The 115,343-nt window shown below is 59.9% G+C and carries 89 protein-coding genes (2 of these 89 cut by a window edge); 52 read left to right on the top strand and 37 right to left on the bottom strand.

Features of this window, described 5'->3' with window-relative positions; genetic code table 11:
* The 6 genes from E1573_RS10405 to E1573_RS10380 all read right to left on the bottom strand — a co-directional run.
* Positions 1-27, bottom strand: the beginning of a protein-coding gene (locus E1573_RS10405; protein WP_133213260.1) for a response regulator. The gene continues 585 nt to the left of window position 1, outside the view; only the first 27 of its 612 coding nucleotides appear in the window; it begins with the start codon at positions 25-27; the stop codon falls past the left edge of the window.
* A 294-nt stretch (positions 28-321) separates the two neighbouring features.
* Positions 322-2,568, bottom strand: coding sequence for a FepA family TonB-dependent siderophore receptor (locus tag E1573_RS10400; protein WP_133213258.1), 2,247 nt, complete (start codon positions 2,566-2,568; stop codon positions 322-324).
* Positions 2,569-2,924: 356 nt separating this feature from the next.
* Positions 2,925-4,370, bottom strand: a complete 1,446-nt coding sequence (locus tag E1573_RS10395) for a curlin (protein WP_133213256.1) — start codon at positions 4,368-4,370, stop codon at positions 2,925-2,927.
* A gap of 16 nt (positions 4,371-4,386) precedes the next feature.
* Entirely contained in the window at positions 4,387-4,860 is a 474-nt protein-coding gene (locus E1573_RS10390) for a curlin (RefSeq protein WP_133213254.1), read from the bottom strand.
* Between the two features lie 17 nt (positions 4,861-4,877).
* A complete protein-coding gene (locus E1573_RS10385) occupies positions 4,878-7,112 on the bottom strand; it encodes an Ig-like domain-containing protein (RefSeq protein ID WP_133213252.1) in 2,235 nt (744 codons plus the stop codon).
* A 35-nt stretch (positions 7,113-7,147) separates the two neighbouring features.
* Positions 7,148-8,494, bottom strand: a complete 1,347-nt coding sequence (locus E1573_RS10380) for a hypothetical protein (RefSeq protein ID WP_133213250.1) — start codon at positions 8,492-8,494, stop codon at positions 7,148-7,150.
* Positions 8,495-8,706: 212 nt separating this feature from the next.
* Between E1573_RS10380 and E1573_RS10375 the strand changes: the two genes are divergently transcribed.
* From E1573_RS10375 to E1573_RS10355, 5 genes are all read left to right on the top strand, one after another.
* On the top strand, positions 8,707-10,176 hold the full coding sequence (locus E1573_RS10375; RefSeq protein WP_133213248.1) for a sensor histidine kinase: 1,470 nt from the start codon (positions 8,707-8,709) through the stop codon (positions 10,174-10,176).
* Between the two features lie 161 nt (positions 10,177-10,337).
* Positions 10,338-13,121, top strand: coding sequence for a multicopper oxidase domain-containing protein (locus E1573_RS10370; protein ID WP_133213246.1), 2,784 nt, complete (start codon positions 10,338-10,340; stop codon positions 13,119-13,121).
* A gap of 18 nt (positions 13,122-13,139) precedes the next feature.
* Entirely contained in the window at positions 13,140-14,120 is a 981-nt protein-coding gene (locus E1573_RS10365; protein ID WP_133213244.1) for an SCO family protein, read from the top strand.
* Between the two features lie 108 nt (positions 14,121-14,228).
* Entirely contained in the window at positions 14,229-15,725 is a 1,497-nt protein-coding gene (locus E1573_RS10360; protein ID WP_133213242.1) for an ATP-binding protein, read from the top strand.
* The gene (locus E1573_RS10355; protein WP_133213240.1) at positions 15,694-17,124 is read left to right on the top strand and encodes a sigma-54 dependent transcriptional regulator; all 1,431 of its coding nucleotides are present in this window, start codon (positions 15,694-15,696) and stop codon (positions 17,122-17,124) included. The genes E1573_RS10360 and E1573_RS10355 overlap by 32 nt, the downstream gene beginning before the upstream one ends.
* Positions 17,125-17,161: 37 nt before the next feature.
* Here E1573_RS10355 and E1573_RS10350 read toward each other — a convergent pair whose 3' ends face one another.
* The 3 genes from E1573_RS10350 to E1573_RS10340 all read right to left on the bottom strand — a co-directional run bounded on the left by E1573_RS10350 (position 17,162) and on the right by E1573_RS10340 (position 20,638).
* Entirely contained in the window at positions 17,162-18,355 is a 1,194-nt protein-coding gene (locus E1573_RS10350; RefSeq protein WP_133213238.1) for a hypothetical protein, read from the bottom strand.
* A gap of 87 nt (positions 18,356-18,442) precedes the next feature.
* Positions 18,443-18,910 (bottom strand): VOC family protein, encoded by a 468-nt coding sequence (locus E1573_RS10345; RefSeq protein ID WP_133213236.1) that lies wholly within the window; start codon positions 18,908-18,910, stop codon positions 18,443-18,445.
* Between the two features lie 108 nt (positions 18,911-19,018).
* On the bottom strand, positions 19,019-20,638 hold the full coding sequence (locus tag E1573_RS10340) for an NADP-dependent glyceraldehyde-3-phosphate dehydrogenase (protein ID WP_133213234.1): 1,620 nt from the start codon (positions 20,636-20,638) through the stop codon (positions 19,019-19,021).
* A gap of 628 nt (positions 20,639-21,266) precedes the next feature.
* Between E1573_RS10340 and E1573_RS10335 the strand changes: the two genes are divergently transcribed.
* The gene (locus tag E1573_RS10335; protein WP_133213232.1) at positions 21,267-23,507 is read left to right on the top strand and encodes a bifunctional diguanylate cyclase/phosphodiesterase; all 2,241 of its coding nucleotides are present in this window, start codon (positions 21,267-21,269) and stop codon (positions 23,505-23,507) included.
* Positions 23,508-23,509: 2 nt separating this feature from the next.
* Here the strand turns inward: E1573_RS10335 and E1573_RS10330 are convergent, their stop codons facing one another.
* The gene (locus tag E1573_RS10330) at positions 23,510-27,355 is read right to left on the bottom strand and encodes a dermonecrotic toxin domain-containing protein (RefSeq protein WP_133213230.1); all 3,846 of its coding nucleotides are present in this window, start codon (positions 27,353-27,355) and stop codon (positions 23,510-23,512) included.
* 412 nt (positions 27,356-27,767) lie between these two features.
* On the opposite strand from E1573_RS10330, the gene E1573_RS10325 reads away from it, so the two are divergent.
* The 7 genes from E1573_RS10325 (at position 27,768) to E1573_RS10300 (ending at position 35,188) form a co-directional block, all read left to right on the top strand.
* Complete coding sequence (locus tag E1573_RS10325; protein ID WP_133213227.1) at positions 27,768-28,916, top strand: hypothetical protein; 1,149 nt, start codon at positions 27,768-27,770, stop codon at positions 28,914-28,916.
* A gap of 72 nt (positions 28,917-28,988) precedes the next feature.
* Positions 28,989-30,107 carry a glycosyltransferase 61 family protein gene (locus tag E1573_RS10320; protein WP_133213225.1) on the top strand — a complete coding sequence of 373 codons (1,119 nt, stop codon included), beginning with the start codon at positions 28,989-28,991 and terminating at the stop codon, positions 30,105-30,107.
* A 509-nt stretch (positions 30,108-30,616) separates the two neighbouring features.
* Positions 30,617-30,793 carry an EPS-associated small membrane protein EppA gene (gene eppA, locus E1573_RS26705; protein ID WP_165957318.1) on the top strand — a complete coding sequence of 59 codons (177 nt, stop codon included), beginning with the start codon at positions 30,617-30,619 and terminating at the stop codon, positions 30,791-30,793.
* A 288-nt stretch (positions 30,794-31,081) separates the two neighbouring features.
* On the top strand, positions 31,082-31,642 hold the full coding sequence (locus E1573_RS10315) for a polysaccharide biosynthesis/export family protein (protein WP_133213223.1): 561 nt from the start codon (positions 31,082-31,084) through the stop codon (positions 31,640-31,642).
* Positions 31,643-31,668: 26 nt separating this feature from the next.
* Positions 31,669-32,784, top strand: coding sequence for a surface lipoprotein assembly modifier (locus tag E1573_RS10310; RefSeq protein ID WP_133213221.1), 1,116 nt, complete (start codon positions 31,669-31,671; stop codon positions 32,782-32,784).
* Between the two features lie 20 nt (positions 32,785-32,804).
* Entirely contained in the window at positions 32,805-34,370 is a 1,566-nt protein-coding gene (locus E1573_RS10305) for a Wzz/FepE/Etk N-terminal domain-containing protein (protein WP_133213219.1), read from the top strand.
* Positions 34,371-34,381: 11 nt separating this feature from the next.
* The gene (locus E1573_RS10300; RefSeq protein ID WP_133213217.1) at positions 34,382-35,188 is read left to right on the top strand and encodes a CpsD/CapB family tyrosine-protein kinase; all 807 of its coding nucleotides are present in this window, start codon (positions 34,382-34,384) and stop codon (positions 35,186-35,188) included.
* 93 nt (positions 35,189-35,281) lie between these two features.
* Here E1573_RS10300 and galE read toward each other — a convergent pair whose 3' ends face one another.
* From galE to E1573_RS10285, 3 genes are all read right to left on the bottom strand, one after another.
* Complete coding sequence (gene galE, locus E1573_RS10295; RefSeq protein WP_133213215.1) at positions 35,282-36,244, bottom strand: UDP-glucose 4-epimerase GalE; 963 nt, start codon at positions 36,242-36,244, stop codon at positions 35,282-35,284.
* 149 nt (positions 36,245-36,393) lie between these two features.
* A complete protein-coding gene (locus tag E1573_RS10290) occupies positions 36,394-39,021 on the bottom strand; it encodes a cellulase family glycosylhydrolase (protein ID WP_133213213.1) in 2,628 nt (875 codons plus the stop codon).
* Between the two features lie 5 nt (positions 39,022-39,026).
* Positions 39,027-40,553 (bottom strand): O-antigen ligase, encoded by a 1,527-nt coding sequence (locus E1573_RS10285; protein ID WP_133213211.1) that lies wholly within the window; start codon positions 40,551-40,553, stop codon positions 39,027-39,029.
* Positions 40,554-40,648: 95 nt separating this feature from the next.
* Here E1573_RS10285 and E1573_RS10280 point away from each other — a divergent pair, with 95 nt between their 5' ends.
* The 11 genes from E1573_RS10280 (at position 40,649) to E1573_RS10225 (ending at position 53,046) form a co-directional block, all read left to right on the top strand.
* Positions 40,649-42,025 (top strand): oligosaccharide flippase family protein, encoded by a 1,377-nt coding sequence (locus tag E1573_RS10280; protein WP_133213209.1) that lies wholly within the window; start codon positions 40,649-40,651, stop codon positions 42,023-42,025.
* Between the two features lie 243 nt (positions 42,026-42,268).
* Positions 42,269-43,735, top strand: a complete 1,467-nt coding sequence (locus E1573_RS10270) for an FAD-dependent oxidoreductase (RefSeq protein ID WP_133213205.1) — start codon at positions 42,269-42,271, stop codon at positions 43,733-43,735.
* Positions 43,736-43,882: 147 nt separating this feature from the next.
* Positions 43,883-44,488 (top strand): acyltransferase, encoded by a 606-nt coding sequence (locus E1573_RS10265; RefSeq protein ID WP_133213203.1) that lies wholly within the window; start codon positions 43,883-43,885, stop codon positions 44,486-44,488.
* A 4-nt stretch (positions 44,489-44,492) separates the two neighbouring features.
* A complete protein-coding gene (locus E1573_RS10260) occupies positions 44,493-45,449 on the top strand; it encodes a glycosyltransferase family 2 protein (RefSeq protein ID WP_133213201.1) in 957 nt (318 codons plus the stop codon).
* A gap of 8 nt (positions 45,450-45,457) precedes the next feature.
* Positions 45,458-45,982 (top strand): serine O-acetyltransferase, encoded by a 525-nt coding sequence (locus tag E1573_RS10255; RefSeq protein ID WP_133213199.1) that lies wholly within the window; start codon positions 45,458-45,460, stop codon positions 45,980-45,982.
* Between the two features lie 207 nt (positions 45,983-46,189).
* Entirely contained in the window at positions 46,190-47,164 is a 975-nt protein-coding gene (locus tag E1573_RS10250) for a glycosyltransferase family 2 protein (protein WP_256659509.1), read from the top strand.
* Between the two features lie 7 nt (positions 47,165-47,171).
* A complete protein-coding gene (locus E1573_RS10245; RefSeq protein ID WP_133213195.1) occupies positions 47,172-48,104 on the top strand; it encodes a DUF535 family protein in 933 nt (310 codons plus the stop codon).
* A gap of 40 nt (positions 48,105-48,144) precedes the next feature.
* Positions 48,145-49,350: a glycosyltransferase gene (locus tag E1573_RS10240; protein WP_133213193.1), complete on the top strand. Its 1,206-nt coding sequence runs from the start codon at positions 48,145-48,147 to the stop codon at positions 49,348-49,350.
* The gene (locus E1573_RS10235; protein WP_133213191.1) at positions 49,344-50,531 is read left to right on the top strand and encodes a glycosyltransferase family 2 protein; all 1,188 of its coding nucleotides are present in this window, start codon (positions 49,344-49,346) and stop codon (positions 50,529-50,531) included. Before E1573_RS10240 ends, E1573_RS10235 begins: the two co-directional genes overlap by 7 nt.
* Positions 50,531-51,301: a WecB/TagA/CpsF family glycosyltransferase gene (locus E1573_RS10230; protein WP_133213189.1), complete on the top strand. Its 771-nt coding sequence runs from the start codon at positions 50,531-50,533 to the stop codon at positions 51,299-51,301. The genes E1573_RS10235 and E1573_RS10230 overlap by 1 nt, the downstream gene beginning before the upstream one ends.
* Positions 51,302-51,621: 320 nt before the next feature.
* Positions 51,622-53,046, top strand: a complete 1,425-nt coding sequence (locus E1573_RS10225) for an undecaprenyl-phosphate glucose phosphotransferase (RefSeq protein ID WP_133213187.1) — start codon at positions 51,622-51,624, stop codon at positions 53,044-53,046.
* Between the two features lie 18 nt (positions 53,047-53,064).
* Here E1573_RS10225 and E1573_RS10220 read toward each other — a convergent pair whose 3' ends face one another.
* Entirely contained in the window at positions 53,065-54,003 is a 939-nt protein-coding gene (locus tag E1573_RS10220; protein ID WP_133213185.1) for a LysR substrate-binding domain-containing protein, read from the bottom strand.
* A 146-nt stretch (positions 54,004-54,149) separates the two neighbouring features.
* On the opposite strand from E1573_RS10220, the gene E1573_RS10215 reads away from it, so the two are divergent.
* The 3 genes from E1573_RS10215 to E1573_RS10205 all read left to right on the top strand — a co-directional run bounded on the left by E1573_RS10215 (position 54,150) and on the right by E1573_RS10205 (position 57,485).
* The gene (locus E1573_RS10215; RefSeq protein ID WP_133213183.1) at positions 54,150-55,526 is read left to right on the top strand and encodes an L-serine ammonia-lyase; all 1,377 of its coding nucleotides are present in this window, start codon (positions 54,150-54,152) and stop codon (positions 55,524-55,526) included.
* Positions 55,527-55,639: 113 nt separating this feature from the next.
* Positions 55,640-56,938: a serine/threonine transporter gene (locus E1573_RS10210; RefSeq protein WP_133213181.1), complete on the top strand. Its 1,299-nt coding sequence runs from the start codon at positions 55,640-55,642 to the stop codon at positions 56,936-56,938.
* Positions 56,939-57,077: 139 nt separating this feature from the next.
* Entirely contained in the window at positions 57,078-57,485 is a 408-nt protein-coding gene (locus E1573_RS10205; RefSeq protein ID WP_133213179.1) for an OsmC family protein, read from the top strand.
* On the opposite strand, the gene E1573_RS10200 is transcribed toward E1573_RS10205, so the two are convergent.
* A complete protein-coding gene (locus tag E1573_RS10200; RefSeq protein WP_133213176.1) occupies positions 57,482-58,159 on the bottom strand; it encodes a DUF3313 domain-containing protein in 678 nt (225 codons plus the stop codon). The genes E1573_RS10205 and E1573_RS10200 overlap by 4 nt on opposite strands.
* A 277-nt stretch (positions 58,160-58,436) precedes the next feature.
* Between E1573_RS10200 and E1573_RS10195 the strand changes: the two genes are divergently transcribed.
* On the top strand, positions 58,437-59,831 hold the full coding sequence (locus E1573_RS10195; RefSeq protein WP_133213174.1) for a PLP-dependent aminotransferase family protein: 1,395 nt from the start codon (positions 58,437-58,439) through the stop codon (positions 59,829-59,831).
* Here the strand turns inward: E1573_RS10195 and panB are convergent.
* The 9 genes from panB to E1573_RS10150 form a co-directional block, all read right to left on the bottom strand.
* Complete coding sequence (panB, locus tag E1573_RS10190) at positions 59,828-60,643, bottom strand: 3-methyl-2-oxobutanoate hydroxymethyltransferase (protein ID WP_133213172.1); 816 nt, start codon at positions 60,641-60,643, stop codon at positions 59,828-59,830. The genes E1573_RS10195 and panB overlap by 4 nt on opposite strands.
* Positions 60,644-60,691: 48 nt before the next feature.
* A complete protein-coding gene (locus tag E1573_RS10185; protein WP_133213170.1) occupies positions 60,692-61,945 on the bottom strand; it encodes an ATP-grasp domain-containing protein in 1,254 nt (417 codons plus the stop codon).
* The gene (locus tag E1573_RS10180) at positions 61,926-63,185 is read right to left on the bottom strand and encodes a methylaspartate mutase (RefSeq protein ID WP_133213168.1); all 1,260 of its coding nucleotides are present in this window, start codon (positions 63,183-63,185) and stop codon (positions 61,926-61,928) included. Before E1573_RS10180 ends, E1573_RS10185 begins: the two co-directional genes overlap by 20 nt.
* A gap of 3 nt (positions 63,186-63,188) precedes the next feature.
* Positions 63,189-64,685: a hypothetical protein gene (locus E1573_RS10175; RefSeq protein WP_133213166.1), complete on the bottom strand. Its 1,497-nt coding sequence runs from the start codon at positions 64,683-64,685 to the stop codon at positions 63,189-63,191.
* Complete coding sequence (locus E1573_RS10170) at positions 64,682-65,920, bottom strand: acetyl-CoA carboxylase biotin carboxylase subunit family protein (protein WP_133213164.1); 1,239 nt, start codon at positions 65,918-65,920, stop codon at positions 64,682-64,684. The genes E1573_RS10175 and E1573_RS10170 overlap by 4 nt, the downstream gene beginning before the upstream one ends.
* A 34-nt stretch (positions 65,921-65,954) precedes the next feature.
* Positions 65,955-66,410, bottom strand: coding sequence for a cobalamin B12-binding domain-containing protein (locus tag E1573_RS10165; protein ID WP_133213162.1), 456 nt, complete (start codon positions 66,408-66,410; stop codon positions 65,955-65,957).
* Complete coding sequence (locus tag E1573_RS10160; RefSeq protein ID WP_133213160.1) at positions 66,407-67,630, bottom strand: MFS transporter; 1,224 nt, start codon at positions 67,628-67,630, stop codon at positions 66,407-66,409. The genes E1573_RS10165 and E1573_RS10160 overlap by 4 nt, the downstream gene beginning before the upstream one ends.
* Entirely contained in the window at positions 67,623-68,693 is a 1,071-nt protein-coding gene (locus E1573_RS10155) for an LLM class flavin-dependent oxidoreductase (protein ID WP_133213158.1), read from the bottom strand. Before E1573_RS10155 ends, E1573_RS10160 begins: the two co-directional genes overlap by 8 nt.
* A gap of 72 nt (positions 68,694-68,765) precedes the next feature.
* A complete protein-coding gene (locus E1573_RS10150; RefSeq protein ID WP_133213156.1) occupies positions 68,766-69,695 on the bottom strand; it encodes an asparagine synthetase A in 930 nt (309 codons plus the stop codon).
* 233 nt (positions 69,696-69,928) lie between these two features.
* Between E1573_RS10150 and E1573_RS10145 the strand changes: the two genes are divergently transcribed.
* Together E1573_RS10145 and E1573_RS10140 are read left to right on the top strand one after the other, a co-directional pair.
* Entirely contained in the window at positions 69,929-71,236 is a 1,308-nt protein-coding gene (locus tag E1573_RS10145; RefSeq protein WP_133213154.1) for an MFS transporter, read from the top strand.
* 32 nt (positions 71,237-71,268) lie between these two features.
* Positions 71,269-72,687, top strand: a complete 1,419-nt coding sequence (locus E1573_RS10140; protein ID WP_133213152.1) for an amidase — start codon at positions 71,269-71,271, stop codon at positions 72,685-72,687.
* Between the two features lie 17 nt (positions 72,688-72,704).
* Here the strand turns inward: E1573_RS10140 and E1573_RS10135 are convergent, their stop codons facing one another.
* The 3 genes from E1573_RS10135 to E1573_RS10125 form a co-directional block, all read right to left on the bottom strand.
* Positions 72,705-73,451: an enoyl-CoA hydratase gene (locus E1573_RS10135; protein ID WP_133213150.1), complete on the bottom strand. Its 747-nt coding sequence runs from the start codon at positions 73,449-73,451 to the stop codon at positions 72,705-72,707.
* Between the two features lie 45 nt (positions 73,452-73,496).
* On the bottom strand, positions 73,497-74,093 hold the full coding sequence (locus E1573_RS10130; RefSeq protein ID WP_165957319.1) for a cupin domain-containing protein: 597 nt from the start codon (positions 74,091-74,093) through the stop codon (positions 73,497-73,499).
* A 64-nt stretch (positions 74,094-74,157) separates the two neighbouring features.
* The gene (locus E1573_RS10125) at positions 74,158-76,107 is read right to left on the bottom strand and encodes an FAD-dependent oxidoreductase (protein ID WP_133213146.1); all 1,950 of its coding nucleotides are present in this window, start codon (positions 76,105-76,107) and stop codon (positions 74,158-74,160) included.
* Between the two features lie 184 nt (positions 76,108-76,291).
* Here E1573_RS10125 and E1573_RS10120 point away from each other — a divergent pair, with 184 nt between their 5' ends.
* The 13 genes from E1573_RS10120 to E1573_RS10060 all read left to right on the top strand — a co-directional run bounded on the left by E1573_RS10120 (position 76,292) and on the right by E1573_RS10060 (position 93,000).
* The gene (locus tag E1573_RS10120; RefSeq protein ID WP_133213144.1) at positions 76,292-77,329 is read left to right on the top strand and encodes an ABC transporter substrate-binding protein; all 1,038 of its coding nucleotides are present in this window, start codon (positions 76,292-76,294) and stop codon (positions 77,327-77,329) included.
* A gap of 72 nt (positions 77,330-77,401) precedes the next feature.
* Positions 77,402-78,163 carry a class II aldolase/adducin family protein gene (locus E1573_RS10115; protein ID WP_133213142.1) on the top strand — a complete coding sequence of 254 codons (762 nt, stop codon included), beginning with the start codon at positions 77,402-77,404 and terminating at the stop codon, positions 78,161-78,163.
* Positions 78,164-78,267: 104 nt separating this feature from the next.
* Positions 78,268-78,912, top strand: a complete 645-nt coding sequence (locus E1573_RS10110) for a TetR family transcriptional regulator C-terminal domain-containing protein (protein ID WP_133213140.1) — start codon at positions 78,268-78,270, stop codon at positions 78,910-78,912.
* 69 nt (positions 78,913-78,981) lie between these two features.
* Positions 78,982-79,698 carry a response regulator gene (locus E1573_RS10105; protein ID WP_133213138.1) on the top strand — a complete coding sequence of 239 codons (717 nt, stop codon included), beginning with the start codon at positions 78,982-78,984 and terminating at the stop codon, positions 79,696-79,698.
* 5 nt (positions 79,699-79,703) lie between these two features.
* Complete coding sequence (locus E1573_RS10100; protein ID WP_133213136.1) at positions 79,704-80,477, top strand: ABC transporter substrate-binding protein; 774 nt, start codon at positions 79,704-79,706, stop codon at positions 80,475-80,477.
* Entirely contained in the window at positions 80,474-82,729 is a 2,256-nt protein-coding gene (locus E1573_RS10095; RefSeq protein ID WP_133213134.1) for an ATP-binding protein, read from the top strand. The genes E1573_RS10100 and E1573_RS10095 overlap by 4 nt, the downstream gene beginning before the upstream one ends.
* Positions 82,730-82,933: 204 nt before the next feature.
* A complete protein-coding gene (locus E1573_RS10090) occupies positions 82,934-84,337 on the top strand; it encodes an amino acid permease (RefSeq protein WP_133213132.1) in 1,404 nt (467 codons plus the stop codon).
* A 317-nt stretch (positions 84,338-84,654) separates the two neighbouring features.
* Entirely contained in the window at positions 84,655-85,446 is a 792-nt protein-coding gene (locus E1573_RS10085) for an enoyl-CoA hydratase/isomerase family protein (protein WP_133213130.1), read from the top strand.
* Positions 85,447-85,477: 31 nt separating this feature from the next.
* Positions 85,478-86,638, top strand: a complete 1,161-nt coding sequence (locus E1573_RS10080) for an acyl-CoA dehydrogenase family protein (RefSeq protein ID WP_133213128.1) — start codon at positions 85,478-85,480, stop codon at positions 86,636-86,638.
* Between the two features lie 18 nt (positions 86,639-86,656).
* Positions 86,657-88,774 carry an acetate--CoA ligase family protein gene (locus tag E1573_RS10075; RefSeq protein WP_133213126.1) on the top strand — a complete coding sequence of 706 codons (2,118 nt, stop codon included), beginning with the start codon at positions 86,657-86,659 and terminating at the stop codon, positions 88,772-88,774.
* The gene (locus tag E1573_RS10070; RefSeq protein ID WP_133213124.1) at positions 88,767-90,374 is read left to right on the top strand and encodes a 5-guanidino-2-oxopentanoate decarboxylase; all 1,608 of its coding nucleotides are present in this window, start codon (positions 88,767-88,769) and stop codon (positions 90,372-90,374) included. Before E1573_RS10075 ends, E1573_RS10070 begins: the two co-directional genes overlap by 8 nt.
* A 27-nt stretch (positions 90,375-90,401) precedes the next feature.
* Positions 90,402-91,592, top strand: coding sequence for a pyridoxal phosphate-dependent aminotransferase (locus E1573_RS10065; RefSeq protein WP_133213122.1), 1,191 nt, complete (start codon positions 90,402-90,404; stop codon positions 91,590-91,592).
* A complete protein-coding gene (locus tag E1573_RS10060) occupies positions 91,585-93,000 on the top strand; it encodes an aldehyde dehydrogenase family protein (protein WP_133213120.1) in 1,416 nt (471 codons plus the stop codon). The genes E1573_RS10065 and E1573_RS10060 overlap by 8 nt, the downstream gene beginning before the upstream one ends.
* 153 nt (positions 93,001-93,153) lie before the next feature.
* Here E1573_RS10060 and E1573_RS10055 read toward each other — a convergent pair whose 3' ends face one another.
* The 9 genes from E1573_RS10055 to E1573_RS10015 all read right to left on the bottom strand — a co-directional run bounded on the left by E1573_RS10055 (position 93,154) and on the right by E1573_RS10015 (position 104,472).
* Complete coding sequence (locus E1573_RS10055; protein ID WP_133213118.1) at positions 93,154-94,284, bottom strand: M48 family metalloprotease; 1,131 nt, start codon at positions 94,282-94,284, stop codon at positions 93,154-93,156.
* A 21-nt stretch (positions 94,285-94,305) separates the two neighbouring features.
* Positions 94,306-94,905: a LemA family protein gene (locus tag E1573_RS10050; protein ID WP_133213116.1), complete on the bottom strand. Its 600-nt coding sequence runs from the start codon at positions 94,903-94,905 to the stop codon at positions 94,306-94,308.
* Between the two features lie 19 nt (positions 94,906-94,924).
* Positions 94,925-95,944, bottom strand: coding sequence for a tetratricopeptide repeat protein (locus tag E1573_RS10045; protein WP_133213114.1), 1,020 nt, complete (start codon positions 95,942-95,944; stop codon positions 94,925-94,927).
* On the bottom strand, positions 95,941-96,669 hold the full coding sequence (locus tag E1573_RS10040) for a hypothetical protein (protein ID WP_133213112.1): 729 nt from the start codon (positions 96,667-96,669) through the stop codon (positions 95,941-95,943). The genes E1573_RS10045 and E1573_RS10040 overlap by 4 nt, the downstream gene beginning before the upstream one ends.
* 72 nt (positions 96,670-96,741) lie before the next feature.
* Positions 96,742-97,764, bottom strand: a complete 1,023-nt coding sequence (locus E1573_RS10035) for a tetratricopeptide repeat protein (protein ID WP_133213110.1) — start codon at positions 97,762-97,764, stop codon at positions 96,742-96,744.
* Positions 97,761-100,589, bottom strand: coding sequence for a hypothetical protein (locus tag E1573_RS10030; RefSeq protein ID WP_133213108.1), 2,829 nt, complete (start codon positions 100,587-100,589; stop codon positions 97,761-97,763). Before E1573_RS10030 ends, E1573_RS10035 begins: the two co-directional genes overlap by 4 nt.
* A 338-nt stretch (positions 100,590-100,927) precedes the next feature.
* The gene (locus tag E1573_RS10025; protein ID WP_133213106.1) at positions 100,928-101,776 is read right to left on the bottom strand and encodes a DUF4123 domain-containing protein; all 849 of its coding nucleotides are present in this window, start codon (positions 101,774-101,776) and stop codon (positions 100,928-100,930) included.
* A complete protein-coding gene (locus E1573_RS10020; RefSeq protein WP_133213104.1) occupies positions 101,761-103,803 on the bottom strand; it encodes a type VI secretion system tip protein VgrG in 2,043 nt (680 codons plus the stop codon). Before E1573_RS10020 ends, E1573_RS10025 begins: the two co-directional genes overlap by 16 nt.
* Positions 103,804-104,031: 228 nt before the next feature.
* Entirely contained in the window at positions 104,032-104,472 is a 441-nt protein-coding gene (locus E1573_RS10015) for an Rrf2 family transcriptional regulator (protein ID WP_133213102.1), read from the bottom strand.
* A 245-nt stretch (positions 104,473-104,717) separates the two neighbouring features.
* Here E1573_RS10015 and E1573_RS10010 point away from each other — a divergent pair, with 245 nt between their 5' ends.
* From E1573_RS10010 to E1573_RS09970, 9 genes are all read left to right on the top strand, one after another.
* On the top strand, positions 104,718-106,319 hold the full coding sequence (locus E1573_RS10010) for an ABC transporter substrate-binding protein (protein ID WP_133213100.1): 1,602 nt from the start codon (positions 104,718-104,720) through the stop codon (positions 106,317-106,319).
* A gap of 51 nt (positions 106,320-106,370) precedes the next feature.
* Positions 106,371-107,330 carry an ABC transporter permease gene (locus E1573_RS10005; protein ID WP_133213098.1) on the top strand — a complete coding sequence of 320 codons (960 nt, stop codon included), beginning with the start codon at positions 106,371-106,373 and terminating at the stop codon, positions 107,328-107,330.
* A gap of 3 nt (positions 107,331-107,333) precedes the next feature.
* Positions 107,334-108,161: an ABC transporter permease gene (locus tag E1573_RS10000; protein WP_133213096.1), complete on the top strand. Its 828-nt coding sequence runs from the start codon at positions 107,334-107,336 to the stop codon at positions 108,159-108,161.
* A 2-nt stretch (positions 108,162-108,163) separates the two neighbouring features.
* Positions 108,164-109,810 (top strand): ABC transporter ATP-binding protein, encoded by a 1,647-nt coding sequence (locus E1573_RS09995; protein ID WP_133213094.1) that lies wholly within the window; start codon positions 108,164-108,166, stop codon positions 109,808-109,810.
* Between the two features lie 11 nt (positions 109,811-109,821).
* A complete protein-coding gene (locus E1573_RS09990) occupies positions 109,822-110,523 on the top strand; it encodes an NAD(P)H-dependent oxidoreductase (protein WP_133213092.1) in 702 nt (233 codons plus the stop codon).
* A 181-nt stretch (positions 110,524-110,704) separates the two neighbouring features.
* Complete coding sequence (locus tag E1573_RS09985; RefSeq protein ID WP_133213090.1) at positions 110,705-111,808, top strand: polyamine ABC transporter substrate-binding protein; 1,104 nt, start codon at positions 110,705-110,707, stop codon at positions 111,806-111,808.
* A gap of 33 nt (positions 111,809-111,841) precedes the next feature.
* Positions 111,842-113,260 carry an aminotransferase gene (locus E1573_RS09980; protein WP_133213088.1) on the top strand — a complete coding sequence of 473 codons (1,419 nt, stop codon included), beginning with the start codon at positions 111,842-111,844 and terminating at the stop codon, positions 113,258-113,260.
* A gap of 124 nt (positions 113,261-113,384) precedes the next feature.
* The gene (locus E1573_RS09975) at positions 113,385-114,212 is read left to right on the top strand and encodes a helix-turn-helix transcriptional regulator (RefSeq protein ID WP_133213086.1); all 828 of its coding nucleotides are present in this window, start codon (positions 113,385-113,387) and stop codon (positions 114,210-114,212) included.
* 72 nt (positions 114,213-114,284) lie between these two features.
* Positions 114,285-115,043 carry a phytanoyl-CoA dioxygenase family protein gene (locus E1573_RS09970; RefSeq protein ID WP_133213084.1) on the top strand — a complete coding sequence of 253 codons (759 nt, stop codon included), beginning with the start codon at positions 114,285-114,287 and terminating at the stop codon, positions 115,041-115,043.
* A gap of 3 nt (positions 115,044-115,046) precedes the next feature.
* Here E1573_RS09970 and E1573_RS09965 read toward each other — a convergent pair whose 3' ends face one another.
* Positions 115,047-115,343 carry the final stretch of a universal stress protein gene (locus E1573_RS09965; RefSeq protein ID WP_133213082.1) on the bottom strand. Its footprint extends 600 nt past the window's final position, so only the last 297 of its 897 coding nucleotides appear in the window; its start codon lies off the right edge, out of view; its stop codon occupies positions 115,047-115,049.

The following is a 115,343-nucleotide window of genomic DNA, read 5'->3' as shown; positions in this document are numbered from 1 at the left end:
GTCATCAACTATCAAGACAGAGATCAACGTTCAGCTCCTTGTCGAGTATGTAAGCAAATTCCTGAATCATTCAGGAGTACGCCATTACCGGGACGGGAAGGGCGCCAACAATACGTCGATTCAAAGAACGATAGTACGGGAGGCCTGTATGTGTTGAATTATTTGCCTATGTTTGACGTAAATTCCTACATTTATGGCGGATGCTATCCAGTGTTTCTGGTGCCAATACACAGTGGGAGCGGGCTTGCCCCGCGATGCGATTCAGCTGACACACCGCCAATCGCGGGGCAAGCCCGCTCCCACCGGGGTTTAGTGAAGGGCTTAGAATGATGTGGTGAAGGAGGCGTAGTAGGCCCGGCCCGGTTCGTTATAGGTCAACGCACCGGCTTCATCCGAGTTGCCCTCGCGGTACAGGCGTTTGTCGAACAGGTTGTTGACGCCGACACGCACGCTCAGGTGTTTGTTGAATTCATACCCGCTGCTGATGCCCATCAATCCGTAAGGGTCAACATTTTTACGCACCTTCGGATCCAGTGCTTCGTTAGCCCGGGCGTTGTAGCTCGGCGCCTCCTGCTTGCCATAGTAGGTACCGTTGAGCTGGAAGGAGAGCTTGTCGGTGGCGTTCCAGTCCAGGGTGCTGTTGACCGTGTACTCGGGAATGATGCTCAGTGGTTCGCCGGTTTCCTTGTCTTCAGAGTCGATCATGTAGGTGAAGTTGGTGTTCCACTCAAGGCTGGGCGTGAGCGCGATGAACAGGTTGCCTTCCACGCCTTGCACCAGAGCTTTACCGGTATTTTCCCAGCGCAGAATACGGCGGCCATTGGGCAGCCGGAACAAGGCCTGATTACCCGCCTCGATCTTGTTCTTGTAGTCGTTACGGAAGTAGGTGGCGCTGGCGTGCCAGGTACCTTTGTCGTAGGCCACGCCCAGTTCTTTGTTGATGCTGGTTTCCGGATCGAGATTGGCGTTACCCAGCAAGTAGCAACCGCCTATGTTGGTCTCGCTGCTGTTGCAGCCACCGCCACGGCTGTACAGCAGGTAGTTGGGGTTGGCCTGGTACAGGTTCGGGGTTTTGTAGGCGCGGGCGATGCCACCCTTGATGCTCAGGGCTTCGGTGATCTGATGCGAGGCGTTCAGGCTCGGGCTCCAGTTGCTGCCGAAGTCTTCATGATGGTCGTAGCGCACACCCGGCGTGACGATGGTGTTCAGCCCGAGTTCAATATTGTCTTCGGCGTATAGCGCGAAACTGCGCGCCGTGGACTTGGTCTGGGTACGGTCGAAGCCTGGCAGTTCGGCACCTGGGTCATAGCTTTGCGGGCGCAGTGAACCAGGGTCGTTGAGCGATTCGTAAAGGTACTCAGCGCCCAGGGTCAACACCTGCTCGAACGCGCTGCTCAGCGGCAGGTTGATCTCGCCAGTGGCACGGGTGTTGCGCAGGCGCGACTCAAAGCGCCCGGCGCCACCGGACGGTGCGCCTTCGCCCCAACCGGCGAGGCCTTCATTGAGACGATCATTGCGCGTCAGGTCGTAGGAGAGCGATGCAGTCGAAGTGCCCCAGTCGTAGTCGCCACGATGGGTCGCGGCGAAGCTGGAGCGTTGCATGACGTTGGTTTCCTTGCCAACCTGGCTTTCAACGAACTCGCCGCCGGCGTTGAGCATGGTGTCACCGGCGAAAATGTTGCCCTGGCGACTGTAGCTTGATTCCAGGTCGAGGGTGTTGGCCGGGTCGATCTTCCAGCTCAGCAAACCATTGATGTCTTTGTTGCGTACGCCTTCACGGCCGGCCATCAGCGACTCTTGGTAAGCCTGGTGGGCCGAGTTGATGGTCATGTCATCGGCGTCGGTTTTGTTCAGGTTGGCGTAAACGCGAAACACCAGGCTGTCGGTCAGTGGCCCGCTGAGGCTGAAGTTGACGCGCTTGCCCGTGCCTTCGGCATCGTCCTCGGGGAACAGGGTGTACAGGGTCATGGCACCGCGCAATTGTTCGGTTGGGCGTTTGGTGATGATGTTCACCACACCGCCCATGGCCCCTGAACCGTAGCGAGCGGCGGCCGGGCCGCGCAGGATCTCGATGCGCTCGACCTCTTCGGCGGGTACCCAGTTGGTTTCACCTCGGGTATCACGGTCGCCACTCCAGCCATAGCGCACGGCGTTGCGCGAAGTGGAGGGCTTGCCATCGATGAGAACCAAGGTGTTTTCCGGGCCCATGCCGCGCAGGTCGATCTGGCGGTTGTTACCCCGGGCACCGCTGCTGCTGTTGCCGGTGAGGTTGACCCCAGGTTCACGGCGGATGATGTCGGACAGGTCATTGACTGGCGGGCGCCGCTGAATGTCTTCTGCGGTGATGATCGACACCCCGGGGGCTTGTTTCAGTTCTTCTTCGGCGGTGCCCAGCACTCTGGTTTTTTCCAGCTCGATCGCTTGGCGGCTGCCTGCAACTGGAAGGTCGGTTGGCTGGATCTGAACCTCGTCTGGTGGGAGCTCAAGCGTGGTTGCAGCGAGATTCGAAGTGCCCAGTGTTGCCAGCAAGGCAATACTCAAGGGGCTGAAGGTGAAGCGCGACGCCATGTCAAATGTCTCCTTGAACAAAAGGTGAGCGGGGCGGACAGCAGGATGCCCGCGCTCAAGGCGTCGAGAATGATAAGGATTAGCATTTGCATGTAAAGACTTCGAGCTCAAAATAAAATATTAACGCGTCGAACCGGAAGGCTCTAAACCGATGGATTGAGCTCCCCATTTGATAGAAGCGAGCCTGTTGTAGGAGCGGGCTTGCCCCGCGATGCGATTCAACTGACACACCGCCAATCGCGGGGCAAGCCCGCTCCCACTGGAGGGTGATGGTTGAATAAAAAGGACCACAGCCACCCCCATCGGTGACTGTGGCCAAGCGGGAAAAAGCGCGGAGAACGCCGAGGGAACCCGTGTTATTGCTGCAATACAGTGGCTTGGTTACCGGTACCGTACTGGTTAACCGTCGCGGTCATGCTGGCACCGCTCTGGTCGACCGATGCCTGGTTACCTGAGCCACCCTGGGTCACGTAGGCCACGTTGACACCATCGGTCTGTTTGATAATGGCGCTGTTGTTGTCACCGTACAGTTGCCAGGTAGAGCTCTGGTTGCCAGTACCGCTCTGGTCCAGCTTGACGCTGTTTTCCATGCCGGCGCTGGAGCCGGTGGCGTAGTTGCTGATACCGCGCTGATCGGCAATCAGCAGGTTGTCGGAGCCGTTCTGATCGAAGTACAGCTCGTTGTTGTTGGTGGTTTGGGTCACCTCGACGGTGTTGCGTTCACCGGTCTGGTTCAGGTTGGTCAGTTGGTTCATGCCTTCCTGAGTCAGGTTGGCGCTGTTGTTTTTGCCGTCTTGGGTGATGACTGCGCCTTGGCTGCTACCGAACTGGCCGCCTTCCTTGTCACCTTTCCAGTTGCTGGCCAGCACTTTGTTGCCGATACCGGTGGAGCTGACCTCCAGTACGTGGTTGTCGCCGGTCTGGTAGGTAAAGCTGACGTTGCCGGAACCGGATTGGGTCAGGGTGGCCAGTGAACTGGTCGACTCGTACTGGTCGGCATAGATGGCGTTGACGTCGCCGGTCTGCAGGATGCTGGCGTTGTTGTTTTCACCAAAGCTTTGGTCGATCACGCTTTCGTTGGTCACGCCATTCTGGGTGACGGCGGCGTGGCTGTCGGTCTGGGTGTCTTGCCAGATTTCAACGGAGTTGGTCGCACCGGCCTGGTTGATGGAAATGGTGCCACCCTGGCCCTCGCGTTGATCGCCATAGGCCCAGTTGCCGTCACCTTCCTGATAGATGCCGATCTGACCGTCGTTGTGGTTGATGTGTTCGGCTGCGCTGTAGTTGTCGACACCGGTCTGCACGCTCAAGGCGTTGTTGGCGATCCCGCCGTTGAATTGCTCGACGAAGGCGCGGTTGCCGTCGCCGTATTGTTCGGTGGTGCCGCGGCTGCCGGTCTGGCTGTCTTGATAGACGAAGGTGAAGTTGCCGCTGCCTTCCTGGGATTGTTTGGCGGTGTTTTCCGTGCCCAGCGATTGGCTGGCATGGGTGTTGTTCAGCGATCCGGCCGATTGCTGATTGATCTCACTGCCGAACTCGAACAGTTGTTCGGCGTAGCCGGCGTTGTATTCGCCTTGGGTGCTTTGCTCGATTTTACTGTTGCCACCGTCTTGCTTGGCGGCGTGGTTGTTGCCGGTACCGACCTGGGTCTGCGTGGTGGTACTCAGGGGCGCAGCCGTCTGTTTGACCTCGGCGATGTTTTCAGTACCGGACTGGTTCTGGGTCGACAGGCTGCTGTCAGCCATGGCCTGGCCGGCGAGGCACAGAACAATGGCGGCGCTTAAGGGAGCGAGCTTGAACATGGTGGTGCCTCCAGGTTTAGCGATATTGGTTAACTTGCACATGCTGGCCATTGCCCGCCTGAACCACCGAGCTTTGTAGCCCGGAGCCGTTCTGGACGATGCTGGCGCTGTTGCTGTTGCCGTATTGCTCGATGTTTGCGCGGTTGTTGCTGCCGCTCTGAGCAATCGAGGCGCTGTTGTCATAGCCTTGCTGGTTGATCGTGGCCATCAGGTCGTTGCCTTGCTGCAGGATGTACGCCTCTTGTGCGCCACCGGACTGCACGATGCGACCGAGCAGGGTTTGCCCGTCCTGGCCGATGGCGGCGCGATTGGATTGCCCGTTCTGGTCGATCTGTGCCTGCTGCCCGGTGGTGCCGGGCAGTGGCTGCAAGTACACGGGTTCTCCCAGGTCGCCCCCAGGGCCGAGGTCGGCGTTGTCCATCAAGTCGTCGGCCAGGGCGGCCTGACCGATCAGGGTCAGGCACAACAGCAAGGTGGTCAGGCGCGCCATGGTCATGTCTCCTGCGATTACTGCACGGTTACCGGTACGGTGCGGACGGTGCCCTGGCTACTGCGGATGGTGGCCGTAGGCGCCGCGGTCGGGATCACCGTGGTGCTGTTGCTCACCGTCAGCCGCCAGCGGCCGGTCAGCGGTACTGCGGTACTGCCCAGGGTGACCAACCCGGTCGGGGTAGTGACTTGTACGGTGATGGTGTTGCCTGTGGTCACCGACGAGGTACCGGAGAGGTCCCAGTTGTAGCGGTTGTTGGAGCGCGCCGTGACGGAGGCAGCGGTGACGGTGAAGGTCTCTGCGCCGGCAGGCCGTGGCGAGACCTGTACGGTGACGGTTGCAGGGGCCGACAAGGCGCCGAGGCTGTCGCGGGCGATGTAGGTGAAGGTGGCTGCGAAGGCTGCCGTTACGGTGGCCGGTGGGGTGTAGGTGATCTGGGTGCCATCGGTGGTGACGGTGCCGCGTCCAGGTGCCGGCTGGTTGACGCTGTCCACAACCAACGGCGTGTTGCCTTCTGGGTCAGTGTCGTTGAGCAGGACGTTGATCGGCAGCGCGACGCCCAGGGTGGCGGCGGTGTCGGCGTTGGCGATCGGCGCCTGGTTCGGGGCGACGGTGACGGTCACGGTGGTTATTTCCGACTTCAGCCCTTTGTTGTCCTGGGCACGGTAGGTGAAGGTGGTGGTCAGGGGGGCGTTGACCACCGCAGGTGGGGTGTAGACCACTGCGGTGCTGCCGCTGAGGGCGACAGTGCCCTGGCCGGTGGCCGGTTGAGTGAGGTCGCTGATGGTCAGTGGGTTGTTGTTGTCCGGGTCGCTGTCGTTGCTCAGCAGGTTCAGGGTCAGCGGCACGCCGAAGCTGGTGCTGCCCTGGTCGGCTTGCGCCAGTGGTGCCTGGTTTTCCGCTTCGACCGGGGCGTTACCGACGATCACGACCGCTTCAGTGTCGCTGCCACCGGCAGCAGACTTGATCGTCACCGTGGCGGGCGGCTGGGTCAGGTCGTTGACCGTCAGGGTTTGCACGGTGCCGGACTTGGACAGGCGGCCATAGCCCTGGGCGACCAGGTCAGGAACCTGTACTTCGTCGCTGGAGCTGGCCTCGATACGCAGGCGTTTGTTGGCCCAGTCGTAGCGTGCGGTAGTGACTTTGACCACGTCGCTGAGCTTGCGCGACAGCGCGGTGGGGCGGTTGACCCCGGTCGGGTCGGTAGCGGTGACGACAATGACCGGAGGCGGGGCGGCGGTGCTCAAGTGGTTAGCGAAGAACAAGCCGTTGTTATCGGCCAGCAAGTTGAACTGGCAAGGTGAGGGTGGCGTGCCTGGCACCAACGCCAGGGTTTCACGGAAGCACAAGGTGGCAGTGTTCGGCGCCTTGGCAAACACCTCGACGCGGGTACCGGCAGAGGTACGCCGGTAACTGGCACGCTCCAGTTCTGCCGCGACCTGAGTACGCGCGTCGAGCACCTTGCCGGACACGGTGAACAGGTTGGTCTGGATGGTCCCGGCCGGGCCCTGGATACGCACGAAGTTGGTGTTGAACGGGCTGCCCACCACCGCCTCGGTCAGGTTCGGGTCGCCGATAAAGGTCTCGGTGGCTCCGGTGTCCGGGTTGATCTCGGTATAGGGGCCACCGACGCCGCGCAGGAACGGCCCGAGTGCGCCGTTGAGCACGCCGGTGAAAACCCCTGGTGCTCCGATGCCGACATCTCGAGTGATGTTGATGGCCCGACGTCCGGGGGTCGTGACGTCGACGGTTTCGACGCCGTAGGGGTGGGTGATCACGTACCTGCCGGCCTGGGGCACCGAGACCCGCAGACGGATACGGGCGAAGCTTTGCTGATCGCCATCGACCGGATTTTCGGAAGCGAACGCCGCTTCGATACCGGCGACGTACACGTCCAACTCATATCCACTGTTGCCAACTGCCGGGATCGAGGTCTCAGCCAGGTACCAGAACATCTCTGGTGGCCAGTTGTCCGGAAATACCAATGGCAGGGCATCATCGTAGATACCGGGCTCTGGCAGAAGGGTACACATGTAGGCCGGCGGTACCGACACCGGTACTCGCGAGCTTGCAGCCCTGGATTGGCACAGTTCCATCGACAGGTCATTGTGGTCCTGGTACCACATCGGGTAACGCCCGGTGGCCAGGGTGTAAGGGCCGGGATCGACCGCTTTGAGGCCGGCCCAGGCACTGCCGGCCAGCGAGAGGGAAAGCCCGGCTGCGCACAGCGCCAGGCGTGGCCAGTTATTCATGCTGCCTCCTGCTACGGGACGTGGCGTAATGATGTTCATGGCACGAGCACCACTTCTTCGCTGTCGCTACCACCATTGGCGCTGGTCACCGTGACCGTGGCCGGTGGAATCGGCGAAAGCCCGGTGGTGAGGGTCTTGACCGCGCCGTTGCCGCCCAGGGTGCCAATGGCAGCGCCGTTTCCGGTGCTGGCAACGAGTGTTGGAGGGCTGGTTTCGTCGCTGGTCGAGGCGACCAGGGTCAGTTGGCCGGACGCCAGGCTGTACTCGGCACGCTGAATCACTACCAGGTCGGTCAGCGGCAGGGTGAGGGTGGTCGGTGTGCTGGTGGAAATCGCCAGTTGGTTGTCGGCGGTCACCTGCAGGTTGAGTGGCAAGTTCGGGTTGAGCGTCGACTGGGCGTACCAGGCGCCGGTGGTGTTGGCTTCAGTAAGGCTCAGGGGCGGCGTCTGGCTGATCAGTGTTGCTGTACCGGGGGGAGGTGGCGCCTGGACGAAGACATCTTGCTGGGCGCGCAGGTCACCGTTTTCGCTGTGGCGCGAGTAAGTGCTACGCTGCCCGATCACCGGGGTTGGCCGGACCACGTTGGACAGCTTGCCGGACACCGCGAACAGCGTGGTGCGGATGTCCAGGCCGTTGGGCCCTTCGATGCGCACGTAGTTGGTGTTGAACGGGCTGCCGGTCACCGCCTCGTTGAGGTTAGGGTCGCCGATGAAACGCTCACTGGCGCCGGTTTCCGGGTTGGTTTCAGTGTAAGGTCCGCCCACACCGCGCAGGAACGGGCCAATATCGCCTTTGAGCGCACCGGTGTAGCTTTTCTGCCCGCCAATGCCGATGTCACGGGTCATGTTGATGGCGCGGCCTCCCGCCACTGGTACATCGAATACTTCGACACCGTAGGGGTGAGTGACGATGTAGGTGCCTGCGGTCGGCACGTCGACCCGGATGCGGATCCGGGCAAAGCTGACCTGGTCGCCATCGACTACCTCATCGGCAGCGAAGGCGGCTTCAACGGCAGACACGTAGGTCAAGTCGATGCCGCGGGCGGCATCGACAAGGGCAGCATCGGCGGTGAACCAGAACGTCTCGTCGGGGTAGTTGGTGGGGAAGCTGATCGGCTTGGTGTCATCGAACACCCCGGGTGCCGGGTTCAGTACGCACATGTACGACGGGGCACCGGGCGCACCGGCGACTCGCGAGCTGACGGCCTTGGTCAAGCACAGATCAAGCACCCGGCCGTGGGTGTCGTGATACCAGGCGGCAAAGCCACCGGTGGCGGGTAGGTAAGGGCCAGGATCGACTTCAAACAGCGCGGCCTGAGCCGGCGCCTGAATCAGGCCAGCCAACATCAGCAAAGCCAGTGGGTGGGGCGTTGGACGGTGCATGAGTGTTCCCTCTTGCAGTGGGGCCCAGGGGCTTGGGTCGTCTGCACAAGGCTCGGCAACTTCCATACCAACATGCGCAAAGCCTTGTGGGGCCTGGCTTGCAGAGAAATCGGGCGATATTGACCCAGGGTTGGGGGCGATTGGGGGGAGCGCGCGGGGCAATTGAAGGCATCTGGGCTATAACCTAAGAAGCCACTAGCCAGGAGTTCGCGATGGACCTGCAGTCACGCCTGGATACACCCGTCATGCAAGAACACGCTAATAGCGAAGCGCCCGTGAAACGACCGTTCAACTTGTTACGCTGGTATGCCTTTGTCAGCCTGGCGATCATTCTGTCGGTGGCTGTTGGCTTGGGTCTGATTTCCAGCCGCTTTGTGATTAATGAAAGTGTCGAGCGCGATGCACTGCTTACCGCGCAGTTCATCCAGTCAATTGCCTCGGCCGAAGTGCGCCATGTCTCCATCCCCAACGTGCGCACCATGGGCGAGTTGCTCGACCCACGGCTGGACCAGAGCTTCCCGGAAGTCACCCCGCAAGCGCGGCGTGATGCCCGCGGCGAATTCCTCGACCACATCGCGCATTTGCCGGACATGCTGCTGGCCAATATCTATGCCCCGGACCGCACGGTGATCTGGTCAAGCAATCCGGCCTTGGTCGGGCGCATGATCGAGTCAGATGAAGACCTTGATCACGCCTTTGAGAACAAGGTGCGGGTGTCGGCCAGCTACCACGATGTTGATCAGGCGCGTGCCGAACAGAAGTTCATCACCCCACCTGAGCATCTGTTCATCGAGAACTACATCCCGCTGTTCGATGCCGACGGTGAGAACGTCACGGCGATGGTCGAAATCTATAAAGAACCGCGTGATCTGATTTCACGTATCGAAAGCGGTTTGCTGATGATCTGGCTGGCTGTCGCCGTTGGTGCCGCGCTGGTGTACGGCGGCCTGTACTGGCTGATGTACCGCGCCAACCGCCATTTGCAACAGCAGCAGAAGCGCTTGATCAACAATGAAACCTTTGTGGCGCTGGGGGAGATGTCGTCGGCGGTGGCCCACAGTTTGCGCAACCCGCTGGCCAGTATTCGTTCCAGTGCCGAGCTGGCCCAGGAAATCGAGGAGGGCCCGGCGCAGAAGAACATCGGAGACATCATCAGCCAGGTCGATCGTATGTCGCACTGGGTGCGCCAATTGCTACAGTCGCTGCGACCACTCAACGACGAGGCACAAGCGGTGGAGCTTGAGCGTGTACTGCAAGACAGCGTGCAGGCCTTCGCGCTGCAGCTCAAGCGACACGGTGTAGAGGTACGGATCGATGCGCTGGGCAGCACACAGGTACTGAGCCAGCCAGTGCTGCTGGGGCAGATCCTCAACAGCCTGATCGCCAATGCCCTGGAGGCCATGAGCGAAGGGGGCGCATTGCGCATCGAGCTGATCCATCAGAACCGCAAAACCCTGACACTGCGCCTGTGCGACAGTGGCAAGGGGATGAGCGAAGAACAACAACGCATGGCGTTCAAGCCGTTCTACACCACCAAACAAGGTGGTCTGGGGGTAGGGCTGGTGCTGGTCAAACGGATCATGGAGCGTTTCGGTGGCAGCGTGCGGCTGAGTAGTCGTGAAGGCAAGGGCACCTGCGTGCAGTTGACCTTTCGTGTGGCCCGCGAGCCGCTGCAGGGTTGAAAACCCCAATGTGGGGGCAGCATTCCCCCGCTTTTTACGCCCACTTGTTCAACCAAATGCTCGCTAACGTATTGATAAATATAATGTACATATCTTGAAACAGTTTTGGCTGGGTAATTGCAAATCGACATTACCGGTCTGCCAATACTGGGTGAGAGATCATGAACAAGCGACTGCATTACCCCCTGTGCCTGAGCACTGCTCTGACAGTACTGCTTGCGGCACACGTACCAGCCAGCCCGATTGATGATGTCGAGCCGCCGGAGCCGAGTGATCCGTCGGCATACAGCGATGTACCTGCCGACCCGGCAGCGGCCTTGAACAATCTGTTGACCTTGCCAGAGGCCAATGTCGGGGCCTTCGACCTGCCCAATGAGGTCGAGGGTGACCGCAGTACGCCGCGCCAGGAAAACGTCCGGCCACCGGCATTGCAAACGTCCTTCAATTACCCCACCAACGGTGCTCCGAGCCCGATGTTCGGCGCTCAGCCGTTCAGCCAGCAACTGTTGCTGTTCGAAGAGTTCGGCCCGACCCGCCTGGACCCTACCAGCCCGGCCGGCCTGCAGGTATTTCCTGCCCCGAGCACCGGGCCTGCGCCCCAGCAAGACCCTGTCAGCGTGGCCCGTAGCGCACCCAGCGGCGCATTGCTGGATGCCTTCCTCAAAGAGCCGGGGCTGACACCATTCCCCAGCCAGTACGCCAATGTGGTTGACCGTAACCCCTGGCAAACGCAGATCGAGATGTTCCTCAACCGCCATATCGGTGCTTCGGCTGAAGGGCGGCCACCAGGAAAGGGCTGGTCACATCAGCGCTGGAACGAGTTTTACCCGCAAGCGGCGTACAAGACGGTGCAGGCCGGGGCACGGATCAACGGCGGGCTGCGTGATGCCATGCAGATGCACCACTACAACGTTGGTGAGTTCGGCCCTGGCGGGCTGTATTACAACACCGCCGGGCAGGCCAATACCTTGGGCACCACCAAGGGTATCGATACACGGTTTCATCCCAACATGCCCTTGCAGGATCACAAATCGCTGTGGACGTTCGACGGGACCTTGCCGGCCAAATTGCTGATGGTGCGCTACGGCCAGCCCTTGTTGATGCGCCACTACAACGCCTTGCCGATCGACCCCGCCGCCAACCACGGCTTTGGCCTGCACACCATCAGCACCCACGAACACAACGGCCATTCGCCGGCGGAAAGCGACGGCTATGCCAACGCTTTCTTCTTTCCCGGGCAGTACTACGACTATCGCTGGCCGCTGCAACTGGCCGGTTACGACAGCATCAACACCCGCGCCGAAGACCCGCGTGCGGCGTTCCCCTGCACACCGGGCGAAAAGCTCTGGGTCAACGACGCTCAACCGGGGCTGAAAACCTGTGACAACGGCAGCATCAAGATTCGCGGCGATTGGCGCGAAACCATGAGCACCCACTGGTTCCACGACCACATGCTCGATTTCACCGCGCAGAACGTCTACAAAGGCAACGCGGCGATGATGAACTACTACAGCGCCCTGGATCGCGGCAACGAAGCCTTTGTAGACGGCGTCAACCTGCGCCTTCCCAGCGGTTCGGCATTGTCCTGGGGTAACCGCGACTACGACGTCAACCTGCTGATCGCTGATAAAGCCTGGGGCCAGGATGGCCAGCTGTGGTTCAACCCGTTCAACACCGACGGCTTTCTCGGTGACCAGGTGCTGGTCAACTGGCAGTACAAACCTTTTCTAGATGTACGTGCGCGTAGCTACCGTTTGCGCATTCTCAATGGCTCGGTGTCGCGCTACTTCAAACTAGCGATGGTGCGTGAAATCAAAGGCAGCGGGGGCGAATTCCCCGGGCCGAAGGGCTCCGGTGTGTCCTATTCGCGGGTGCCGTTCCACATGATCGCCAACGACGGCAACATCATGGAGCACTCGGTGCCGTTCGACGGCAGCATGGACCTGGACGGCGACGGTGACCGGCAGAACCACAATGCGATTCTGCCGACCCAGGGGATTGCTGAGCGCTTCGACATCATCGTCAACTTCGCCAAGAACGGCATCAAGGCGGGTGACAAGCTGTTCCTGGTCAACCTCAAGGCGCACGACACCGGCAAAGGTCCGAAAGAAGACATTCCGCTGGCCGATGTTTTATCGGAAAAATACTTGGCGGTGATCAAGCAGACCAGCAAAGGCCCGCAGTGGGACAAGGGCGATCCTGCGGTGGGCAAGGTCTTGCAATTCAACGTCAAGGCTTACAGCGGCCAGGACCTGGCCATGGACCCGGCGGCCTACGAACCGGCGAAACCGGGCAAGGCCGAAGGCAAAATCATGATCCCGCTGAAGCTGCACCGTGACCTGCCGGCCGATCAGGCGCGCCTGGCCCAGGCCCGGCACCGGACCTTCATTTTCGGTCGCTCCGATGGTACGGATCAGGTGCCGTGGACGATCAAGTCCGATGGCGGTCTGGGTTACAACATGGACCCACGCCGGCTCAGCGCTTCGCCACAACTGGCCACCGGGCCAACTGATGCCGGCTACAGCGGTGTCGGTACCCTGGAAGTGTGGAAGATCCAGAACGGTGGCAACGGCTGGAGCCATCCGGTGCATGTGCACTTCGAGGAGGGCATCATTCTCAGCCGCGGCGGCAAGGCGCCACCTGAGTGGGAAAAATGGGCGCGCAAAGACGTCTACCGCATCGGCAACGAAAACGATGGCCTGGACAACGTCGAGGTCGCGATCAACTTCCGCGAATTTGCCGGTACCTACATGGAGCACTGTCACAACACCCAGCATGAGGACAATTCCATGTTGCTGCGTTGGGACATTGACCACCCCGGCCAACTGCAGTTGATGCCTACGCCCTTGCCCAGCTGGGACGGCGTCAAATACGTCAACTCTGCTGCGCTGCCAACCTGGCGTAGCGGCGATGGCAAGGGCCCGCAAGTCAAGCTGAGCAACTAGGCAAAAGGGGGAGGGATCATGGGGCGATTGACTGTCTGGCTCGGCGCAGCATGGCTGTGCTGGGCCCTCCAGGGCTTGGCAGAGGAGGCTACGCCGTGGGGGGCGGGGTATTTTCCCAACACACCGCTGATTGACCAGGACGGCCAGCAGGTGCACTTTTTCGATGACCTGATCAAGGGCAAGGTGGTGGTGGTCAATTTCATCTTCACCGGCTGTGGCGATTCCTGTCCGCTGGAGACTGCGCGTTTGCGCCAGGTTCAGCAGTTGCTGGGGGATCGGGTTGGGCGTGATGTGTTTTTCTATTCGATCAGCATCGACCCGCTCAGCGATACCCCACAGGTGCTCAAGGCTTACGCGGCGCGCTTCAAAGTCGGGCCGGGCTGGCGCTTTCTGACCGGCGACAAAGAGCAGATCGACGAACTGCGTCGGCGCCTGGGCCTGTTCATCGAAGGGATCGACAATGGCCGCAGCCGTGATCACAACCTCAGCCTGATAGTCGGTAATCAGGCCACCGGGCGCTGGATGAAGGCGTCACCGTTCGAAAACCCGTGGATCCTCGCCGATCAACTGGCCAACAGCCTGCAGAACTGGAAAACCCCTAGCACCGAGCAAAGCTACGCCCTGGCTCCGGAGATTCGCCCGCCCAGCACTGGAGAGGAGTTGTTCCGCACCCGCTGTGCGGCCTGTCACAGCCTTGGCCCCGAAGACGGCCAGGGCATTGGTATGCGCAACGTTGGCCCGGATCTTCTGGGTGTCACTCAGCGGCGTGAGCGCGCCTGGCTCAGCCGCTGGATTCGCGAGCCTGATCGCATGCTGGCCGAACGCGAAGCCCTGGCTGTGGCGCTTTTTGAGCAGTACAACCGTGTGGCCATGCCCAACCTACGCTTGAGTCATCAGGATGCCGACAATGTGCTTGAGTTCCTTGAGCAGGAAACCGTGCGCCAAGGGGCCGTGGAGCAAGCACGGGCGGCAGGCAGTGGGGGCGCTGCTGCGCAATAGAGGCAAAATACTATCAGTGGGCCAGTAGCTATTAGAATTGATTTGATCCACCTCTTCCTGGCTGGGCTATAAGTTGTAAGTAAAAAAACAGCCCGCCAGGAAGAACCGATGCAGGTGCTGAATAAGAAACAGGCCGATGAGGGCCGTGACTCGCAAACTGCAACTGATCGGACCCTGCGCGAATTCAACCTGTTGCGCTGGTTCTCCGTGGTCAGCCTGTTGATCATTGCCTCGGTAGCAGTGGGGCTGGGCTATGTCTCGACGCAGTTCGTGGTCAACGACAGCGTCGAGCGCGATGCCATGCTCACCGCGCAATTCATTCAGGCGATGGCCAAGGCCGAAGTGCGCCATTCGCAACTGCCTCCCGGCACCACCATGGCGCAACTGCTGGATCCGCGGATGGACAAGCAGCATTCGGGGGTCAGCGCTGACCTGGCAGCGTCTACCCGTATCGAGTTTCTCGACCATGTCGAGCACCTGCCGGACACCTTGCTGACCAACGTCTATGCCCTTGACCGGACTATCGTCTGGTCGACCAACCCTTTGCTTATCGGCCAGAAAATTGTCGGCGACGACGACCTCGATGAGTCGTTCAACTCGCAGGTGCCGGTATCGGCCAGCTACCACAAAGCCGATGAAGACCGTGAAGAGCAGAAGTTTCAGCGTGAGCCGGAGTACCTGTTCATCGAAAACTACATTCCCATGTTCGACGAGAGCGGCACGAAAGTGCTGTCGATGGTCGAGGTGTACAAAGAGCCCCAAGACTTGATACGGCGTATTCAGCGCGGCTATGTACTGATCTGGACGTCCACCTTGCTCGGCGGTGCGCTGATCTATTTCGGCCTGTTCTGGATTGTGCGCCGTGCGGCGAGCCTGTTGCAGGCCCAGCAAGCGAAGCTTGTGGCCAGCGAAACCTTCGTAGCATTGGGAGAGATGTCGTCGGCGGTGGCCCACAGTTTGCGCAATCCGTTGGCGACGATCCGCTCCAGTGCGGAGCTGGCGCAAGAGATTGCCAGTGAGCGCTCGCAGAAGAACATTGGCGACATTATCAGTCAGGTTGACCGTATGTCGCGTTGGGTACGTGAGCTACTGGTGTCCTTGCGGCCATTGAAGGACGATGCCGAAGCGGTTGATCTGAGTGCAGCGGTTGAGGATACCTGCAGTGCTTTTGCACATCAGATCGAGCGCAACCAGGTGCAGTTGCAGGTCAGTACGCCGCCCACGGTGTGGGTGGTCAGCCAGCCAGTGTTACTCACGCAGATCCTCAATAGCCTGTTTTCCAACGCGCTTGAGGCGATGCCGGGTGGCGGCCGATTGACCCTTGAGGTGCTTGAGGTGAAGGAGCAGAACGAAGTCCAGCTGAACTTGACGGACACCGGCAAGGGCATGAGCCAACAGCAGGAACGTATGGTCTTCAAACCGTTTTTCACCACCAAACAGGGTGGTCTGGGTGTTGGCTTGGTGTTGGTCAAACGAATAATGGAGCGTTTTGGCGGTGCGGTCAGCCTGACCAGCCGCGAAGAGGAAGGAACCCGCGTTAGCCTGACTTTCAATGTAGCAGCGGGAGGGGATCATGGAGCACAGCATCCTGGTGGTGGAGGATGATGAAATCCTGGCTGAAAACATTCAGACCTATTTGGAGCGCAAGGGCTTTGAGGTCACCGTCTGTCACAGTGCTGAGCAGGCGCTGGAACAACTGCCGCAGTGTCAACCCGATGCAGTGTTGACCGACAACTCGTTGCCCGGCATGAGTGGTCATGAGCTGATCAAGGCCCTGGCGGTGCGTGCGCCGGAGCTCAAGGTGATCATGATGACCGGCTACGGCAACGTCGAAGATGCCGTGTTGGCGATGAAGGAGGGGGCGTTTCACTACCTGACCAAACCGGTGGTACTGGCCGAGCTTAAACTCATGCTCGATAAGGCCCTTGCCACCGAGCGCATGGAGCGCACGCTGACGTTCTATCAGGAACGCGAAGCGCAGAAGTTCGGCGGTCAGTCGCTGATTGGCGAGTCGCCGGCCATGATCGGCCTCAAACACACGCTGACGCAATTGCTCGACGCCGAGCGGCGTATGTCCAGCGGTGACCTGCCGCCGGTGCTGGTTGAAGGCGAGACGGGGACCGGCAAGGAATTGGTAGCACGTGCACTGCATTACGACGGTGCTCGCAGCAAGGGGCCGTTTATTGAGTTCAACTGTGCTTCAATTCCGGCCAACTTGCTTGAAGCCGAACTGTTCGGTCATGAGAAAGGCGCGTTTACCGATGCCAAAGACCGCCGGGTTGGCTTGGTAGAAGCGGCGGATGGCGGCACCCTGTTTCTCGACGAAATCGGTGAAATGGACCTGCTGCTGCAAGCCAAGCTGCTGAAGCTGCTGGAAGACCGGACGATTCGCCGCATTGGTGCAGTCAAGGAACGCAAGGTCGATTTGCGCATCATCAGTGCCACCAACTGCAACCTGGAGCACATGGTGCAGCAGGGAAAGTTCCGCCGCGACTTGTTCTTCCGTCTGCGCATCATTTCGATCAAGGTGCCCAGGCTGTACGCCCGTGGCGAAGACATCCTGCTGCTGGCCCGGCATTTTCTTGCCCTGCACGGCAAGCGTTATGGCAAATCGCACCTGTACTTCAGCCCCGAGGCCGAAGAGCTGCTGCTCAATTACAGTTGGCCGGGCAACGTTCGTGAGCTGCGCAACATGCTGGAGCAAACCGTGTTGTTGGCACCGAGCGAGGAAATTGCGCCGCACCAGCTCAACGTCTGCATGAGCCTGGTCGATGAACCGTTTGAGTTGCCGACAGCAGCGGTGCCGCACGAAATCCAGGGCATCGGAGAGGTCCCGACCTCGACCAGCCTGCCTGAGGTGGAGCGGGAAATGGTGCGCAAGATGCTCGACCGCACCGACTGGAACGTCACCAAGTCGGCGCGGCTGTTGGGGCTGAGTCGGGACATGTTGCGCTACCGCATCGAGAAGCTTGGGCTGACCCGACCAGACAAGCGTCAGTGGTAAACATCGCGGGGCTTACCTTGGGTTGGTTGCCCCGCGATTATTCACGCCCGCGCATGAAGAAACCCGCCACGTACTTGCGGAAGGTATCCAGGCTCTTGAAATCGGCGTAGCGCTTGAAGGTTTCGCCCTCAGGCTCCGGCCCCTGCGGCTGTGCGCTGAGCGATACCGACAAGACACGGTCCTGGTCGGAACTGAGCACCAACGCATCCGTGCCCTGGCCACCTATCACTGGGCGGCGCAGGATCACCCGCACACCTTTGCTGGCCATCCAGTCAATCAGCGAAATGAGCATCTTCAACGGCTCACGTTCTTCATCGCGGTAGACCGGGAAGAAAAGCCCGCGTGACAGCACTGGGACACTGGCTACATGAATCAGCTCATAGAAATGGCTACCGGCACTGGCCGGTGAATAGATAGCCAGGGCCAGTAGTGGCCCTGAGGTCTTGCTGCCACCCCACAACAAGTGATGCCCCTGGAAATCGAAGCCGTCTTCGCTGCGTTCGTTGTAGACCTTGCGCGTTTTGATCTGGCTGACGCAGTCGAGCATCAGGCCGTAGCGGCGGTGATTGCCGAAGGCGCTGGAGTCACGCAAGCGTGTCTTGAGCATCATCATGTGCTTCATGTCCAGGCGCGTTTCCAGGTAGTTGCTGGCCGGCACCCGCTCAATCAACGGATAACGACTAGCGACACTGCGCAGCTCGGCAAACTGCCCGGAGAGGTCTTTTTTCAGGTGTGTGGCATAAACGTTCAGGCCACCGGCTTCGATCAAGGTCAGCAGCAATGACAGCAAACGGTGTTGTTCGCGTTTGTCACCGCCATCACCTGGTTCTCCGGTGGTGCCGGGGGCGGCACGGCGAAAGTCGCTGATCAGGCGCAAGGGCGTATCGGGCGGCAACCAGGCGGCGGGTTGCGGGTCGGCATCTTGCCCACGAGCAGGCTCACGCTCGTCCTTGGTAAAGGCGCAGCCAGGCGCGTGCTCGACGGTGCCGGGGTTGTTTTTCAGAAACAGCGTGCCGGTGTTGCCATTGAGATTGACGTTGAGCACCAGTAGCGCGCGCGGTCGGCAATCGCATGCCAGCCAGTGCCCGGCAGCGCGGATCTTGAGCAATAGCTGGTTGGCCTGCAGCAGGCGCGGGCCGCTCAACTGACCCTGAGCAAAATTGGCTAGCAACTCATCCTCAGCAGGGGTGAGCGTACGCACCAACGCGGCATTCTTTTCAATGATTCGCATGAAAGTCCTTTAGTCGCAGCCGCAAGCTGCAAGCGAAAAGCTGCAAGTAGAGGCGTGCGCGTACTTGCAGCTTGAAGCTTATCGCTTTCAACTCCCAGCAAACAACTTGGCGGCGCGTGCGCGAATTTCTTCCACCGACACATCCTCAACGTGCGAGGAGATAAACCAGAGATTGCCGAACGGGTCTTTCAAGGTACCGCTACGATCACCGTAGAACTGGTTTTCCACGGCCCGCAGTTGGGTGGCGCCGGCCTTGATGGCTTGGGCAAAGCGTGCATCGACATCCTCGACATACAGGTGCAAGCCAATGGCCGCACCGCCGAGTGACTGGCTGCTGACCAGGCCACCTTCCATGTCGCAAGGGTCGGCCAGCATCAGTGACGAGTCGCCGATTTTCAGCTCGGCATGGCCGATACGGCCATCCGGGCTTTCCAGACGGAACATCTCGACCGCGCCAAACGCGGCTTTATAGAACTCGATGGCTTTACCGGCATCCTTGATGCCCAGGTAAGGGGTGATGCTGTGTTGTCCTTCGGGGATTGGTTTGACGGCCATTTTGTAGATCCTCCTTAGCGCGCCGCGAAGTGGAGGGCGCGAAACTGTATGTTTGTACAGTTTCGCGGGTTCGGCAAATCAAAATCCGCAGCGCAGGACGGACGGCAGTCAGAAAATGTAATCGGTGGTCAGGAAACTCGAGTCACGGTTGCGGATGATGTCGCTGATCAACTGCTTGTTGCTCTCCTGAAACTTGGTCGCCACCAGGGTACGGATCGAGAACACGCGCAGGGCGTCGTGGACAGACAAGGTGCCCTCGGCGGAGTTCTTCCGGCCGTTGAACGGGTAGGTGTCGGGGCCACGCTGGCATTGAGCGTTGAGGTTGATACGCCCGACCTGGTTGGCGAAGGTATCGACCAGGCGCCCGACTTCTGCCGGGTTGGTGCCGAATATGCTCAACTGCTGGCCGAAGTCGGAGTCGAGGACATAATCGATGACAGTGTTCAGGTCACGGTAGGGCACCACAGGTACTACCGGGCCGAACTGTTCTTCCTGGTACACACGCATCTGCGCGCTAACCGGGTAGAGCAAGGCAGGATAGAAGAACGAGCCACGGCTGCTGCCACCGCCTTCGTTGAGCACCCGAGCGCCTTTGTCGACAGCGTCGGCGACCAGGCCGTTGAGGTAGTCGATTTTACCGGCCTCAGGCAGTGGCGTCAGGCTCACACCGGGTTCCCAGGGCATGCCTGGTTTGAGGGCGGCCAGTTTGCGCTGGAACTTGTCGAGAAAGCTGTCGACCACGGCTTCGTGGACAAACAGAATCTTCAGCGCTGTGCACCGCTGACCGTTGAACGACAGGGCGCCGGTAACCGCTTCGTTGACGGCATTATCCAGGTCGACTTCAGGCAGCACGATACCTGGGTTCTTGGCATCCAGGCCGAGGGCGGCACGCAGGCGGTGAGGGCGTGGGTGCAGCTTTTTCAGGTCGCTGGCGGCCTTGTTGGTGCCGATAAAGGCGAACACATCAATTTTGCCGCTGGCCATCAAGGCGCTGACAGTCTCGCGGCCGCGACCATAGATAACGTTGATCACGCCCGCCGGGAAACTGTCGCGGAACGCTTCCAGCAGTGGGCGAATCAGCAGTACGCCGAACTTGGCCGGTTTGAACACCACGGTGTTGCCCATGATCAGCGCCGGGATCAAGGTGGTGAAGGTTTCGTTCAACGGGTAGTTATACGGGCCCATGCACAGCGCCACACCCAGCGGCGCGCGGCGGATTTGACCGAGGGTGTCTTGTTCGAGTTCGAAGCGGCTGGAGCGGCGGTCCAGTTCCTTGAGGGCATTGATGGTGTCGACGATGTAGTCGCAGGTGCGGTCGAACTCTTTTTCCGAGTCTTTCAGGTTCTTGCCGATCTCCCACATCAGCAGCTTGACCACCGCCTCACGCTGTTCACGCATTTTGCCCAGGAAGGTTTCGACATGCTGGATACGCTCGGCCACCCGCAGGGTTGGCCACAGGCCGCGGCCTTTGTCATAAGCGTGAACGGCGGCATCCAGAGCGGTGAGGGCGGTGTCGGCATCCAGCAGCGGGGCACTGCCGAGGATAACCTGGCATTCCTCGTCGCCCTCCTTGAGCCACACTGGGCTGCGCACCGTGGCCAGTGGCCCGTCCCAGCGTTGCAACTGGCCGTTGACCAGGTACTCGCGTTGCTCCAGCGGTTCGCCCAGGCGGTAGGCCTCGGGGATCTGGTTGGCGGTGGGAAACAGCGAATCGAGCAGACGGTCCATGGGCGCAGCACCTCTTTTTCTGTGATGGGTGAAACGTTTCAGTTCGAGCATAACACCGGTGTGCTCAGAGAGGGTACTGCTCGGATTGTAGGGGGGACGGTTGGCTTTGGCTCAGAGAGCTTATCCATTTGGTGTGGTGGTACCACTGGTCCCTGCATCCGACCCTACCACTGGTAGCAACTGTCTTGCAGGGCTCCCGGTGGAAGCTGGCTTGCTGTGGGAGCGGGCTTGCCCCGCGATTGCGGCCTGTCAGACACATCGCTTCGCGGGGCAAGCCCGCTCCCACCGGGTCTACCCTGCTGCTATCGAAGCACATTCAAGCCAGATGGCCACCTTGGCGCATTTTCCTTGCGCTCGCAGCGCACTGAAATCCTGGTTGTGTCGGATTACCACCCAGCAGGCCATGTGCAGCGTTCAAGACACAAGCGGGCTTGCCCCGCGATTGCGGTGTATCAGACACATCACATCGCGGGGCAAGCCCGCTCCTACCGAGGTGTTGTCCGATGCTTTCAGCTTTCGCGAGCGCGTTAGTTCAGACTCTGCGGTCTGCGACCAAAAAAATTCAGCCTCACTCAATATTGCGATCAAGGTGCCGATAAAACAGCAATCCGCCGCGAATAATGGACCTATGAGCTCGAGAATTCTCGCCCTTGGTAATAAGTGGGTCCCGTCTGTAACGCTGGGCACCACCCTCAATCGCTTGCTGCCCATTGGCTTTGCGCTGATCGGCATCGGCTTTTCGGTGGCGCTCGGGCGCCTGGATGTCCAGCGCCAGGAAAGCGAACTGGTCGCCAATGCGGCGGCGCGGTTGTCCGGGGTACGCGCTGCGTTGGAAGCGCAATTGCGCTCGGCATTTGCCGAGACCGAAGGCATTGCGCAATTGCTCAGTGCCGATGGGCAGATCAGCCCCGGACACTTTCACGATATGGCACGCCAGGCGATGGCGTCGGTACCCCATATCCTCCATATCTCTCTGGCACCAGGCGATGTGATTGCCGATGTGTACCCATTGTTCGGCAACCGTAGCATCATCGGCCTCGACTACCGTCATCTGCCCGATCAGTACCCCATGCTGCAACGTGCGCGCGATCACTACAGCCCCGTGTTGGCTGGCCCTGTGCAGTTGTACCAGGGCGGCCGCGGGCTGATCTATCGGCGACCGGTGTTCCTCAAGGGGCACAAGGGCGTGAAGATGTACTGGGGCAATGTCTCGATTGTCGCCGACATCGACCGTTTGCTCAGTGCCGCTGGCCTGGACCTGGACCCAGGCTTCGAAATGGCCCTGCGTGGCACCGATGGCCAAGGCTCGGTGGGCGGGATGATTTGGGGCGATGCGAATCTGTTCGACGAGCATGCGGTGACGGTCAATGTCGATGTGCCCGGTGGGCTTTGGCAACTGGCCGCGAGCCCGCTGGGGGGATGGCCGTCCATGAGCCTGTTCGCCTCGCCGTTGTTTCTGTTTGCGCTGACTTGTACCGCCCTGTTCAGTGTGTTCGTCGCACAGCTCAACCGCAGTAACCACCTGATCAACCTGCGTAACCGTGAGCTCAAGCAGTCTCAGGCACAACTGGAGCGTTTGGCGCATTTTGACGTGATTACCGGCTTGCCCAATCGCGTTTTGTTCAATCAGCGTTTGCAACAGGCAATCAGCCGCGACCCGCGTCTGGCTGTGCTGGTGCTGGACATCGACGGCTTCAAGCAAGTCAATGACAGCCTCGGACATCCCATGGGCGATCTGCTCCTGCAGCAGGCCACCGCGCGTTTTGTGCAACTGATCGATGATCAGGACGGGCTGTGCCGTTTGGGCGGAGATGAGTTTGCGTTTTTTCTGACCGGTACCGAACAGGCGTGTATCGAGCAGGTACAAGGGTTGCTGCAAGCGCTACAACTGCCATTTGACCTCAATGGCAACGCCGCTCTGGTCACCGGCAGCATCGGCCTGGCCTGGTGCCCTGAACATGGCCAGGGCAGTGATCGTCTGGTGCGTCATGCCGACACCGCCATGTATGCCGCCAAAGAAAGCGGACGCAACGCCTGGCGTTTGTACCACCCCGACATGACCCTGCGCTTGCAGGCGCAACTGTCGCTGGAGCACAACCTGCGCCGGGCGTTGAAAAGCAATGAATTCGAACTCTGGTACCAGCCCAAGATCGACCTGTTCAGTGGCCGGGTCAAAGGCGCCGAGGCGCTGTTGCGGTGGCGCGATCCGGAGCATGGCTTGGTGTCACCTGCGCAGTTCATCCCTCTGGCCGAGCGCACCGGCCTGATCATTCCCTTGGGGGAAAAAGTCCTTGATCTGGCTTGCGCACAAATTGCCGCCTGGCGCGCTGCCGATTGTTTGCCGGGGCCGTTGGCAATCAACGTAGCAGCCTTGCAAATCGAGCGCAGCGACTATGTCGCAAGCCTGTCGCAGACCCTTAAACGTTACGACTTGCCCGCCACTTTGCTGGAGGTGGAGATCACCGAAAGCCTGCTGATGGAAAGCCAGCAACAAGCCTGCGCCGCCTTGGCCCAGCTTCAGGCCATGGGCGTGGCCACCGCCGTGGACGACTTTGGCACCGGCTATTCATCGCTGGCTTATTTGAAATCCTTGCCGATCGATCACCTGAAGATCGACCGTGCCTTTATCAAGGACTTGCCCGCCGATGACGACGCAGTGGCGATCACTCGGGCGATCATTGACCTGGGCCATGCCCTGGGTTTTCGCATCACCGCCGAAGGCATCGAAACCCAGGCCCAGTACCACTTCCTGCGAAACGCTGGATGTGATCAGGGCCAAGGCTTTTTGATGGGGCGGCCGATGCCCGCTGAGGCGATGCAGGCCTGGTTGCGCGATCACCAGGCCTGGCAACTTGAGCCCTCTGGGTGAAGTCAGTCCAGCGGTAGGCGCAGCAAGTGCTCAGCGCCCAGGTCGACTGCCCGGCTCAAATACTCCGGGTCGGTATCCATGCGCTCCAGACGGGCCCAGACTGCGGTCTGAGTGCCCTCTGGATCGGCAATGTAATCGTCCTCATCCAGCAACAGGCGCAGGTCGCGCCGAAAGTGCAGGGGCAAGCGCTGCCACAGTTGTTGCCGATCGACGCTAATGCCGTCCAGAAGCTCATCGAAATCGCTGTCGGCGAGCATCAGGTCCACGCCGTGTTCCTGGTAATAGGTTTCGATTTGACTGGTTATTTCGCGGCTCAGCGCCTCGCTTTGCAGGCGCAGCGCAGCACCGTGGATGTGAGGCAGTTCAAAGCCCTCCGGGAGTGACTGGAACTGGTTGTCCTCCAGGTTGATCAGCGACGGCGCTTCAATCCCCTGTATGCCTTCGGGCAACCGGGTGAGGCTGCAGTCCCTCAGGTGGACGGAACGCAAGCCACGCATCGCATAAAAGTCCGGCGACTCGATCAGGGGATTGTCCGACAGATCGAGCATGGTCAGGTTGGTCAGCCTGTTCAGGTTGACCTGGTTCCAGGCGTCCCAAGTGATGCGATTGCCCTCCATGTCCAGCCAGTTCAGGGTCTGTGGGGTGGCGAAGCGGGGAATGCGAGCGAAGCGGCAGCTGCGCAGGTATAGGCAGCGCAAGTTCGGGAAACGCTCAAGAAATTCGGCAGGCAATTGGCTAAGTGATCGGTTACCGCTCAGGTCAATGGTTTGTACATGTTGGAAGGTGTCGGGCAAGGCCAGCTCGACCATGTCCAGGTCTTCCAGCTCAAGATCGGAAAGCTCGAGCTGAAACAAAGGGTCGGCATTGATCATTGCCTGCGTCGAAATATGCCGCCAGGCATTGATGATCGGCCGGATTGCGCGTTGTCGGTGCGGTTGATTGCCCGCCCAGCGGAGTAAATCGTTATGCAATGCTTCCAGGCGGTCTTCCAGCCTTTGTAACTCGACTGAAACCACACGCATTTCACGTTGCCATTGTGTGAATGTCTGGTCGATTTCATGCAGGTTGGCATTGGGGAACAATCGCCGGTAGCGCGCCGTCAGCGTACTGCGCGGATGCGGCCTGGGCGTAAAGGGCAGGGTGGGGTCGAGCGGCGCACCGCCGCGCAGTTTTGCTTGTTTCGCCCAGCCGTCGGCTGGCTTGAACAGGCGGCGTGCCCAGAGCAGGCGGTCTTCACTTATCGTTTTGAGCAGGCGCATGCGCAGTGTGTCACCGGTCAATTGCTCAAGGCCCATGTCCTGGCGCAGCGAGTTCGGAAGTGCCCGGACGATTGCCAGGCACAGGTCGTCAGTGCTTTGCCCAGGGCGCGGGGTGTCTTCGGCGAAGGCTTCATAGCCTTGGGCGCTCTTGATCAGCACCCGGCGTGTCGCAGCATCTTCTTCTCCCACGCTGGCGAGCAACGCTCCGTCAGGGCTGCCTGCGCGTAGTTCCAGGCGTACGTTGGGCGACCAGCCGGGCAAGCGTTTTAGCGCGAGCAAGGCAAGGCGTTCAGTGTCATCACGGGTCAGGCGCGTCAGCACCAGGCCTTCAAGCGCACGGGCCATGGGCAGGTCGCTGGACAGCTGTTCGGCTGCACGCTCCAGCCAGCCCGGCAGTTGCGCGTGTTCGCTCAATGCCAGCAGTTCGTCTGGGTGCAGGCGGGCCAGCAAACGTCGGGTGAGCGGCAAGCTCAGGCGTGGGTAGCGCGTCATCAGCAGTGTCTGCGCCGGGCTGGCCGGTTGTGCACCGTTGTACAGTTGTTCAAACAGGGCATCGGCATCGAGTTCAGGCGTGGCAGTCAGGGCTTTGCCAACCTGGCGTTCCACCGCCATGCGCCGCAGCGTGTCAGTCAACACCAGCGGTGTGCGGGCGTTGGCCAGGTGCCGGTAACGCAGTTGATCAGCGCTGACGCCGCTGATGCGCAATGCCTGTTTCAATTGCTCGTCCTTGATGCCCTCCAAGCGGTGATCGAGGCGGCGTACCAGGGTCGCCGGCGACCAGTGCTGTGGCTGTTCATGTTCGGCTCGCCAACTGCCTTCCTCGTTGTGCTCAAGGCGTGGTTGATAGGCCTGGGCATCGGTTGGATGCACGATTCGCCAGCGTTGCTGGCCGACGTCGAAGCGTTGTTCGTACCACGCGCCCTCCATGCGGATGTAGTTGCGGCCCTGGTAGCGGTATTGGCCCTGGGCGTTGGCTTGCAGCGTTTCAGGCAGTTGCACCGGGCTTTGGTACGGCGCAAGGTCTGGCTGCCACAAGCGCTGACTGCCGTCGGGCAGGGTAACCTGATCAAGGCTTTCCATCAGCGTGCTGTTGAACAGCTTGGGCACTATCGTGCCCGCGGCATGCAAGCCACCGATCAATGCCAGATTCAAGCCCACCGTCTCAAGGTGCTGCAACGCCAGGTGGCGGTCGCCCACACTCCAGGCCTCATAACCCTCACACACTTCGTCCAGCAGTTGGTAGGCAATGACGGCCATCATCAAGGTGCCAACTCCCGGAATGAAAGCCCCGGCCAGCATCAGCGCATTCAGACCGTAACTTTCCCATTGCGCCAGGCGCCGTTGGCGTTGTTGTTCGTCGACCTCAGCGGTAGGTACCGCGAGTTGGAGCGCTTCGGTCTTGAGGCGAGCCACGGCGTCCACCTGTAGAAAACTGTACAGCTTGCCTTCGATGGCGATCTTGGCCAGGTGCAGGTCGGCGTCATCTCGCAACGGCCAGGGTTGATCGGTGGGTGTGGTGTCATTGGCGTCGAGATTCTGCCGCAAGCGGCTGAGGAAAGTCGGATGCTGATCGCGCGGGACATAGGCGAGGAAGCGTTGGCGAAAGCCTGCCAGCAGTAGGTTGTCGCGCAACTGGTCGTGCAGTGCGGACAGGCTGGTGAACAGCTGCAACTCGACATCCTGACCCGGCAAATAGAGGAGTAGGCCGGTTGCATCCAGATCGACAATCAGTGCCTCGTGCAAGATGATGCCGAACAGGCTCAACTGGCTGAAAGCCTGTGCCGGGGTGCTGTCGTCGAGCAGGTTCTGCACCTTGTCCAGTGCAGAACCGTTGATGTGCTGGCGCAGGTAGGCGAGGTCGGCGGCCAGGCGCAAACGGTCCTGGTGCACCCTGATAGCCAGTGCTGTGACCGGCGCAGGCATCAACTGCGTGATGAGGTGTTCCTGATAGCGCTGGCCCAGGTCCAGCTCGCGGCAAGTACGGGCGAAATCTTCCGGCGTCAGGGGCAAAGGTGTGAGGCTGTAGGTCTCGGAGTCGAGTTCGATGTCGACCCGTGTATCGTCATCGCCCAGCGGGGCTTTACCAATAACGATGGTTTTCTCTACCTGTGCATCGCCTGCCAACACCAGAGCACTTTCACGACTGAATTGCACATCCGCTTCGAAGTTGTGCAAAGCGGCTTCCAGCAGGCTACGGCGCTCGTGATGGCTGACGTAAGTTTCCCAGGTGAACAAGTGATGAATGTGGATCAGTTCAGTTGTGCGTAAAGGCGCAGAAAACTGATGTTGGGCCATGAGCGCTTGCGCCAGCAGTGGCTCGGCAAATTCGGCGATGTTCTTCAGCCCTTTCAAGGCTCGGGCCAGGGCTTGCTGTGAGCGCATTAAACGCGCCTGACTGGCGTGCACCGCCTCGCGCAGGTCGGGTGCGGCATTGGCAAACCAGGCAGCTTGGTTGTCAACCGGGCCCTGGGCAGGCAACAGCGATTCGAGCAAGCCATGCCACAGCGTAGGCACGGCGTGTTGAGCCCAGGCGGGAAGCTGGCGTTGCAGTAAGTGATGGTGTGGGTTGTCCACGTCGATTGAAGGCATTGTCGATGCTCCTGGTTCTAGGGCGCTCAGGAGGCAGGATGTGAGGCGGGTAGGGGTGGTACATAGTTGTTTGCGCGGTTTGGCAGTGCATCGGGTTATGCCTGTGTGAAGGCAGGTGCTCCCAAACCCTCTGGCGAAAAGTCGCCGCAAGCAGACAGGCCTCTTGCGTGATAGTAAGAAGTTACGCTGAACCCGCAGATCTGAAAGAAAATTGACGCCATAAAATCAATGGAAATGCCTGTAATCTGTGGCTTGCAAAGCGGCTTTCTTGGATCTTTAATTGTTACTGAATGTGATAAGGCTAGGTTGCCAATAAAGTCTTGCCTATCAAGCATTAAGCATAAAGTAGGCTTGCATTCTGATGTTTTTCTGAGCTGCCCACCAGACAACAGCAAAGGACGTCGAAGAAGAAATGAAAGAGCACTTGGCGGTAATTGCCCGGAAATACATTTCACCTTCCATGCGTTACGAGATCAGACGCGTTAAAGGCAAGTTACAAGAGGTCCTTGCCCGTTCATGCTTCTGGCATTGGGAGATTGCTCGGTTCAGGCTGCAGCAGGAAAGCCCATACGAATTTCTCTACATCGGTAGGAAGCAGCGGCGGGAGATGGCCAAGCTGCTGATTGGCGGTAAGCATCAGTCGCCCGTGGCCGATGACGGCACCTCACCTGCTACGTCGAATCATGTGGTGGTGGTCAGCGAAATGCCGTCTTCCGGCGCATTGAACGTACCGCATTACTTGAGTGCAGTGGTGCCGCTGGGACGCTCGCTGGAAGACATCACGTCGCGCTACGACAGTGAACTGCGCCGCAGTATTCGCAAGAATCGGCCGCTGTATCACATGCGCAAGACCGTGTCGGACGAAGAAATCGCGATGGCCGACCAGTTCATGCTCAGGCCCTATGCCAGCGCCCGGCAGGGTATTCACGCCGTGCAGTTTCCCACCGAGGAAGTGTTTCGGCTGGCCAAGACGGTCGGTCGGCTTGACCTGATCATGCAGGGCGATGAAATCGTCGCCTGTCATCTGGGATGTGAAATTACCCGCGACGGCAAGCGCTTCTGGAGCACGCTGCGTTTTGGTTATCGCGAAAGTATTTTTTCAGACGCCAAAAAACTGCGAGAAGTGAACTCCATTACCACTTTCATGGCACTGGAGTGGGCGCTGGAACATGGATACGACTATTACGACATCGGCCTGTGCCTGGCGCGGCCAGATGATGGGTTGTTGAAGTGGAAGCGTCGGCGCGGGGGCGATATCGATTCGTTGGGGAACAGCGCATTCATGTTCGTGCGCCTGCCCAAGGCAGGGACTGCAAAGTTTCTCTGGGAGACGCCGTTATTTGCTGTTGAAGGCGACAAGCTGACCCTTCATCTGGGTTTGCCAGAGGGGCCAAGTGATGAGGAGTTCGCCAGCCGTTACCACGAAATGGTATTTGGCGGTTTACACAAGATTTATATTTATGGTGCAAAAAGTTCAGGTGAATTGTTTCTGGAAACATTGCGAAGTCGTTATGCCAACTTACAGTCTCCGCCACTCATGGAAAGGGTACTGTCCAGCTAAGTAGTGTTTATGTTTTAGCGGGCTATTGCGCTGAGTCTATTTATTGATCTCGCTACAACGGGAGGACGCTTCATGGGAAGCGGTGTCTCAAAATTCAGCACTTCGCCCGCCGGTAATTCAAATAAGTGGACACTCGCCGCTTATAAATTCCTGGCAAGAAAACGCCTTTCTCGCAAAGTCGAAACTGACCTGAAGCACATCGCAGTGAAAAGCTGGGATATTGCCCCAGGCGAGACATCGATATCACCACCTGCCTTTTATTTGCCCAATCAGCTGGAGCGGGTGACGGGGTGGGAAGCGAAGCGTTTTTTTCCGTTCGTACACCCCGCACGTACGATGCAGGGTGGTCTCACCGTAGAGGAAGGCCCGACGCGCGGCTATTTGATCAAAAATGTATGGATGGTCGATGGCGCATTGTATAAGGGCAATGCCAGCCACTGGGTGTCGTTGAGGCCCAGTACATTTCCCCGAATCATGGTAGAGAGCGAGATAGAACGTGCGGCGGTGTATTGCACGAAAAATGGTAATACATGGTTTGGCACATGGTTAATGGAAGATTGTGTGACCTATGCACTGGCGTGCAATGAAGGTGTACCGGTCACCACGGCGCCATCGGCCAGGTACCCGCTGTTTACCCAGGCTCCTGCTTATGAAGATTTGTTGGACATGCGACCGTATCGCCTGCATAGCGCGTTTTTTCGGGAGGTGGTGCTGTTCGACGACATGAGCAACAACCGCAGCCGGCACCTGCGTTACCGTGCCATGGGCGACAAACTGCGCTCTCAGGTGAGCTATGACAGCCACCCTGGTGTGTTTCTTTTGCGCGGAGGGGATGGTGACTTGCGCTACCTGCGCAACGAACTGCAGATCGCTGAGCACCTGCGCAAAACCCGGGGGCTCCGCATTGTCGACCCCCTTCGAACCGAAGTGCCGGCTATTGTCGCGGCCTGTGCCGGGGCACGGATGGTGGTGGGGGTAGAGGGCAGTCAGTTGGTGCATGGTGTCAATGTTCTTGAGCCCGGTGGCGCCTTGCTGACGCTGCAACCGCCTGACCGATTCGTCAGTTACTACAAGTACCTGACTGACCGTGACCATCAACATTTCGGTTTTGTCGTAGGAACCCCGGAGGGTGACGGCTTCGCTATCGATATAGACGAAGTCGAGCGAACCCTGGATCTGTTCCCGGTCTGAAAGACACCCCAGCCAGTGTGAGCGGGCTTGCTGTAGGAGCGGGCTTGCCCCGCGATAGCGATCTGTCAGTCACACCGCAATCGCGGGGCAAGCCCGCTCCCACTGGCGAGCAGTTCAACCAGCACTCTTTCCCGGCCACCCGTAAGTTGGAAAGCAAAATCATTAGCATTCGTTCTCTCACCAATGAAACACTGCGCAACGTCGATTGTGACAATCGGATTAAACGCTCTGTGTATTGATCGCCTGATTTGGGTGATTTTTTTGCGCTTTCGCACGCCTGCTAAAACACGTTCTTTTCCTTAAGAACTGCGATCTAGAGCGGTTACTGTGGCGGCCTTAAACAGCGCAAAAGCTGTGTGACGACAATTTGACGAGGTGAGTGACCGTCCATTGAGATTTATTATGGTGTCGGATCATTGACGTAGTGTCATAGTGCCCATAAGCTCCAAGCATCACCACAGAATTTATCACCCGATCAATGATGTCTATCCTCTTTGCTGGAGGGGATTATGCGCTCGACACTGTTCATCAAGTCTATTTTTCTGTTTGTACTGTTGAGCGGTGCCGCCGGGGCTGCCGACTCGTTTGTCAATAAAACGAGTGTTGTGTCGAGTACCACGGCGGGGTGGTTGTTTGCTTTTGCAGTCATTGGTTTTATTGCTGTAGCCAATCGGCGAAAAGTGTAGGTGAGCAGTTCATTTGTACTTATATCCTTGCAACTAACACGAAAGGTGTAGGCGAACTTCCTGAATTTTACCGACGTCAGGATCGCCAGCACCTTGTTAAATCCCGAGCCATTGCTATATTCCAAGTGCCAGCAGCTACATAGCAGCGGTGCTACAAGCGTTACAGTGTCAGGCCTGCAGGACGGTCAAGGCCATTACAGTCGGTAGTGTTGGCTGTGAAGCGGAGCGAGAGGTTGTGCGTTGTTCTCATTCAGTGCTCTTTGTAGGCCTCGTGGCCGGAGGGATCCCATGGTGCGTTTGTTGTTTTCCGCGTTTTGCGTGCTGACGGTCTGGTCCGGCACAAGCAGTGCCGCTGAAAGTAACGCAGCTTACTTGCTAAGCCCTGGCGACAAGGTGATGGTTTCGGTCTGGGGCGAAGAAAATTTGCGCCAGGAAACCACCGTACTTCCCGATGGCAGCATTACCTTCCCACTGGCAGGCACTGTGGTTGGTGTTGCCGGGCTTGATGCCGCAGCAGCCGGCAAAAAAGTCGCCAGCCAACTTGAAAAATACCTCCCCGATCCGAACGTCAGCGTTGTTGTCACCAGCATCGCTGGCAACCTTGTTTATGTGCAGGGCAAGGTGATCAAACCCGGACCGGTACAAATGGCAGGCCCGACGGCCGTCCTTCAGGCCCTGAGTATGTCGGGCGGCCTGGACAAGTTCGCGGATGAAAGCGACATCAAGGTGATACGTGGTACGGGTAGCGCCCAAAAGGTATTGGCGGTGCGTTACAAGGATTTGGTCTCCGGGCGTGATATGTCCACCAATATCCAACTTCAGGCCGGCGATACGTTGGTCGTACCTTGACTGGGCCTGACGTTTCAAGACTGCGAGTGCCGCTTCTACGAATCACGGGTGTTGCAACGGCAATCATGATCTTGCCGTACCCGGGTGCGGCTCATGCTGCCATCTGGCAGTCCTCGGTAGCGGTGCCGACAACGGTGGAGTACGACAGCAACCCGCTGTTGCTGACGTCGGACGAGCAGGGTGTCACGCGTACGATCATCGCGCCTGACTACAGCCTTGTCGGGACTTACGACAGAGACGAGTTGCGCTTTGGCCTGGGCATGCACGTGCTGCGTTCCTCCGACACCGACATCGTCTCGGACCGTGAAGACCCCAACGTCAGCCTGGGCTGGCAGCGTAAAACCGAGCGAGGCGGTTACGGCCTGTTGGCGCAATACAACGAGAGCTCGACACTGTCGGGTGCCGTGCTGGACACCGGTGTGGTGACCACTGACGGCACGCAGAAACTGTATTCAGTGGCAGGCAACTGGAACACCGCGCTCACTGAACGGACCACGCTGGAGAATGAAACCCGTTACAGCCGCGCCCGTTATGACATCGATACGCTCACCGATTACACCGAGCTGTCGAGTGTGGTGACCTTGACCTACGCCTGGAGTGAACGCACCTCGTTCTTCACCGGCATTGGCGTCAGGCGCTATGAGCCAGACGATGACAGTACCTCGTCTGCGGTGAACAACTACACCCCAACGGTTGGGGTGAAGTACCAGTTTTCCGAGCGCCTGGAAGGGGTTGCGCATGTGGGCATGAACAAAGCTTCCGGTGATGACGGCGGTAGCCGGGGCGAAGGCGGGCTTTCATTGCGTTACCTCGGCGATCGCGCCGATGCCACGCTCAGTGCAGAACGCAGCACTGTTGCCAACGCCGAGGGCGGTTTCGCCGAAATCGATCAGGTGCGTGGTATCTGGAGTTATGCGGTAAACGAGACCAGTCGCGTGGGCCTCGAAGCTTCATGGCAAGACAGTAAAGGGCAAACGCCCAATACCTTGCAGACGTACAGCGTATGGGCCAGCCGCGAACTCTCGCCTTTTTGGGATGTGCGCCTATCGTTGATGTACAAGGAACGCCAGCAAGACGGCTTACCCGATGCTGTAGGTACCATCGTTGGATTAACGCTGACCTACAGACTTCCCGACCTCTGAATATCGGCAGTGTGGCCTCTATGAAATCTGAATACGAGATGTCCCTCAACGATTACATAGCCATTATCAAGGACCGAGCCCTGCTGTTGGGTTTGAGCATCGTGGTCATTCTCGCGGTGACCGTGGTCGTCGCGGTCACCGTCCCGCCCATCTACCAATCGACGGGCACCATTCTGGTGGAATCACAGCAGATTTCTCCGGAGCTGGTGTCGGCAGGCAACAACACCTTTGCTGACGAGCGCATCGAAGTCATTCGCCAGCGCGTCATGACCCGCGAAAACTTGCTGCGCATCATCGACAAATACGACCTGTTTGCGGACAAAGGCAGGCGCTTCAGCGAGTCGGACAAAATCGACCTGATGCGTAACTCGATTGTCGTCGCCACGCTGAGCACCTACGTGAAAGGGCGGGGGGAGGCGACGGTGGCGTTCAATGTGTCGTTCGAGCACAAGCGCCCGGAAGTGGCCAAGGAAGTGGCCAACGAACTGGTTACCCTGTTCCTCAATGAAAACCTCAAGCAACGCACTGAGCGGGCCAATGAAACCACGGTGTTCCTGACCCAGGAAGCCAACAAGCTCGGTGCCGAACTGGCCAGCCTGGAAAACCAGCTGGCCGACTTCAAACAGACCCATGCCAATGCCTTGCCCGAGCACCAGGCGTTGCGCATGAGCATGTTGTCGCGTTCAGAGCTGGAGTTCCGGGAAGTCGATCGTGACTACAAAACCGCGCAAGAGGAACTGCGCTATCTGGAGCTGGAGTTGTCGGCGGCCAATTCCGGGCTGACCACCAAGGCCGAGAGCGTCAGGGGCACGCCTGCCGACTTGCCGCAAGACCTGCCAAGCCTCAAGGCGGAGTACGCGCGCCTGCTGACCAAATACAAGGATGCGCACCCGGACGTAATTGCGGTCAAACGCAAGATCGAAGCGCTCGAAGCGACCGGTGGCCGTACGCTCGGCGCGTCAACGGTCAGCCTCGACGTTGCCCGGGTCAGAACCCGGATCGGAGCTGCGCAGGAACGCATCGCTTCGCTGGCTGAGCAAAAGCGCGAGCTGGTGAAGAAGATGGAAGGGTACGAGGCCGAAATCCTTCAGGCACCACAGGTCGAGCGCGGTCTGGTGACCTTGATGCGCGATCACGACAATGCGCGCAAAAAGTATGAAGAGATCCGCGCCAAGGAAATGGGCGCGAAAATTACCGAAAGCCTGGAGCAGGAGAACAAGGCCGAGCGCTTTGTGCTGCTGGAGCCACCGCTGATGCCTGAAAAACCAGTGAAGCCCAACCGCAAGAAAATTGTTGCCCTAGGCCTGGTGCTTGCACCCGCCGGTGCTGGCGCGCTGGTGATGTTGCTGGAAATGTTGAAGTCGCGCGTTCGCGGCGTGGGCGCCCTGGAGAGCGTGCTGGGTAAACGGGTGCTGGTTGCCATTCCGTATATTTCGACCCAGGCGGAACTGGCGCAGCGCAAGAAATGGCGCAAGCTGATGGTCGTCGCCGCGCTGGTGCTGGTTGCGATCATGTTGGTGATCCTGCACATGTTCTACATGCCGTTGGATCTTCTGCTATTTAAAGCATTGGCTCGGTTTCAATAGGGACAGTAGCGATGGACAGGATCACACCGGCGATTGGCAAGAACATTCATCAGGTTACCTCCGTTGCCGCGGAGGTGCCGCAGGCGGCGCCTGCGAGTGAGCAGCCTGAAGTATTGGGGCAGTTCGATTACGTGAAAACCCGGGTCGTGCCGTTGCGCGCCGAGCACCTGGAGCGCAATCGAATCGTCGCGTTCAACAAGAACTCGAACATGAGTTGGGCCTTTGACCTGTTACGCACGCAGGTGCTGCAGACCATGGAAGAGAACGGCTGGCGAACCCTGGCCATTACCTCGCCAACGCCTGAAGCAGGCAAGACGGTGCTGGCGATCAACCTGGCCATGAGCATTGCTCATCACACCACCAAGACCGCACTGCTGGTGGATTTCGACCTGCGCCGCCCTAGGGTGGGTGCAAGCCTGGGGTTGCCGATGGACAAGTCGCTCAATGAGCTACTGGCCAGCAAAGCCGGGCTGGAAGAGGTGCTGGTCAATCCAACGCTACCACGCTTTGTGGTGTTGCCGACGCGTGAGCCTGTGCCGTTGTCGACTGAGGTGTTGTCTTCGCCCAAGGTCAACAGCCTGATCAGCGATTTGCGTGAGCGCTACGACTCGCGGATCTGCATATTCGATCTGCCGCCTTTGTTGAGTTCCGACGATGCCATGACTGTGCTGCCCAAATTCGATTGTGTGCTGCTGGTGGTGGCGAACGGTGTGAACAATAAGAAAGAGATCGAAGATTGCTTGTATCACCTGGCAGGTTGCAATGTGATCGGCACGGTGTTGAACAAGGCTGAGGTGCAAGTGCGCTCCTACTACTGAGAGGCTGCACAAGTACCGGTGGGAGCGGGCTTGCCCCGCGATGCGATGTGCCTGACAGCCCGCAATCGCGGGGCAAGCCCGCCCCCACCGGTGTTAATGCCAGGGGTATTTCAGTTCCCAGCGCCAAGCGTGCGCAACGATCTGTTCAAGGGACGCAAATCGCGGTTGCCAGCCCAATATGGCCTTGGCTTTGCTGGCATCGGCCACCAACCTGGGCGGGTCGCCAGCACGGCGCGGAGCATCGCTGACAACGATCTGGCAGCCTGTCACACTGCACGCGGCATCGATCACTTGCTGCACCGAAAAGCCCTGGCCATTACCAAGGTTGAAGCAGGTACTTGCGCCACCCGCCAGTAAGTAATCCACGGCCAGCGAGTGCGCTGACACCAGGTCGGCGACGTGGATGTAGTCACGGATACAGGTACCGTCGGGCGTTGCGTAATCACGACCAAACACAGTGATCGACGCACGACGGCCAGACGCGGCTTGCAGAATCAGCGGCAACAGGTGTGTCTCTGGTTCGTGGCATTCGCCCAATTGCCCCTCAGGGTCTGCACCCGCGGCGTTGAAGTAGCGCAAACACACCGACTTCAGCCCGTGCGCATGGTCAAAATCCTCAAGCATCTGCTCCACCATCCATTTGCTGCGCCCGTAAGGGTTGATGGGGGCCTTGGGGTGCGCTTCGTCGATGGGGACATACTGCGGGTCGCCATAGACTGCTGCAGTGGAGGAGAAGATCAGTCGGCTGATCCCGGCACGCACCATGGCCTGCAGCAAGGTCAGCGTGGCCGCCACGTTATTCTGATAGTACTTGCCCGGGTCTGTGACCGACTCGCCGACTTGGATGAACGAGGCAAAATGAAAAACCGCATCGAACGGGTATTCGGCGAATAACGCATCGAGGGCGTGGGCGTCAGCGATGTTCAGCTCGACCCATTTGATGTGAGGGCCCGTGGGGCAGGTGTCGGCAACCACCACTTCGTGGCCGGTGTCCATGAGGTGCTTGACCATGTGCGAGCCGATATAGCCTGCACCGCCGATAACCAAAAACTTCATCCAACCCTCCTGGAATCTGTCGAGGTACAGGCGCCGTGTGGCGTCTGTGGGCAATCGTCCCTATAAATCGGGTGGTATATCTGTGTGCTGCCGAGCGTGATGAAGCGGTAACGGTACAGGCTTATCCAGAGGGTAGAAGGCGAAATGCCCTATTTCAAGAACAGCCAATTCGACATGCGTTGCGGGTCGAAGCTGATGCGGTAGTGCCCATCCTGATAGGTCGTCGGATGTTCTTCGAGTTGCCCTTGGCGGCTACGGCTGAACAGTTTCAAGCCCGACGGCGCCTTGAGGGTCAGCGTGCCGTCAAGAGGTTCGACGAAGAACGGCGTATTGCCATTTTCTTTGGGGATGGCCCGGGTGCCGAGGGAGATCAGCAGATCGCGCGATTGTCCCAGCGGCTTGGCATCCAGTGATTGCACCACGACACTGGCATAGGGTGTTTTCACCTGGACCTGAATGTCGCTGAGTGCGACCTGCTTACCGCCGAGCCAGCCGGTCGCAGCTTGTGTCAGCGGGGTGTCGATGGTGTAAAGGCCCTGCTGCCAGTTGCGTGTAAGCTCGCCAGTATCGACCGTCGATTCACTGGCGTTCGCAGCCAGCAGGGAATGGTCCGGGTCTGTGAATGTCTGCGCTGTGGCGGCGATGGTGCTCGGTTTGAGCCACGGCAGTTGCGCGGTAGCAGGCATGGCGATCTGCAGCTTGCCTTTTTCCATGGCAGTGCGCAGCAGCACCGAACTGCTCGGAGTGATCTCGCGGTTGAACAGGGTTTCGGCTGTCGGGGTGAACACGTATTGGCTCGTCGCTTCATGCACATCGCCGCGGCGATAAAGCAAGGCGGCGGCGGGCAGGGTGGCCAGCAGCGCCGGGTCGTTGTAGGCGTGCCAGTTGCTCGCCGACACGTACTCGCTGGCGAAGGTTTCCTGGCTGTAGGCGTATTGCATCAAGGCGTCCCAGCCTTGATGGCTGGCGGTACCGGCAACATACAGCGGCAGTGAGTGGCGGTCCGGGGTCGGGAAGGGTTCGGCGTTCCACTCGGTGACGGTCATGGGCATGCCGGCCACCTGCGCAGCCGCCAGCCAGTTGATCATGCCATCGCTGCTCAATGGATTCTTCTCTAACTGCCCTGTACCACCGTAGCTGTGGGCATCAATGACGTCGCCAGCGGTCAGTGCCGGTAACGAACTCAAGCCATTACCGCCCCAGGTACTGGTGGTGGCAATAGGCACCTTGACTCCCAGGGTGCGCAGGTGCTCGATCATATCGACGTTGAAGCGCCGTTCTAGGTCGTTGAGAAACAGTTTCGATGGGCCGTGCTCCCAGGAACGCCAGGTTTGCTCGGCGGGCAGATCATGGCGGGCGGCAAAGGCCTTGGCCTCGCTCATGTACAGGCGGTTATGTTTGGGCACGCCTTTGTCGGGCAACAGGGCGTTGCCGAAGTGATGGGTGATGTCGTTCTCGTTGGTGATCAATACGGCAGCAATCGCCGGATCGTCCTTGTAGGCCAGGCCGGTGTAGGCGTTCACATGGGTCAGGTAATCCTCGGTGAAGCGCTTCATCGCTTGCTGGAGGGTAATGTTCACATAGTTATAGCCTTTGAGCTCAACCCGTTTGACTTCGTCTTTGTCGTCGCCCTTGCCGTTTGCCTTCACCAGCTCATCGAAGCCGTAGATGTTGTCGTTTTCGGTCAGTGAACGCTGTACATGCATGTCCAGCCAGACGTAAATGCCTTCGTCTTTGAGGCATTTGATCCACCAGTCGATCTTGCGCAGTGCCTCTGCATCCAGGCGCTGGGTGTCGTGGATGACCTGACCGTCGCCAAAGATGTTCGGCAGCACCCAGGCCGAGTCGTGATGGTGCAAGCGCACGAGGTTGAAGCCCAGTGCCGAGAGGCGCTTGGCTTGTTGTTTGATTTCCTCGTCGGAGCTACGGAAGATCGCGTAGGCCGACAGGTTGGTGCCCCAGAACCGTGCCGGTGTGTTGTCGGCAAACTGCAGTTGCTCACCATTGGCTTTGACAAAGCCGCGTTTGCCTGCCGGCTTTTCGGCGGCATTGAGAAACGACAGATCGACCGGCGAGGTGCGCCAGTCGACCTGGTCAACAGGCCATGAACTGGGGGTGGCCAGGCCGAAGCGTTCGCTGACCGTTGGGGTCAGGGCTACATCGCCGGTCAGGCTCAACACCGCTTTGGTCTGCTGGCGGCCGGCGGCAATGCTGTCTTTGTAGAAAAATGCGCGCACTTCATCGGTGTTGCCGCGTTCGAAGTAGACCTTTGCCAGCGGTGGCTCGAAGCGCATCTCGATGCGCGGGCCTTGCGGATTTTTACCCCACGACCAGCCGCGGTTGTCAGGCAGTAGCACCGGGTCGCCCATTTCGCCGGCGATCAAGCTGGGTTCGAAATTGAAGACGATGCCGCCGCCGATGATGCCGCTTTTCTGGCTATGGGCGTTGAGGTCGAAATTCCAGGTCATGGTCTGGGCCGTTGATTTCTGGATGTCGGCGCTCAGATCGAATGCCAGGGATTGGTTGCTGCCTGCAAGGCTGTAGTGGAAAGGGCCCTCGACCTTGACCGTGACGGGCATCCACGTCCACGACCAGTCGGCGCCCCAAAAGTCGAAGGTCGACACCATCGCCGGGCCGCCGCCGTGCGTGAGGGTCGGCAGGCCATTGCGTTCTTCGACGCTGGCGGCCCAGTCTGTTGCCGCGCTGGTCCATGACAGCAGCATCAGGCTAACGAGTGCCGAGGTGCGCATGAAGGTGCGCACAGAGAGTCCGTTCATTGGCATTACCTGGGTTGAAGGGCGGCATGGGCAACGTCTGTTGCGTGGCTGTGCCTGAGTGTGCGGACCATCTGGGCATAGGCCACGCCCAGCCCGCCGATCGACCAGTACACCACGGGAATCACGGTGATGCTGCTGACGGTGAAAATAATCACCATGATCCCGATCAGGGTGGCCAGCAACGCACGCCCGAGCTGTCGTTGTTCGGCTTCTTTGTCGGGAAACAGCAGCATGTTCTTGCGGATCGCCAGCAGGATACTGACGAAGAACGCCACGAACAGCGTCATGCCCACCAGGCCGATGCGCAGCGCCAGGCCGATGTAGGTGTTGACGATGTCGATAATGCCGCCACCTTGAATCATCGATTGCATTTCCGGGGTGTTGCGAAAATCGAACGTGCCGAATAGTGGATTGCGCTGGATGACAATCCACGCATTGTCGAGCAAACGCTCCCGGTAGGTGATATTGCCCTTCTCAAGGTTGCCAATGAACGGCAACAGGTCGAGGACCTTGTCGCCGCCAGGCAGCACGCTCAGCAGCGGCAGCGAGAGCATGCCGACCAGCGCCAGCAGGCCCAGGCGCTTGACGGCGCGTTTGCCGGTGGCGATGAAGATGACAACGATGATGGCTGCGCCGATCCAGGGCCCGCGCGACAAGGGGACGATCAACCCCGCGGCCAGCAACAGGGCGCCGAGGAGTCGATTCAGGGGATTGCGCACGTAGCCCTGCACAAACAGGAACAAGCCAATCGCCACGCTCATTACGTAACCGAGGACAATGGCCTGCCCGGTGGTGGCGCTGGCACGCAAGGAGCCGCCGCGGCTCAAGTAGCCAGACATCTCCCATTGCACACCCATGGCTTCGAGCAGCCCGTTGTACAGCAGCCAATGGCGCATGAACTCGGCAACGCCGATCAGCGCGAGCACGAACGAAGCGAGCACGAACGCCAGCATGGCGTCCTTGAAGTCGCTCATGGTTTTCAGGGCGCGGCTGGCGACGTAGTACGGCAGGAACACATCGACATACAGGTACAACACCTGGCGCAAGGTGTCGGTGACCGAGGTGTCGCGCAGGTACAACAGGATCATCAATACCAGGCTGGCGGCCAGGATGCGATCAGGCCAGGTACGGCCGAACGACAGGGTATCGCTTTGCCTGCGCAAGCTCAGCGCGACCGGCAGCAACACACATAGGGTCAGCAGCCGAATGTGGTTCACGTCCACCAGGTAGTTGATTACGCCGAAACCGGAGACCGGCACCATGGCGGGCGGAATGAGAAACAGCAGCATGAAGAACAGCGCCATGGGGTTGCGTTCGCGGCGCCGGGCCAGTGTCAGCAGGACCGTGGCGGCCGCAGCATATACCCAGAAGTTGTGCGAAAAAAACGCCACGAGGGTCAAGGCGAACCATAAATTGCGCCGTCGCTTGAAGTCGCTGTAGGCCATCAGGTCGGTTGCCGGCCGCCGCGCCAGGGCAAAGACCACGCCAGCCACAAACACAATAACGATCAGCGCACGTAAATGTTCAGGCATCGGCTATGGGCACCTATCCATGGGTGGATGACGGCTAGCATCATGGCTAAATGAAACTATAGTGACTTCTAGCCATTCAGTCAGGGATTGATTACATGACGGCGATTGATGTGTCAGCTCCTACCAGCCTTCGCAAGCGCGCCATCGGCGCAGGGGTCTGGAACCTGATTTCGCTGGTGGCGTCGCAAGCGATGCGCCTGGGCGGCAACCTGATCATAGCCCGGCTACTGGTACCGGAAATGTTCGGGGTGATGGTCATCGCCACCACCTTGCTGGTACTCCTGCACTTGTTGTCCGATGTGGGCTTGCGACAAAACATCATCCAGAGCCAGCGTGGTGATGACCCGCTGTTCCTCAACACCGCCTGGACGGTACAGCTGGTGCGCAGCGTTGTACTGTTTGCCGTGGTGCTGTTGATCGCTCTGGGGGTTTGGCTGGCCCAGGTCGCGCAACTGTGGCCCGCAGACTCGACCTACGCGGCCCCCGAACTGCCGTTGGTCATGGCGATCACCGGCGTGTCGGCCATCATCTCCGGGTTCCAATCAACAAACATAGACGTCGCCGTACGTTCTTTCCAACTCAAGCGCGTGGTGTTGATCGAGCTGTCGTCGCAGTTCGCCGGCCTGGTGGCCATGCTGGTGATCGGTTACTTGACCCGCTCGATCTGGGCGTTGGTGGTCGCTGGCCTGGTCGCGGCGCTGATCGGCACCGTTCTTAGCCACACCGCGCTGCAAGGGCCGGGAAACCGCATCCACTGGGATCGATCCGCTGCCACCGAACTGGTTGCGTTTGGTCGTTGGATCCTGCTGTCGTCGATTGTCGGGGTGTTGGCGATGTACGGCGACCGGATCGTCTTCGGCGCCAGCATGACGGCGGCGGAGCTGGGCGTGTATTCCATTGCCATCCTGATTCTAAGCTCGATTCAGATGGGGCTGATGAGGTTGGTGGTGGGGGTATCCTTGCCGGTGTTCAGCGAAGCGGCGAGGGAAGGGGACAGCGAGCGCCTGAAAAACCTCTACCATCGATTCAGGCTGTTGGCTGACTTGGGCCTGTTGTTCATTGGTGGCGTGTTCCTGACTGCAAGCCCGATGCTCATCGGCTGGTTATATGATGAACGCTACGCTGGCGCCGGGCCGATGCTGGCTATACTGTCGTTATCGTTCTTCACCTTGCGCTATACCTTGGCCCATCAAGTCTGGATTGCCTTGGGACACACCAAGTACCAGGCCATGGATAACGTGATCCGGCTGGTTTCGTTGTGGGTATTGCTACCGCTGTTGCTGAGCATAGGGGGGGTGGACCTGGCGATCTGGGGCGTGGCGTTGCATACCTTCCCGACGCTGGTTCTGATTGTTTACGTCAACTGCAAACTCGGGTTTTTCGACCTCAAGCGTGAACTTCTCGTGCTGCCGATGATGGCGGTCGGCGCACTGTGTGGTCTGTTGGCGACGCGCTTTTATGAATGGCTGTGAATGACGTTGATGTCTTGATAACTAGAACGGCATAGGTCTTGAGATCATGGGGAAGCTGCAGTTTTGTACTCCGTTGTTGGGTCGCAGGGGCTTTCTGGGCCGGTGTGTGTTGTTGAGTGTAGGGGGGGCAGTGTTTGGCTTGTCCGGCGAGGCTGCGCGCAAACCGGCTGCACCTGAACCCGCCGGGTTTGTCATGATCAACGGTTGGGTGCTACCCACTGAGCATTTTCGGAAAGCCCAGGCATGATCAAGGACTATCAGGCGCAAAAAGCCCTGCGTGACAGCTATGACGTGTGTATCGTCGGTGCCGGGCCGGCCGGTATCACCCTGGCTTTGCAGCTCGCACAGGCCGGCTGGCAGGTGGTGCTGATCGAGGGCGGTGGGCACGAATACACGTCGGATTCGCAAGCGCTCTATGAGTGCTCATCGACGGGTATCGATATGTTTCCCCACGAGACGCGTTTGCGCTATCTGGGCGGTACCTCCAACCACTGGGCCGGTCGCTGCCGTCCGTTTGAAGCGTCTGACTTTGCCGTTCCTCCGCCCGGTGACCTGCCAGGCTGGCCGATTGACTACGCGCAGATCGAGCGCTATTTGCCCGCGGCCATGGCGATTGTCGACTTACCGCAAGGCGCCGACTTCAAAGCGATCAACGTCGGTCTCAACGGCGGCGAATTCGATGCTGACCGCTTCCTGCTCAGCCCACCGACGCGTTTCGCCCAGAAGTATGCAACGGCACTTGAGCAGACGCCGGGGCTGGATGTTTTCATCAATTGCAATTGCGTCGACCTGCAGTTCGATGATGCATCAGGCCACCTGAAGCATGTGGTGGTGTCTGACTACGATCTCAATCGTGAGCCGCTTCATGCCAGCCATTTCGTGTTGGCTACCGGTGCCATCGAAAATGCCCGCCAACTGCTCAACAGCGAATCGCTGCTGGACGCCGGTGTCATCAGCAAGGACGGGCTGGTCGGTGGGTGTTTCATGGAGCACCTGAACATCGACATGGGCACCTTTATCCTGAGCCGCGGCCAAAACACCGAGACGCGCCAGTACTTCACCAGCGATGCCTTTGTCGCGGAGTACCAGGCGGGCAAAGGCAATGTCCTGGCGGAGGTGTTGTCGGACGTTCGAACCTACGGCAGAACCGCGCAAGTGAAAAACTTCCTGGAAAACCTCGCCTGCGAAATGGGCGTTGCCAGCAAGATCGAATTCATCGCCAAGTTCAGTTGCCCGGGCGACGGCGTGCTCAGCACGCTGATCGAGCAGTTCCCCAGCCTGCAAAGCCGCGTTTCGCTGCTCGACGAGAAAGACGCACTGGGTGTGGCCAAGGTCAACGTCCATTGGGCGCTCAGTGCCGGTGACCGACACACCATCAAGTGCATTGGCAGTGAGCTGGCCAAGCAGTTTGCTGCGATGGGGTTGGGATTCGTCAAGCTCAACGACTTTGTCTACGACACCGAAGTCCCCCTGAAAATGGCGCCCCATGCCCACCACATGGGTACTACGCGGATGGCCGCCTTGGCGGAGCACGGTGTGGTCGACCCTGACTGTAAGGTGTTTGGCACCGAGAACCTGTATGTCGCCGGGAGCAGCATTTTTGCTACCGGTGGCGCCTCGAACCCGACCATGCCGCTGCTGCAGTTCGCGTTGCGCCTGGCCGATCACCTTAACGACAAGATGAAGGCGGCAAACAGCCAGGCGGTGTGAGTTGTCGTGCGGGAACAGGCTGCTGGTGTGACGTGCCAGCAGTCGCACGGTAGTAACGGGTGAGTGCAATCGGTCAGCACCAACAAGAATGAGACCGGATGCAACTCAGGGACAGTCCAGCGTCGCTTTACTTGTGAGGGTAGCAGTATGTTTGGATGGATTCGGAGCGCAATGACGCAGTATGTCTACTCAACTGGGCGAGGAGGCTCAACATACAAGAAGTTCTGCAACCCTGATGCGGGTGAATGGGGTAAGTACCTAAGCCGCTGGGGCAATTTTCACTCGGTGGGCGTCAACGTTTTTATCAACCCCGGTTGCAACATTACCGACCCCAAGATGGTGCGTCTGGGTAATCAGGTCGGGTTGTCGGATTGCACCTTGATCGGTCACGACGCGGTCGTGCTCTTGCTTGGCTTTCTGTATGACAAGCACCTCGACTCGGTCGGCTATATCGATGTACGTGACAACTGTTATATCGGCCATGGGGCGATTGTCATGCCGCGCGTGACCATCGGGCCGAACTCGATTGTCGCCGCTGGCGCTATCGTCACTAAAGATGTGCCACCGGGTACCGTGGTCGCGGGTAACCCGGCCAAGGTCATCTGCAGCACCGATGACCTGCTCAAACGGGTTGAGGAGCGCTGCGAGGCCTACCCGTGGAAAGACTTACTCAAAGAACGCAAGGGTATCTTCGACCCTGAGCTGGAGCCGAAACTTGAGGCGTACAGACGCCAGTATTTTTTCGGGGAGTGAAATTATGCAGAGCAAGCCTGTCGATGTACTGGTCGTCAACTTCAATACTGCAGGGTTGCTGCAGCCCATGTTTGATGCGTTGCGCCAGGCCAACGGCGAACAGTTGGCGAGCTATCTGGTGGTCGACAACGCGTCAGTCGACAACTCGCTGGAGCGTTTGGCGCAGGTGTGCCCCGAGGCCTTGCTGGTCAGCAACAAAAACAACGTTGGCTTTGGCCGTGCCAACAATCAGTTGCTCGACCACCTGAAAGGCAAGTACGCCTTATTGCTCAACACCGATGCCTTTGTCGCTGATGACACCCTGGCTAAAACCATCGCCTACATGGACGAACACCCGGAGTGCGGTGTGTTGGGTGTGCGCCTGGTCGGTCGCGAGGGTGACCTGCAGCCCTGCTGCCGCTATTTCCCGACACCGTTCAACATCTTTCTGTCGCGTACCGGGCTCGACCGCTTTTTCCCAGGGCTGCAAATGGTCGACGAAATGGACTGGGACCATGCTTCGGTCCGCGAATGCGACTGGCTGCCTGGCTGTTTCTATCTGGTGCGCCGCGAAGTACTCGACCAGGTTGGCCTGTTTGACCCGCGTTACTTCCTTTATTTCGAGGAAGTGGACCACTGCAAGCGGGTCAAGGAGGCGGGCTGGAAAGTGGTGTATTACCCGCACACCACTGTGGTGCACATCGGTGGAGAGAGCTCCAAGTCAGTGACTGAACTGGAGGCGGCCAGCCGCCAGATCTCGACCTATCAAATCGAAAGCGAGCTGTTGTACTTCCGTAAGCATCACGGCCTGTCCGGGCTGTTGCTGCATATGTTTCTGGTGAGCCTGGGCGATCTGGTGCTGGCCCTCAAAGCCCTGCTGAAAGGGCGAGGTTGGGGGGCTATCAAGGCCTGTTGGCGGCACAGCCGCACGACCTGGTCACTGTTGTTCGCTACCCGATTTGCCAGCCAACCCACACGGTAGGTGAAGCCATGTTCGAAAATATACGGGCGGACTTGCGGGCACACGGTGGTGATTGGGGCGCCCAGGGGTTCTGGGCGTTGATGGTGTACCGCTTCGGGCGCTGGCGCTACGGCGTGCGGCCGGCATTACTGCGCAAATTGTGCTCGGTGGTCTACAAAGTACTGTTCAAGTTCGTGCAGATCATCACCGGCATTGAATTGCCGTGTGAGGTGGAGATTGGCCGTAACTTCGTCATCGATCATTTTGGCGGCATCGTCATCAGCGGCTATGCAAAGTTCGGCGATGACTGCCGTATCCGCAATGGCGTGGTGGTTGGCCTGAAAAATGTGAGCGAGCCGATCGCGCCGGTGTTCGGCAACAACGTCGACATTGGCGCCGGGGCCAAAGTGCTGGGCAACATTCGTATTGGTAACAATGTGGTGATCGGCTCCAACGCGGTGGTGTTGATCGATGTGCCGGATAACGCGCTGGCGGTGGGCGTGCCAGCAACGATCAAGACGAAAAAACACAGCGAAGCAGTGCAGTACTCATGAGCCAGCTGATGGGGCGTAGGCTCTGTATGAAAAGTTTTGAGACGAAGGTCAGGCAAGGCGAAAACAGCCGAGGAAGCGGAGTTTACGGGTTGTAAATGAGCATTCCGAGGCTGTTTTCAACGCAGCATCACCGAGTATCAAGGCTTTTCGTATAGAGCCTAGAGGTGCATGGGTTGTTCCGTTGAACACGGTCGAGTGAGGCACAGGGTGACAGGCATCGGCGTGGTGGTGATTGGTCGTAACGAAGGCCAGCGGCTGGAGCGCTGCCTGTCGTCGTTGGCGGGGCGCGCAGAGCAGCTGGTCTATGTGGACTCCGGTTCCACCGATGGCTCTGTGCAAATGGCACAGGCGCGTGGGGTGGAGGTAGTGTCATTGGACATGACCCAGCCATTTACCGCAGCGCGGGCGCGCAACGAAGGTTTCGCCTGTTTGCAACGGCTGTTGCCGACGATGCGTTATGTGCAGTTTGTCGACGGTGATTGTGAGGTTGCTGCGCACTGGCTTTCGACCGCACAAGCTTTTCTCGACGACCACCTGCAGGTTGCTGTGGTGTGCGGGCGGCGCCGTGAGCGTTTTCCTCAACGTTCGATTTACAACTTGTTGTGCGACCTGGAGTGGGACACACCAGTTGGCCAAGCCAAGGCCTGTGGCGGTGATGCGCTGATGCGTGCCGAGGCTTTTGCGGCGCTGTCCGGGTTTCGTCCCGACCTGATCGCCGGCGAAGAGCCCGAGTTGTGCGTGCGCTTGCGTGCCAGTGGCTGGAAGGTCTGGCGCCTGGCCGATGAAATGACCCTGCATGATGCCGGGATGACGCGCTTCAGCCAGTGGTGGCAACGCAGCCTGCGCGCAGGTTATGCCTTCGCCGAAGGCGCGTTTCTGCATGGTGCAGCACCGGAACGGCATTGGCAGCGTGAGTCGCGTCGCGCCTGGCTGTGGGGCCTGGGCATCCCGTTGTTGACGCTGCTGGCGAGTGTGCTGCTGGGCGGTTGGGGGCTGCTGTTGCTGTTGATTTACCCGCTACAGACCGTGCGCCTTGCCCGTCGCGGTGGCCGGTCGGCGCGTGAGAACTGGCTACAGGCGGTGTTTTTGGTGCTGGGAAAATTCCCCGAAATGCTTGGGCAGGTGAAGTTCCTGTTGAATCGATTCGGTGCCGGCAAGGCGGTTTTGATCGAGTACAAGTGAGAGGCCTATGATTTATCGTTCGATAGCGAAAAGCGTGCTCACCTTGCACCCGGGCTACTCCCTGCGGGCGCTGAACAACAAGTTCAAACTGATGGTGTTGATCACCAAAGAGTGGTCCGACCTGACGGCCTTTATGCGGCGCATGTCGAACACGCTGGGTCGCGACGGCTTCGCCAAGCTCGGCACCGACAGCATTGGTGTGGTGCATTGGCCCTACATCAGCAAGCGCTGGAACGCCGATGAGCGGCTTGATGCAGTGGCATCGCATTATGAAGTGGTTGCCAGGCAATTTCCGCCCCTGTTGCTGTTGGGGCGTGAAGCGCGCCTGAGCCTCTGCGACCTGTCGCATTACTCCAGCGGTTGCACCTTGGTGCTGGACCGGCCGATCTGGTTTCAGCGCGAAGGCGAGTTGGTGCTCAATATCTTTCAAGGCGACCTGCGTGTGGCGTCTCTGGCCTTTACCCTGGGCCATACCGAGGCGCAACTGTGCCTGTTCATCGGTGCCGTACAAGGCATTCACAAAGGCATCGACAGTGAGCGCTCGCTGGCTATTTACCGCGACCTGACCAAGGACTTTGAAGGGCTGCGCCCCAGAAGTTTTCTGATCGAGGTGGTCAAGTGCATTGCCAGAACGCTGGGCGCGCAGCGCATCTACGCCGTCGGTGATGCTTACCGTCATCACCGCCATCACTACTTTGGCGTTGAAAAGGCTCAGGAACTTACCGCCAATTACGACGCCATCTGGCAGGAACATGGCGCCACGCCTTCGTCGCTTGAGGACTTTTTTGCCTTTCCCCTGACGCCATCCATGCGCTCGCTGGACGACATCGCGCCGAAAAAACGAGCGATGTACCGCAGGCGCCAGGCTTTGCTGGAGGACGTGTTCGCCCATATCGAGACGGCGCTGTCGGCCACTGAAAAACAACAAAAATCGGCCTGAGTCAGGCCAGGCCATTCATTTCGCGGGTATTCAGGTTCCTATGCGTATCACCTATTTCATCAATCAGTACCCCAAGGTCAGCCATAGCTTCATTCGCCGCGAAATTCTGGCGTTGGAGCGCCAGGGCGCCGAGATTCAACGCATTGCGTTACGGGGCTGGGACGCCGATTTACACGACGCCGAAGACCTGGCCGAACGGGACAAAACCCGCTATGTGCTGCAAGGCGGCGTTAAAGGCTTGCTCAAGCCCATGCTGCAGGTGGCACGTGCACAGCCGCGGCGTTTTTTCTCCACCCTGTGGCTGGCCCTGCGCATGGGCCTGCGGGCGGATCGTTCGTGGCCTTATCACCTGGTGTATGTGGCCGAAGCGTGTCGTGTGTTGCAGTGGATGCAAGCGTTTGGTGCTGAGCATGTGCATGCGCATTTCGGCACCAACTCCACGGAGGTGGTCATGTTGGCTAACGCATTGGGCGGGCCGAACTACAGCTTTACCGTACATGGCCCTGAAGAGTTCGATAAACCGCAGTTCCTGTACCTGGGGGAGAAAGTCCAACGCGCAGCGTTTGTCGCTGCGGTCAGCTCCTACGGGCGCAGTCAGCTGTTTCGCTGGGTCGACCACGGGCACTGGCCAAAAGTCAAAGTCGTGCATTGTGGCCTGGAGCCTTCGTTCCACCAGGTCGATGCGGTGGCCGCACCCGCCGCGCCGCGGTTGGTGTGCGTCGGGCGCTTATGTGAGCAGAAAGGCCAACTGTTGCTGGTGGAGGCTGCACGCAGGCTGGCAGCGCAAGGCGTGCCGTTCGAGATCGTGCTGGCGGGCGATGGCGAAATGCGCGCAGACATCGAGGCGCTGATCGCCCAGCACGGCTTGCAGGCACAGGTGCGCATTACCGGCTGGATCAGCAGCGCTCAGGTCCGTGAGGAAATGCTCGCGGCGCGGGCCCTGGTGCTGCCGAGTTTTGCCGAGGGGCTCCCGGTGGTGATCATGGAAGCCATGGCCTTGCGTCGCCCAGTGCTGACAACTTACGTGGCTGGCATTCCCGAGTTGGTACGTCAGGGCGAAAGTGGCTGGTTGTTTCCAGCCGGGGCCGTGGAGGAGCTGGCTGCGGCCATGGCCGACTGTCTCGCGCAGCCGGTCGAGGCGCTTCAGCGTATGGGCGAGGCGGCGTATCAACGCGTGCTGCAACGACACGATATCGACACCGAAGCGGCCAAGCTGGCCAGCTACTTCAAGGCATCGGTATGTTGAGCCTGCTGGGGTGGTTGCTAAGTGCGCTGGTAGTGTTGGCGTTGGTGCCGGTACTGGTGCTGTTCGCTCAGGTGCTGCTGGCTTGCCTGCCTGCACCAGCTCTTGCGCCTTTGAACGGCACACGCCCGCGTGTGGCAGTGTTGGTGCCGGCCCACAACGAGTCCTCGATCATCAGCGCGACGCTCGCCAATTTGCGCGGGCAGTTGCATGAACAGGACCGGCTGTTGGTGGTGGCAGACAACTGTGATGACGACACCGCCGCGCTGGCCCGCATGGCGGGCGCCGAGGTGGTGGAGCGCTGTCATGCACAGTTGCGCGGCAAAGGTTATGCGCTGGACTTCGGGGTGCGGCACCTGGCGGCCGATGCACCGCAGGTAGTGATTATCGTCGATGCCGATTGCCTGGCAGGCGAGGGCGCCATTGACCTGCTGGCGCGCCGCTGCATCGAGGCCGAGCGTCCGGTGCAAGCGCTTTACTTGATGCGTGCGCCGCACGGCGCCGGGCTGAAAGTGCAGATCGCCGAGTTCGCCTGGCGGGTGAAAAACCTTGTACGGCCACGGGGTTGGGCGCGGTTGGGGTTGCCTTGCCAACTGATGGGCTCGGGCATGGCGTTCGTCTGGCGCGACCTGGCATTGGCCGACCTGGCCAATGGTCATCTGGTCGAGGACTTGAAGCTGGGCCTGGACTTCTGTCGCAGCGGTAAACCGCCGCTGTTTTGTCCGCAGGCCGAGGTGGTGAGCTACTTTCCAGGCACTGATGAAGGGCTGAGCAGCCAGCGTAAGCGTTGGGAGCATGGCCATCTTGGGGTGTTGCTGGCCGACGTGCCGGCACTGCTCGGGGCCTCGCTGGCCCGGCGTGACCTGAAGTTGCTGGCCATGACCCTGGACCTGCTGGTGCCGCCATTGGCGTTGTTGACCCTGGCCCTGGTGGCCCTGTTCAGTGTGGCGTGGCTGGCAATGCTGCTGTTTAAACTGTGGCTGCCTGCGTTGCTTGCAACGCTCACCATGGCACTGCTGGGCGCTGCCGTGCTGCTCGCTTGGCATCGGTTTGCACGCGAGCTGATCGCGTTTTCCGTGTTGATGTATGCACCGCTGTATGCGGTGAAAAAGATCCCTCTTTATTTAGGCTTTTTGATCAAGCGCCAGGTGGAATGGGTGCGTTCGAAACGGGATGACCGCTAATGGGCGATGTGGCTTCACAAAACAGCTGGAAAACCATCATCGGCAAGCTGCGAGTGGTGCATGACGACCGCGATGAGCACGGGCTGATTGCGGCGTTGTCTGCACCGCAAGCGGCAACCGTACTGGGCTTCGTCAATGCCCATGCCATGAACCTGGTGGCCGCAGATGCTGACTATTGCAAGGCACTGAGCGCTGCCGACGTGTTGCTGCGCGATGGTTCGGGTATGGCCATTCTGTTTCGTCGCATTGGCCTGGCCCCCGGCTTGAACATGAACGGCACGGATTTCATCCCTAAGTTGCTGGCGGCGTTCAAGGGGCGGCGCGTGGCGTTCTGGGGCACACAGGAGCCGTTCCTGACTCAGGCTGTGCAGCACAGTGAGACCGTGTTCGGCGTGCAGGTGGTGTCCGTTCATCACGGCTTTGCCGAGGCCGAGGCCTATATCGACCTTGCCCGGCAACTGCAGCCAGCACTCATCGTGCTGGGGATGGGTATGCCCAAGCAGGAGGCCATTGCCGCCCAGCTCGCAGCTCAGGGCGGCCCATGCCTGATCGTGTGCGGCGGGGCCGTCCTGGATTTTCTTGGTGGCAAGGTCACGCGGGCACCGCGTTGGTTACGGCGCCTGGGCGGCGAGTGGCTGTTCCGGCTGTTGAAGGAGCCAAGGCGCTTGTTCATGCGCTACGTGGTGGGTAATCCACTGTTTTTGCTGCGCACGTTGTTCTGCAGCAAAGCGACGCTGGGCGCTGCGCAACGCAGTTCACGCAGCGTGTAAATCGGCCAAAATCAAGGGCAAGCGTGATTCGGACCGCCCATTCGGCAGGGTACTGCTACAGTGATATCAAACGCCCTGGCGCAGTGAAACTAGATCGGGCGAGCTACGTATCGATCTTTCTGGCGCCTGGGGTGTGTGGCGACTTCAATGGCTTGCTAATTCCACGCAGACACCTGACGAGTCAGCTCGCCGGGGTGTAAGAGCGCTATTGTTCCGGGCTGCGCAATCAGCTGACGGTGGTGCAGCGGTCGAGGGGTGAGCGTTGATCGCTTCTGTTTGAAAGGAAGGCGTTTGGTATCTCAAATTGATGAGGTCTGAGAATGGTTTTCGAGCCCAGAAGCAGTCGCTCCTTGCTCCAACGCAGAAGCAGTGTCAGTAACGCCATTCAGGCAGGTCTCGACGGCATCGCTGTGACGGGCGTTGCCTGGTACCTGATCGTCGATCAGATCGGTTACCTCACCTCAGATTACGTCATCATGCTGCTGCTGTTGATCGGCGCCCTGGCGGTCATCTATGACCATTACGCCATTTACCGCAGCAATGTCGGGCTGTCGATCAAGGCGTTCAGGTTGTTCAAAGCCTGGTCGGCGACTTTCTGTTTTCTGGTGGTCATGGCGTTCCTGACCAAAACCAGCGAAAACTATTCACGGATGCTGGTGGGGCAGTTATTTGTCATTGGCTATTTCGTGCAGCTGTTTCTGCATTTTGCGGTGCGTGAAGTACAAAAGCGCTTTATGGCCAACGCCTACCGGTTGGAAAATGCCTTGATCATCGGCGCGGGCGATCTGGCAAATTTCCTGCACCAGAAGATAAGTAACAACCCCTGGTTCGGCGAGCGGATTGTGGGCTGTGTGTTGATTGATGAAGCCGAAGAGGGTGGTAAAGAGCAGGCAGACGGCAAGCAACGCTTATCGGTACTGGGCCACATCGCCGAGCTTGATGAGATTGTCGCCCGACATGGTATTCGTACCGTGTACCTGGTGACCCCACTGGGGGGCTCGGAAGTAATCAACGAGGTGTACTTGAAGTTGCTCGACAAGTGCATTTCGGTGAACTGGGTACCCGACATCTTTTCGCTGCGCCTGATCAATCACAGCGTGCGCGAAATTGCCGGCATTCCGGTGCTGACCCTGTCGGAAACGCCACTGACCGGAATGAGCCTGTTCCTGAAAAACCTGGAAGACCGGGTGCTGGCTGCACTGATTCTGCTGTTTATTTCACCGGTATTGTTGTTGGTGGCCATTGCCATCAAGCTCGACAGCCGGGGGCCGGTATTCTTCCGCCAGGAACGCATGGGCTGGACTGGCGAGTCCTTCCGCATCTGGAAATTCAGAAGCATGGTCGTCCATCAGCCACAAGACGGCGTGGTCAAGCAGGCACAGAAGAATGACCCTCGCCTGACCCGGGTCGGCGCCTTCATTCGTCGCACCAGCCTGGATGAACTGCCGCAGTTGTTCAATGTGCTGACCGGTGAAATGTCCCTGGTGGGCCCGCGCCCGCACGCGCTGCAACATGACACGCTGTACTCCCAGGACATCGTCGACTATTTCGCCCGCCACAACATCAAACCCGGCATGACTGGCCTGGCTCAGGTGCGTGGCTTCAGAGGTGAAACCAAAGACATCGAACAGATGATCCAGCGGGTTGACTCGGATATCGAGTACATCAACAACTGGTCGCTATGGCTCGATTTCGTGATTCTGGTGCGCACGTTGAATGCTTTTACCGGCAAGCAAGCGTACTGAGGTTTCAAGCCCGGCGGTTTACAGCGTCGGTGCGTGCAACGCGCGGAAGCTTTCAGCTTCTTCCACCAACCAGTCGTGCACCGCCCGCGCGCTCGGATGGGTAAGGCCACCCGGCGGGTAAAGCAGCACGTAGCGTTTGTGGTTGGCGATTGGCAGGCCGAACGGCACGATCAGCGTGCCGCGTTCCAGTTCGTCGTTGAGCAGGGTTCGGCGGGCGATGGCCACACCGATACCGGCGATGGCCGCCTCAATGGTCAGGTGGTTGCGGTTGAAGGTATGCCCACGGCGCACATCCAGGCCACTGGCGCCAATGCCTTCCAGGTAAAACTCCCATTCGGCATATTCCGAGCTGCCCCGCCAGGCGGTGATGTCGTGCAGAAGGGGAAAGTGCGCCAGGTCATTCGGGCCATGCAGCGGCGGACGGCCACGCAGCAGGGCAGGAGAACAAACCGGGAAAATCTGCTCGTCGAGCAACGGCGTTGAATGCATACCGGGGTAGCTGCCGTCGTTGAGGTCGATGGCCAGATCGAAGTCGCCCTCACGCAATGCCTGGCTACTGTCTTCAGCCACCAGGCGCAGCTGGATGTCCGGGTAGCGCTGCTGCAGGCGCGGTAGGCGCGGGGTCAACCACTTGGCCAGAAACGAGGGGATCGAGCGCAAGCGCAGGGTGCCTCGGATTTCGCCGGCATCCAGGCGCAACAGCTCGGCATCGATGCTGCCGTAGGCTTCACTGACGGTTTGTGCCAGGCGCTGGCCCTCGGCGCTGAGCTCCACCCCACGGGCGCGGCGCAGGAACAGGCGAAAGCCCAGGCGCTCTTCCAGTTGTCGGATTTGTTGGCTCACCGCGCCCGGGGTGATGTGCAGTTCTTCAGCGCAGCGAGTGAACGACAGGTGCCGTGCAGCGCAGGAAAATACGTGCAGCCAGACATACATCTGGCCATTCAACTGTCGTCTCATCGTTTAGTTCTGCTAAAGGCTTGCTTAGAAAGTTTCGTTGGTCAACGCCGAAGTCGCCGGGCAGTATCGCGCAACTTCGCGACACTCTTCAATTTTTTCAAAACGCATCAGCAGGGCATTCGTCGGCTGAGCGTGCAGGCATTAGTATGGCTATCAGTGTTTTTGACCTTTTCAAAATTGGTATCGGGCCTTCGAGTTCCCATACCGTAGGCCCGATGCGGGCGGCTGCGACCTTCGCTCAAGCCTTGCGTGAGCAAGGCCTGCTAGAGCAGGTCAGCCGGGTGGAGGTTCGCCTGTATGGCTCACTGTCAGCTACCGGTGTGGGGCACGCCACCGACCGCGCTTGTTTGTTGGGGTTGATGGGCGAGTGGCCCGATCAGATCGACCCGCAGCGCATCGACACGTTGATCAGCCAGCTGCAGGAAAGCCAGGTGTTGCTGCTCGACGGTCATCATCGTGTCGCATTCGACTGCGCACGCGACCTGTTGTTGCTCGATGAGAGCCTGCCGTATCACCCCAATGCCATGACACTGGAAGCCAGCAGCACCTGCGGTTCGTTGTTGCAGCAAACCTACTACTCGGTGGGCGGCGGTTTTATTGTCGAGGCGGCACAGCTCGGTGCCACCAGCGATAGTGCCGAGCAGGTGAAATTACCGTATGACTTTAACAGCGCTGCCGAGCTGCTGGCCTTGTGCGCACAGCACCAGTTGCGCGTCAGCGAACTGATGATGGCCAACGAACGGGCCTGGCGCCCCGAAGCCGAAGTACGCAGTGGTTTGCTCAAACTCTGGGCGGCGATGCGTGAGTGCGTGGACAACGGTTTGCGCAACGAAGGCATCCTGCCGGGCGGGCTGAAGGTCAAGCGCCGAGCGGCCAGGTTGCATCGCAGCCTGCAGGAACTGGGCAAGCCCAACGTCATCGGCTCGACCTTGAGTGCAATGGAGTGGGTCAACCTGTTTGCCCTGGCGGTCAACGAAGAAAACGCCGCCGGCGGACGCATGGTCACCGCACCCACCAACGGCGCGGCGGGCATTATTCCGGCGGTGCTGCATTACTACATGAAATTCAACCCCGATGCCTGCGACAACGACGTTGTCGACTTCCTGCTCAGTGCGGCGGCCGTAGGCATTCTGTGCAAGAAAAACGCCTCGATTTCCGGTGCCGAGGTGGGCTGCCAGGGTGAGGTCGGCTCGGCCTGTTCCATGGCCGCAGCAGGGCTTGCCGAAGTGCTCGGGGCGACCCCGATGCAGCTGGAGAACGCCGCCGAAATTGCCCTTGAGCACAACCTGGGGCTGACCTGTGACCCGGTCGGCGGCCTGGTGCAAGTGCCGTGCATCGAGCGCAACGCCATTGCTGCGGTCAAGGCCATCAATGCCGTGCAAATGGCCTTGCGCGGTGATGGTGAACACTTCATTTCCCTGGACCGGGTGATCCGCACCATGCGCGATACCGGTGCCGACATGCACGCCAACTACAAGGAGACGTCACGCGGCGGCCTGGCGGTCGCTTTCGTCGAGTGTTGAGAGTGGTGGGAGCGGGTTTGCCCCGCGATGCAGCGTGACAAACCAACTGCAATCGCGGGGCAAGCCCGCTCCCACTCATTAGAAGCTACAAAAACAACTACAAGGCAATATCGATGACTGATGTAAACACCACCGCCCAACCGGGTGTGGGCGCGCTTGCGCGTGAAGACAGTAAAACCTGGAACCGCCACGACACCACCTGGTTGTTAGGCCTGTACGGTACCGCCATCGGCGCCGGTACCTTGTTCTTGCCGATCAACGCCGGGGTAGGGGGCTTCTGGCCGCTGCTGGTGCTGGCGCTGCTGGCGTTCCCCATGACCTTCTATGCACACCGGGGCCTCACCCGCTTTGTGCTGTCGGGCAAGCGTGGCGCCACTGAAGACATCACCGAAGTGGTTGAAGAGCACTTCGGTGTCGGTGCCGGTAAGCTGATCACCTTGCTGTACTTCTTCGCCATCTTCCCGATTCTGCTGGTATACAGCGTGGCGTTGACCAACACCTTGGGCAACTTCATCGAACACCAGTTGCACATGACACCGCCGCCGCGCGCTTTGCTGGCGTTGCTGTTGATCTGCGGCCTGATGATCGTGGTTCGTTGTGACCAGGCCATCATCGTCAAGGTCATGAGTCTGTTGGTCTATCCCTTCGTCGCTGCCTTGCTGCTGCTGGCGCTGAGCCTGATTCCCAACTGGAACGGCGCGTTCTTTGCCCAGGCCGCCGACGGCATGCCGCTGGACCTGTTCCTGAAAACCTTGTGGCTGGCGATTCCGGTCATGGTGTTCTCGTTCAACCATTCGCCGATTATTTCTGCCTTCGCAGTCGATCAGAAACACCGCTATGGCGAGCAGGCTGACCACAAGAGCGGCCGCATCCTGGCCAGTGCCCATGTAATGATGGTGCTGACGGTGATGTTCTTCTGCTTCAGTTGCGTACTGGCCTTGAGCCCGGCGGACCTGGCAGCCGCCAAGCAACAGAACATCTCGATCCTGTCGTACCTGGCCAACCACTTCCAGACCCCGGTGATTGCCTTTGTCGCACCGCTGATTGCCTTGGTGGCGATTACCAAATCGTTCCTTGGTCACTACATTGGGGCCAGCGAAGGCTTCCAGGGCATCATCGTGAAGAACCTGCGCAGCCGCGGTAAGCAATTGCCGGCCAAACGCCTGGAGCAACTGACCGCGCTGTTCATGGTGATCACCTGTTGGCTGGTGGCGACCCTCAACCCGAGCATTCTCGGCATGATCGAAAGTATCGGCGGGCCGATCATCGCTTGCCTGCTGTTCCTGATGCCGATGTACGCCATTCACAAGGTGCCGTCGCTGCGCAAGTATTCGGGCAAGGCGTCCAACCTGTTTGTGGTGCTGATTGGCCTGATTACCTTGTCGGCGATTCTGTACTCCTTCTTTGCCTGAGACGGATGTGGCGTTGTCGTTCCGATGACAGAACGCTGCAGGCTGTGATTGCCACTTTCCCTGCACCGGGTCTGACGCTAGTGTGAACACTCTCGCGTCAGGCCCTGCTGGCCTGGCCACCGCAAAGGAAGCTTCGCAGATGTCCGATTCGACCGTCCACGCCGAGCTGGGTGAGATCCCTTACACCGTCAATCTGTCCGCTGGCATGAACCAGTGGCTGGCCGATGAAGACCAGGCCCTGGGCGGCCGAGATGCCGGCCCCAACCCTCATCAGTTGTTGCTCTCGGCTTTGGGCGCTTGCACGGCCATCACCTTGTCGATGTATGCCCGGCGCAAGGAATGGCCTCTGCAGCATGTGCATGTGCTGCTGGATATCGTCAAGGAAGAGAAAACCGTGCCAGCGCGCACCGAGATCAAGCGTGTGATTGAACTTCACGGTGATCTCGATGCGGCCCAGCGTGAACGGTTGCTGGGTGTGGCCAATGCCTGTCCGGTGCACAAGCTGCTCAGTGGCAGCATTGTTATTGACAGCAGTCTGAGCGCTTAACGCGACTCGCTCTTGAACTTGACGAAGCTGCGGCGCATGTCCGACGCCCAGCCGTCGAGTACCGGCTTGACGTCTTGCACGGTCAGCTTGGTGCTCTTGTTCTCAAGCTCCTTGCCCGCGCCTTTACGGACTACCTGGGCGACCACAGTGTTGTTGCCGCCATCGAGAAACGCAGCTTCAGTGGCGATATCCACCTCTTGGTCGCGACCACCGGCGGCGGTGTTGACCGCCGCTATCACCAGTGCGATCGGGATCACTTCATAGGGCTTGAGCCCTTCGGTGTGAGTGGCCACGGCGGTAATCGCCGGACGCACTACCAGTACATTCGGCCCCGCTTTGCTCGCCAGTGGAACTACCGCGCCCAGTTCGCGCTTGAGTGCAGTGTCGTAATAGCGGGTGATTTCTTGCAGCGTCTGCGCCGAAATCACGTCAGTGGGCTGCGGCTTGGGGTAGAACTGACTGGGCTCAATGTACACCTGGCTGTAGCGAGCAGCCTTGAGGTTCGGGTCAATCCAGCGCATCACCGGCGCGCCGGAAATACTCTCGGCTTCCTTCAGGCGGCTGTAGTCTTTGAGAAACCCGGAGTACTGGCTGGGATCGACCCTGGAACTGGCACATCCGGCCAAGGCAATGAGCGTGGCGCACAACAACGTGGAGCGCAGCGTTGAATTCATAGCACGTAATCCCTTGGCATATTCACTTGCAAACAACGCTAGCAGTTGGGCGACGCTTGGCCAGTGTTGGGCAATAATTTTGTGGCGACCAGCCATCGATGTGCTGCACACCTGTGCACTCAATCAAGCCATCGTTTTTCGCTCTGCAAGCGTCTACCACGCTGTTTGCACCGTTTGTGAGGGGCTGGCGACAACGCGCCTGAATCGGTAACGTGGGGGCAGGATTGCGTTAAAGCTCATGGACCGACACCCGCTATTGACCTTTAAGTACGTGAGTATGGACACCAAGAAAGCCTCAAACTTTACCTATCAGGCGGTGTACCGCTACCTCGTTGAACTGATAGAAGCCAGTGATCCGCAAATTGAGCAGCGATTACCGTCGTTGCGACAGTTAGCTTTGCGTCTAAATGTTTCAGTTTCCTCGACCAAATATGCCTATTCCTTGCTCGAGGATGAGGGGCGCATCTACGCCAGACCCAAGTACGGATATTTTACCCGTGCCATGCCGGGCGCACTGGTGGGCGAAGATTCCCCCAACCTGCTGGACAATGTGTTCACCAACGCCCGGCAGCCGGGCATGCTGGCGTTGAGCAGTGATGCCCCGGCGATGTTGCTGTCGCTGGAAAAGCCTCTGCTGATGATCGAGCGCGAACTGGCGCGCCAGTACCCGCGCTCTCATGCACCGCTGTACCAGCCGTTTGGTGAGCCGGAACTGCGCAGTGTTCTGGCCGATCGTTACACCTGTTCTACCCGTAGCTACTGGCAGGCTGAGCACGTATACATCGGTTCGGACCTGCGCAGCGTCATGGAAACGGCCTTGAGCGCGCTGCAGCTTGAAGGCAGTGTGGCGTTGGTCGAATCGCCGTGCTCCTGGGCGGTACTGCGGCAATTGCAGGCGGCGAAAATCAGGGTCATCGAGGTGGCGCTGGGCGATAACGGCCGTTTTGACCTGAGCGCGCTGGAGCGCCTGTTGCGTCAGGAGCCGGTGCGCCTGGCAGTGTTTTCTTCGACCCTGAGCAGCCCTCATGGTGGGCTGATGCCTGCGCAAGACAAACAACAAATCTGCCGCTGGCTGGCAGAGCGTGATGTCTGGTTGTTTGAAAACGATAGTTACGGTGAGTTTTGTTTCACCTCCGGCGCTAGCCGCTTTCGTGACTTTGCCGATCCGCAAAAGCTCCTGGTGTTCTCCACCTTCGACAAGATCATCGGTTCGGAAGCGCCGTTCGGCTACCTGCTTTGTCGGCGGCATATTCCGCAGCTGCACCGCTTGTTCCTGGAGCGCGCGTTTCGCTTGTCGCCGATTCGTCAGAAGGCGATTGCCAAGCTGTTCAGTTCCCGGCGCATCGATCAACACCTGGTGGCACTGCGTGCCCAGTTGCATGATCGCATGCGCTGCATGAAGGGTTTGTTGTTGGAACATATGTGTGAGCAGTTCCGCATCATCGAGCCTCACGGGGGTGCCACCTTCTGGCTTGAAGCCACGCGGCCGGTCGAGATGCGCCAGGTGTTCGACCGCTTGCTGGCGCAACGTGTAGTCATTGCGCCTGGGGAAATTTTCAGTCTGCAAGGTAACTGGCGGCATCATTTGCGATTGAGCTACACCCTGGACTGGTCCAAGGACATTCCCCAGGCACTACAGCGTTTGGCGCAGGCTACCGCCCAAGCCAGTTAAACCCCATAGCAATGCCGCAGTTCAGGGAAATGCCCGTTGCGCACCTCATCGGCGTACTGGCTACACGCATCGCGAATCACCGCGCCCACATCAGCATAACGCTTGACGAAGCGCGGCACCTGATCACCACCCAGGCCCAGCAGGTCTTCGGTGACCAGCACCTGACCGTCACAGGCCGGTGATGCACCGATGCCAATCGTAGGCACCTTGCTGTCGCGAGTGATTTGCCGCGCAACCTGTTCGGCTACGCCCTCCAGCAACACGCTGAAAGCGCCCGCAGCAATCGTGGCATGGGCATCCTCGACAATGTGGGCGGCGCTTTCGGCGGTCAGCCCCTGGGCTTTGAAACCGCCCATGACGTTGACGAATTGCGGCATCAGCCCGACGTGGGACATCACCGGAATGCCTCGTGCAACGAGAAACTCGACGGTGCTTGCCAAGGCCGTGTTGGCTTCCAGCTTCACGGCGTCGCAACCGGTGCGCGACAGCACTTGGGCGCAGTTGCGAAAGGCCTGTTCATGGGATTCCTGGTAGCTGCCGAACGGCATGTCGGCAATCACACAGGCCGAGCGTGTGCAGTCGACCACCGCCCGGGTGTGGGCGATGGTTTCTTCCAGCTGCATGCTCAGCGTCGAAGCGCGGCCGTAGCCGACCATCGCAGTGGAGTCACCGACCAGGATGAAATCGACGATAGGGTCGATCAACGTGGCAATCGAGCTTGTGTATGCCGTCAAAGAGACGATCTTTTGCTGGCCTTTCATGGCGACCAGTTGCGGAACCGTCGTGCGCTTGGTGCGGATAGGTGTGCTCATCAGTGTTTTCCTGTGATGTGGGCCAGCCCCGTTAGGGGCTGCCGTGGGTTACAAGCAGTTTTTCTCCCATACACGCCAGGCCTGGTGGTCCTGGCGAATCCGGTCGGCGCTCGGGTGCAGCAAAAACACCGCCCCCGGCGAGCTGTTGAGGTCAATGGTCGGCACGGTGTGGCGACCGTCGCTGAAACGAAAGCGTGCGCTGTGGTAGCTGCCCAGGCTGTCGAGCTGCTGGCGCACGGTGGTGAGGTTGAACGGGGCAGACCGGCGGCTGATCAGGTTCAGCGTGCAGCAATGATTGAGCAGGCGATAACGTTGGGGGTGACGGGCAAGCGCGTGCGGCTGCAAGTATTTCAGGCAGGTGAGGGCAACTTGATCATTGCCTGTGGCCGCCTGCAGTGCCTCGGGGTTGGCCAGGCCCGAGAGGCGCGCACCGGTCTCCAGCAGTCGAGGCCCTTGGGCGGTGAGGATCACTTCGGTATGCGCCGGGCCGTGGGCGATGGCCAGGGCATCGAGCACACCCTGGACATAGTCGATCAATGACACCAACACCGGGTCATGGGCCGGCAGCAGGTCTTCGCAGTCATAGATCTTGCGCCCGTCACTGCTCAAGGTCTTGCTGCTTTTCCAGACATCGGTGATCCAGTGCTGACCTTCATGGCTGACACTGTTGATGATGTACTCGTCGCCCTCCAGGTATTCCTGCAACAGCAGTGCGTGGTTGTTGCACATCATCAGGTTGGTGGCACCCAGAATGCAGGCGACAGCGAGTTGCAGTTGCTCGATATCGTGACAAATGAACACGTTGTCTGAGCCGGCACTGTCCAGCGGTTTGACCACCACCGGCCTGGCGCCTCGGGCCTGGAACCACGCTACCGCCTGTTCGCATGAAGCGGTGCGCAGTTGGGCGGCCACCGGCAAGCCGGCACAGGCCACTTGCTCCGCCATCAGTGATTTGTCGCGACGGGCTGCCGAGTATTCGGGGTCGTTGCCAGGTAACTCAAGGGCTGCGGCCAGGCGATCGGCCAGTTCCACGCCGAACTCGCTACCGGTTATCACGGCGGCCGGCTGATGGGCTTTCAACTGCTCAACCAGCGCCTGAAAACCCAGCGTCTGGAGGTTGTAATGCGCCAGGAACAGCGCCTGCGGGCAACTGGCAGCAAAGGCTTGCGGCATGTCGCTGCGGGAGCTTACGTGCAGCAGCGGCCGCTGCTCGGCCAAGGCGCGGGCCAGCAGGGCGCCGGTTGAATAGGCATCGACCAGCACCAGCGGTGCCAGGTTTGCGTCAATGCAAGGGTTGGTCATAGCGATTCACCGTGTAATGCAGCATTTCAAACAGTTGTGCGGAGCGGATGCCGGGGCCGGTGGCCGACAGGCCGCAACTGCGTGGCAGCGGCAGGTTGCCGACATTGGCCCAGCGCAGCGCGCCATTGGCGTCGATGTGGGTGGTGGCACGTCCGGGGTTGTCCGGGTGCAGGCAGTAGGGGATGTCCAGCAGGCCTCTGGCGAAGGCCTGCATCAAGGCGACCGCCAGGTCGTTGTGCAGGTTGCGCACCTGCTCGACCAATTGCCGTGCCTCAAACAGCACTTCCTCGTAGTAGGCAGTGCTGTCGGGCGTGTCGTCGCACAGGGGCTGGTGGGCGACCTGTGCAGCCATGTTCAGGGCGTCCAGGTTGTCTTGCACAGATGGAATCTGCAGGGATTCGGCGACGGTCTTGACGATCAAGCGCTCACAACCCGCAGCCCTGGCCAGGCGTGCACTGTCGCAGATCAAGCGCCGGGCGCCATGCTCGGTGGTCGGGAATACGCCCATGTAGGTGTACACCACCACGTGCCAGTGGTTACCGCCAAGGTATTCAGCCGCCAGCTCGCGCATCGCCCGCAATGCCCCCAGGTCTTGCGCCATGCTGGTGCCCTGGGCATAGCTGAGCGAGACGCTGTTGATGCCATGCTGGCGGAAGAACAACGCTTCAAGCAGGCTCATCGCAACCAGTAATGACGGCGGGCACAACTGCCCCAGCAGGCAACCACCGAAACTCTCGATGTGGCCATGAGGCGTGGCGTCGGCCAGCAATCGGCAGCTCTCGGCCCAGGCCTCGATGGCATTGGCCAACGGAAGACGACTGTAGGGCATGCAATAGGACACCGGACCGCCCTCGGTAGCGTCCAGGCCGGCCGCTGCCATGCGCTTGAAGATGGTTTGCGGTTGCGCTGTGCCGTGGCGCACCTGGATTGGAAAGTCCGGGCGATAGAGACCCTGCAACAGCCCCTGAACGGCGTGCAGCGAGTGAGTGACGATAGGAAAGCCGTTCAAGGGGCTATCGTTGTTCAAACACTGCAAGGCGCTTTGGTAGTCGCCGACACGGGTATAGCTGTCCAGGGTAATGGTGCCGACGGTCGCCCAGGGCAACTCGGCGACCGCAGACAGGCCTGCGCGCATCGGTTCGATGGCGCCGAAGCCCATGCGTGGCTGCACGACCAGTTGGCCCTTGGCGTGAGCCTGTTCAATGAAACGTTGGAAAAAGCCGGCGTGGACTGGAGGCATGCGTCAACGTCCCGAAACCAGTTCGATCACTTGCACGCCAGACACTGGGTCCAGATGGGTGATGCGGCCTTTGTGCGGGTCACCGGCGCGTACCCTGGCGATCAGGCTGTTGTCACTGTTGAAATCAACCAGGTCATGGCCATAAAGGCTACGCAGTGCCGTCAATGGCAAACCGCTGATCTGAGTAAGCCACACGCTCAAGGCGGGATGCTCGATAGCCCCGGCCAGCAGCTCATGCAATTGTTGCAAGTCACCCAGACGCTGTGGATGGCACAGGGTGACAAAGCGCGACAGTTCACGGCCGCGGCCAACAAACGGGGCGAATTGCATGCACACCAGCTGGCTTTCACTCAGGTCGAAGGCCTCGCTGGCAAAGCGGTTGGCCAATGCCCGGCGCTCGTCTTTACCCGTGAGGGTGCTGTAAGGTGCCAAGGCCAGCTCGATCAGGCGTTCAGGCATTTCCTTTTTGCGCATCAGAGCTTGGGCCAGCTCAAGGTACTCGTCGATCCCCTGGTGATAGCTTCGACCTTGTACGTACTGGACTTTAAGGCCGCGAAAGTGCGCCATCAGCATCGGATTGGCACAGTCTGACTCCGTGAAGCTGAAGGCCAGCTCCTCAAAGCGGAAGTCGAGAAACTCGGTGATCAGGTCCCAGTGGTCATCCACCCGATAGCTGACCAGGTCATAGATGCTGATGAACGCTGGGTCCGCACTTGCGCTACCGCTGGCGACGCGACGCTCGGCACGCTGCTGGTCGAAGCCTTCGCCAAACAGTTCGTCAAAGTAGTGCTGGGCCACACCATCGAGTGCTTGTAGCAGGCCGCGAAAGCCTTCGCGTCGACAGGTATCTACATCCAGCCCGACCCGCTGGGCCAGGCGCATGATCCAGGTAAAGTAGTGTTTCTGTTCCTTGCGTGAGTCACCGGTAACCACCGCATTGACCCCGCCTTGCCACCAGGCGGCGCGACCGTAGAAGTCGGCCACCGCCAGGTTGCAGCTGTTGCAGAACGTCGGACGGCCGTCACCGGCGGTTCGGTGGCCGTTCATCAGCACGTCAAAGCGGTTGATGTCTCGCACCGCTTGGGGGAACGGTAGATGGCGTTCGTACGGGCGGATCTGCTGGTGGTCGACTACCAGCATCTCCACACGGGCATCGTCATACAGACGCAGCGCGCGGTAGACACGATCGATGTTGGCCATCACTGCGTCGGGCACTCCGGCGTGGCGCATGTTGGCGATGCGCAGCCGGAAAGTTCGGCTGTGCAGCACGTTCAAGTGCAGTTGCACGGCGCGGATCAGCGACACCGTGTACGAGCTGTCTTTGCCGCCGCCGTAGGCAACCATCAGTTTATAGTCGGGCAGGGCGTCGAGGCCGCCGGCGGCTGCAATCAGGCGCTCGCCCAAGGTCACCACGGCGTTACGGTCTACAACGCTCAGGTAGTGATTGAGGGTGTCCAGCAACAGGGCGTCGGTGGTGTGCAGCGGGGCAGCAATGTTCATAGCGGTTCAGCCTGGAATTGAAAGTGCGTGATGACCTGGTGGATATCGCGCTCGATGTCCGCCTCGTTGGCATCGGTGAAGATGAAGCGACCGCTGTGCAGGGCGTCGTAGCTGCCACCTGCCTCAAGCACCTGCCCGGGTTTGGGCACAAGGGCGCGCCACAAGCTGGGCACCGCAGGGCCTGTGGTGTGCGCCTGAATGACCCGGCAGGGCAACTGCGCCGGCTTTGGAATGACCAGCCAACCGCCGCTGAGGTCTTGCATGGATGCCGGCACCACGATCGGTGTGCCGATCTGGCGTTTAAGCCAGTGCTCGTAGAGGTTTACCCCGAAGACTTTGTTGATCAGGTGCGGCACTTCACTGCCGCCCACCCGCCCGCCGATTTCCAGAAACACGACTTCACCTTCCGGGGTGACGAACACCTCCAGATGAAACGCGCTGTCGCACAGCCGCAGGGCTTGCAGGCAGCGCTTGCTGAAGGCTTCGATCTGCGTGCGTAGCGGCGAGCTTTGCAGGATGACCGAACCCAGCGGCTGATGGCTGGCGAAATCCAGGCAACTGTTGACGTAGCGCGATACCACCTGGAACGGCACCTGGCCCAAGGCATCGGTGAAGCCATCAATGTGGTAGACCTGCCCTTGAATGAAAGCTTCTACTTCGTAGCGCTCAAGCGCTACCTCTGCCAGCAGTGAGCGCAAGGTCTGGGCGTCTGCTGCCTTGGCCACACCGATGCTGGCGGCGCCGTCCAGCGGTTTGACGATGACCGGGTAACCGACGAACTCGGCGAACGCCAGGGCCTGCTCGATCGACTGGCAACGACTGAAGGCTGGCACCGCGATGCCTTGGGCATGCAGGATCTCCTTCATCCGTGCCTTGTCGCGGTACACCGCGACTTGCTCGGGGCCGTGGCCGGGAATGTTCAAGGTCTTGCGCACCCGGGCGGCAATTTCCAGGGTGAACTCCGATAGGGCAATCAGTAGATCGACCGGCCCGACCTTGGCGACGATCTCACTGACTCCCGCTAGCAATTGCTCATAGCGGTTAACGTCTTCGACCTGGACCCAATGGGCAATCTGTTCGCGTGGCGCCAGCACACCTTCGGCGCCCGGGCCATCGACGACATAGCTGATGCGGTGTTGTTGGTGGTCAAAGAAATGTTCGTATTGGGTCAGTTCGTTGTCCCAGCGTTCGCTGTCCTGAAAGCGTGGCCAGCGGTTGACGATGACGATGTGCATGGCGGTAATCCTTTGAATGGGAGGAGGGCTGACGTCACGCTCGGCATGCAGGTGTGCCGGCGCCCAGGGCGACGGTCGGCCCAACGTTGTCGAGGGTGCTCAGGTAGGTTTCAAACGCCTCGATCGCATCGGCTTCGATGAATACCTGATTGAAGCCGGCAGCCAAAAGCTCTTGGCATACGGCTTGGGTCTGTGTGTGCGAGGTGGTCAACTTGCCGCCGATCACGCAGGGCAGGTGCGGGTAGTGCTGGCGCACCTCGCGGATCAGCGCCAGCCCCTGATAGTGACCATGGCCATTGACGCTACTGATCACCAGTAGCTGCGTTTGCCCTTGCGCCAGCACCTGCAAGATGGCCTGCACCGGTGTGCAGCTGCCCAGGTTTTTGACCTGCAGGCCATGCTCGCTCAGCCAAAGCTGCAGGTAGACCAGGTTCCACATGTGTGCATCGGACTCGACGGTAGCCAGCAGACAGTGGTGTTCGCCTTTCATGTGTTCGCCTCCATGGCACAAACAGGGGGATGCAGGGCCGCGCGAAAGCGGCGGGTTGTGAGTAGCAACAGCAGGCTGCCGGGCACGCTCAGCACGATGGCCAGCACCAGGATCAGCGCCTGGGCGCCATAGCTGTGGCCGATGCTGGCGGTCAGCAAACCGCCCAGTGGGTACGACAACAGGTTGACCAGGTAGAACGGGCCCATCACTTTGCCCAGGTGTTCACGGGCAATGGCCTTGATGCGCTGGGTGCGGTTGAACACGTTGAACAGCGCACAACCCGCCATGGCCAGGACGAAGCTTGCGGCATACATCAGCACGCCAGTGGCCAGGCCCATGCTCAGCAGCCCCAGGCACAGCAAGGCAAAGCCCCAGGCGCCAAGGTGATAGATCGACATGCGCTGTAACAGCCGTGGCACCAGCAGGAAGTTGGCGATGCCCAGCGCTCCGGCAGCGGCGTTCATCAGGCCAAACACGCCATCGTCGGCCTGAAACACACCGCTGATCAGGAAGGCGTTCGCACTCAAAACGCAGGCGAATGCCAGGTTGATGGTGAAGTTCAGCGCGGCCAGTGAAAGCACGGGCGGGTTGTTGAGCAGCAGGCGCCAGCCCAGTTGCAGGTCGTCGAGCACTGCCGTGGATGATTTCTGTGGTGCCTGGGTGGGGAGTCCCTGCCAGTACAACGACGCGGTGGCAAACGCCAGTGCCGCAAGGCCGAGCAGCACCAGCTTGGAGGTATACAGCGCCAGCAGGGCCGCCAATGCCGGGCCCAAGGCCATGGCCAGCAGCTCCATGTTCTGCACCAACGACTGGGTATGTGCCAGGCGTTCGGGCGCGGCCATCAGCGGTACGCTCTTCTCCACTGCCATGCGCACCGGTGCCATCAGCAACGACAAGACAATACCGTTGAGGGCCAACGCCCAAATGGTCAGCCCGGGGCTGTACCAGCACAGCAACACGGTCAGGCCAAGGCTGACTGCGCGTGCGGCGTTGGCCTGGCGGAACAGCAAACGCCCGCCGAAACGGTCCGCCAGCAGGCCGGCGAACGGGTAGGCGAGCAGGGCCGGCAGCCACTCCAGGGCAAACACCACCCCGGAATAGCGCACGCTGCCCGACAGCTGATACACCAGCAACGGTACCGCAAAGAGGACCGTTTGCTCGGCCAGCAAGGCGCAGAGCAAACCGGCGCCGAAACGCCGTAGCCTTCGGCTGTCATGCATGCTGATGGTCCAGTTGCGCTTCCAGGGCTCGCAGGCGTGGCAGGACATGGCGGCAAAAGCCGCGCATTTCGTCACGGGTTGGCCAGCCGGAGAAAATGAACTCGCTGACGCCGACTTTCTTGTATTCGATCAGGTACTCGGCAACCTCCTGGTAGCTGCCCACCACACACAGCGCAGGGCCACCACGGTAGGCAACGGCACCCGACCAGAGCATCGGCGAGAGCCAGTCATGGCTGGCGCCTTCGGCCAGGCGGAACGAGGTTTTCACCGCCTCGGAGTCGCAGCGGGCGACGAACTGGCGGACCCATTCGCGGTGCTGCTCGTCGGGGTTCTGCATCATCTGCTCGACTGCGGCCAAAGCTTCTTCGCGGGTTTCACGGGCCAGGATGTGCATGCGGATCCCTACCGAACAGCCGGCCTCAAGCACGTTGCGGCTTGCAGCTGCGATGCCTTCAGGGGTGTCGCCATAACGCAGCCAGCAATCGCTTTGAGACACGGCGATCTGTTGGGCAATCGCCGAGGCGCCACTGAGGTAGATCTGTGGCCGTTCATGGTCTTTGAAGGGCAGGCCCAGTTGCGCCTGTTCAATACGGTAGTGTTCACCCTGGTGGCTCAGCGGGCTCTCGCCTTTCCAGAAACGATGGAGAATTTCAAGAAATTCGCGGGTGCGTTCGTAGCGGCCGTCGTGCCCGACAAAATCGCCGTAGAAGGCTTGTTCATCCGGCGAGATACCAGCCACCAGATTCAGCGCAATCCGCTTGTCGGACATCCACGACACGGTGTTGACGATCTGGGTGAACAGCGTCGGCGGCAGCAGGCCCGGACGATAGGCAAGGATGAATTTGACCCGGCTGGTTTCGCGTACCAGCGCACCGATCATCGGCAGCGGGTCGGGCATGTGGTAACTGATGCCCATCAACAGCGAATCGATCCCCAGCTCGTCGGCCTCTTGGGCGAAGTCGACGATGCCGGCGAAGTCCAGCGCGCCGGTGTTGTACTTCTCGCTGGCCTTCTGTTGGCCGCTGTCGAGAGGGGAGCACCAGTGAATACGTAGAGCGGGCATGGGTTTACTCCAGGCGAATTCCGTCGCCTGCCGCAGGGCGGCAGGTGAGGAACAGTGGGCAAGGTGGTTGGCTCAGAACAGGAAGTTGCTGCCGACGGTGCGGTCAAACAGGGCGACATCACGGATGTGGCGTTTGCCACAGATGAACTTCAGCAGCCGCTCAATACCCAGGCCGCCCCCCGCACTCGGGTGCAGCAGCCCACGGCGGGCGAACTCCAGGAAATTGGCAAAGGGGGCAAGGTCCATGTCCAGCTCGCGCATGCGGTAGAGGATCTGCTCGTACTCGAACTCGCGCTCGGCACCCGACAACGCTTCGCCGTAACCGTCGGGATAGATCAAGTCATAGTTGTTGTAGTGCCCGCGCTGGCCCGGAGTTTCACGGTCGTAGAACTCGCGCTTGTAGTTGGTCACAAAGAACGGGGTGTGCGCCTGGGCCGACATGATTTTCTCGAAATCGTCACCGTATTCGGCGCGCAGTTCATCCGAGCTGTAGATCGGGAACGCTGTTTCATAGTGCGGCAGCTTGCGTCCCAGTTGGGCCAGCTGCAGGGCACAGTGCTGGTTCACTTCGCCCAGGGTGTATTTGACCAGGCCTTCGATCAGGGCCATGGCCTGGTACATGTCGCCGTTACGGATTTCGAAATCGAACTGCGAGAACTCCAGCAAGTGGTTGGCCGAGTCTTTGATCTCAGGCTTTTCCAGGCGGATATTCGGCGCAACGATGAAGATCCGCTCGTGGTCGTTGGCGGTCAACGCCAGTTGCTTGTGGAAGATCATGCTGGCCGTCAGTTTCAGGCGACGCTCTTGATACTGCAGCTCGGCCGGGTACACCGCGTGATTCAGCGGATCGGTGATCGGTGACATCAGAATGGGCAGCAACTGTTTGAAGTCGCGTTCGAGCAGGTACTGCTGCAGGGCCTGAAGCATCCGGCCACGAATTATGGCGATTGCGCCTACGTCGGGGTGCGAAAAATCGTCGAATTTACGCTGAACTTCTTCCATGTTGCGCTCAATGTTCGAGAGATGGGAGCGCACGATTATTGGTGAAACCGATGAAAACTCAATGTACAGATTTTCGCTAAAAAGCAACCCAGCGCCGTGTTTGTGTTGCCCCTTGTAATGATTACGCAGAGCATTGCCGGGTCGTTGCTGGCACCGAGAGTGTCTGCGCTCAATCGAATTGACAGGGATGCCATGACGGCGTCGTACCCCCAGGATTTGTGCAAAGAGGCTCTATGACGGCCCCCGCTGATCTGCGTCGCTTTTCCCGCTCGGACTACAAAACCCTGGGCCTGGCTGCCTTGGGGGGCGCCCTGGAAATCTACGACTTCATCATCTTCGTATTTTTTGCCCTGACCCTCAGCGAGCTGTTCTTTCCGCCGCAGATGCCTGAGTGGTTGCGCTTGCTGCAAAGCTTCGGGATTTTCGTCACCGGCTATCTGGCGCGGCCCCTGGGCGGCATCCTCATGGCGCATTTTGCCGATCGCCTGGGGCGCAAGCGGATGTTCAGCCTGAGCATCCTGATGATGGCTTTGCCCTGCCTGTTGATCGGGATGATGCCGACCTACGCCCAGATCGGCGTCTGGGCGCCGGTGCTGCTGCTGTTGCTGCGTGTTTTGCAAGGCGCCGCTGTAGGTGGTGAAGTACCCAGTGCCTGGGTGTTTGTGGCTGAGCATGCGCCTGCTGGTCACCGAGGCTATGCGCTGGGCATCCTGCAGGCCGGATTGACCTTTGGTTACTTGCTGGGCGCCTTGATGGCAACCTGGCTGGCCCGTACTTACACGCCAGCCGAAATACTTGATTTTGCCTGGCGGATTCCGTTCCTGCTCGGCGGTGTGTTCGGGATAGTGGGGGTATGGTTGCGGCGTTGGCTCAGCGAAACGCCGGTATTTCTTGCCCTGCAGCAACGCCGGGAAGTCGATGCGCAGCTGCCGCTGCGCAGGGTAGTGCGTGAACATCGCGGTGCCATCGTGCCGGCGATGTTACTGACCTGCGTCCTGACCTCGGCAGTGGTTGTGCTGGTGGTGGTGACACCGACCGTGATGCAGAAGAGCTTTGCAATCAGTGCCAGCCAGACCTTTGCGCTCAGTAGCCTGGGTATCGTCTTTCTGAACATCGGATGTGTGCTGGCCGGTCGACTGGCTGACCGCATTGGCGCCTGGCGCGCCTTGATGCTTTACAGCCTGCTGCTACCGCTGGGGGTGGCCTTGCTATACGGCTGCCTGGTGAGCGGCAGTTCGCTGATCAGCCTTGCGTACGCATTCGCCGGGTTGGCCTGTGGCGTGGTGGGCGTGGTGCCGTCGCTGATGGTGGGCTTGTTCCCGCCGCGAGTGCGGGTCTCGGGCATTTCGCTGACCTACAACATTGCCTACGCACTGTGGGCCAGCGTAACGCCGCTGATGCTGATTGCCCTCATGCCCTGGAGTGCCTGGTCCAGCGTGGCCTACAGCCTGGTCATGGGCGCTGTCGGGGTGTTCACAGCCTGGTGTTATGGGCGTAGTGGCCGAACTCGGGCGCGAGTAACAAGCATCGTACGCGGATGAGCCAGGTGCAGCCCTTCGGACAAGGAGGTCCTATGACCGTTACTCGCGTGACCACTGTTTGCGACCTGCACGACCTTCCTGCAACCCAGGTGCTGGCGCTGTTCGCCAACCAGGATTTGTCACCCTCGGAATACTACGACCACCTGCTGAGCCACATCCAGCGCTGGGAGCCTTACCTGCACGCACTGTGCGCCTTCGATCCACAGCAGGTGCGCGAGCAGGCGCTGGCCTCTACACAACGCTGGAGCCAGGGGCGCCCGCAGGGGTTGCTCGACGGATTGCCGGTGACCATCAAGGAACTGATTGCCACAAAGGGCGACGTCAATGGCCTGGGCTGCGCGGCTACCGTGGCGGTTCCTGAGCCTGATGATGCACCGCCCGCTGCGCGTATGCGTGAACAGGGCGCAATCATCCTGGGCAAAACCACCGTGCCTGATTTCGGCATGTTGTCATCCGGTTTGTCGAGCCTGCATGGGCTGACCCGCAACCCGTGGAACCTGAACAACAACCCGGGGGGCTCCAGCGCAGGCGCAGCTGCGGCAGCGGCAGCTGGTTACGGCCCCTTGCATATTGGTACCGATATCGGCGGCTCTATCCGTCTGCCAGCGGCCTGGTGCGGGTTAGTGGGTTTCAAGCCGACACTGGGGCGCATCCCCATTGACCCTTACTACACCGGGCGCTGCGCGGGACCGATGACTCGCAACGTGGACGATTGTGCGCTGATGATGCGTTACCTGACCCGCCCCGACGCCCGCGATGCCACCAGTCTGCCGCCGCTGGCGTGTGACTGGGGGGTGAGCAGCCAATCGGTACAAGGCTTGAAAATCGGCTTGATACTTGACCCTGGCGTCGGCTTCGAACCCTGCGCGCAAGTGCTGGCTGCGGTACACGAAGCCGCGCGTCTGTTCGAGCGTCACGGTGCTCAGGTACGAGCAGCCGCGCCGGTCATGAACCGGACCTTGCTGCGCGGGCTCGATCAGTTCTGGCGGGTGCGGCAGTGGAGCCAATTGCAGTCGATGTCGGCGCAACGTCTTGGGCAGGTGTTGCCCTATATTCGCGAATGGGCTGAAGACGCACAGACGCTGACGGCCCTGCAAACGATGGAAGGGTTTAACCAGACCTTCGAGATTCGCCGTCGTGCTGCGGCGTTGTTCAGCGAGTTCGATCTGCTGCTGTCGCCCACCAACCAGGTCAGCGCCTTTCCGGCCTACTGGGCATCGCCAACCAACGATCCGGCGCTGCCGTTTGAACACATCGCCTTCACAGTGCCCTGGAACATGGGTGAGCAGCCTGCGCTGTCGATCAACTGCGGTTTCACCGACCAAGGCATGCCCATCGGCTTGCAACTGGTCGGGCCTCGCTTCGCTGATCATTGGTTGCTGCAGGTGGCCAAGGCGTATGAAACCTGGCGTGGCCCGCTCAGCAACTGGCCCAGGCCGCCGACGACATAACGTTTCACTGCCGGGCGTCAGTCCTTGACCAGGGCACGCAGCGCCGCCTTCGCCTCCGGCGTATGCAGGCGCTCGATGAACAGCAGCCCTTCACGCAGCACACAGGCTTCCAGCTCTGCCCGGTGAGTGTCCTTGAGCAAGCGCTTGCTGACACGCAAGGCCTCCTGAGGCATCGCTTGCAGGCGCAGGGCCAATTGCCGGGCGGCGCTCAGGCATTGCTCGCCGTCGTCGTGCAGCTCGTTGGCCAGGCCCCATTGCACGGCGTGTTCTGCGTTAAGCAGTTCATTGCACATCAGCAGGCGCGCTGCACGGGCATGCCCCAGTAGACGCGGCAATAGCAGGCTGGAGCCGAACTCCGGGCACAGGCCCAATGGCGCGAAGGGCATGCGCAGTTTGGCGCTGCGGCTGACCAGCACCTGGTCGCAGTGCAACAGCAGGGTGGTGCCGATGCCGATAGCAGGGCCTGAGACGGCGGCAATCAGCGGTTTTTCCAGGGCCATCACGATGCGCATCAAACGAAACACCGGGCTGTCCATGTCGCTGGGCGGGTTGTCGAGGAAATCCTTGAGGTCGTTGCCGGCGCTGAAGCACTGGGCGCCGCCGGTAAGGATGATGACCTCAACCGCCGGGTCGTCCTCAGCTGCCTGCAGCAGCTCGCCGAGCTGGCTGTACATGGCGGTGTTCAATGCATTGAGCTTGTCTGGCCGGTTAAAGGTCAGGGTTAGCAGACCGTTGTTCAGGTCGCGGAGGATCAGGTCGTTCATGGCAAGCCTTTATTGTTGTTGTGCCAGGGATTGTAGGTAGCGGGGTCAGAAGGTCGGCGGGGTGATCACCCAGATCACCACCGCATCGACCTCACCAGGGTTACCGTAGCGGTGCGGCTCCTGGCTGGAAAAACTGAAGCTGTCACCTTCATTGAGTTGGAAGTAACGCTCACCCACCCACAGTTCAAAGCTGCCCGAGAGCAGGTAACCGGCTTCTTCACCGTCATGGCTGTAGCTCTGCTGGCTGTAGGTACCGGGCGGAAAACGCGAGTGAAGCATTTCCAGTTCACGGTTGGGCTGCGGGCTGAGCAGTTGGTCGACGATGCCGTCTTCGTAGTGCACGCTCAGGCGGCTGTTCTTGCGCACCACGTAGCCGTCGTCGGCCGGGTCGGTGCTGGCTTCGCTGGCGAAGAACCACTGGATGGTCACGCCCAGGCTGCGGGCAATGTTGAACAGCGCCGGAATCGAGGGGTACGACAGGTTGCGTTCCAGCTGGCTGATGTAGCCGGCAGTTAATTCACTTTGTTGGGCCAGCTCAGCCAGGGTCATGCCCCGGCGCTTGCGCAGGCCGCGAATGCGTGTGCCGAGAAACTGCGGGGCGGCGGCGCCTTCCTGGCCGGGAACGGCGCCCTCGGGCGGCATCTTGCTGTGGTTGCTCATGGGTGCTCCAGACCGCACGCTGCAAAGCCCCGGAGTATAAACAGGCTCATAGCGTCCAGGCGACTTTCAATCCTTCGTAAATGGCTTCTTCGGCGGTGCGTGGCGCCAGGCAGTCGCCGATGCGTTTGACCTCGACCACACCGCGAAGCTCATCGGCCAGGCTATCGACCGGTTGATGGCCCTGGCACAGCACCAGGGTGTCGATGTCTTCGAAGATCATCGGCTCGCCGCTGGCGGTGTGTTGCAGGTACACGGTGGTGTCATCGCTGCCGTAGAGGCGGGCGTAGGGCGTGATGGGGATGCCGAGTTTATGCAGTTCGCCGGCCATCTGGTCGCGCACATACAGGGGCAGGCTTTCGCCGCAGTGGGTGCCGTTGACTGCCAGTTGTACCTGATGCCCGTTGCGTACCAGGCGCTCGGCAATGCCCGGGCCGATCCAGTCACAACGCCAGTCCACCACCAGCACTGAACGCCCGAGGGTGACCTCATCGCGCAGTACCTGCCAGGCATCGACCACCTGCAGATCACCGGCGCGCTCAAAGCTCGGCCAGTAAGGTTCGGCGCCAGTGGCGACAATCACCAGGTCGGGTTGTTCGCGTTCCACCAGGGCGCGGTCGACCCGGGTATTGCGTACCACCTCGACCCCGGCCAGTTGCATCTCGCGCTGCAGGTTGGTGCTGGCACCGCCGAACTCGGCACGGCGTGGCAGCAATTGTGCGAGCAGTACCTGACCGCCCAACTGTGCGTTGGCTTCGTACAGCGTCACCTGATGCCCACGCGCTGCCGCGACTGCCGCTGCCTTCATGCCAGCCGGGCCGCCACCGGCGACCAGGATGCGTTTGCGCAGCGTTGTAGCTTGGAGCTGGCCGTACTGTTGTTCACGCCCGGTCTCTGGGTGCTGAATGCAGGAAATCGGCAGGCCGCGGTGAAAATGGCCGATACAGGCTTGGTTGCAAGCGATGCAGGCGCGTACGTCTTCGGCATGGCCGCTGTCGGTTTTGTTCGGCATCTGCGGGTCGCAGATCAAGGCGCGGGTCATGCCACACACATCAGCCTGGCCGCGGGCCAGGATCAGTTCCGCTTCCTGGGGTTGATTGATGCGCCCGGTGACGAACAGCGGGATCGACAGGCTGGCCTTGAAGGTGCCGGCCTCGCGGGCCAGGTACGCCGCTTCGATGGCCATTGGCGGGACAATGTGCACGGCGCCGCCGAGCGAGGCCGAGGTACCGGCGACGATATGCACGTAGTCCAGCTGGCTTTGCAGCGCCTGAACGGCTGCCAGCGATTCGTCTTCGGTCAGGCCTTCGGCGTCGCGTTCGTCGGCGCTGATACGCAAGCCAATGATGAAATCCGCAGACGTACTGGCACGCACCGCAGCGATGACTTCGCGGACAAAGCGCAGGCGTTGTTCCAGCGTGCCGTTGTAGCCATCGCTGCGGCGGTTGACCCTGGGGTTGATGAACTGTGCGGGCAGGTAACCGTGGCTGGCAACCACTTCAACGCCATCGAGCCCGGCCTGGTATAGGCGCCGCGCGGCATCGGCGTAGCCCTGCACGATAGCGTCGATCATCGCCTGATCGAGCGCGCGTGGCATCACCCGGAAGCGCTCGTTGGGCACTGCCGAGGCCGAGTAGGCCACCGCCAGCAGACCGTCGCTGGACTCCATGATCTCCCGCCCGGGATGGAAGATTTGCGATAAAACCACCGTGTCATGGGCATGGCAGGTTTCAGCCAACTGACGGTAGCCCTCGATGCAGGCATCGTCGGTGGCCATCAACACATGAGAGGTGTACCGCGCGCTGTCATGCACCCCGGCGACCTGCAGCACGATCAGGCCAACGCCACCTTCGGCGCGGGCCTTGTGGTAGGCGATCAAGCGCTCGTTGACCAGGTTGTCGGTGGGGATCGAGGTGTCGTGACCGCTGGACATGATGCGGTTCTTCAGGCGTTTGCCACGGATGTGCAGCGGTTCGAACAGGTGCGTGAAGGTCGACATGTGGTGCAGGCTCCAGCGGTATGTTGTTTTTATTTTTCTATAGAAGTGTACCGTCAGTAAAAAATCAACTTGTTTTTTTACTGACGGTTGACTAGCGTTCGACTCACCCTGTGCCCTGGGGTAACCCTCACAACAACAAGAAAACGGGCCGCGCCAGTCGCGGTTCCGGCATGAGGAACCACCGATGACAATGAACCTGCTCAAACGCTCGCCGTGGCTGTTCGCCTTTGCACTCGGCTGTGCTCACGCCGCGCCGGACATGGTGGTCGTGGCCTACGGCGGCGCCGGCCAAAAAGCCCAGGATGCGGCGATCTTTCAGCCGTTCAGTGCCCAGGACGGCAGCAAACTGATCCAGAGCGAATACAACGGTGAAATGGCGCGGATCAAGGTGATGGTCGACACCGGTAACGTTGATTGGGACCTGGTCATGATCGAGGCGCCGGACCTGATGCGCGGCTGCGAAGAGGGCATGTATGAGCGCCTCGACTGGGCCAAGCTGGGCCGCGCCGAGCAATTGATTCCCGATGCCGCCCAGGAATGCGGGTCAGCGGTGCTGGTGTGGAGCGTGGCAATTGCCTACGACCAGCACAAACTGGCCCAGGCACCGACCTCATGGGCGGACTTCTGGGACGTGCAGAAGACGCCCGGCAAGCGAGGCTTGCGCAAGCGGGCAGTCTACAACCTGGAATTTGCCCTGATGGCCGATGGCGTCAAACCTGAAGAGGTCTACAAGGTGTTGGCCACGCCGCAAGGTGTCGACCGGGCGTTCGCCAAACTCACTGAGCTCAAGCCCTACATCCAGTGGTGGGAAGCCGGCGCGCAACCGGCGCAGTGGCTCAGTGCAGGCGACGTGGTCATGACCTCCACCTACAGTGGCCGCATCGCCGTCGCAGCCCAGGAGGGCAGCCCGCTGGCTGTGGTCTGGCCGGGTAGCCTGTACGGCATGGACTACTGGGCGATCATCAAGGGTTCCCGGCACGTAGACCAGGCCAAGCGCCTGATCGCCTACGCCAACCAGCCCGATACTCAGGTGCGTTACGTCAATCAGATTCCCTACGGGCCGACCAATACGCAAGCGGCGGCGGAGCTTGATCCGAAGCTGGCCAGTTGGGTGCCGACGTCCAAGCAGAACCTTGAAGGCGCCCTGGCGATGAACGTCGAGTTCTGGGTAGACCATGGCGATGAACTCGAAGAGCGTTTCAACGCCTGGGCCAGCAAGTAACCCGTTGCGGCTGGACACCGCCGGGTGTCCAGCCCTATTGTCTGGCCAGCCTTTTGCCTGAGAACAACAAGAATGACTTCGACTGAAACCGAACTGCGTCTGCGCCAGGAGCTGGCGGCCTGCTACCGGCTGATCGCCCACTTTCGCATGACCGACCTTATTTTTACCCATATCTCGGTGCGCATTCCGGGCCCCGAGCACCACTTTCTGATCAACCCGTACGGTTTGATGTTCGATGAAATCACTGCGTCCAAACTGGTCAAGATCGACCTGAACGGTAACGCCGTCGAGCCGTCGCCGTACCCGGTCAACCCGGCAGGCTTCGTGATTCATAGCGCCATCCACGGTGCCCGCGAAGATGCCCAATGCGTGCTGCACACCCACACCAAGGCCGGTTGCGCGGTGGCCGCGCTCAAGTGTGGGCTGCTGCCGGTCAACCAGATTTCCATGGAGTTCTACGGCAAGGTCGCTTACCACGACTATGAAGGCGTGGCGCTGGACATGGACGAGCAGCAACGGCTGGTCCGTGACTTGGGCGACAAGCCGGTGCTGATGCTGCGCAACCATGGTTTGCTGACAGTGGGCGAAAGCGTCAGTCAGGCGTTTTTGCGTATGTATTACTTGGAGAAGGCCTGTGAAATACAGTTGGCCGCGCAAGCCGCTGGCGAGATCGTGTTGCCGCCTGATGCGGTATGTGCCCATACCGAACGCCAGTTCAACGAGCCGACGCGCGCACTCAAGGAAGGCGAGTTGAGCGACCCGGATGGCATGCAACTGGCCTGGGCGGCGTTGCTGCGCCTGGTGCAACGCGTGGCGCCGGATTATCGCGACTGAGCGGGAGTTGTTGTACAGTTGTTCAACAACATCGCGGGGCAAGCCCGCTCCTACAGTAGGAGCGGGCTTGCCCCGCGAAAATCTCCCCATTACGAGAACCGCCGATGAGCCAGGAAGCCCGTTACAGCCGTATGGTCCCGGAGTTGCGCAAAGCCAATCTGGTCGAAGCGACCTTGGTGTGCCTGAAACGCCACGGCTTCCAAGGCGCCTCGATCCGCAAAATATCAGCTGAAGCGGGGGTGTCGGTGGGGCTGATCAGCCACCACTATTCGGGCAAGGACGAACTGGTGGCCGAAGCCTACATGGCGGTTACCGGGCGGGTCATGGGCCTGATTCGCGAAGCGATGGCGCAAGCGGCACCCAACGCCCGTGAGCGCTTGTCGGCGTTTTTTCGTGCCTCGTTCTGCGCCGAACTGCTCGACCCGAAGTTGCTCGATGCCTGGCTAGCGTTCTGGGGAGCGGTGAAAACCGCCGAAGCGATCAACCAGGTGCACGACCACTCCTATGGCGAATACCGCAATGAACTCGGTCGCCTGCTCGGTGCTTTGGCCAAGGAAGAGGGCTGGGAAGGCTTTGACACCGATCTGGCTGCGATCAGCCTGAGTGCCTTGCTCGACGGCTTGTGGCTGGAGTCGGGGCTTAACCCCGGTACTTTCACGCCGGAGCAGGGCGTGCAGATCTGCGAGGCCTGGGTCGATGGCCTGCAAGCGGGTGGGCGCCGACGTTTTACCCGGACCGAGGGCTGTTGATCGGTCGTTCAGTAATCGGTACGCTGCTGTCGCGGGTTAAAAAACAACGACTATAAGAGACAACACGCAATGACGCCTCGGGTACTGATCGTCGATGACGATCCGCTTATTCGCGACTTGCTGCACGCCTACCTGTCGCAGGAAGGCTACGACGTTCACTGTGCCGACACAGCCGAGCAGGCCGAGCATTTTCTGGCCAGCCAGAGTGTCGATCTGGTGATGCTCGACATCCGCCTGCCGGGCAAAGACGGCCTGACCCTGACCCGCGAGCTGCGGGTACGCTCTGAGGTCGGCATCATCCTCATCACCGGGCGCAACGACGATATCGATCGCATCGTAGGCCTGGAGTGTGGCGCTGACGACTATGTGATCAAACCCCTTAATCCCCGTGAGCTGGTGTCCCGGGCCAAGAACCTGGTGCGTCGCGTGCGCCATGCCCAGGCCTCCAGGCCGACAACCACGGCCAACCATGCCCTCAAACAGTTCGCCGACTGGTCGCTGGACACCGACCGCCGTCGCCTGATCGACCCGCAAGGCGGTGAAACCCTGCTTACTCACGGTGAGTTTCAGTTGCTCAGTGTGTTCCTGCGCAACAGCGGCCACACCCTTAGCCGCGACCAACTGATGGATCAGATCCGTAACCGCGAATGGGTGCCCAATGACCGCTCCATCGATGTGCTGGTCGGTCGCTTGCGACGCAAACTGCACGACGACCCGGCTGAGCCGCAGTTGATCATTACCATCCACGGCGCCGGTTATCTGTTTACCGCCAGCGTGGCGGCCTGAGCATCATGCAACGCTGGCTGGGCCTGACGTTGCTGCTATTGGCCTCGTTGTCGCAGGCTGGCGAACGTATTCGCTATTGTGACTACCCGGTGTATCCGCCGGTGTCCTGGAGCGACGGCAGGCAAGTGCGCGGCCTGGCACCGACGGTGGTGCGCGAGTTGTTTACCCGCTTGGGCTACGAGGTCGAGATGGTGGTGCTGGGCAACTGGAAGCGCTGCTTGATGGATGCCGCTGAGGGCCGGGTGGATGTGGTGCTGGCTTACAACAGCGACCAACGTGATCAGGGTATGCGCTTTTCCAGTGTGCCGGTACTGCGCGAGGAGGTGGCGGTGTTCATCAATCGCCAACGGCCCATCACCTTCGAGCGCTTGCAAGACCTGGCCGGGTATCGTGGCGGCTTGCTGTTTGGCGAAAGCTACGGTCCGGCGTTCGATGCGTTTGTGGCCAAGCACCAGAACATCGAGTGGGTCTCTTCCAGCCAGCAGAACTTCGGCAAACTGATGCGTGGGCGTATCGACTTCGTGATTCAGGAGCGACGCACAGGGCAGTTGTTCATCGAGCGCCTGCCTGGCGCCGAGGACATTCAGGCGTTACCGGCGGCGCTCAGTGTCGACTACCTGCGCGTTGCGGTCTCGCGCCATTCGCCGCTGAGCCAGCGCATGGCAGAGATTGACCAGCAGTTACAACGCATGACCGACAGCGGCGACATTGAACGCTGGTTGCACCAGAGCGAAGTGACCTACCGCGACATGATCAATCTGCCGGCGGATGCGCGATGATTCGCCTGCACCCGGAGGGGTTGTTCAGGCGGCTACTGCTATTCATTTTGCTGTTCAGCCTGTGTTTTACCGTGCTGGCCAGTACCGTGCAGTTGTATTTCGAATACCGCCGAGAGATGCGCGATATCGATGCCCGTATGGCGTTGATTCGTGTGGGCTACCTGGCCAGCCTGGAGCGCAGCCTGTGGGACCTCAACCAAGATCAGATCAGCGTGCAGTTGCGCGGCTTGGTGGACTTCTCTGATGTGGCGCGGGTGCGCCTGAGCAGCGCCGATTTCAACTTGGTGCAGGGCGACCCCAACCCGCCGGGGCCGTTGCGCATCGAGCGATTTGCCCTGGATTTTCAGCCACCGTCGGGGCCGTTGCGGCACTTGGGTGAGCTGGAGGTGAGTATCGACTTGGGCGCGGTGCATAAGCGTTTGTTCGCCACCGGGCTGACCAGCCTGTTGTGGATGAGCGTATTTCTCTGTGGCCTGGCCGTGGCCTTGTCGGGATTGTTTTATCGCCTGGTGACGCGCCACCTGCAAGTCATGGCCGAGTTCACCCGGCGGATTGCAGCTGGCGACTGGCAGGAGCCGCTGCGCCTGGACAAGCGTCGCAGCGCACGCTTCGATGAAATCGACACCGTGGCCCACGCTCTGGATGACATGCGCCGGGCGATTCTCAGTGACATCGAGCGCCGCGAAGTGGACCGCCTGGCCTTGCAAGACAAACGCGACGAGTTGCAGAAGATGGTTGAGCGCCGCACGGCTAGCCTGTTGCGTGCCAAAGACGAGGCCGAGTCAGCCAACCTGGCCAAGTCGCGGTTTCTGGCAACCATGAGCCATGAACTGCGCACGCCACTCAACGGCATGCTCGGTATGGCAGAGCTGCTGCGCGGTGCCGGGCTCAAGGCCGAGGACAGCAAGCGCCTTGAAGCATTGTATAAAGCCGGCGAAGGGCTGCTGAGCATCCTCAATGAAGTGCTGTATTTTGCCCGCCTGGAAGAAGGCGAAACGCGCCCGGAAACCCTGGACTTCTCGCTGCGCCAATTGTGCGATGACGTAGTGACCTTGCTTGAGCCGAAAGCGACAGCCAATGCCAGCACCCTTGAGTGCCATATCGATCCACGCTTGGCCGCTTACCAGCAGGGCGCCGAGCAGTTTCTGCGCCAGGTGCTGAGTAACCTGCTGGCCAATGCCATCAAGTTCACCGAAGGCGGGCAGGTCAATGTCCAGGTACAGGTGCTGGGTGAGCAGGATGACCGACAACAGCTACGGATCAGTGTCACTGACAACGGCATCGGCATTGCCGAAGCCGTGCAAGCGAAGATTTTCGACCGCTTCACCCAGGCCAGCGAGGCTGTTGCCCGGCGCTATGGCGGCACTGGGTTGGGGCTGGCGATCAGCAAGCATCTGGTTGAGCAACTGGGTGGGCGAATCGGCTTGCAGAGCACCGAGGGGCAGGGCAGTTGCTTCTGGTTCGAGTTGGACCTGGCCCGTGGGCAGCCGCCGGTTCAGGCGCTGGCCGCGTCGCCGGTGGCTGCCGCCCTGGATATCCTTGTGGTCGAGGATGTGGAACTGAACCGCGATGTGGTGCGTGGTCTGTTGCTGCGCGACGGTCACCGGGTGTGGCTGGCCGAAGAGGCCGAACAAGGCCTGGCGATGTGCCGTGAACGGCGTTTTGATCTGCTGTTGCTGGATGTGCATCTGCCTGGCATCAGTGGCGTCGAGTTGTGCCGGCTCATCCGCAGGGCGCCGGGGCCGAACCAACAGGTACGGATGCTGGCGCTCACCGCCAGTGTGCAGCCGGCGTTGGTGCAGAGCTGTCTTGAAGCGGGAATGCAGGGTGTGCTGGCTAAACCCTTGAAACTCGACAGCCTGCGTCAGGCGCTGGCCGCTGAGGCTGGGCTGGTTGATGCATCGGTCGATGAGCCAGAACTGGACCAGGCCTTGCTGCAAACCCATCGGCAACTGCTGGGTGAGCAGAAAGTGCAGGGCTTGCTCGGCGTGCTGCAGGCGTTGATTGTCCAGCACCGTACGGCACTGGCTGAAGCCATGCAGGCCCGCGATTGTACCGAAATCGGCCATCTGGCCCATCGCCTGGCAGGCAGCAGTGATTCGCTGGGATTCTGTGGCCTTGCGCGGGTGTTGCGGGCGTTGGAAGACGCCGCCAGCGCTCGCGACGTTCAAGCTGTCGAGCGTCTGCAAGATGCGTTACAGGTACAAATGCAGCATGCATTGCAGGCCCTGGAACGTTTGACTCAGGGCTGATGTACAAAAAAGTTACGACTTTTTACATCTTTGATCGAGACGTACAACGCCACCTTACATTGCTTTCCAATAATCGACGCTAACCGCACTGCACGCGGTCTTCGAAGCTTATTGGAGATAATAATAATGAACTGCCGTAAAGCTGATCCGTCCCCGCGTTACTGTTCCTCCCTCTCGCCCATCCGTCACTGCTGAGGTGCCGACATGAGCGAATCAACCGAACGTAAAGGCATTCACCTGACCCGTGCGCTCAAGAGCCGGCATATCTTCATGCTGTCGCTGGGTGGGGTGATTGGTACCGGCCTGTTCATGGGCTCGGGCGTCACCATCAACCAAGGCGGGCCGCTGGGCGCGATCCTCGCCTACCTGGTGGCGGGCTTCCTGATGTACCTGGTGATGGTCTGCCTCGGCGAGCTGTCGGTGCAGATGCCGGTGTCGGGCTCGTTCCAGGCCCATGCCACCAAGTACATCGGCCCGGCCACCGGCTTCATGATCGGCTGGGTGTACTGGATGAGTTGGGCGACCACCGTTGGCCTGGAATTCACTGCCGCCGGTATGTTGATGGTGCGCTGGTTCCCGGAGGTACCGATCTGGTACTGGTCGGCGTTGTTCGTGGTGGTGCTGTTCGGCCTCAATGCCCTGGCCACCCGCGCCTTTGGCGAGGCGGAGTACTGGTTCTCGGGCATCAAGGTAGCGGCGATCCTCGGCTTCATCATCGTCGGTGTACTGGTGATCTTTGGCGCTATCCCGCTGACCAGCGGGGCACCGGCACCGATGATGAGCAACTTGATTGGTGATTCGCTGTTCCCCAACGGCTTGTCGGCAGTGTTCGCGGTGATGATGACTGTGGTTTACGCCTTCCAGGGCTGCGAGATCATGGGCGTAGCCGCCGGTGAAACCGATCAGCCGGAGAAGAGCATCCCGCGCGCCGTGCGTAACGTGGTGTTCCGCGTGCTGATCTTCTATGTGCTGGCCATTGTGGTGCTGTCGGCGATTGTGCCCTGGCAGCAGGCTGGCCTGATGGAAAGCCCGTTCGTGCAGGTGTTCGACATGGTCGGCATTCCTTACGCGGCCGACCTGATGAACTTCGTGATCCTTACCGCAATCCTGTCGGTGGGCAATTCGGGCCTGTACGCCTCGACGCGCATTCTCTGGGCAATGTCGAAAACCGGCATGGCGCCCAAGAGCCTGTCGCCGCTGAGCAAGCGTGGCGTACCTTTGCGGGCGCTGAGCATTACTCTGTGCTTTGCCCTGGTGTCGCTGATGACCAGCTTCATTGCGGCCGACACCTTGTTCATGGTGCTGATGGCGGTGAGCGGAATGTCCGGGACGGTCACCTGGATCGTGATCGCGCTGGCGCAATACCGTTTCCGTAAAGCGTTCCTGCGTGATGGCGGCAAGCTTGAGGACCTCAAGTACCGCGCGCCGCTCTACCCGCTGGTGCCGCTGCTGTGCATCACCCTGTGCAGTTCGCTGTTTGTGTTCCTCGCGCTGGATGAAACACAGCGGCCGTCGTTGTACTGGGGCTTTGGCTTTATTGCCGTGTGCTATGCGGCTTACTTCATGATCAACCGTAAGCGTCAGGTAGTGTTGGCGCCGTCGGTGTGATGTGCCGTTGAAGGAGCATGCTTGAGGTGGGAGCGGGCTTGCCCAGCGATTGCGAGCTGCCAGTCAGCTCGCAATCGCTGGGCAAGCCCGCTCCCACTGGTGGTTTTAACTCCAGGTTGAGTAGTTGTGCGAAGTTGTAACAGCAGCCTCGGCGCTCCCGTTTTTATCGAGATAAATACCAATTAAAACAATGAGATAGCGATGTAAATTAATCCGTTACATCGCATTGACTCCCTGATTGTCTCCTTACTGAACACTCGTTTAGTATCAGCTCAAGTCCTACCCCTCACGCCAACCACAATAATTCGAGGCCTTCCATGACTAGTTCTTCGTCGCTGCTCAGTTCGGTCGAAGCCGGTGTTGCCTGGATCACGCTCAATCGCCCTGATCAGCGCAATGCGCTGGACATCCCCAGCCTGAAAAAACTCCACGCCTTGCTGGACGACTTCAACCGCGATCCGGCGGTGCGGGTAGTGGTGCTCACTGGCAGTGGTCGCAGTTTCTGTGCCGGGGCGGATTTGGCCGAGTGGGCCGAAGCCGAAGCCCGTGGCGCACTGGAAAGCTACGGCTGGACCGAAACCGCCCACGCCCTGATGCAGCGCCTGCACAGCCTGGATAAACCAACCATTGCTGCCATCAACGGTACCGCCGTCGGCGCCGGGATGGACCTGACCCTGTGCTGCGATCTGCGTGTGGCGGCAGCATCGGCGCGGTTCAAGGCGGGCTACACCAGCATGGCCTACAGCCCCGATGCCGGTGCCAGCTGGCATCTGCCACGACTGATCGGCAGCGAGCAGGCCAAGCGTTTGCTGTTTCTGGATGAGTTGTGGGGCGCCGAGCGAGCGTTGGCGGCTGGGCTGGTTGGCGAAGTGTGCGCCGATGACCAGTTGCCGACCGTGACCGCCGAGCTGGCCGCGCGCCTGGCCAACGGCCCGACCTTCGCCTTCGCCCAGACCAAACGCCTGATCCGCGACGGTGCCCAGCGCACCCTCGGCGAGCAGTTGCAGGCTGAACTGGCGGCCGGTTTGCTGTGTGGCCGCAGTGAAGATGGCGCTGAAGCCTTGCGTGCTGCCGTTGAAAAGCGTGCCGCAACATTCGTTGGCAAATAACTACTTAAACGACCTTCTTCAGGAACATTCCATGAATTTCCAACTGACCCAAGAACAAGAAATGTTGGTGGAAGCGGTACGCAGTTTTGTTGCCAAGGAGTTACTGCCCCATGAGGAGGCCGTGGACCGCGCCGACGAAGTGTCGCCGGAGTTGGCCGCACAGATTCGCGGCAAAGCAATTGCTGCAGGCTTCTATGCCTTCAACATGCCTGAGGAAGTTGGCGGTGGTGGCCTGGATTACCTGTCTCAGGCGCTGATCGAGCGTGAGCTGTCGAAGGTGTCGTGGGCGGTGCATGTATTTGTTGCGCGCCCGTCGAAGATTCTCATGGCCTGCAAAGGCGAGCAGATCAACGACTATCTGCTGCCGTGCATTCAGGGCGAAAAGGTTGACTGCTTTGCCTTGACCGAGCCGGGCGCGGGCTCCGATGCCAACGCCATCAAAACCCGCGCGGTGCGTGAAGGCGATGACTTCGTACTCAATGGCAGCAAGCATTTCATCAGCCATGCCGGCCACGCCGATTTCGCCATTGTCTTCGCCGTCACCGACACCTATGAACACAATGGCCGCAAGCGTAATGCGGTAACCGCGTTCCTAGTCGACCGTGGCACGCCTGGTATGACCATCCGCCGAGGGCCCAAGTGCGTCAGCAACCGTGGCTACCACACCTACGAGCTGTTCTTCGACGATTGCCGCGTGCCGGCCAGCAAGGTCCTGGGCGAAGTCGGCAAGGGCTGGGAAGTGGCCAACGCCTGGCTCACCGCCGGGCGAGTGATGGTTGCCGCCAACTGCGTCGGCCAGGCGCAACGCGCCCTGGATGTATCGCTGCAGTGGGCTGCCGACCGTAAGCAGTTCGGCCAGCCGATTGGTACTTATCAAGGGGTGTCGTTCAAACTCGCCGACATGGCCACACAGATCCGTGCTGCGGAACTGTTGACCCTGCACACCGCCTGGAAGATGGACCAGGACAGCATGACCGATGGCGAGGCGGGCATGGCCAAACTGTTCGCCAGTGAAGTGCTGGGCAAGGTCGCCGACGAAGCGGTGCAGATTTTCGGAGGCATGGGCCTGATGGATGAAGGCCCGGTCGAACGGATCTGGCGCAATGCGCGGATTGAGCGGATCTGGGAGGGCACCTCGGAGATCCAGCGGCACATTATTTCGCGCGAACTGCTGCGCCCACTGTTGCGTTGATCGGGCTGGAGAATAGCTATGTCGCAGTCGATTCGTGACAACCTCAAGCGCATGTTGGCGCCTCGTCACCTGGCGTTCGTCGGTGGGCGCAGCATGGCGCGAGCGCTCAAGCGCTGTGCTGAAGGCGGTTTTCAAGGCCAGATGTGGCTGGTCAACCCGCAGCACGACAGCCTCGACGGCGTGCCGTGCGTGCGTAGCGTTGCCGAGCTGCCGTGTGGCCCGGACGCGGTATTCATCGCCACCAACCGCGAGCTGACCCTGACTTGTGTTGCACAACTGGCGGCCATCGATGCCGGTGGGGCGATCTGCTATGCCTCAGGTTTTGCCGAGGCCGGTGCAGAAGGCCAGGCACTGCAGCAGCAACTGCTCAAAGCGGCGGGGCACATGGCCCTGCTCGGCCCCAACTGCTATGGCCTGCTCGACTACCTGCACAACAGCGCGTTGTGGCCGGTCGCGCATGGTGGCAAGACCGTGGACAAAGGCGTTGCGATCCTGACCCAAAGCGGCAACTTCGCCTACAACCTGTCGATGAGTGACCGTTCGCTACCGGTGGCCTACATGGCGTCGGTCGGCAACCAGGCGCAACTGGGTATTGCCGAGCTGATGGATGTGCTGCTCGATGAACCGCGGGTTACCGCCATCGGCCTACACCTGGAAGGGCTGAAGAACGTGCCCGGTTTTGCCCGCGCCGCACACAAGGCGCTGGAGAAAGGTATCCCGATCATTGCCCTGAAAACCGGGGTGTCGCAGATCGGCGCCGAGTTGGCCCTGAGTCATACCAGTTCGTTATCGGGCTCCGATGCCCTGTACGACAGCCTGTTCCAGCGCCTGGGTGTGATCCGCGTCAGCGGCCCGGTCAGTTTCGCCGAAACCCTCAAGGCAGCCGCCTGTGGCAACCTGCCCAAAGGGCGCAGCCTGATTGCTTTGGCATGCTCCGGCGGCGATGCCGGATTGATCGCCGACTACGCCGAACGCAATGACCTGAGCCTGCCCGCACTCAAAGACGATCAGGTGAAGGAACTGGCGCACGTGCTGCCGACCTACGCTAACCTGGTCAACCCGCTGGACTTCACCACCGCCATTTGGGGCGACGGCGCGGCCCTTGAACACATGCTCGACAGCGCCCTGCGCAGCGAGGCGGACGCGGCCATGCTGGTGCTCGATTACCCGGCTGAATTTACCGGCGAGCGCAAGGAGTGCGACTTGCTCCTTGAGCTGTACAGCGCTGCGCTCAAGCACCACGGAAAAGTCGGTTTTGTTACCTCGGCATTCCCCGAGTTGTTGCCGGCGCATGCCCGTGAGCGTTTGCATGGGCAGGGCATTGCCGCGCTGCAGGGCGTCGAAGATGGCCTGGCAGCCTGGGGGCGGATCGCTGCTTACCACAGCCAGCGTCAGCTGTTGCTTGAGCGGGGCGAGTCCGCGTTGGTGCCGTTGTGCCCGCAAGCGCTGGAAGGCGACAGTGCGCTGCTCAACGAATGGGAGTCAAAGCAGGCCTTGCAGGCGTTCGGCCTGCCGATTCCGGCAGGTGCGCTGAGCACCGCCGATCAAGCGGTAAAAGCCGCCGAAACCGTGGGCTACCCCTTGGTGCTCAAGGCGGTCAGTGCGCAGTTGCCGCACAAGACCGAAGCTGGGGCCGTGGCGCTGAACCTCAAAGATGCCCAGGCGCTGGACGCGGCCCTGCAGCAAATGCGCCAACGGATTGCCGCCTACGCACCTTACGTGCCGTTCGAACAAGTGCTGCTTGAGCCCATGGCCAGCGCACCCTTGGCTGAGCTGATTGTCGGCATCAAGCGTGAAAACGACTTCGGTCTGGCGTTGGTGATCGGGGCGGGTGGGATTCTGGTCGAACTGCTCAAAGACAGTAAGACCCTGCTGCTGCCCACCACCGACTGTGCCATCCGCGCCGCCGTGCTGGGCCTGCGCAGTGCCAGCTTGCTGCAGGGCTTTCGCGGGCGCGAAAGCGCCGACCTGGAGGCGCTGGTGGCAGCGATACGCGCAGTAGCCGACTATGCCTGCGAAAACGTCGGGCAACTGCTGGAACTGGATGTGAACCCATTAATGGTCGGTGCTCAGAGCACCACCGCGGTCGATGCGTTGATCCGCCTCGGCCAGGCGTCAGGAGAACACCATGCATAACAGTCCATTGACCGGCGGTCAGGCCTTGGTCCGCCTGCTGGCTAACTACGGTGTCGACACTGTGTTCGGTATTCCCGGCGTGCACACCCTGGAGCTGTACCGCGGGCTACCTGGCAGCGGCATTCGCCATGTGTTGACCCGTCACGAGCAGGGCGCAGGCTTCATGGCCGACGGTTATGCGCGGGTCAGCGGCAAGCCGGGGGTGTGCTTCGTTATCACCGGCCCCGGTGTGACCAACGCCGCAACCGCCATTGGCCAGGCTTACGCCGACTCGATCCCGATGCTGGTGATCTCCAGCGTCAACCACACCGCCAGCCTGGGCAAAGGTTGGGGCTGCCTGCACGAAACCCAGGACCAGCGCGCGATGACCGCGCCGATCACGGCGTTTTCCGCCGTGGCCTTGAGCGCGGAGGATTTGCCTGAGCTGATCGCCCGAGCCTATGCAGTGTTCGACAGTGAGCGCCCGCGTCCGGTGCATATTTCCGTGCCGCTGGATGTGCTGGCGGCGCCCGTCAAGCGCGACTGGAGCAACGAGGTGGTCCGCCGCCCTGGCCGTGGCCTGCCAGCCAGTGAGGTGTTGGAGCAAGCGGCCGCCAAGTTGGCCGCCGCCAAGCGCCCGATGATCATCGCGGGAGGTGGAGCCTTGCAGGCTGCCGAAGCCCTGCAGCAGCTCAGTACCCGCCTGGCCGCGCCGCTGTTCACCAGTGTCGCCGGCAAGGGGCTACTGGCCCCGGAAGCACCCCTGAACGCGGGTGCCAGCCTGTGCGTCGAGCCCGGCTGGCAACTGATCGCCGAAGCGGATGTGGTGCTGGCGGTGGGTAGCGAGATGGCCGATACCGATTTCTGGCGCGAGCGTTTGCCCCTGAGCGGTGAGCTGTTGCGGGTGGACATCGATTCACGCAAGTTCAACGACTTCTACCCTTGTGCCGTGGCTTTGCAGGGCGATGCACGGTTAACCGTTGCTGCCTTGTTGGAGCACTTACCCGACATCAGCCGCGATAGCGCAGCAGCAGTTGCTGCCGTCAGCGCCTTGCGTCAAGCGGTCAAGGCCGGGCATGGCCCGCTGCAGGCCGTGCACCAGGCAATCCTTGACCGGGTGGCTGCCGAGTTGCCGGACAACGCTTTCATCAGCACCGACATGACCCAGCTGGCCTATACCGGCAACTATGCCTTCGCCAGCCGAGCCCCACGCAGTTGGTTGCATCCTACTGGTTACGGCACCTTGGGCTACGGTCTGCCAGCCGGAATTGGCGGCATGTTCGCCAGTGATGACCGCCCTGGCCTGGTGTTGGTCGGCGACGGCGGCTTCCTTTACACCGCGCAGGAACTGGCGACGGCGGTCGAAGAGCTGGACCGCCCCTTGGTGGTGTTGCTGTGGAACAACGATGCGCTGGGGCAGATTCGCGACGACATGCTCGGCCTGGACATCGAACCCATCGGCGTACTGCCGCGCAACCCGGACTTTGCCGGGCTGGGCCGGGCCTTTGGCTGCACCGTGGCACAACCGCGCAGCCTCGATGAACTGCAAACGGAACTGCGTGCCGGCTTCGCCCGCAACAGCGTGACCCTGATCGAGCTCAAACATGCTTGCGCTCGTTGATCTCCCATCTGATTCAGGAAGCTTGCCATGCGCTTTTCCGACTTGACCCAACGTATTGCCGGTGACGGTGCCGCCGCCTGGGATATTCACTACCGCGCCCTGGAACTGCAGGCGCAAGGTCAGGACATCCTGCTGCTGTCGGTGGGCGACCCGGACTTCGACACCCCCGCACCGATTGTGCAGGCGGCCATCGACAGCCTGAACAACGGCCACACCCACTATGCCGATGTGCGCGGCAAACTGGCCTTGCGCCAGGCTATCGCCAAGCGCCATCAGCAGCGCAGCGGCCAGGCAGTCAGTGCCGATCAGGTGACGGTGTTGGCCGGTGCCCAGTGTGCGCTGTTCTGTGTTGCCCAGTGCGTGCTCAACCCCGGCGATGAGGTAATTGTCGCCGAGCCGATGTATGTCACCTACGAAGCGGTGTTCGGTGCCTGTGGCGCCACCGTGGTGCCGGTGCCGGTGCGTTCGGAGAACGGCTTTCGGGTTTGCCCCGAAGACGTTGCCGCACGCATCACCCCACGCACCCGCGCACTGGCGCTGAACAGCCCGCACAACCCCTCGGGTGCCAGCCTGCCGCGGGCAACCTGGGACGCCTTGGCCGAACTGTGCATCGGCCATGACCTGTGGCTGATCTCCGATGAGGTCTACAGCGAGCTGTTGTTTGAGGGCGAACACATTAGCCCGGCCAGCCTGCCGGGCATGGCCGAGCGTACGGCGACGTTGAACAGCCTGTCCAAATCCCATGCCATGACCGGTTGGCGGGTGGGCTGGGTAGTGGGCTCGTCGGCACTCGCTGCACACCTGGAAAACCTCGCGCTGTGCATGCTCTACGGCTCGCCCGATTTTGTCCAGGATGCCGCTGTGGTAGCGCTGGAGCAGCAACTGCCAGAGCTGGAAGCCATGCGCGAGGCTTACCGCCAGCGGCGTGATCTGGTCTGCGCAAGCCTGGCCGATTGCCCCGGCCTGCGTGCGCTCAAGCCCGATGGCGGCATGTTCGTAATGGTCGATATCCGCGAAACCGGCCTCAGTGCCCAGGCGTTTTCCAACCAATTGCTGGACCGCCATGGCGTTTCGGTGCTGGCCGGTGAAGCGTTTGGCCCGAGTGCGGCAGGGCATATTCGCCTGGGGCTGGTACTGGCTGAAGCACCCTTGCGCGAGGCCTGCCAGCGCATTGCCCGCTGCGCGGCAGAACTGATGGAGGCCAAGGCCCATGCGTGAGTATTCGCGGTTGTACATCGATGGTGCCTGGCAGGCGCCGTGCGGGCAGGGCATGGCCGAGGTCATCAACCCAGCCAGCGAAACCGTGGCCGGGCGTGTGCCACTGGGCGACGAGCACGACGTAAACCGTGCCGTCGCCGCAGCGCGTCAGGCCTTTACCACCTGGTCGTGCACGCCTTCCAGCGTACGGGCCGGTTACATCCGAGCCCTGACTGAGCAATTGAAGGCGCGCGCCGAGGAAATGGCCCGCGTCATCACCGCCGAGCTGGGAATGCCAGTGCAATGGTGTCGCAGCGTACAGGTCGACGGGCCGATTGCTGGCCTGGAACAGTACATTGAACTGGCGGGCCTGATGGACGAGGTGCGCGAAGTCGGCAACTCGCTGGTGTACCGCGAAGCGGTGGGCGTCTGTGCGTTCATCAACCCGTGGAACTACCCGCTGCATCAGTTGATCGGCAAGCTTGCCCCGGCCCTGGCGGCAGGCTGCACCGTGGTGGTCAAGCCCAGCCAGGAAACACCGCTGCATGCCTTCCTGTTGGCGGAGATGATCGACGCCATCGGCTTACCTGCCGGTGTCTTCAACCTGGTCAGCGGCCCCGGCTCGAAAGTGGGTGAGGCCCTGGCGCGCCACCCGCAGGTCGACATGGTGTCGTTCACCGGCTCAACCGGTGCGGGCGTGCGCGTCGCCCAGGCCGCGGCACCGACGGTCAAGCGAGTGTGCCTGGAACTGGGTGGCAAGTCGCCGTTGCTGATCACCGCTGATGCCGACCTCGACGCCGCTGTGCGCTACGGCGTGCAAGACGTGATGATCAACTCCGGGCAAACCTGCACCGCTTTGACCCGCATGCTGCTACCCGCCAGCCGCTATAACGAAGCGGTAGAGATCGCCATGGACGAAGTGAGCAAGCTGGCAATGGGCGACCCGCAAGACCCGCAGAGCTTCCTCGGCCCGATGTGTTCGGCGGCGCAGCGCCGAACCGTGCAAGACTACATTCGCATCGGCCAGGAAGAGGGCGCCCGCCTGCTGTGTGGCGGTGATACGGCACCGGGTTTTGAGCGTGGGTTCTATGTTCAGCCGACGCTGTTTGCCGACGTCGATAACCGCATGCGCATAGCCCAGGAAGAAATCTTCGGCCCGGTGCTGTGCCTGATCCGCTATGACGATGAAGCCCAGGCCATCGAGTTGGCCAACGACTCGCCGTTTGGCTTGTCCAGTGCGGTGTGGGCGGCGGATCGTCAGCGGGCCTTGCAATTGGGGCGGCAACTGCGTGCCGGGCAGTGTTTCCTCAATGGTGCGGCGTTCAACTACCAGGCACCGTTTGGCGGTTACAAACAGTCGGGTAACGGCCGTGAGTGGGGCGAGGAGGGGTTGGCCGAGTTTGTTGAGGTCAAGGCTGTGCAGGTTTGATCGATCAAGCTCAGCAGCCTGCTAGCCTCTTTCGGTAGGAGCGGGCTTGCCCCGCGATGCGATGCGCCTGTCAGGCCGCAATCGCGGGGCAAGCCCGCTCCCATTGCGCCTTCCGTATGCGCGGTGGGCTCGCTGGCGTGTTCCATGCAACCATCACCTGGCCTGGGCTTCGACCGATGAATTCGAGCCTGGCTGGAAATCGGTGTTGGGCGCTACGAAGTCTTGCGGAAATTCCACTACTGGAAACTGGCCGTCCCAGTCTGGATCGATCCGTTTAATGCGTACGTCTAGTGGTGGGTGAGTGGCCATGGCGGTCTTCGCTCCGGCGGCAAAATACAAATGGCTGTACTCCCTGGCATGCACCGCTTGTAACTGTGAGCCCTGAGCGAGGCCACCAATTTTCTTCAGCGCACCGGCAATACTCTGTGGGTTGCGGGTGAACTGGACGGCTGAGGCATCGGCGAGAAACTCCCGCTTCCGGCTAACCGCGGATTTGATCAGGTTGCCGAAAAATGTGCCGGCATAACCCAGCACCCATAACGCGAATCCGGCAACTACGATCACTCGAAATGCGTTCATGATCTTGTCAATCAACGTTGGGGCGCGATCAGATACGCAGGAATCTGAGGCGGTGGAGTCGGATGAGCTGAGGTTGGGTACGGCGCGATGGGGTATGGCGCGCATGATGAGTTCGCCAATCAGTCCCAGCAGTAACAAGCCGTGAACCACCGCCGTCAAACGCGTATTGAGGCGCATGTCACCGTTGTAGATATGACTGAACTCGTGGGCAATCACACCTTGCAGTTCTTCACGACTGAGCAGTGCCAAAGCGCCTCGGGTGACGCCGATGACTGCATCCTCGGGCGTCAACCCGGCAGCGAAGGCGTTGATCGAAGCTTCATCCAGTACATAAACCGCCGGAACCGCAGCGCCCGAGGCGATAGCTATTTCCTCCACCACATTGAGCAATTGGCGTTCTTCCAGGTTTTGTGGCTCCAGGCTGATGAGGCGACCACCCAGACGCTCGGCTATCCACTTGCCACCCGCTCGTAATTCGTCGTTTTTGTAGAGGCTACCCAGCAGTACTACCGCGACCACAGAAAGGAATACATAGTGCAGTAGCTCCTCGTCAGATTGGTTGAGTGGCTGTCCTTCCGGGACGTGCAGTATCAGTATCAGTACCCCGCTGATGACGATAACCAGACTGAGTATTGCCGCCCCCATCAATAGCAGCAGAAGCACGGTATGGCGTCGGGCGCGAACTTGGTGTTCAAAATAATTCATTGGTTACTCCGATGACGCGTTTCAGTTAAACGACAGCTTTGGCGCGTCCTGGAGCTGTACGCTATCGGCAAATATCAACAGACTGGCCTCGGAACCATGACCGAACACGTTGGCCAGCAGCACCGGGGGGAAGGCCTGTTTGTAGGTGTTGTAAGACATGACCGCGTCATTGAACGCTTGGCGTGCGAAGGCCACTTTGTTCTCGGTGTTGGTCAGTTCTTCGCTCATCTGCTGCATGTTTTGCGAAGCCTTGAGGTCTGGGTAGGCCTCCATGGTCATCGTCAGGCGGCCCATTGCGCTCGACAGGGCACCTTCGGCTATTCCTAGTTGAGCCATTGCCTGGGGAGAGCCCGGCTGGGCTGTCGCTGCATTGAGACGTGCTATTGCACTGTTGCGTGCTGCGGTAACCGCTTCCAAGGTTTCACGCTCGTGGCTCAGGTAGGCCTTGGCTGTTTCCATCAGGTTGGGAATCAGGTCATAGCGGCGCTTGAGCTGTACCTCTATCTGAGCGAAGGCGTTTTGAAAGCGATTTCGCAGGGTTACTAGTTTGTTGTAGATGTTGATGGCGTAGAGTACTGGTATAAGTACAATAAAAAGAAGCACGGCGTTAGATATAAGCATGGAGATATCCTTCCGGTAATTAAAGTATCGAGTCTAATAGGGCGAAATTCCTCGGAAAGGATGAAATCGGCCGGGGATGGGCGATCTGCCATTGCAGTGCGAAAGCTTTGCCTTGCTCGATTTGTTCGGGAGACATCTGGTTGGATATTTTCACCATATCATCCTGTACAAACATAAGTTCTCCGCCGCGTCCGTCAAGAACCAGTAGTAGTGATGTTAGTCCGTAAGCTTTAACTAAATTGAGTGGGAAGCCAAAATAGGTCCGTAGGTGTGCGTATTCCGCCGCCAATAGTGCTACGCTATTTTGATAACCGGCTTTTGCGGACTCTTCAACCCAGTGACGTACCACGGCCATGTCACCGCGATCTTCATATACAATGAAGGCGTATTTGAGCATGGCTATTGGGTTGCCTTTTTCAGCGGCCGCTTTGAACCAGCGTTCAATTTCCTGACTGCGTTGCCAAGGTAGCCAGAAAAAACCTTCGCCATTGCGGTATCTGTCGGCTAACCAGTACTGAGCGATTGGAAATCCTGCCTCAGCAGATCTAACTAAGAACTCTGGCTTTCCCGTTATGCGATAAAAAACATACAACCCTTCAGGGTCTCCTTTTGCTGCCAGGTTTTTGGATGTTAGAAATAAATCCTGGCGCCATTCGTATTGCTTTTTAAAGTCGGTCGGGCAATTATTTGTTATTTCGCAAAACCCACCATCGCCTTTGCTGAGGCGAATAATTGCATAAAGGTTTCCTTGAGTTGCAGAGGCCTCAAGCAAGTTTCTAGCTTCTGCGGTCATTTGGCGGTTTTTGTTGAGTAGACTCTCTGCTAAATAAAATTGCGCCTCCGCATCACCGGCCTCAGCGGCAATGCGGAGCTCCGTTTCAGCGGGTTTATATTGGTTGTAGAGCATGATGCCGCGTTCTTTCGCCGCCTGCTGATCCGGCGACAGTGCAGCAAATGAATTTGTGGTAAAAATGGCATAAAAACTAAAGATTACTGTGCTCCATAGTATCCGAGCTTTAAAGTGGTGAAGGGAATTCATAGTCCCTCTCCTTTATATCGTGCCTCGCCGCCTGGGATATAATATCTGCCGTGATACTCGCGGTGCTCACAATGGTCATCCATCCTTGCACCAAGGAATGCAGTATGTTGTCTGTACTCAGCACGAACTGAATCAGCACCCGGACCAAAGAATCTCTGAGCGCCTATGGCCATGAAGTTGTCCATTTTCAACCTGTTTTCACAATACGACTTCCCCGGTGTTTTCGAGATCGTACCGAAGCGGTTCATTCGCATGAAAGCCTCTTCAAATTGCAATTGGCTGACAGGTGGTGTGCTTTTTTTATTCGCATCATCAACCATCCAATTCAGCAGTCGGTTTATAGCTGTTTGCTGAAGTGTTTGGGTCTCAGATTGGGTGTAATGCGTTTTGACTTGTGTCTGCTGTCCGGTTGTCGGATCGGTCTCATCGGAAATGGCATCAAACGCTTTCGCCTCACTAATCAGCGTCATAAAAATCGGGCCCAAGGTTTCCGGAGTGGCTTCCAAAACCCACTGCTCCAATTCAGTGGGATTTTTGTGGTTCATAATCGTATGCGCCAGCAATCCACCATTTTTATATTGGGTGTGCGCCACGACATCGAGATCGTTTGTCGTCTGCTGCGCCGGTGTCAATGCGGCATATGCCCATTTTGGAAAGCCGCCGAGTAGCAAAAAGAGTACGGAGGCGTGTAATAATTCTCGGTTACGTTGTTTAGAAAAATTCAAAACCCATCTTCCTTGTATTTCGGGATGCCGGACGTTCGTAAAGTTTTACTTTTGAGAATCTTATTTCGTCCATCAAAACAGTGAGTCCAATGGGTCAAGCCTCATCGGGAAGAATGAAATCGGTCGGGGGTAGGCGGTCTGCCATTCCAATGCGAAGGCTTTACCTTGCTCGATTTGTTCTGGAGTCATCTGAGCGGATAATTTCTCAATGTCGCGCTGTGTGAATCTCAATGTTCCGCCGCCTCCATCAAGAACTAATAACAATGATGTCAATCCATAGGCTTTGACTAAATCTCGTGGAAACCCGAAAAGACTCGGTGTGTGTGCATACTCCCCAGCCAGGTGCGCCACGCCATTTTGATAGCCGGTTTTCGCCGCCTCTTCAATCCAATGGCGCACCTCCGCCATGTCACCGCGATTCTCATGTAGGATAATGGCGTATTCAATCATGGCTTTTGGATTTCCATTTTCGGCAGATGCTTTAAACCAGCGCTCAACCTCCTGGCTGCGCTGCCAAGGTAGCCAGAAAAAACCTTCGCCATTGATGTAGCTTTTTGCCAGCCAATATTGAGCCAGTGGAAATCCAGCTTCTGCCGATTTAACTAAAAATGGAAGGTCGTCAACTGTTATCCAGTAAAGAATATACAATGCCTCTGCATCATTATTTTCGGCCTTGGCGCTTGCTAGTTCATAAGCTTTTTCAAGCCACTCCTCTGGGCTTTTCTGTCCTTTGGTGCAATTTCCAATCACTGTACATAGTCCATAGCGATTCCGAGAAAGCCGAACCATAGCGTACAGATTTCCTTGTTTTGCTGATGTTTCTAGCCACTCCTGTGCCTCTGCTGTCATATGGCGATTTTTACGGCGAAGGCTTTCTCCCAGGTAGAATTGAGCTTCCGAATCCCCGGCCTCAGCAGCTATGCGTAGCTCATTTTCAGCTGGCTTGTATTGGTTGTAGAGCGTGATTCCGCGCTCTTTCGCTGCCTGCTGAACTGGTGACAAAGCTGCAAAAGAATGCACTGAAAAAACGGCGCAGAGGCTAAGCAGTGCGGTAGTCCAGAGCGGTCTTAATTTAAAGTGTTCGGAGCGTTTCATTGATTTTCTCCTTTGTATCTTGCGAATCCGCCGGGTACATAATCTCTGCCGTAATAGGTGTGTCGCTCACAGAACACATCCATTCTTTTTCCTAGTAGCGCAGCGTTGGCTCTGTACTCGGCACGAGTTATTTCGGCTAATCGCTCATGTCTCTCTACTCCTTCAGTCATAAAGTTGTCAATTCTCAATCTTTCTGTGCAATATGACTGGCTCGGAGTTTCCGATTTAGTACCAAATCGGTTCATTCGCATGCATGCTTCTTCAAATTGCAGTTGCGCAGAAGGTAAGCTGCTTTTTTTCTTTGCGTTGCTAGTGATCCAGCTTAGTAGCTGGTTGATGGCGTGTTGCTGAAGTATCCAGCACTCTGACTTGCTGTAACTTTTTTTTATTTCAACTAATTTGTTTTTGTTATCCTTTCGTAAGGACGTGACTTCAAATGCTCTCGCCTCACTAATCAACGTCATAAACATCGGCCCCAAGGCTTCCGGAATTGCGTCAATAGTCCATTGTTCCAATTCAGCAGGTTTTTCGTAGTGCATAATAGTATGCGCCACCAACCCACCCTTACCCCTGCTGGTTATCACTTCACACAATTCAGCAATCTTGTCGAAGCCCATCAGGTAGAGCATCTGCGGATCCAACCCCGCAAGCCCCAGCAAGTTCATCTTGCTGAACAAATCCGCCGCACTGCCATCCACCCAATCCAAAGGCTCACCGCCGTTTTTATGCAGTTCGCGCCGGAACAAATTCAGCAGTTCAAAAACAGCGTCGTACCCCACCTCAAAGGCAAACGAACCCTGGCTACCAGGGCCAAAGACCAAGGCGGCTTTGATCCGCAGGATCAGCCGGCCTTTGTCGGCAGACAGGGCGAAGTCTGCCGAGGCGCCAACCCCTGCCGCAGCGCTGAGGTTGCCCTCCAGGCGTGCCAGGCTCAGCCACTGAGCACCGGTTTGCCGGGCGCGTTGTTCGGGGGTGAGTTTCAAGGTCAGGGCAGCCGTGCGCAGTGCTATCAGGTCTTTGGGCGGTGACCAGTTCAGGGCGCCAGTGAGGTGAACACCCGCCTGTACACCGGCAAACAGGTTAAAAGCCGCCTTGGCACCATCGTCGATCTGTACGTTGGCGGTTCTGCCGTTGACGTGCTGGGCGCTTCTTTTTGTGTGTGCGGTAGACAAGAGGCTAGAGGCAGGGGCCTCGGCATCCTGCAAGGCACTGAGCCCTGCGCCGTAGCGGGTGTTGAACGGCGTCAGGGCAAGGTTGGCCGAGGCCAGTGCCGCAGCGCCGGCAAAGCCCCAGGCACGGGCACCAAAGTGGAAGGAAAAACTACCGATGTTCATCTCGGTATCGCCCGAGCCATCGGCGTTCTTGTAGGTGAGCTTGATGTCCTCGGCTTCGTGGCGCTTGGGCCAATCGAGCTTGAACAGTTCGACTTCGCCCCGAGCCAGGTGGACCTCCATCTGCACGCTGGCCGAGGCTTTGATGCCGAAGGGAGAAAGGGTGCTGCTGGTCGTGACGCTTTGTTGCACGTTACCGGTCTTGGGTGCCAGGCAACGAACCAGTTGGGCTTGTGGGCTGGCGTCAAACAGACGCAGCTTACGTTGCACACCGGCGAAGAACAGCATCTGGCGCAGGTGCCGACCCCAGGTGTGGCGCTGCTCGGCACTGGCCAGGGTTTTTACTTGGTAGCCTTGTTTGAGCAGCTCGCTGTGGAACAGTTCGACCTCAAAGTAACCCTCGGGGTCAAACCACTCGCCCTGGTCGTCAATCGGCACGGCGCCCATGGCGCTGAGCCATTCATGGAAGTCGCTGTGGGCCTGGTCTTTCGCTGACTTGCCGGTGCTGTTGCCCGCGAAATTGATCGTGCTCTTGTCCTTAAGCCCCTTGAGCAGCGTCAGGCTGATATGACGCACTGGCGAACCGCTGCTGGGCCAGCTGATTTCCCGCAGCGGGAAGTTCGGTTTGGCCAGGCGTTGCAGTGGCGTGGGCTGGAACTGCTCGGGCTCCCAGAGGAAATGGCGGCGCGGCAGGCTCGAGGCGACATTGTTTCGCGCTTGTTCATAGATGGCATCCAACCGGCTTTGCAGGGCGGCCCAGTTGGCACGTTCTGTCGACACCAGGCTGCCGGGCGCCTGGGTGTTCTCACCGCTGGCTTTGATCCACGCCTCGTACGTGTCGAACATGCGCTGCTTGCATTGGGCCTGTTGCTGCTGCAGCGCCAGATACTCCTTGAGCGCGCGCACGCCGGTTTCAATGTCGCTGCCTTGGCACAACGCCAGCTCGGGCAGGGCAATGCCGTAGTTGGCGGCGCTGTGGATCGCCTCAAGGTACGCTGCGTAAGCGTCCTTTGCCGCCTCCATGGGGGGCAAGGCGTAGCCGCTCAACAGCTGACCTTCACAGTCGATCAGGCAATTTTGCAGTTTGTCGTGATACTCGCTGACGGCCTGCACGGCCCTGGCCACCTCATCGACAGAGAAGGCTGTGAGCTTGGCCCGCTCGCGCAGGTACGTCTGGATGATGTTGCGAACTTCGATGGTTTCAGGCGTGAACAGGGTGCCGTTCTCGATCACATAACCTAGACGCGTGGCTTGCGCTCGGGCGAGGTCGGCCAGTTGTTGCCATTCCTCGTGAAGCTTTGTCATCGATATGTATTTTTTGCGGTTTTCTTCCAACCGTTCGTTGAATTCCCACGCTAACTGATGACGGTCGACACTTTCGTTCCCCGTTTTTTTAGCGGCCAGATTGCGCTGTCGTTCTTCTGCTGCCGCCTTGGCCGTCAGGGCATAACGCGGGTCAGCAATCAACGGCTCCTGCGCCTCGATTTCAAGCATCCGCGCCTTCTGCTTGCCTTCAAGAAAGTTGGCCAGCTTGGGTTCGAGGAAGTAGTCGAGCAGGTCGCAGGCGTACAGGCCCTGCTGGCGTTCCTCCACGCTCTTGCCTGGGGCAATCAGTTTGTCCAGCGTGCTGGCGCACTCCTGGAGCGTGTCGGACGCTTCGGCGGAAAGTAGCCAGAACTTTTTTTCGTTGGTGGCATAGATGATGTCGGCGTACACCGGCGAGCAGGGGAGCTTTTCCTGTGTGGCAAAACTGAAGTCGCGGGTCGGCTTGGGCTTGGTTTGTGGGTCAAGCGCGAGGCAAGGGGCGGTGTGGTTGCTCGATTCCATTAGTGTTAATTGCTCCTTGAGTCAGGTAAGGCGAGCAGTTGTTCGACCTTGGCAAAGGCGGAATCAGTGCTGCGTAGAATGGCCATGACGGCAGGCTCAGAGGCGAGGCTGGGGTGCGTTATCAGCTTGGCTAACTGAAGGAGATGCCTGTGCTTGGTGAGCTGGTGTTCAAGCATCAGGTTGAGGTTGTCGATCAACGCGGGGAGTTGTTTGACATCCGGCGAGTTAAAAGCGGCGTGTTCCTGGTCCAGCCAATACACCCAGCGCAAGGTGATGTAGGTCGGCTGGGTGCGCGGCGGCAGGCTGAGCAGCGCGTGGGTCGGCGTTTGGCCGGGATGTTCTGTTTGCCAGCTCAACCAGCCCGGCTCCAGCCCGTGGATATGGCGCGGGGAGGGCGCATACAGCGCTGACCAAGGGCCCAGCAACAGGGGCATTGATGACGCGTCGGTAGTGCCCAGCAGGGCTGCGCACAAGGCCGGCTGATAATAGGTCATCCAACTTTGCCCACCGGTGCCGTCATTGACTTTCAGCAGCCAGCGCGCATGGGCGAGTGCCTGTTCACGGTCGCTGGCGGCAATCACTATGCCGGCATGGTGATGCTGACACAGCTGCATACACCACTGAGCGAGGTCGCTTTGCGGCTCGGCGCTGAGCCAGATCGGCCCGTTGGTTGCCCGCGAGGTGAAGTCGGTACCGATGAGCAGAAAGTCGAAGGCGTACACGTGCTGTGCCGCAAGCTCTTGCACCAGACCGGGATACAGTGCTTGGTCAAGGATGAAGTGCAGCGGCTGGTCTGTTGCCATCAAGCCGTTGTGCCGCGGTTGCTGGATGAAGTCGATCAACCCTTCTTGCATGCGCAGTCTCCTCGGCTGCAGGCGCCATTGCTTTGCTTGCCACAGAGCGGGTGAATGCCGGGCGGGATGGCGCCGGATGACGCCAGAGTGGGTACCAGTGTCTCGGGGGAAGACAACCCCTCGAGCCTGCCGGGCAATAGCGGTGCTGCAGCGGTTCCGGCGATGGGTGCGCCACCCGTTTGGATGTCGGTACTGCTGAAGATGCCGCCAGGGCCGATGACGATGTGCTGGCCGCCTGCTTTCAGGGTGATGCCGGCCCCGGTATCGACAATCAGGTGCGCACCGGCTTTGAGGTGGATTTGCTGGCCGGCGTCCACCACCAGCGCTTGTCCAACACGGGTGTGGCTGCTGTCGGCAATGTGCAGGTAGTCGTTGGATCTAAGCTCGACCTTGCGGTCGGCGGTCACCGTGCGCTGGTCTTCGGCTTCAAGCACCGCAATGCTGTTGCCCTTGATGGTTTCCCGGTATTCGTTGCCCACCTGCAGGCGGCTGTCGTGTTCGATGTTTTGCTCCAGATCGCGCTGGGCGCGCAGGTAGATCAGTTCCTGGCCGCTGCGGTCTTCAAGCGACAGTTCGTTGTAGCCGCTGCTGTCGGGTGTGCTGCGGCTGCGTAGTACGGTTTTGGTTTTGTTGGCAGGTAAGGGGTAGGGCGGTGGGGTGCGCGTGTTGGTCAGGCAGCCAGTAATCAACGGCTGGTCGGGGTTGCCCTCCTGGAAGGTGACCAACACTTCCATGCCGATGCGCGGGATGGTGACTGCGCCGAAACGCTCGCCCGCCCAGTTGGAGGCGACCCGCAGCCAGCAGCTGCTGTTGTCGCTGTTCAGTTCGGCACGGTCCCAGTGGAACTCGACTTTGACCCGACCGTGCTCATCGCAATAGATTTCTTCGCCCTCGGGCCCGGTGACGCGGGCGGTCTGGCTGACCAACAGTGCCTCACGGCTGACCAGCGGCGGACGGTAGAACACGTCCCAGGGAATGGCGCTGAAACTGTTGCGGTAGCCTTGGTTGAAGCCGTCTTTGGCTTGCCCAACGCTGCTGGCCGCTTCCTCAAACACCTGCGGCTGCTTGCCTTCGTGGCTCACGCTGAGCAGTAACCACAGGTCGTTGCAGGCGTTGCGCGGATGCTCGGTGAGGCCGAAGAAGTGACCGCTGCGCAGCGCGGGTTGGTCGCTTTCACCTTCGGCCAATTGGTAGTCGAGACGGTGGCGTTCCAGAGCCTGGCGGGCCAGCTGCTTGCTGCGCTCTTCAGTGTCGAAGGGCATTGGGTAGCGGTAGTCTTCAAGGGCGGGGGTGAAGTCGGCGCGCTGTCGGCTTTCGAGCAAGCGGCTCGGGCGTTTGAGGTCATAGTCGCGGTGGGTGACGCGGCTGGTGCGGGTGCTGAAACGCTGGCTGAACTGGCTGACCACCGGATGATCGGCGACCATGCCAGCACCTTGTCGATAGGGTGTTGCCGCCAGTTTGGGGAAGAAGCTCTGATGGTCGGTGAACACCAGGTGGTGGCCATCGGCGCTGTGCTGGTGGTGCCAGGCGATGCCTTCTTCACTGCACAGGCGCTGGATGAAGCTGAAGTCGGAGGCATCACCGTATTGCGTGCAGTAGTCGCGCTCCGGGCTGGGGCTGACATGGAAGGTAAAGGCATCGGCCTGAATGCCATGTTCCTGCAACACCTGAGTAATGATCTGCGGCACGGTCATGTGCTGGAAAATTCGCTGGTTGTGGCTGAACTGCAGGTAATGCAGGGCCGGGACCAGGGTGATTTGATAGCGGGTCAGGCGCCTGCCGGGCTCACCGACCTGGGCGTTTTCGATCCGCCCGTGGAGGCCTTCGCCGTTGTGGCCGAATTGCAGGAAGGCGGGTTGACCGAGCAGGCTTTCGATAGCAAAGTCGGGGTATTCGCTGACCAGCTCCACCTGAATTGCGTACAGGGAACTGATGGTTTCCGTGCCGTGGAAGGCAAGGACTTTGAAGTCGTTGCGAACGGTGGGGATTGTTAACGTAAAACGCGCGCAGTGGGCCGAGGTCGACATAGGCTTGTTTTTCCTTAAACGGGTAGAAAATCAACCCCGGAAAAGCTACCTAGGTTTACTTAGGAAATATGTCAGACGCTTCCGAAAGTGCGCCCGCATTTGCCAATTGTGGGGGCGGACTTGCTGTAGGAGCGGGCTTGCCCCGCGATAGCGATCTGTCAGTCACACCGAATCGCGGGGCAAGCCCGCTCCTACAAAGGCAGCTGCCCCACAGGTGGCTTGAACGAATCAGGCCTGCTCGGCTTTTTCCAGCGGCTTGTCGAAGGCAACGAACAGTTGGTCGGCGGTGATCGCGCCCAGGTCCAGGCGCATGTTGGCTTCGAGCATGGCGAACAACCGGGTGAACACTTCGAACACTTTGCAGTGGTCTTCCAGGCCGGAGAAGGGGTTGTCGATTTTCTCGGCGATCAGTGAGCTTTCCTGTACCGCGTCATACACCTCACGCAAAGTGATTTCGCTGGCCGGGCGGGCCAGGGTCAGGCCGCCGTGGGCGCCACGCCAGGACTTGAGGATGTTGGCCTTGACCATCAGCGAGACCAGGCTGCGCACACGCGTGGGGTGGGTTTTGACCCATTTGGCGATGGTCTCGGTGCGCAGCTTCTGCGGGGCATTGGCGGCCACGAACGACAAGATGTACGAGGCGGTGATCAGGCGGGTTGACTGGCTCATGATCTGCAAATTCCTTTGAAAAATCCCTGTGTAGAAGAGGGCTTGCCCCGCGATTGCGGTGTGCCCTTTATATCGCATTGCGGGGCAAGCCCGCGCCTACAGTAAAAAGCACCGCTGAGGGGCTTGGCAGCAGCGTGTCATTGAGTCTAATGTAATTGTCACGATGACAAATACAAATATTTGCAGCATCGATGCGTGCGAAGTCGGCTGAATCCTTTTCTCTGCGGTTCAACAGGGGCAATGCCATGAGCGATAACAACAACAAAATTACTCAAGCGATGCACGACGGTGGCTTGCCACGTCGCGATTTTCTCAAATACAGCGCCACCGCCGCTGCAGTAGCCGGGGCGTTTTCTCTGGGCTTGCCGATGCGTGGCTGGGCCGAAGAAGCCACCCCCAAAGCCGGCGGCGTGCTGCGCATGGGCCTGGCCGGTGGCAGTACCACCGACTCTCTGGATCCAGGCACCTGGGCCGACACCTTTACCTTTGTCGGCTTCTCGGCGGTGTACAACACCCTGACCGAAATCGGCGTTGATGGCAGCGCCATTCCAGAGCTGGCAGAGCGCTGGGAACTGAGCCCGGATGCGCGTATCTGGACCTTCACCCTGCGCCAAGGGGTGACGTTCCATAATGGCAAAACCCTCGACGCCCATGACGTGGTGGCCTCAATCCAGCACCATCTGGGCGACAGTTCCACGTCGGCGGCCAAGACCGTTCTGGGCGAAGTGGCCCAGGTTCGTGCTCAAGGCACCGATACCGTGGTGTTCGAACTGCGTTCGGGCAACGTCGACTTTGCCTACGTGGTGGCCGACTATCACCTGGCAATCATGCCTGCCAAAGACGGCAAATCCGACTGGCAGGCGGGCGTTGGCACCGGCGGCTATCGCCTCAAGGGCTTCGAGCCGGGCGTGCGCATGGACCTGGAGCGCAGCCCGGATTACTGGAAAGCCGGACGCGCACACTTTGCCAGTGCCGAGCTGCTGGCGATTGCCGATGGTGCTGCACGGGTCAATGCCTTGGTCACCGGCCAGGTCGATGTGATCAACAAGGTCGACCTGAAAACCGTGGCCTTGCTCAAGCGCAACCCGAATCTGGCCATCGAAGAAACCAAAGGCGCCCAGCACTACACCTTCCCGATGCTGACCGACAGCACGCAGTTCCAGGACAACAACATCCGCCTGGCGCTCAAGCATGCGATCAACCGTGAAACCTTGTTGGCGTCGGTGCTATATGGCTATGGCCAGATTGGCAACGATCATCCGATCCAGCCCGGCAGCCGCTTCATCAATGCTGCCTTGGAGCAGCGCAGCTACGACCCGGACAAGGCGCGCTTCTACCTGCGTCAGGCCGGTGTCGATTCGCTCAAAGTGCGCCTGCAAGCATCCGATGCGGCCTACACCGGCGCAGTGGATGCGTCAGTGTTGTTCAAGGAGCAGGCGCGTCTGGCTGGCATCGATATCGATGTGGTCCGTGAACCTGCCGACGGCTATTTCACCAATGTGTGGATGAAACAACCGTTCACCGCCTCGTTCTTTTACAGCAGCCTGACCGCCGACCGCATGTTCAGCATCGGTTACGCCAAAGGCGCGGCATGGAACGAGACGCACTGGGACAACCCACGTTTCAACCAGCTGCTCAATGCCGCACGGGGCGAGATGAACGCGCCGCTGCGCCAGGAAATGTACAACGAAATGCAGGCCCTGTGCCGCGACGAAGGCGGGGCTATCGTGCCGCTGTTCGCCAGCTCCGTGGCGGCGCGCTCCAAGCGCGTCACCCATGGCGGCACGACCGCGCCTTACGGCGAGCTCGACGGCCTGCGCCTGATCGAACGCTGGTGGCAAGCCTGAGGCTGACGCTGCACTGCCACCTTTCGTTGTGCCTGTTCGAGGAGCTGTCTGGTGAAGAGTCTTTATAAACTGCTTGTGCAGCGCCTGGCCCTGGGCCTGTTGTCGCTGTTTGCGGTGTCGGTGATTATCTTTCTGGCGGTGAGCATGCTGCCGGGCGACGTGGCTCAGGCCATGCTCGGCCAGGCCGCCACGCCGGAAACCGTGGCGGCGCTGCGCAGCCAACTGGGGATCGACGTGCCGGCACTGACCCGCTTTGGCCAGTGGGCCTGGCAACTGCTGCACGGTGATCTGGGGTTGTCGCTGGCCAACCAGCGACCCATCGCCGAGTTGATTGGTGCGCGGTTGGGCAACACTTTCAGCCTGGCCTTGCTGGCTGCGCTGGTGTCGGTGCCGGTGGCGCTGCTGTTGGGCATGCTTGCGGCGCTGTACCGCAACAGCTGGTTCGACCGCCTGCTCAATACCAGTGCCCTGAGTGCGGTGTCGTTTCCGGAGTTCTTTGTCGCTTACATCCTGATTCTGGTGTTTGCGGTGAAGCTGAACTGGTTGCCGAGTATCTCCAACCTCGCACCTGGCGCCAGCTTCGGCGAGGTACTGGAGCGCTCGCTGTTGCCGGTGCTGACCCTGAGCCTGGTGGTGATCGCGCAAATGATGCGCATGACCCGTGCCGCGCTGATCAATCTGCTGGCCAGCCCGTATATCGAAATGGCCCGGCTCAAAGGTATCCGCCCGGCGCGGATCATCTTCCACCATGCCTTGCCCAATGCCCTGGCGCCGATCATCAACGTGGTGGCGCTGAACCTGGCCTATCTGGTGGTGGGTGTGGTGGTGGTCGAGGTGGTGTTCGTCTACCCGGGGCTGGGGCAGTTGCTGGTCGACTCGGTGGCCAAGCGCGACATCCCGGTGGTGCAGGCCTGCAGCCTGATCTTTGCCGCCACCTACATCTTGCTCAATACCACGGCGGACGTGCTGTCGATTGCCAGCAACCCGCGCCTGATGCATCCGAAGGGGTAAGCCATGAGACTGATTAAAACATTGCTACGGGCGCCGTTGAGCGCCCAGTTCGGCCTGCTGGTAATTGCTTTGTATGTGTTGGTCGCCCTGTTCGCACCGATGCTGGCGCCTTATGGCGAAACCCAGGTCGTGGGTGAGGGTTTCGCGCCATGGGGCGGCGACTTTCTGCTGGGCACCGACAACCTTGGGCGCGACATGTTCAGCCGCCTGGTGTACGGCGCTCGCAACACCTTGGGCATTGCCTTTCTGACCACTCTGCTGGCTTTTGCCCTTGGTGGTTTCTGCGGGCTGGTAGCGGCGATCAAGGGTGGCTGGATCGATCAAGGCCTGTCGCGCTTGGTGGACATTCTTATGGCCATTCCGCAACTGATCTTCGCCTTGCTGATCCTCAGCGTGGTCGGCACCACCGCCACCTCGCTGGTGCTGGTGATCGCCTTGCTCGATGCTACCCGGGTGTTTCGTCTGTCACGGGCGGTGGCCATGAACGTAGTGGTTCAGGACTTTGTCGAGGCGGCCCGGCTGCGCGGCGAGGGGCTGTGGTGGCTGGTCAGCCGTGAAGTGCTGCCCAATGCCGCTGCACCGCTGGTTGCTGAGTTTGGCCTGCGCTTTTGCTTTGTCTTTCTGTTCATCAGTGCGCTGTCGTTCCTTGGCCTCGGCATTCAACCACCGACGGCTGACTGGGGCAGCATGGTGCGCGATAACGCCGTGCTGATCACCTTCGGTGACATCAGCCCGTTATTGCCTGCGCTGGCCGTGGCGTTGATCACCGTCAGCGTCAACTTCGTCGTGGATTGGGTGCTGCACGCATCCAGCGGCCTCAAGGAGTGCTGAGCATGACCCTCAAGAATCATGAGAAACCGCTGCTGGAAATCCGCGACCTACGCATCGAAGGGCACTATGAAGATGCCTGGCACCCGTTGATCAAAGGCATCGACCTGACCCTGCAACGTGGTGAGGTGCTTGGCCTGATCGGTGAGTCGGGGGCCGGTAAGTCGACCTTGGGCTTGGCGTCGATGGGCTATGTGCGTGCGGGATGCCGGATCACCGGTGGTTCGGTGCGTTTCGACGGTATGGAGTTGGTTGGCGCCAAGGCTGAAACGTTGCGCAAATTGCGCGGGCTGCGCATCGCCTATGTTGCACAAAGTGCCGCCGCCTCGTTCAACCCGGCTCATCGCCTGATCGATCAGCATGTTGAAACGGCGGTGAAAAACGGCGGCATCGACCGCGCCCAGGCGCAAGCGGAGGCTGTGGAGCTGTACCGGGTGCTACGCCTGCCCAACCCCGAGCAGATTGGCCAGCGCTACCCGCACCAGGTGTCGGGCGGGCAGTTGCAACGGGTGATGACCGCGATGGCCATGGCTTGCCATCCTGATTTGATCATCTTTGACGAGCCGACCACGGCGCTGGATGTAACCACTCAGATTGAAGTGCTGGCGGCGATCCGCGATGCGGTCAAGACCTACGGCAGCGCGGCGCTGTATATCAGCCACGACCTCGCCGTGGTGGCGCAGATGGCCGACCGCATCATGGTCTTGCGTCATGGCAAGCTGGTAGAGGAGGCCGATACCCGGCGCATGCTCGATGCACCACAACAGGACTACACCAAATCGCTGTGGGCGGTGCGCAGCTTCCGTACCGAGCCCAAACCCTGCCCGGCGCAGCAACTACCGTTGCTGGAAGTACGTCAGGCCTGCGCCAGCTACGGGCAGCAGCCGGTGTTGCACGACGTCTCATTGAAGCTGCACCGTGGCCAGACCCTGGCGGTGATCGGTGAGTCAGGCAGTGGCAAAAGCTCCACGGCACGGCTAATTACCGGCCTGCTGCCACCGACGGCAGGGCAGGTGCTGTACGACGGCCAAGCGTTGCCAGCTGATTTCCGCCGCCGCAGCAAGGAGCAGTTGCGCCGTATTCAGATGATCTACCAGATCCCCGACACCGCGCTTAACCCACGCCAGCGCATCGTCGACATCATCGGTCGACCATTGAGCTTCTACCTGGGGCTTAAAGGCCAGGCATTGCGCCAGCGGGTGGCCGAGCTGCTGGAGATGATCGAGCTGGAACCGGCGGTGTACATGGAGCGCCAGCCGCGGGAACTGTCGGGTGGGCAAAAGCAGCGGATCTGTATTGCCCGGGCCCTAGCGGCGGAACCGCAGTTGATCATTTGCGACGAAGTGACTTCGGCGCTGGATCAACTGGTGGCCGAAGGCGTGCTGAAACTGCTCAACCGTATCCAGCAACAGTTGGGGGTGGCTTATCTGTTCATCACCCATGACGTGGCTACCGTGCGCGCCATCGCCGATGAAGTGCTGGTGATGCAGCGCGGGCGGGTGGTTGACCATGGCAGTCGTGATGCCATCTTCAGCCCGCCTTACCGCGACTACACCGGGCTGCTGTTTTCTTCGGAGCCGGAAATGGACCCTGACTGGCTCAATCGCTTGCTCGCGGCTCGTGCCGAATCTTCTACCTTGCAACCTGTTTAAGGAACGCTGTCATGAATGTACTGATCGTTCACGCTCATCCCGAGCCGCAATCGTTCACCGCAGCCCTGCGTGATACGGCAGTGGAGACCTTCCGTGCCCAGGGCCATGAGGTGCAGGTCAGCGACCTGTACGCGATGAACTGGAACCCGGTGGCCAGTGCCGACGACTTCGGTTCGCGGGAAAACCCCGAGTACCTGGTGTATGCCCTGGAGCAACGGCTGGGGGTCAAGAGTGGCTCGATTGCCGCTGATATCCAGCAAGAGCTGGACAAACTGCTATGGGCTGACCTGGTGGTGCTGAACTTCCCGATCTTCTGGTTCTCGGCGCCGGCCATGCTTAAGGGTTGGATCGACCGGGTGCTGGTATCTGGCGTTTGTTATGGCGGCAAGCGCTTCTATGACCAAGGCGGCTTGGCGGGCAAAAAGGCGTTGGTGACCGTGACCCTCGGCGGGCGCGAGCACATGTTTGGCGAACGGGCGATCCATGGTCCGCTGGAGGATATGCTGCGACCGATTCTGCGCGGCACCCTGGCCTATGTCGGCTTTGACGTGCTGGAGCCGTTTGTGGCCTGGCATGTGCCGTACATCAGTGATGAGGCGCGCAAGGCGTTTCTGAGCAGCTACCAGCAACGTTTGCAGCACCTGTCGGATGATCAGCCGCTGCAGTTCCCGCGCTTGTCGCAGTTCGATGAGGCCCTGTACCCGTTGGCGTGATCGTTACACAGATCCGGTGGGAGCGGGCTTGCCCCGCGATAGCGGTGTGTCAGTCAGGCAGCATCGCGGGGCAAGCCCGCTCCCACCGACACCCACCCATTCGGGTTATGGTCGGCCAGGCACAATCACCGGATAGTAAGTCCATCGGCTCACCCTGAGCATTCACACGACGGAGTTGCTAATGCGCAAGGCACTGAAGGTGATGTGCAGTGTGGTGTTGGCGTCCACCGCAGCGGCCAGTCTGGCGGCTGAAGTGGACACTGGCAACACACTCAGGTTGTACAACTGGACAGACTACATCGGCGAAACCACCCTGGCTGATTTCGAGAAGGCCACGGGAATCAAGGTGATCTACGACACCTTCGATGGCTACGAAACCGTGCAGACCAAGTTGCTCACCGGCCGCTCCGGTTACGACCTGGTCATGCTCAATGCCTCGCTGGTGCCACCGCTGATCAAGGCCGGGGTATTTCAGCCCCTGGACAAGCAACAACTGCCCAGTTGGCACAATCTCGACGCTCAGGTGGTGCAGGCGCTGCAAGGCTATGATCCGGGCCTGAAATACTCGGCACCCTATACCTGGGGCAGCAACGGGGTGACCTACAACGTCGAGAAAATCAAAGCACGCATGCCCGATGCGCCGATCGGTTCGCTGGCCATGCTGTTCGACCCGAAGATCGTTTCGCGTTTTGCCGATTGTGGCGTGACCCTGATGGATGCGCCCACCGAGGTGATCCCGCTGGCCCTCAAGTACCTCGGCAAAGATCCGCGCAGCGCCGCGCCGGCCGATCTCAAGGCAGCCGAGAAACTGCTGCTGGACATTCGCCCCTACATCAAGAAATTCGACTCGGTGAACTACCTCACCAGCCTGCCCAATGGTGATGTGTGCATGGCCTTGACCTGGTCGGGCGACTACGCCATCGCCCAGGCCCGCGCTGAAGAAGCAAAGAAGGACATCAAGCTGTCGTTCTTCATCCCTAAAGAAGGCTCGTTGATCTGGTTCGACAACCTGTACCTGCCCAAGGACGCCCCGCATAGCGGCAATGCTCATCGCTTCGTCGAGTTTCTGCTGCAACCGCAGAACATGGCCCAGGTGACCAACTTCATTCGCTATGCCAACAGCAACGCGGCGGCGAACCCTTACGTGCAGGCAGACATCCGCAACGACCCGGCGATCTATCCCGATGACGCCACCCGTGAGCGCCTGTTTGCCCAGAAAACCCAGGATGCCCGCGACATGCGCGCGATCACCCGGGTCTGGAGCACGGTAAAGACTGGTTTTTGATCGCCCTCAATGCCCATCGCCAAGGAACAGACCATGGCTACGTCAAACAACGCTGTTGCACTGCCTTTTGCCTATGACCCGCTGGTGGAAGCCGACAAGGCCCACTACATGCACGGTTATCACATGTTCGACGAGCACCGCGAGCAAGGCGCGCTGAACATTGAGGCCGGGGAGGGCGCGTACATTCGTGATACTGAGGGCAATCGCTTCCTCGACGCGGTTGGTGGCATGTGGTGCACCAACATCGGCCTGGGGCGGGAAGAAATGGCCGTGGCCATTGCCGATCAGGTACGCAAGCTGGCTTACTCCAACCCGTTCTCCGACATGGCCAACACGGTGGCCATCGAACTGTGCGAAAAGCTTGCACAACTGGCGCCGGGCGATCTGGACCATGTATTCCTCACCACCGGCGGTTCGACCGCAGTCGATACCGCTTACCGGTTGATTCAGTACTATCAGAACTGCCGCGGCAAACCACACAAAAAACATATCATCGCCCGTTACAACGCCTATCACGGCTCGACCACCCTGACCATGTCGATTGGCAACAAGGCGGCTGACCGTGTACCCGAGTTCGATTACGCCCACGAGCTGATCCACCACGTCTCCAACCCCAACCCTTACCGGGCACCGGATGACATGGATGAAGCCGAGTTCCTCGACTTTCTCGTGGCCGAGTTCGAAGACAAGATCCTCTCGCTGGGCGCCGACAACGTTGCAGCGTTCTTTGCCGAGCCGATCATGGGCTCCGGCGGGGTGATCATTCCGCCCAAGGACTACTTCCTGCGCATGTGGCAGGTATGCCAGACCTACGACATCCTTTTCGTTGCCGATGAGGTGGTGACTTCGTTCGGTCGTCTCGGGACGTTCTTTGCCAGTGAGGAACTGTTCGGTGTGCAGCCGGATATCATCACCACGGCCAAAGGCCTGACTTCTGCGTACCTGCCGCTGGGCGCCTGCATCTTTTCTGACCGGATCTGGAAGCTCATCGCCGAACCGGGCAAGGGCCGCTGCTTTACCCACGGGTTCACCTACAGCGGTCATCCTGTGTGCTGTACGGCTGCGCTGAAGAACATCGAGATCATCGAGCGAGAAAACCTGCTGGCCCACGTCAAGGATGTCGGCGGTTATCTGGAGCAGCGTTTGCAGAGCCTGCGTGAATTGCCGCTGGTGGGCGATGTGCGTTGCATGAAGCTGATGGCGTGTGTCGAGTTTGTGGCCGACAAACGCAGCAAGGCGCTGTTTGCTGACTCGGTGAACATCGGTGAACGCATTCACCGCCGCGCCCAGGACAAAGGCTTGCTGGTACGCCCGATCATGCACCTGAACGTGATGTCGCCGCCGTTGATCATCACCCATGCGCAGGTGGATGAGATCGTCGAGGTATTGCGCCAGTGCATTGTGGAAACGGCTGACGAGCTGCGGCGTGAAGGGTTGTTTAGCGGTGGATGAGTGTTTGATCGCGGGGCAAGCCCGCTCCTACCGGATTTGCACAATCCCGGTAGGAGCGGGCTTGCCCCGCGAAATCAGCGCCAGACAGCTGCGGGCTCATGCGCCAGCCGGTAGACTGCTGAGCATGAGCCATGTATCCCCGGAAACACCCATCAGCCTGTCGTTTGGCGCCCTGCAGCAATGGCACGGCGCGCTGCAGCGCGCCTTCGCTCACAGCGAAACGCCGGACGCCCTCGCGCACCTGGCGGCAGCGATCAGCCAATTGGTGGCGGTCGAGTCAATGATGATCAGCCTCGAATGCCAGGGCCAGGCGCCGCGTTTGCTCCATCAGCAGGGCATTCCCGAGCAGCACCGTGATGCCATTCTCAATCGTTACTTTGCCGCCGGGTACCTGCTCGATCCGTTCTGCCTGGCCGTGGAGAGCGGGTTAGCCGAAGGTTTCTACCACTTGCAGGACATCGCCCCGGACAACTTCTTCGACAGCGACTACTACAAGGCTTACTACCTGGGCACCGGATGCAGTGAAGACAGCTACTTCATCGCCGACCTTGGCGATTCGCGGAAAATCTCGCTGAGCCTGTTTCAAGGGTGCAGCGGTTCGCAACTGAGCAGCGAGCAGGTCAACGTGTTGCGGGCGGTCGAGCCCGTGGTGCGCGAGTTGTTGGTGCGTTACGCCCGCCACGGCCTGGCGCAAAGCAGCAGTGATGCCGGGCACAACAGCATCCAGGCGGCGTTCGACAGCTTTGGATGCGAGGTTCTGACCGACCGCGAGCGCGAAGTGGCGCACATGATTCTGCGCGGTCATTCGGCCAAATCCACTGCCAGTGAACTGGGCATTTCGCCCGAAACCGTGCGCATGCACCGCAAGAACCTTTACCTCAAGCTGGAGATCAACTCACAGTCCGAGCTGTTTGCCCGCTTCATCGACTGGCTGCGCCGTGCGTCAGGCTAACCGCTCTTGCCGGGCGAGCGCCGGATAATAGAGGCGCCACGGGGTGTTCCGCGGCCTGTCAGGAGCACCGTTATGGATGAACATGCGGTACTGAGCCTGGGCCTGAGTGCCTTGCACCGGGACGGTTTTGTATTACTGCCGGGCGTGCTTGAGCCTCGACAAGTCATGGCGCTGCAAGCGGCGATCAGCACCCTGACGCCAATGCATTGGGATTACAACGGCCTGCTGGAACACTACAAATGCGTGTTCAACCGCGACCCGTTGTGGCTCACCTATCTGGACCTGCCGGGGGTCATCGAACTGGCCGAAGCGGCACTCGGGGAAGACTGCCACATCATCGGCCAGACCGCCTGGCGCAGCCATCCGGGCTATCAAGGCATGCCGCTGCACCTGGACTACCTGGTGATGGCGCTGCCTGAGGCGTTATTGGCCGATCCAGATTTCCAATTACCGATGCAGGTGTGCACCGTGCAGTTTTACCTGGACGACATCGACGCTGACCTGTGCCCGACCCGGGTGTTGCCTGGCAGTCATCGGGCAGGGCGCAAGCCCGCGCCGGGGGAACAGCAGTGGCAGGGGCAGTCGGCGCAGAGCATTCTGTGCCGGGCGGGTGATGCGCTGATGTTTCGCAGCGAACTCTGGCATGGCGGCAGCGATAACCGCAGCACCGATCGCAGCCGTTCGATGCTGCAAGTGCACTATGGCCGGCGCATGGTCGCGCAGAAGTTTTCGCCTTACCTGCACTGGCAGTTCAACCCGCAGGTGCTCGCCGCCGCAACGCCGCGTCAACGGCGCCTGCTTGGCGAACATGCCGAGGCCGAGTACGACTGAGCGTCAGGCCACCGCCTTGACCGCCAGAACATTGCACAAGGTGTGATCCAGCACATGTTCAGTGGTGCTACCGGTCAGACGTTCCAGCAGTTTGCGTGGGTGATTGCCCATCACCAGTACGTCGGTGCGGCTGTGAGCAACAAAATCGGCAATGCTGCGGGTGATTGGCGCCGACAGAAAGTGCTGACGCTCCACCGGGACGGCGTGGCGTGCGGCCAGTTGCTCAAAGACTTTATGAATCGATTTGCGTACATCGCTGCCAAAGCCCGGCACAGTCACGGTACCGGCACCAAAGTCAGC

The organism is Pseudomonas sp. H9, assembly GCF_004353925.1.
In the GTDB taxonomy this organism is placed as follows: Bacteria; Pseudomonadota; Gammaproteobacteria; order Pseudomonadales; family Pseudomonadaceae; genus Aquipseudomonas.
Note: the sequence above shows the minus strand (reverse complement) of the source record. Positions and strands in the feature narration are given on the sequence as shown.

Coding starts and splice junctions, on each gene's coding strand:
- E1573_RS10400 (WP_133213258.1), bottom strand. CDS start 2,568: ATGGCGTCGCGCTTCACCTTCAGCCCCTTGAGTATTGCCTTGCTGGCA.
- E1573_RS10395 (WP_133213256.1), bottom strand. CDS start 4,370: ATGTTCAAGCTCGCTCCCTTAAGCGCCGCCATTGTTCTGTGCCTCGCC.
- E1573_RS10390 (WP_133213254.1), bottom strand. CDS start 4,860: ATGGCGCGCCTGACCACCTTGCTGTTGTGCCTGACCCTGATCGGTCAG.
- E1573_RS10385 (WP_133213252.1), bottom strand. CDS start 7,112: ATGAATAACTGGCCACGCCTGGCGCTGTGCGCAGCCGGGCTTTCCCTC.
- E1573_RS10380 (WP_133213250.1), bottom strand. CDS start 8,494: ATGCACCGTCCAACGCCCCACCCACTGGCTTTGCTGATGTTGGCTGGC.
- E1573_RS10375 (WP_133213248.1), top strand. CDS start 8,707: ATGGACCTGCAGTCACGCCTGGATACACCCGTCATGCAAGAACACGCT.
- E1573_RS10370 (WP_133213246.1), top strand. CDS start 10,338: ATGAACAAGCGACTGCATTACCCCCTGTGCCTGAGCACTGCTCTGACA.
- E1573_RS10365 (WP_133213244.1), top strand. CDS start 13,140: ATGGGGCGATTGACTGTCTGGCTCGGCGCAGCATGGCTGTGCTGGGCC.
- E1573_RS10360 (WP_133213242.1), top strand. CDS start 14,229: ATGCAGGTGCTGAATAAGAAACAGGCCGATGAGGGCCGTGACTCGCAA.
- E1573_RS10355 (WP_133213240.1), top strand. CDS start 15,694: ATGGAGCACAGCATCCTGGTGGTGGAGGATGATGAAATCCTGGCTGAA.
- E1573_RS10350 (WP_133213238.1), bottom strand. CDS start 18,355: ATGCGAATCATTGAAAAGAATGCCGCGTTGGTGCGTACGCTCACCCCT.
- E1573_RS10345 (WP_133213236.1), bottom strand. CDS start 18,910: ATGGCCGTCAAACCAATCCCCGAAGGACAACACAGCATCACCCCTTAC.
- E1573_RS10340 (WP_133213234.1), bottom strand. CDS start 20,638: ATGGACCGTCTGCTCGATTCGCTGTTTCCCACCGCCAACCAGATCCCC.
- E1573_RS10335 (WP_133213232.1), top strand. CDS start 21,267: ATGAGCTCGAGAATTCTCGCCCTTGGTAATAAGTGGGTCCCGTCTGTA.
- E1573_RS10330 (WP_133213230.1), bottom strand. CDS start 27,355: ATGCCTTCAATCGACGTGGACAACCCACACCATCACTTACTGCAACGC.
- E1573_RS10325 (WP_133213227.1), top strand. CDS start 27,768: ATGAAAGAGCACTTGGCGGTAATTGCCCGGAAATACATTTCACCTTCC.
- E1573_RS10320 (WP_133213225.1), top strand. CDS start 28,989: ATGGGAAGCGGTGTCTCAAAATTCAGCACTTCGCCCGCCGGTAATTCA.
- eppA (WP_165957318.1), top strand. CDS start 30,617: ATGCGCTCGACACTGTTCATCAAGTCTATTTTTCTGTTTGTACTGTTG.
- E1573_RS10315 (WP_133213223.1), top strand. CDS start 31,082: ATGGTGCGTTTGTTGTTTTCCGCGTTTTGCGTGCTGACGGTCTGGTCC.
- E1573_RS10305 (WP_133213219.1), top strand. CDS start 32,805: ATGAAATCTGAATACGAGATGTCCCTCAACGATTACATAGCCATTATC.
- E1573_RS10300 (WP_133213217.1), top strand. CDS start 34,382: ATGGACAGGATCACACCGGCGATTGGCAAGAACATTCATCAGGTTACC.
- galE (WP_133213215.1), bottom strand. CDS start 36,244: ATGAAGTTTTTGGTTATCGGCGGTGCAGGCTATATCGGCTCGCACATG.
- E1573_RS10290 (WP_133213213.1), bottom strand. CDS start 39,021: ATGAACGGACTCTCTGTGCGCACCTTCATGCGCACCTCGGCACTCGTT.
- E1573_RS10285 (WP_133213211.1), bottom strand. CDS start 40,553: ATGCCTGAACATTTACGTGCGCTGATCGTTATTGTGTTTGTGGCTGGC.
- E1573_RS10280 (WP_133213209.1), top strand. CDS start 40,649: ATGACGGCGATTGATGTGTCAGCTCCTACCAGCCTTCGCAAGCGCGCC.
- E1573_RS10270 (WP_133213205.1), top strand. CDS start 42,269: ATGATCAAGGACTATCAGGCGCAAAAAGCCCTGCGTGACAGCTATGAC.
- E1573_RS10265 (WP_133213203.1), top strand. CDS start 43,883: ATGTTTGGATGGATTCGGAGCGCAATGACGCAGTATGTCTACTCAACT.
- E1573_RS10260 (WP_133213201.1), top strand. CDS start 44,493: ATGCAGAGCAAGCCTGTCGATGTACTGGTCGTCAACTTCAATACTGCA.
- E1573_RS10255 (WP_133213199.1), top strand. CDS start 45,458: ATGTTCGAAAATATACGGGCGGACTTGCGGGCACACGGTGGTGATTGG.
- E1573_RS10245 (WP_133213195.1), top strand. CDS start 47,172: ATGATTTATCGTTCGATAGCGAAAAGCGTGCTCACCTTGCACCCGGGC.
- E1573_RS10240 (WP_133213193.1), top strand. CDS start 48,145: ATGCGTATCACCTATTTCATCAATCAGTACCCCAAGGTCAGCCATAGC.
- E1573_RS10235 (WP_133213191.1), top strand. CDS start 49,344: ATGTTGAGCCTGCTGGGGTGGTTGCTAAGTGCGCTGGTAGTGTTGGCG.
- E1573_RS10230 (WP_133213189.1), top strand. CDS start 50,531: ATGGGCGATGTGGCTTCACAAAACAGCTGGAAAACCATCATCGGCAAG.
- E1573_RS10225 (WP_133213187.1), top strand. CDS start 51,622: ATGGTTTTCGAGCCCAGAAGCAGTCGCTCCTTGCTCCAACGCAGAAGC.
- E1573_RS10220 (WP_133213185.1), bottom strand. CDS start 54,003: ATGAGACGACAGTTGAATGGCCAGATGTATGTCTGGCTGCACGTATTT.
- E1573_RS10215 (WP_133213183.1), top strand. CDS start 54,150: ATGGCTATCAGTGTTTTTGACCTTTTCAAAATTGGTATCGGGCCTTCG.
- E1573_RS10210 (WP_133213181.1), top strand. CDS start 55,640: ATGACTGATGTAAACACCACCGCCCAACCGGGTGTGGGCGCGCTTGCG.
- E1573_RS10205 (WP_133213179.1), top strand. CDS start 57,078: ATGTCCGATTCGACCGTCCACGCCGAGCTGGGTGAGATCCCTTACACC.
- E1573_RS10200 (WP_133213176.1), bottom strand. CDS start 58,159: ATGAATTCAACGCTGCGCTCCACGTTGTTGTGCGCCACGCTCATTGCC.
- E1573_RS10195 (WP_133213174.1), top strand. CDS start 58,437: ATGGACACCAAGAAAGCCTCAAACTTTACCTATCAGGCGGTGTACCGC.
- panB (WP_133213172.1), bottom strand. CDS start 60,643: ATGAGCACACCTATCCGCACCAAGCGCACGACGGTTCCGCAACTGGTC.
- E1573_RS10185 (WP_133213170.1), bottom strand. CDS start 61,945: ATGACCAACCCTTGCATTGACGCAAACCTGGCACCGCTGGTGCTGGTC.
- E1573_RS10180 (WP_133213168.1), bottom strand. CDS start 63,185: ATGCCTCCAGTCCACGCCGGCTTTTTCCAACGTTTCATTGAACAGGCT.
- E1573_RS10175 (WP_133213166.1), bottom strand. CDS start 64,685: ATGAACATTGCTGCCCCGCTGCACACCACCGACGCCCTGTTGCTGGAC.
- E1573_RS10170 (WP_133213164.1), bottom strand. CDS start 65,920: ATGCACATCGTCATCGTCAACCGCTGGCCACGCTTTCAGGACAGCGAA.
- E1573_RS10165 (WP_133213162.1), bottom strand. CDS start 66,410: ATGAAAGGCGAACACCACTGTCTGCTGGCTACCGTCGAGTCCGATGCA.
- E1573_RS10160 (WP_133213160.1), bottom strand. CDS start 67,630: ATGCATGACAGCCGAAGGCTACGGCGTTTCGGCGCCGGTTTGCTCTGC.
- E1573_RS10155 (WP_133213158.1), bottom strand. CDS start 68,693: ATGCCCGCTCTACGTATTCACTGGTGCTCCCCTCTCGACAGCGGCCAA.
- E1573_RS10150 (WP_133213156.1), bottom strand. CDS start 69,695: ATGGAAGAAGTTCAGCGTAAATTCGACGATTTTTCGCACCCCGACGTA.
- E1573_RS10145 (WP_133213154.1), top strand. CDS start 69,929: ATGACGGCCCCCGCTGATCTGCGTCGCTTTTCCCGCTCGGACTACAAA.
- E1573_RS10140 (WP_133213152.1), top strand. CDS start 71,269: ATGACCGTTACTCGCGTGACCACTGTTTGCGACCTGCACGACCTTCCT.
- E1573_RS10135 (WP_133213150.1), bottom strand. CDS start 73,451: ATGAACGACCTGATCCTCCGCGACCTGAACAACGGTCTGCTAACCCTG.
- E1573_RS10130 (WP_165957319.1), bottom strand. CDS start 74,093: ATGCCGCCCGAGGGCGCCGTTCCCGGCCAGGAAGGCGCCGCCGCCCCG.
- E1573_RS10125 (WP_133213146.1), bottom strand. CDS start 76,107: ATGTCGACCTTCACGCACCTGTTCGAACCGCTGCACATCCGTGGCAAA.
- E1573_RS10120 (WP_133213144.1), top strand. CDS start 76,292: ATGACAATGAACCTGCTCAAACGCTCGCCGTGGCTGTTCGCCTTTGCA.
- E1573_RS10115 (WP_133213142.1), top strand. CDS start 77,402: ATGACTTCGACTGAAACCGAACTGCGTCTGCGCCAGGAGCTGGCGGCC.
- E1573_RS10110 (WP_133213140.1), top strand. CDS start 78,268: ATGAGCCAGGAAGCCCGTTACAGCCGTATGGTCCCGGAGTTGCGCAAA.
- E1573_RS10105 (WP_133213138.1), top strand. CDS start 78,982: ATGACGCCTCGGGTACTGATCGTCGATGACGATCCGCTTATTCGCGAC.
- E1573_RS10100 (WP_133213136.1), top strand. CDS start 79,704: ATGCAACGCTGGCTGGGCCTGACGTTGCTGCTATTGGCCTCGTTGTCG.
- E1573_RS10095 (WP_133213134.1), top strand. CDS start 80,474: ATGATTCGCCTGCACCCGGAGGGGTTGTTCAGGCGGCTACTGCTATTC.
- E1573_RS10090 (WP_133213132.1), top strand. CDS start 82,934: ATGAGCGAATCAACCGAACGTAAAGGCATTCACCTGACCCGTGCGCTC.
- E1573_RS10085 (WP_133213130.1), top strand. CDS start 84,655: ATGACTAGTTCTTCGTCGCTGCTCAGTTCGGTCGAAGCCGGTGTTGCC.
- E1573_RS10080 (WP_133213128.1), top strand. CDS start 85,478: ATGAATTTCCAACTGACCCAAGAACAAGAAATGTTGGTGGAAGCGGTA.
- E1573_RS10075 (WP_133213126.1), top strand. CDS start 86,657: ATGTCGCAGTCGATTCGTGACAACCTCAAGCGCATGTTGGCGCCTCGT.
- E1573_RS10070 (WP_133213124.1), top strand. CDS start 88,767: ATGCATAACAGTCCATTGACCGGCGGTCAGGCCTTGGTCCGCCTGCTG.
- E1573_RS10065 (WP_133213122.1), top strand. CDS start 90,402: ATGCGCTTTTCCGACTTGACCCAACGTATTGCCGGTGACGGTGCCGCC.
- E1573_RS10060 (WP_133213120.1), top strand. CDS start 91,585: ATGCGTGAGTATTCGCGGTTGTACATCGATGGTGCCTGGCAGGCGCCG.
- E1573_RS10055 (WP_133213118.1), bottom strand. CDS start 94,284: ATGAATTATTTTGAACACCAAGTTCGCGCCCGACGCCATACCGTGCTT.
- E1573_RS10050 (WP_133213116.1), bottom strand. CDS start 94,905: ATGCTTATATCTAACGCCGTGCTTCTTTTTATTGTACTTATACCAGTA.
- E1573_RS10045 (WP_133213114.1), bottom strand. CDS start 95,944: ATGAATTCCCTTCACCACTTTAAAGCTCGGATACTATGGAGCACAGTA.
- E1573_RS10035 (WP_133213110.1), bottom strand. CDS start 97,764: ATGAAACGCTCCGAACACTTTAAATTAAGACCGCTCTGGACTACCGCA.
- E1573_RS10030 (WP_133213108.1), bottom strand. CDS start 100,589: ATGCTTGAAATCGAGGCGCAGGAGCCGTTGATTGCTGACCCGCGTTAT.
- E1573_RS10025 (WP_133213106.1), bottom strand. CDS start 101,776: ATGCAAGAAGGGTTGATCGACTTCATCCAGCAACCGCGGCACAACGGC.
- E1573_RS10020 (WP_133213104.1), bottom strand. CDS start 103,803: ATGTCGACCTCGGCCCACTGCGCGCGTTTTACGTTAACAATCCCCACC.
- E1573_RS10015 (WP_133213102.1), bottom strand. CDS start 104,472: ATGAGCCAGTCAACCCGCCTGATCACCGCCTCGTACATCTTGTCGTTC.
- E1573_RS10010 (WP_133213100.1), top strand. CDS start 104,718: ATGAGCGATAACAACAACAAAATTACTCAAGCGATGCACGACGGTGGC.
- E1573_RS10000 (WP_133213096.1), top strand. CDS start 107,334: ATGAGACTGATTAAAACATTGCTACGGGCGCCGTTGAGCGCCCAGTTC.
- E1573_RS09995 (WP_133213094.1), top strand. CDS start 108,164: ATGACCCTCAAGAATCATGAGAAACCGCTGCTGGAAATCCGCGACCTA.
- E1573_RS09990 (WP_133213092.1), top strand. CDS start 109,822: ATGAATGTACTGATCGTTCACGCTCATCCCGAGCCGCAATCGTTCACC.
- E1573_RS09985 (WP_133213090.1), top strand. CDS start 110,705: ATGCGCAAGGCACTGAAGGTGATGTGCAGTGTGGTGTTGGCGTCCACC.
- E1573_RS09980 (WP_133213088.1), top strand. CDS start 111,842: ATGGCTACGTCAAACAACGCTGTTGCACTGCCTTTTGCCTATGACCCG.
- E1573_RS09975 (WP_133213086.1), top strand. CDS start 113,385: ATGAGCCATGTATCCCCGGAAACACCCATCAGCCTGTCGTTTGGCGCC.
- E1573_RS09970 (WP_133213084.1), top strand. CDS start 114,285: ATGGATGAACATGCGGTACTGAGCCTGGGCCTGAGTGCCTTGCACCGG.